General features: G+C 71.3%; 92 protein-coding genes, 2 tRNA genes and 4 pseudogenes (2 of these 98 cut by a window edge). 61 read left to right on the top strand and 37 right to left on the bottom strand.

Annotated features, from left to right (window positions below):
- From OG875_RS13585 to OG875_RS13575, 3 genes are all read right to left on the bottom strand, one after another.
- On the bottom strand, window positions 1–727 hold the 5' portion of the coding sequence (locus OG875_RS13585; protein ID WP_330174477.1) for an RCC1 domain-containing protein. It extends 467 nt beyond the left edge of the window; 727 of the gene's 1,194 nt are visible here — the first part of the coding sequence; the start codon lies at window positions 725–727; its stop codon lies off the left edge, out of view.
- 268 nt (window positions 728–995) lie between these two features.
- Window positions 996–2,255, bottom strand: coding sequence for an SGNH/GDSL hydrolase family protein (locus OG875_RS13580; RefSeq protein WP_330174476.1), 1,260 nt, complete (start codon window positions 2,253–2,255; stop codon window positions 996–998).
- Window positions 2,256–2,274: 19 nt separating this feature from the next.
- On the bottom strand, window positions 2,275–2,853 hold the full coding sequence (locus OG875_RS13575) for a TetR/AcrR family transcriptional regulator (RefSeq protein ID WP_330174475.1): 579 nt from the start codon (window positions 2,851–2,853) through the stop codon (window positions 2,275–2,277).
- A 234-nt stretch (window positions 2,854–3,087) separates the two neighbouring features.
- On the opposite strand from OG875_RS13575, the gene OG875_RS13570 reads away from it, so the two are divergent.
- Window positions 3,088–3,606, top strand: a complete 519-nt coding sequence (locus OG875_RS13570) for a VOC family protein (RefSeq protein WP_330174474.1) — start codon at window positions 3,088–3,090, stop codon at window positions 3,604–3,606.
- Between the two features lie 171 nt (window positions 3,607–3,777).
- Entirely contained in the window at window positions 3,778–4,572 is a 795-nt protein-coding gene (locus OG875_RS13565) for a hypothetical protein (protein ID WP_330174473.1), read from the top strand.
- 30 nt (window positions 4,573–4,602) lie between these two features.
- Here OG875_RS13565 and OG875_RS13560 read toward each other — a convergent pair whose 3' ends face one another.
- The 3 genes from OG875_RS13560 to OG875_RS13550 form a co-directional block, all read right to left on the bottom strand.
- Complete coding sequence (locus OG875_RS13560; protein ID WP_330174472.1) at window positions 4,603–6,444, bottom strand: serine/threonine-protein kinase; 1,842 nt, start codon at window positions 6,442–6,444, stop codon at window positions 4,603–4,605.
- A 272-nt stretch (window positions 6,445–6,716) separates the two neighbouring features.
- Window positions 6,717–7,268 carry a MarR family winged helix-turn-helix transcriptional regulator gene (locus tag OG875_RS13555; RefSeq protein ID WP_330174471.1) on the bottom strand — a complete coding sequence of 184 codons (552 nt, stop codon included), beginning with the start codon at window positions 7,266–7,268 and terminating at the stop codon, window positions 6,717–6,719.
- A complete protein-coding gene (locus OG875_RS13550; RefSeq protein WP_330174470.1) occupies window positions 7,265–7,861 on the bottom strand; it encodes a DJ-1/PfpI family protein in 597 nt (198 codons plus the stop codon). Before OG875_RS13550 ends, OG875_RS13555 begins: the two co-directional genes overlap by 4 nt.
- A 181-nt stretch (window positions 7,862–8,042) precedes the next feature.
- On the opposite strand from OG875_RS13550, the gene OG875_RS13545 reads away from it, so the two are divergent.
- The 4 genes from OG875_RS13545 (at window position 8,043) to OG875_RS13530 (ending at window position 14,408) form a co-directional block, all read left to right on the top strand.
- Window positions 8,043–9,473, top strand: a complete 1,431-nt coding sequence (locus OG875_RS13545) for an aspartate aminotransferase family protein (protein ID WP_330174469.1) — start codon at window positions 8,043–8,045, stop codon at window positions 9,471–9,473.
- 148 nt (window positions 9,474–9,621) lie between these two features.
- Window positions 9,622–10,404 (top strand): GntR family transcriptional regulator, encoded by a 783-nt coding sequence (locus OG875_RS13540; RefSeq protein WP_330174468.1) that lies wholly within the window; start codon window positions 9,622–9,624, stop codon window positions 10,402–10,404.
- Window positions 10,401–13,463, top strand: a complete 3,063-nt coding sequence (locus OG875_RS13535; protein ID WP_330174467.1) for a glycosyltransferase — start codon at window positions 10,401–10,403, stop codon at window positions 13,461–13,463. Before OG875_RS13540 ends, OG875_RS13535 begins: the two co-directional genes overlap by 4 nt.
- 294 nt (window positions 13,464–13,757) lie before the next feature.
- Entirely contained in the window at window positions 13,758–14,408 is a 651-nt protein-coding gene (locus tag OG875_RS13530) for a hypothetical protein (RefSeq protein ID WP_330174466.1), read from the top strand.
- 192 nt (window positions 14,409–14,600) lie between these two features.
- Here the strand turns inward: OG875_RS13530 and OG875_RS13525 are convergent, their stop codons facing one another.
- Window positions 14,601–15,431, bottom strand: a complete 831-nt coding sequence (locus OG875_RS13525) for an SLATT domain-containing protein (RefSeq protein WP_330174465.1) — start codon at window positions 15,429–15,431, stop codon at window positions 14,601–14,603.
- Window positions 15,432–15,808: 377 nt separating this feature from the next.
- On the opposite strand from OG875_RS13525, the gene OG875_RS13520 reads away from it, so the two are divergent.
- The 9 genes and pseudogenes from OG875_RS13520 to OG875_RS13480 all read left to right on the top strand — a co-directional run bounded on the left by OG875_RS13520 (window position 15,809) and on the right by OG875_RS13480 (window position 21,670).
- Window positions 15,809–16,144, top strand: coding sequence for a YbaB/EbfC family nucleoid-associated protein (locus OG875_RS13520; protein ID WP_330177738.1), 336 nt, complete (start codon window positions 15,809–15,811; stop codon window positions 16,142–16,144).
- Between the two features lie 152 nt (window positions 16,145–16,296).
- A complete protein-coding gene (gene recR, locus OG875_RS13515; protein WP_330174464.1) occupies window positions 16,297–16,896 on the top strand; it encodes a recombination mediator RecR in 600 nt (199 codons plus the stop codon).
- Complete coding sequence (locus tag OG875_RS13510) at window positions 16,889–17,554, top strand: DUF5063 domain-containing protein (protein ID WP_330174463.1); 666 nt, start codon at window positions 16,889–16,891, stop codon at window positions 17,552–17,554. Before recR ends, OG875_RS13510 begins: the two co-directional genes overlap by 8 nt.
- A 458-nt stretch (window positions 17,555–18,012) precedes the next feature.
- The gene (locus tag OG875_RS13505) at window positions 18,013–18,459 is read left to right on the top strand and encodes an SRPBCC family protein (protein WP_330174462.1); all 447 of its coding nucleotides are present in this window, start codon (window positions 18,013–18,015) and stop codon (window positions 18,457–18,459) included.
- 385 nt (window positions 18,460–18,844) lie between these two features.
- Window positions 18,845–19,528, top strand: coding sequence for a hypothetical protein (locus OG875_RS13500; protein WP_330174461.1), 684 nt, complete (start codon window positions 18,845–18,847; stop codon window positions 19,526–19,528).
- Window positions 19,529–19,687: 159 nt separating this feature from the next.
- Complete coding sequence (locus tag OG875_RS13495; RefSeq protein ID WP_330174460.1) at window positions 19,688–20,032, top strand: hypothetical protein; 345 nt, start codon at window positions 19,688–19,690, stop codon at window positions 20,030–20,032.
- 136 nt (window positions 20,033–20,168) lie between these two features.
- Window positions 20,169–20,384, top strand: coding sequence for a type II toxin-antitoxin system VapB family antitoxin (locus OG875_RS13490; protein ID WP_330174459.1), 216 nt, complete (start codon window positions 20,169–20,171; stop codon window positions 20,382–20,384).
- Window positions 20,381–20,828 (top strand): annotated as a pseudogene (locus OG875_RS13485) (PIN domain nuclease). The gene OG875_RS13490 and the pseudogene OG875_RS13485 overlap by 4 nt, the downstream one beginning before the upstream one ends.
- A 101-nt stretch (window positions 20,829–20,929) precedes the next feature.
- Entirely contained in the window at window positions 20,930–21,670 is a 741-nt protein-coding gene (locus OG875_RS13480) for a 3-keto-5-aminohexanoate cleavage protein (RefSeq protein WP_330174458.1), read from the top strand.
- 75 nt (window positions 21,671–21,745) lie between these two features.
- Here the strand turns inward: OG875_RS13480 and OG875_RS13475 are convergent, their stop codons facing one another.
- Window positions 21,746–22,039, bottom strand: a complete 294-nt coding sequence (locus tag OG875_RS13475; RefSeq protein ID WP_330174457.1) for a DUF1905 domain-containing protein — start codon at window positions 22,037–22,039, stop codon at window positions 21,746–21,748.
- Between the two features lie 270 nt (window positions 22,040–22,309).
- Between OG875_RS13475 and OG875_RS13470 the strand changes: the two genes are divergently transcribed.
- The 4 genes from OG875_RS13470 to OG875_RS13455 all read left to right on the top strand — a co-directional run bounded on the left by OG875_RS13470 (window position 22,310) and on the right by OG875_RS13455 (window position 27,514).
- The gene (locus tag OG875_RS13470; RefSeq protein ID WP_330174456.1) at window positions 22,310–23,581 is read left to right on the top strand and encodes an aspartate kinase; all 1,272 of its coding nucleotides are present in this window, start codon (window positions 22,310–22,312) and stop codon (window positions 23,579–23,581) included.
- 93 nt (window positions 23,582–23,674) lie between these two features.
- Window positions 23,675–24,733, top strand: a complete 1,059-nt coding sequence (locus tag OG875_RS13465; protein ID WP_330174455.1) for an aspartate-semialdehyde dehydrogenase — start codon at window positions 23,675–23,677, stop codon at window positions 24,731–24,733.
- Window positions 24,734–25,220: 487 nt separating this feature from the next.
- The gene (locus OG875_RS13460; protein WP_330174454.1) at window positions 25,221–25,883 is read left to right on the top strand and encodes a SigE family RNA polymerase sigma factor; all 663 of its coding nucleotides are present in this window, start codon (window positions 25,221–25,223) and stop codon (window positions 25,881–25,883) included.
- A 587-nt stretch (window positions 25,884–26,470) separates the two neighbouring features.
- Window positions 26,471–27,514, top strand: a complete 1,044-nt coding sequence (locus OG875_RS13455; protein ID WP_330174453.1) for a DUF4232 domain-containing protein — start codon at window positions 26,471–26,473, stop codon at window positions 27,512–27,514.
- Window positions 27,515–27,638: 124 nt separating this feature from the next.
- Here OG875_RS13455 and OG875_RS13450 read toward each other — a convergent pair whose 3' ends face one another.
- The gene (locus OG875_RS13450; protein ID WP_330174452.1) at window positions 27,639–28,394 is read right to left on the bottom strand and encodes an SURF1 family protein; all 756 of its coding nucleotides are present in this window, start codon (window positions 28,392–28,394) and stop codon (window positions 27,639–27,641) included.
- A 290-nt stretch (window positions 28,395–28,684) separates the two neighbouring features.
- Between OG875_RS13450 and OG875_RS13445 the strand changes: the two genes are divergently transcribed.
- Entirely contained in the window at window positions 28,685–29,872 is a 1,188-nt protein-coding gene (locus OG875_RS13445; RefSeq protein WP_330174451.1) for a hypothetical protein, read from the top strand.
- A 263-nt stretch (window positions 29,873–30,135) separates the two neighbouring features.
- Here OG875_RS13445 and OG875_RS13440 read toward each other — a convergent pair whose 3' ends face one another.
- Both OG875_RS13440 and OG875_RS13435 read right to left on the bottom strand, forming a co-directional pair.
- Window positions 30,136–31,953, bottom strand: coding sequence for a S9 family peptidase (locus OG875_RS13440; RefSeq protein ID WP_330174450.1), 1,818 nt, complete (start codon window positions 31,951–31,953; stop codon window positions 30,136–30,138).
- A gap of 31 nt (window positions 31,954–31,984) precedes the next feature.
- The gene (locus OG875_RS13435; protein ID WP_330174449.1) at window positions 31,985–32,632 is read right to left on the bottom strand and encodes a TetR/AcrR family transcriptional regulator; all 648 of its coding nucleotides are present in this window, start codon (window positions 32,630–32,632) and stop codon (window positions 31,985–31,987) included.
- Between the two features lie 460 nt (window positions 32,633–33,092).
- On the opposite strand from OG875_RS13435, the gene OG875_RS13430 reads away from it, so the two are divergent.
- Window positions 33,093–34,226, top strand: coding sequence for a serine hydrolase domain-containing protein (locus tag OG875_RS13430; protein WP_330177737.1), 1,134 nt, complete (start codon window positions 33,093–33,095; stop codon window positions 34,224–34,226).
- A 141-nt stretch (window positions 34,227–34,367) separates the two neighbouring features.
- Here OG875_RS13430 and OG875_RS13425 read toward each other — a convergent pair whose 3' ends face one another.
- Window positions 34,368–34,544, bottom strand: a complete 177-nt coding sequence (locus OG875_RS13425; RefSeq protein ID WP_330174448.1) for a hypothetical protein — start codon at window positions 34,542–34,544, stop codon at window positions 34,368–34,370.
- A 109-nt stretch (window positions 34,545–34,653) separates the two neighbouring features.
- Here OG875_RS13425 and OG875_RS13420 point away from each other — a divergent pair, with 109 nt between their 5' ends.
- From OG875_RS13420 to OG875_RS13400, 5 genes are all read left to right on the top strand, one after another.
- Window positions 34,654–35,226 (top strand): flavoprotein, encoded by a 573-nt coding sequence (locus OG875_RS13420; protein WP_330174447.1) that lies wholly within the window; start codon window positions 34,654–34,656, stop codon window positions 35,224–35,226.
- 230 nt (window positions 35,227–35,456) lie between these two features.
- Window positions 35,457–36,407 (top strand): hypothetical protein, encoded by a 951-nt coding sequence (locus OG875_RS13415; protein ID WP_330174446.1) that lies wholly within the window; start codon window positions 35,457–35,459, stop codon window positions 36,405–36,407.
- A 258-nt stretch (window positions 36,408–36,665) separates the two neighbouring features.
- Window positions 36,666–38,501, top strand: a complete 1,836-nt coding sequence (locus OG875_RS13410; protein WP_330177736.1) for an HSP90 family protein — start codon at window positions 36,666–36,668, stop codon at window positions 38,499–38,501.
- Window positions 38,502–41,414 carry a hypothetical protein gene (locus tag OG875_RS13405; protein ID WP_330174445.1) on the top strand — a complete coding sequence of 971 codons (2,913 nt, stop codon included), beginning with the start codon at window positions 38,502–38,504 and terminating at the stop codon, window positions 41,412–41,414. It begins immediately after the preceding gene.
- 195 nt (window positions 41,415–41,609) lie between these two features.
- On the top strand, window positions 41,610–44,465 hold the full coding sequence (locus OG875_RS13400) for an NACHT domain-containing protein (protein WP_330174444.1): 2,856 nt from the start codon (window positions 41,610–41,612) through the stop codon (window positions 44,463–44,465).
- Between the two features lie 20 nt (window positions 44,466–44,485).
- Here the strand turns inward: OG875_RS13400 and OG875_RS13395 are convergent, their stop codons facing one another.
- Window positions 44,486–45,382 (bottom strand): phosphorothioated DNA-binding restriction endonuclease, encoded by an 897-nt coding sequence (locus OG875_RS13395; RefSeq protein ID WP_330174443.1) that lies wholly within the window; start codon window positions 45,380–45,382, stop codon window positions 44,486–44,488.
- 35 nt (window positions 45,383–45,417) lie between these two features.
- On the opposite strand from OG875_RS13395, the pseudogene OG875_RS30990 reads away from it, so the two are divergent.
- A pseudogene (locus tag OG875_RS30990) lies at window positions 45,418–45,531 on the top strand (IS5/IS1182 family transposase); the annotation flags it as partial.
- A gap of 39 nt (window positions 45,532–45,570) precedes the next feature.
- A pseudogene (locus OG875_RS13390) lies at window positions 45,571–46,445 on the top strand (IS5 family transposase).
- Here the strand turns inward: OG875_RS13390 and OG875_RS13385 are convergent.
- Window positions 46,423–47,280, bottom strand: a pseudogene (locus OG875_RS13385) (hypothetical protein). The pseudogenes OG875_RS13390 and OG875_RS13385 overlap by 23 nt on opposite strands.
- 184 nt (window positions 47,281–47,464) lie before the next feature.
- Here OG875_RS13385 and OG875_RS13380 point away from each other — a divergent pair.
- Both OG875_RS13380 and OG875_RS13375 read left to right on the top strand, forming a co-directional pair.
- Window positions 47,465–48,139 carry an HAD family hydrolase gene (locus OG875_RS13380; RefSeq protein WP_330174442.1) on the top strand — a complete coding sequence of 225 codons (675 nt, stop codon included), beginning with the start codon at window positions 47,465–47,467 and terminating at the stop codon, window positions 48,137–48,139.
- Complete coding sequence (locus tag OG875_RS13375; protein ID WP_330174441.1) at window positions 48,136–48,993, top strand: NAD(P)-dependent oxidoreductase; 858 nt, start codon at window positions 48,136–48,138, stop codon at window positions 48,991–48,993. Before OG875_RS13380 ends, OG875_RS13375 begins: the two co-directional genes overlap by 4 nt.
- Window positions 48,994–49,030: 37 nt before the next feature.
- On the opposite strand, the gene OG875_RS13370 is transcribed toward OG875_RS13375, so the two are convergent.
- The 4 genes from OG875_RS13370 to OG875_RS13355 all read right to left on the bottom strand — a co-directional run bounded on the left by OG875_RS13370 (window position 49,031) and on the right by OG875_RS13355 (window position 52,499).
- Entirely contained in the window at window positions 49,031–49,591 is a 561-nt protein-coding gene (locus OG875_RS13370) for a phosphotransferase-like protein (protein WP_330174440.1), read from the bottom strand.
- The gene (locus tag OG875_RS13365; RefSeq protein WP_330174439.1) at window positions 49,588–50,628 is read right to left on the bottom strand and encodes an AAA family ATPase; all 1,041 of its coding nucleotides are present in this window, start codon (window positions 50,626–50,628) and stop codon (window positions 49,588–49,590) included. Before OG875_RS13365 ends, OG875_RS13370 begins: the two co-directional genes overlap by 4 nt.
- A gap of 763 nt (window positions 50,629–51,391) precedes the next feature.
- Window positions 51,392–51,465: transfer RNA gene (locus tag OG875_RS13360), tRNA-Pro, on the bottom strand.
- A 95-nt stretch (window positions 51,466–51,560) separates the two neighbouring features.
- A complete protein-coding gene (locus OG875_RS13355) occupies window positions 51,561–52,499 on the bottom strand; it encodes a metallophosphoesterase (protein ID WP_330174438.1) in 939 nt (312 codons plus the stop codon).
- Window positions 52,500–52,598: 99 nt separating this feature from the next.
- Between OG875_RS13355 and OG875_RS13350 the strand changes: the two genes are divergently transcribed.
- On the top strand, window positions 52,599–53,066 hold the full coding sequence (locus OG875_RS13350; protein ID WP_330174437.1) for a GatB/YqeY domain-containing protein: 468 nt from the start codon (window positions 52,599–52,601) through the stop codon (window positions 53,064–53,066).
- Between the two features lie 462 nt (window positions 53,067–53,528).
- On the opposite strand, the gene OG875_RS13345 is transcribed toward OG875_RS13350, so the two are convergent.
- Window positions 53,529–55,826, bottom strand: a complete 2,298-nt coding sequence (locus tag OG875_RS13345) for a transglycosylase domain-containing protein (RefSeq protein WP_330174436.1) — start codon at window positions 55,824–55,826, stop codon at window positions 53,529–53,531.
- Between the two features lie 513 nt (window positions 55,827–56,339).
- On the opposite strand from OG875_RS13345, the gene OG875_RS13340 reads away from it, so the two are divergent.
- Window positions 56,340–56,720 (top strand): WhiB family transcriptional regulator, encoded by a 381-nt coding sequence (locus OG875_RS13340; RefSeq protein WP_330174435.1) that lies wholly within the window; start codon window positions 56,340–56,342, stop codon window positions 56,718–56,720.
- A gap of 173 nt (window positions 56,721–56,893) precedes the next feature.
- On the opposite strand, the gene OG875_RS13335 is transcribed toward OG875_RS13340, so the two are convergent.
- Both OG875_RS13335 and OG875_RS13330 read right to left on the bottom strand, forming a co-directional pair.
- The gene (locus OG875_RS13335) at window positions 56,894–58,402 is read right to left on the bottom strand and encodes an ArsA family ATPase (protein ID WP_330174434.1); all 1,509 of its coding nucleotides are present in this window, start codon (window positions 58,400–58,402) and stop codon (window positions 56,894–56,896) included.
- Window positions 58,402–59,361, bottom strand: coding sequence for an ArsA family ATPase (locus OG875_RS13330; protein ID WP_330174433.1), 960 nt, complete (start codon window positions 59,359–59,361; stop codon window positions 58,402–58,404). The genes OG875_RS13335 and OG875_RS13330 overlap by 1 nt, the downstream gene beginning before the upstream one ends.
- A gap of 209 nt (window positions 59,362–59,570) precedes the next feature.
- On the opposite strand from OG875_RS13330, the gene OG875_RS13325 reads away from it, so the two are divergent.
- From OG875_RS13325 to OG875_RS13310, 4 genes are all read left to right on the top strand, one after another.
- On the top strand, window positions 59,571–59,732 hold the full coding sequence (locus tag OG875_RS13325; RefSeq protein WP_023539689.1) for a DUF4177 domain-containing protein: 162 nt from the start codon (window positions 59,571–59,573) through the stop codon (window positions 59,730–59,732).
- Window positions 59,729–60,199, top strand: coding sequence for a RidA family protein (locus OG875_RS13320; protein WP_330174432.1), 471 nt, complete (start codon window positions 59,729–59,731; stop codon window positions 60,197–60,199). The genes OG875_RS13325 and OG875_RS13320 overlap by 4 nt, the downstream gene beginning before the upstream one ends.
- A 92-nt stretch (window positions 60,200–60,291) precedes the next feature.
- Complete coding sequence (locus OG875_RS13315; RefSeq protein ID WP_330174431.1) at window positions 60,292–61,227, top strand: NUDIX hydrolase; 936 nt, start codon at window positions 60,292–60,294, stop codon at window positions 61,225–61,227.
- Window positions 61,224–62,078 (top strand): MBL fold metallo-hydrolase, encoded by an 855-nt coding sequence (locus tag OG875_RS13310; protein WP_330174430.1) that lies wholly within the window; start codon window positions 61,224–61,226, stop codon window positions 62,076–62,078. Before OG875_RS13315 ends, OG875_RS13310 begins: the two co-directional genes overlap by 4 nt.
- Before the next feature lie 253 nt (window positions 62,079–62,331).
- Here OG875_RS13310 and OG875_RS13305 read toward each other — a convergent pair whose 3' ends face one another.
- Window positions 62,332–63,006, bottom strand: a complete 675-nt coding sequence (locus OG875_RS13305) for a Crp/Fnr family transcriptional regulator (protein WP_023539685.1) — start codon at window positions 63,004–63,006, stop codon at window positions 62,332–62,334.
- A gap of 311 nt (window positions 63,007–63,317) precedes the next feature.
- On the opposite strand from OG875_RS13305, the gene nth reads away from it, so the two are divergent.
- From nth to OG875_RS13290, 3 genes are all read left to right on the top strand, one after another.
- Window positions 63,318–64,175, top strand: coding sequence for an endonuclease III (gene nth, locus OG875_RS13300; RefSeq protein ID WP_330177735.1), 858 nt, complete (start codon window positions 63,318–63,320; stop codon window positions 64,173–64,175).
- A gap of 469 nt (window positions 64,176–64,644) precedes the next feature.
- Window positions 64,645–65,319, top strand: coding sequence for an NUDIX hydrolase (locus OG875_RS13295; protein ID WP_443079111.1), 675 nt, complete (start codon window positions 64,645–64,647; stop codon window positions 65,317–65,319).
- Window positions 65,320–65,445: 126 nt separating this feature from the next.
- On the top strand, window positions 65,446–66,645 hold the full coding sequence (locus OG875_RS13290) for a MarP family serine protease (RefSeq protein ID WP_330174428.1): 1,200 nt from the start codon (window positions 65,446–65,448) through the stop codon (window positions 66,643–66,645).
- A 362-nt stretch (window positions 66,646–67,007) separates the two neighbouring features.
- On the opposite strand, the gene OG875_RS13285 is transcribed toward OG875_RS13290, so the two are convergent.
- The 6 genes from OG875_RS13285 to OG875_RS13260 form a co-directional block, all read right to left on the bottom strand.
- Window positions 67,008–67,187 (bottom strand): hypothetical protein, encoded by a 180-nt coding sequence (locus OG875_RS13285; protein WP_330174427.1) that lies wholly within the window; start codon window positions 67,185–67,187, stop codon window positions 67,008–67,010.
- Window positions 67,188–67,322: 135 nt separating this feature from the next.
- The gene (locus OG875_RS13280) at window positions 67,323–68,489 is read right to left on the bottom strand and encodes an alpha/beta fold hydrolase (RefSeq protein ID WP_330174426.1); all 1,167 of its coding nucleotides are present in this window, start codon (window positions 68,487–68,489) and stop codon (window positions 67,323–67,325) included.
- Complete coding sequence (locus OG875_RS13275) at window positions 68,486–68,989, bottom strand: phage holin family protein (RefSeq protein WP_330174425.1); 504 nt, start codon at window positions 68,987–68,989, stop codon at window positions 68,486–68,488. Before OG875_RS13275 ends, OG875_RS13280 begins: the two co-directional genes overlap by 4 nt.
- An 83-nt stretch (window positions 68,990–69,072) precedes the next feature.
- Window positions 69,073–70,491, bottom strand: a complete 1,419-nt coding sequence (nhaA, locus tag OG875_RS13270; RefSeq protein WP_330174424.1) for a Na+/H+ antiporter NhaA — start codon at window positions 70,489–70,491, stop codon at window positions 69,073–69,075.
- A 157-nt stretch (window positions 70,492–70,648) separates the two neighbouring features.
- Window positions 70,649–72,604, bottom strand: a complete 1,956-nt coding sequence (gene acs / locus OG875_RS13265) for an acetate--CoA ligase (protein ID WP_330174423.1) — start codon at window positions 72,602–72,604, stop codon at window positions 70,649–70,651.
- A 200-nt stretch (window positions 72,605–72,804) separates the two neighbouring features.
- Window positions 72,805–75,453, bottom strand: coding sequence for a SulP family inorganic anion transporter (locus OG875_RS13260; RefSeq protein ID WP_443079110.1), 2,649 nt, complete (start codon window positions 75,451–75,453; stop codon window positions 72,805–72,807).
- Window positions 75,454–75,755: 302 nt separating this feature from the next.
- On the opposite strand from OG875_RS13260, the gene OG875_RS13255 reads away from it, so the two are divergent.
- Window positions 75,756–77,147: a hypothetical protein gene (locus OG875_RS13255; protein ID WP_330174421.1), complete on the top strand. Its 1,392-nt coding sequence runs from the start codon at window positions 75,756–75,758 to the stop codon at window positions 77,145–77,147.
- Window positions 77,148–77,204: 57 nt separating this feature from the next.
- Here the strand turns inward: OG875_RS13255 and OG875_RS13250 are convergent, their stop codons facing one another.
- Entirely contained in the window at window positions 77,205–78,191 is a 987-nt protein-coding gene (locus OG875_RS13250; protein WP_330174420.1) for an ATP-binding protein, read from the bottom strand.
- Window positions 78,192–78,293: 102 nt separating this feature from the next.
- Between OG875_RS13250 and OG875_RS13245 the strand changes: the two genes are divergently transcribed.
- Window positions 78,294–79,241 (top strand): oxidoreductase, encoded by a 948-nt coding sequence (locus OG875_RS13245; RefSeq protein WP_330174419.1) that lies wholly within the window; start codon window positions 78,294–78,296, stop codon window positions 79,239–79,241.
- A gap of 432 nt (window positions 79,242–79,673) precedes the next feature.
- Here OG875_RS13245 and OG875_RS13240 read toward each other — a convergent pair whose 3' ends face one another.
- Entirely contained in the window at window positions 79,674–80,510 is an 837-nt protein-coding gene (locus OG875_RS13240) for an HAD-IB family hydrolase (RefSeq protein WP_330174418.1), read from the bottom strand.
- A gap of 569 nt (window positions 80,511–81,079) precedes the next feature.
- Between OG875_RS13240 and ssd the strand changes: the two genes are divergently transcribed.
- The 7 genes from ssd to OG875_RS13205 all read left to right on the top strand — a co-directional run bounded on the left by ssd (window position 81,080) and on the right by OG875_RS13205 (window position 86,326).
- Window positions 81,080–82,195: a septum site-determining protein Ssd gene (gene ssd / locus OG875_RS13235; protein WP_330174417.1), complete on the top strand. Its 1,116-nt coding sequence runs from the start codon at window positions 81,080–81,082 to the stop codon at window positions 82,193–82,195.
- A complete protein-coding gene (locus OG875_RS13230) occupies window positions 82,192–83,373 on the top strand; it encodes a TadA family conjugal transfer-associated ATPase (RefSeq protein ID WP_330174416.1) in 1,182 nt (393 codons plus the stop codon). The genes ssd and OG875_RS13230 overlap by 4 nt, the downstream gene beginning before the upstream one ends.
- A gap of 11 nt (window positions 83,374–83,384) precedes the next feature.
- A complete protein-coding gene (locus OG875_RS13225; RefSeq protein ID WP_330174415.1) occupies window positions 83,385–84,281 on the top strand; it encodes a type II secretion system F family protein in 897 nt (298 codons plus the stop codon).
- Entirely contained in the window at window positions 84,278–85,078 is an 801-nt protein-coding gene (locus OG875_RS13220; protein WP_330174414.1) for a type II secretion system F family protein, read from the top strand. Before OG875_RS13225 ends, OG875_RS13220 begins: the two co-directional genes overlap by 4 nt.
- A gap of 201 nt (window positions 85,079–85,279) precedes the next feature.
- On the top strand, window positions 85,280–85,504 hold the full coding sequence (locus OG875_RS30985; RefSeq protein ID WP_443079258.1) for a DUF4244 domain-containing protein: 225 nt from the start codon (window positions 85,280–85,282) through the stop codon (window positions 85,502–85,504).
- The gene (locus tag OG875_RS13210) at window positions 85,491–85,877 is read left to right on the top strand and encodes a TadE family type IV pilus minor pilin (protein WP_330174413.1); all 387 of its coding nucleotides are present in this window, start codon (window positions 85,491–85,493) and stop codon (window positions 85,875–85,877) included. Before OG875_RS30985 ends, OG875_RS13210 begins: the two co-directional genes overlap by 14 nt.
- Window positions 85,874–86,326 (top strand): Rv3654c family TadE-like protein, encoded by a 453-nt coding sequence (locus tag OG875_RS13205; RefSeq protein WP_330174412.1) that lies wholly within the window; start codon window positions 85,874–85,876, stop codon window positions 86,324–86,326. The genes OG875_RS13210 and OG875_RS13205 overlap by 4 nt, the downstream gene beginning before the upstream one ends.
- Before the next feature lie 92 nt (window positions 86,327–86,418).
- On the opposite strand, the gene OG875_RS13200 is transcribed toward OG875_RS13205, so the two are convergent.
- Window positions 86,419–88,953 (bottom strand): DEAD/DEAH box helicase, encoded by a 2,535-nt coding sequence (locus OG875_RS13200; RefSeq protein ID WP_330174411.1) that lies wholly within the window; start codon window positions 88,951–88,953, stop codon window positions 86,419–86,421.
- A gap of 80 nt (window positions 88,954–89,033) precedes the next feature.
- Here OG875_RS13200 and OG875_RS13195 point away from each other — a divergent pair, with 80 nt between their 5' ends.
- From OG875_RS13195 to OG875_RS13145, 11 genes are all read left to right on the top strand, one after another.
- Window positions 89,034–89,387, top strand: coding sequence for an STAS domain-containing protein (locus OG875_RS13195; protein ID WP_003967428.1), 354 nt, complete (start codon window positions 89,034–89,036; stop codon window positions 89,385–89,387).
- Between the two features lie 132 nt (window positions 89,388–89,519).
- The gene (locus OG875_RS13190) at window positions 89,520–89,984 is read left to right on the top strand and encodes an ATP-binding protein (protein ID WP_330174410.1); all 465 of its coding nucleotides are present in this window, start codon (window positions 89,520–89,522) and stop codon (window positions 89,982–89,984) included.
- Between the two features lie 249 nt (window positions 89,985–90,233).
- A complete protein-coding gene (locus OG875_RS13185) occupies window positions 90,234–92,660 on the top strand; it encodes a sodium-translocating pyrophosphatase (RefSeq protein WP_330174409.1) in 2,427 nt (808 codons plus the stop codon).
- 201 nt (window positions 92,661–92,861) lie between these two features.
- Entirely contained in the window at window positions 92,862–93,449 is a 588-nt protein-coding gene (locus tag OG875_RS13180; protein WP_330174408.1) for a small secreted protein, read from the top strand.
- A 256-nt stretch (window positions 93,450–93,705) separates the two neighbouring features.
- A complete protein-coding gene (locus OG875_RS13175; RefSeq protein WP_330174407.1) occupies window positions 93,706–95,235 on the top strand; it encodes a DUF7059 domain-containing protein in 1,530 nt (509 codons plus the stop codon).
- 1,173 nt (window positions 95,236–96,408) lie between these two features.
- Window positions 96,409–96,606 (top strand): hypothetical protein, encoded by a 198-nt coding sequence (locus OG875_RS13170; RefSeq protein WP_330174406.1) that lies wholly within the window; start codon window positions 96,409–96,411, stop codon window positions 96,604–96,606.
- 408 nt (window positions 96,607–97,014) lie between these two features.
- Window positions 97,015–99,912: a type I DNA topoisomerase gene (topA, locus tag OG875_RS13165; RefSeq protein ID WP_330174405.1), complete on the top strand. Its 2,898-nt coding sequence runs from the start codon at window positions 97,015–97,017 to the stop codon at window positions 99,910–99,912.
- A 209-nt stretch (window positions 99,913–100,121) separates the two neighbouring features.
- The gene (gene tmk / locus OG875_RS13160; RefSeq protein WP_330174404.1) at window positions 100,122–103,487 is read left to right on the top strand and encodes a dTMP kinase; all 3,366 of its coding nucleotides are present in this window, start codon (window positions 100,122–100,124) and stop codon (window positions 103,485–103,487) included.
- Between the two features lie 239 nt (window positions 103,488–103,726).
- Window positions 103,727–104,932: a DNA polymerase III subunit delta' gene (locus tag OG875_RS13155; protein ID WP_330174403.1), complete on the top strand. Its 1,206-nt coding sequence runs from the start codon at window positions 103,727–103,729 to the stop codon at window positions 104,930–104,932.
- Between the two features lie 97 nt (window positions 104,933–105,029).
- Entirely contained in the window at window positions 105,030–106,553 is a 1,524-nt protein-coding gene (locus tag OG875_RS13150; RefSeq protein WP_330174402.1) for an alpha/beta hydrolase, read from the top strand.
- 113 nt (window positions 106,554–106,666) lie between these two features.
- Window positions 106,667–106,740: transfer RNA gene (locus OG875_RS13145), tRNA-Thr, on the top strand.
- A gap of 475 nt (window positions 106,741–107,215) precedes the next feature.
- Here the strand turns inward: OG875_RS13145 and OG875_RS13140 are convergent.
- From OG875_RS13140 to OG875_RS13125, 4 genes are read right to left on the bottom strand one after another with little or no spacing between them, the layout of a single operon-like run.
- On the bottom strand, window positions 107,216–107,611 hold the full coding sequence (locus tag OG875_RS13140) for a universal stress protein (RefSeq protein ID WP_330174401.1): 396 nt from the start codon (window positions 107,609–107,611) through the stop codon (window positions 107,216–107,218).
- 11 nt (window positions 107,612–107,622) lie between these two features.
- Window positions 107,623–109,122, bottom strand: a complete 1,500-nt coding sequence (locus OG875_RS13135) for a tripartite tricarboxylate transporter permease (RefSeq protein ID WP_330174400.1) — start codon at window positions 109,120–109,122, stop codon at window positions 107,623–107,625.
- Complete coding sequence (locus OG875_RS13130) at window positions 109,122–109,655, bottom strand: tripartite tricarboxylate transporter TctB family protein (protein WP_330174399.1); 534 nt, start codon at window positions 109,653–109,655, stop codon at window positions 109,122–109,124. Before OG875_RS13130 ends, OG875_RS13135 begins: the two co-directional genes overlap by 1 nt.
- Window positions 109,652–110,653: a Bug family tripartite tricarboxylate transporter substrate binding protein gene (locus OG875_RS13125; protein ID WP_330174398.1), complete on the bottom strand. Its 1,002-nt coding sequence runs from the start codon at window positions 110,651–110,653 to the stop codon at window positions 109,652–109,654. Before OG875_RS13125 ends, OG875_RS13130 begins: the two co-directional genes overlap by 4 nt.
- Before the next feature lie 97 nt (window positions 110,654–110,750).
- Here OG875_RS13125 and OG875_RS13120 point away from each other — a divergent pair, with 97 nt between their 5' ends.
- The gene (locus OG875_RS13120; RefSeq protein WP_330174397.1) at window positions 110,751–112,394 is read left to right on the top strand and encodes a sensor histidine kinase; all 1,644 of its coding nucleotides are present in this window, start codon (window positions 110,751–110,753) and stop codon (window positions 112,392–112,394) included.
- Window positions 112,394–113,068 (top strand): response regulator, encoded by a 675-nt coding sequence (locus OG875_RS13115; RefSeq protein WP_330174396.1) that lies wholly within the window; start codon window positions 112,394–112,396, stop codon window positions 113,066–113,068. Before OG875_RS13120 ends, OG875_RS13115 begins: the two co-directional genes overlap by 1 nt.
- Window positions 113,069–113,174: 106 nt before the next feature.
- On the opposite strand, the gene OG875_RS13110 is transcribed toward OG875_RS13115, so the two are convergent.
- Both OG875_RS13110 and OG875_RS13105 read right to left on the bottom strand, forming a co-directional pair.
- Window positions 113,175–114,875: a lysyl oxidase family protein gene (locus OG875_RS13110; RefSeq protein ID WP_330174395.1), complete on the bottom strand. Its 1,701-nt coding sequence runs from the start codon at window positions 114,873–114,875 to the stop codon at window positions 113,175–113,177.
- 229 nt (window positions 114,876–115,104) lie between these two features.
- On the bottom strand, window positions 115,105–115,343 hold the 3' end of the coding sequence (locus tag OG875_RS13105) for a polysaccharide lyase family 8 super-sandwich domain-containing protein (RefSeq protein WP_330174394.1). It continues 2,347 nt past the right edge of the window; 239 of the gene's 2,586 nt are visible here — the last part of the coding sequence; its start codon lies beyond the right edge, outside the window — the gene reads right to left on this strand; it ends in the stop codon at window positions 115,105–115,107.

The raw sequence follows: 115,343 nt of genomic DNA, 5'->3' as shown, positions 1-115,343 counted from the left end.
TGACGGTCTTGTCGCCGGTCAGCGCGAGTGCGTGGTGGCAGCCGGCGTCGATCTCGGTGATGTCCTCCAGGCCCTCGATCTGCCGGGGCATGGAGCTGGTGGCGCGGGTGCCGCTGCCGAGCTGGCCGAAGACGCCCCGGCCCCACGCGTACACCCTGCCGGTCTCCGCGAGCGCGAGGCTGAAGTCGCAGCCGGCCGAGACCTGCATGATCTTCGGCATGCCCATGACCCGGTTGGGGGCGGTGCTGTTGTCGCCGGTGCGGTTGTTGCCGAGCTGGCCGTAGTTGTTGTCGCCCCAGGAGTAGACCTGGCCGGCCTCGTCCAGCGCGAGCCCGTGCTCGCCGCCCGCGGCGATGTCCTTGATCTCGGTCAGGCGCGCGACGGCGGTGGGGACGGTGCGGGTGGTGCGGTCGCCGTTGCCGAGCTGGCCGGACGCGTTGTGGCCCCAGGACGTCACGTGCTCGTCGGCGAGGGCGAGGGCGAAGGAGTCTTCCGAGGACGTACCGCCCGCGGCGATCTTGTCGACGTCGCCGCGCACGAGGGACTTCACGGGTACGGGGGTGGCGCTGTCCTTGGTCGTGCCGTTGCCGAGCTGACCGGTACGGCCGGCGCCCCAGCTCAGCACGGACGGGTCCTTGGCCGGGGCGGCGGCGGTGACCGTGGCCAGCGGGGTGATGACGAGACCGGCGGTGAGGGTGGCGGTCAGGAGTGCGCGGCTACGGCGCATGGCGAGTCCTCTCGTGATGGTGCGGTTCCGTCTTCGCGGAACCGCACCCGATCATCGATTCGCCCGTTGGGCACTTGCCGAGGCGCGACGGATCTCCCACCCGGATGGTCCCGCACGGCGACCCGAACGGCGTGCGCGTGTGCCGCCGGGCGGCTGTGTACGGGTGTCGTCGGCGCTGTTGGGAGGGGCCTGAGGTTCCGTGATCTCGGGCGCGCCGAAACCGGTGGCGGGGAGCGGCCGGTGTGGGGTCCGGCACGGGTCGCGAGGGTCAGGGGCGGGGGTCGGCCGGCGGTCGGCGGTGCGGGTCGAGCGGGCCGGACGGGGTGAACGCCAGGGCGGCGAAGCGTTCGCCGATACGGCGGTGGGCGGCGGCGTCCGGGTGGAGCTCGTCGGGGAGCGGGAGTTCGGCGTAGTCCCGCTCGCCGTACAGCTCGCGGCCGTCCAGGTAACGGAGATACGGGTCGTCGGGCGCCCGCCCCGTCACGATCCGGGCCAGCTCGTCCCGTACGACGCTCAACGTCAGCTTCCCGCTTGCCACTTCGGCCGGATCGCCCGCCGCCCGGAAGCACAGCCGTCCCTCGCTCATGCCGGAGAAGTCCGGGAGGCTGGGGCCGGGGGCGGTCTCGTGGATACGGCACCAGGTCGGTGAGACGACCAGCAGCGGGGTCGTGGGGTGGCCGTCGCGGAGGGTGTCGAGGAAGCCGTGGACGGCGGCGGTGAAGGCACGCAGCCGCATCAGGTCGGTGTTGACGAGGTTGATGCCGATCTTGACGCTGATCAGGTCGGCCGGGGTGTCGCGCATCGCCCGCGCGGTGAACGGGTCCAGCAGGGCGCTGCCGGACAGGCCGAGGTTCATCAGGTCCACGCCGCCGAGGGAGGCGGCGAGGGCGGGCCAGGTCGTGGTGGGGCTCGCGGCGTCGGAGCCCTGGCTGATGGAGCTGCCGTGATGCAGCCACACCGGACGGCCCCGGTCGGGTACGGGTCCCACGGGGGCGTCGGTGCGCAGGGCGACGAGCTCGGTGGTCTCGTTGTGCGGCAGCCAGCTCTCGACGTCCTTCTCGCGGGCGGGCAGGCCGTCGAAGCGGAGGGTGCCGGTGGGGCCGGGGCGCATGTCGGCGGTTCCGGCGGTCATGTCGAGGGTCAGGACGTTGCCGCCCGCGACGGTGCCCCGGCCGGCCGGGAGACCGTCGACCAGCAGGTCGTACAGGCCGTCGGGGCGGGGCGGGGCGCCCGCGTAGACGCGCTTGGTGGGGAGGGTCTCCAGCTCGACGGCGGTGGCGCGGGTACGGAAGACGAGCCGTACGCCGGAGGGCTGGGCCTCGGCCATGGCGAGCCCGGGGTCGGTGTTGCGCGCGCGGGCGGCGGCGGGCAGCCGGTGCGGGAGGACACCGCGCGCGGTCCGCTCCAGATCGAGGGCGCCGCGCAGGAGGGCGGGGGTGAGGGGAGTGGTGGTCCAGGGGCGGGGCGCGTGCCCGTCCTGGTTCTGGTGGGGGTCGGGGTCGGGGTCCTGGTGCGGGTCGGTGCTCATGGGTGTCTTCCGATGGTGGTCAGGGAGTGGGGGCGGGCCAGGTGCGCAGCAGGGCGTCGAGGCGGTCGACGATCCACACCCAGGTCTCCTCGGAGCCGGGTGTGCTGTGGCTGAAGCCGCCGGACGACTCCAGGCTGATGTAGCCGTGGAAGACGCTGCCCAGCAGCCGTACGGCATGGGTCTGGTCCGGTTCCGGCAGGTCGTACCCGCGCAGGATCGCCCGCGTCATCCGGGAGTGCCGGGGCCCGGCGCTCGCCGCCGCGGTCTCCGGGTCGAGAGGCGTGCGGGCGGCGGCGTAGCGGCCGGGGTGCTCGCGGGCGTAGTCGCGGTAGACGTCGGCGAAGGCGGCGAGGGCGTCCTTGCCCGCACGCCCGGCGAGGGCGGTGGAGACGCGGTCGGCCATCTCCTCCAGGGCGAGGAGGGCGATGCGGGTCTTGAGGTCCTTGGAGCTTTTCAGGTGCGAGTACAGACTCGCGACCTTGACATCGAACTGCCGGGCGAGCGCGGAGACGGTCACCTGCTCGAAGCCGACCTCGTCGGCGAGCACGGCGCCCGCCCGTACGAGCCGGTCGGTGGTGAGGCCTGCGCGGGGGGACATGGGGGTGACCGCTCCTTGATCGCTGCGTGGTGCGTGGTGCGTAATTCGTGGTGCCTGGTGCCTGGTGCCTGGTGTCGGCATGCTTGCCTGAAGGGATTATGCAGTTACCTAATAGGTGTAGGCAAGTGGCGGTGTCGAGTGCGGGGCGCGAGGCGCGAGGTGCGGGGCGCGGTTTGCGGGGTGCGGGCGAGTGAGGGCCGGGCCGTTGTCAGACCCGTCTGAGACGGTGGGCCCATGGACGAAACGACAGGGTCACCAGGGGGCGGGCAGCCGTTGGCGCCGGTCGGGGCTTCGGCGGTCACGTTGCAGATCACGATCGACTGCGCGGACCCGGCGCGGCTCGTGGACTTCTGGGCCGAGGCGCTCGGCTATGTGCCGGAGCCGCCGCCGGGCGGGTACGCGACATGGCGGGAGTACTGGAAGGCGGGGGGAGTTCCGGAGGAGGAGCTGCCGGAGGGGGCGGGCGAGACCCCGGAGTCGATCGTTTCTCCGACGGGGGCCGGGCCGCGGGTGTGGTTCCAGCCCGTGCCCGAGGGCAAGACCGTGAAGAACCGGCTGCATCTGGATCTGAAACTGGGCGGCGGTGACCGGGAAGCGCCGCTGGCGGTCCGGAAGGAGCGGATCACGGCCAAGAAGGACCAGTTGACGGCGGCGGGCGCGACGCTGCTGCGGGTGACGGACGACCCGTCCGCCGGCTACTTCTCGGCTCTGCTCGCGGATCCGGAGGGAAACGAGTTCTGCGTGGCCTGGTGACCCGCCCACCCGGAGAAGGGGGCGTCCACGAACGGGTAATGCATGGGACGGGTGTGGCGGCGGGGACAGAATTGCCTGAACTAAGGATTCCGGTAGGGGTGACAGCTTCGCAACGGTAAGTAGGTGATGGTGTCGTCCTGACGGAGCCACGGGTATGTTCCGATCTCTGGCATGGGGCGGGATCTTTGCTTTGGGGGATCGGTGGACAGGCGTGTCAAGGGTGTTTTGGTGGCACTGTGTTTTCCGCTTTTCGCACTGGCCAGCGATGTGGTCGCGGGGCAGGTGAACCCCTCTCCCATTTTGTGGTACGTCCTCCTGGGGATTTGCGTCGTCGCCGCACTGCCGCTGGCAATTCAGGCGTACCGGGACGCTGCGGGCCCGCCTCCGCCGCCGGTTCCCGCCCCGGGCGGGCCCGGGGCGGGAACCCCGCCTTCGTTGCGCCCCGGAGACTTCGTCATCTTCGATGGTGGGCGCACGGGTTCGGTCGGCTCGGCGATGTCATGGCTGGTAACGGGCGTCATTCTCGGCGCGATGCCGGGTGCCCTTCTCTATGCCAAGCGGGCGGACGGGTTTCTCGGCCCGTATACACGCCCCAGCGCCTTCCATGACGATCCCGTCCCTGTTCTTATCGCGTCGTTCCTGTACGTCCTGGTGATCATGGTGGGCGCTTTTCTTGCCTGGCGGGGAAAATGGCGGGGTTCTCTTTCCATATCCCCGGACCAGATCGTTGTCAGGCGAACGCGCAGCCAGATCGTCCTGAACCGATCCGAACTGATGTCCGTGGAAGTTCGCAAGATTTTCTGGAACGGCACCTGGCTGCTCGCGAAAGTACCGCCCAATTCGGTGATGCTCACCGCCGCGCCGACCATGTCCATGTACGACGCCAAGCTTCAGGCGCTGAAGATATGCCAGCTGGACGCCCTTCAAGCGCAGCCGTACGCCGTACGCGCCGCCCTTGCGAGATGACCCGCCGGGGACCATCGGTCCCCCAGACGGTCAGTCCGACTTCGAGTACGTCACCGATTCGCCGTCCGCCGTGGTCACACGGCGCAGGCGGCCGTCGTCGAGGATCGTCAGTTCCGTCGCCGCGCCCGGGGTGCAGGAGGACTTGGGCTCGCCCTTCGTGACCGTGGAGGGGCCGATCTTCAGGGGGCCGGAGTCCGCCGGGTCGTCCAGGGGTGCCTCGAAGACGCAGCGGTACCTGCCGCCCGTGTCGGTCGGGCCCTCCGCCGTCAGTACGAGGACGGTGTCGCCCACCTCGCCCTGGCGGACGGTGAGTTCACGGGTGCTGAGGCCGGCGGGGCCGCTGATCGTGCCGGACCAGGTGCCGAGGTACTCCTTCGGTACGGAGCCCGCCGCGTCGGGCGTCTTCGAGGGGGTGGGTGACGGGGAAGGGGACTCCGTGGCCGGTGGGGTGTCGTCGGGAGTGGCGGGCGAGGAACGGGTCTTCTCGCTGCCGCTGTCCATGAACGCGTACACCGAGCCGCCCGCGCCCAGTGCCACGAGCAGCGCGACGGCGACCAGCGCGACCGTGCCGCGTGTGGTGCGGCGCGGTGGCTCGGGCGGGGCGCCCTGGGCCGGGCCGTACGCGGGGGTGGGGCCGTACGGCGAGGGCGGCGGGCTGAACGGCGGTGCCGAGCCCCATGGGGGGAGCGGTCGCTGGCCCGGCTGGGGGTAGCCGTACTGGTGGGGTGGGAGCGGTTGTTGGGGCTGCGGGTGGGGCTGCTGCGGCTGTTGTGGGGGGCCGTACGGGTGCTGGGGTTGGGGCTGGGGCGGCTGCTGGTGCGTGGGCGGGGCTCCGAGCGTCGTCGTCATGCCGTGGACGCCGGGCGGGGGAGCCGGGGCCGGGGTCGCTGTCGGCACCTGGGCCGGGATCGGAGCCGGAGTCGGCACCGGGGTCGGGGCCGGGGCCGGCTTCGCGAACGACAGCTCCGTACGCGACCCCGGCTCCTCGTGCTCCAGCAACTGCACCGCGTCCGAACCCAGTTGGGCCAGCAGCGCGCCCGGGAGCCAGGGCTCGCCGTCCGGCCGGCCCAGCCCGGACACGAGCTGCGCCGGGGTGGGGCGGTCCTTCGGGTCCTTCTTCAGGCAGTGGCCCACCAACTCCCGCAACTCCGGCGGCAGTTGGCTCAGGTTCGGTTCCTCCTGCGCGACCCGGTACATCAGTACGGGCGCCGCCGTGCCGGCCGTCCCGAACGGCAGTTGACCCGTCGCCGCGAACGCCAGCACCGAGCCCAGGCAGAACACGTCGCACGCGGGCGTGATCTGCTCGCCGCGCATCTGCTCCGGTGCCATGAAGCCGGGCGACCCGACCAGCCCGGTCCGGGTCGGCTCCCCGTCGGTGACCGTCTCCAGCGCGCGGGCGATCCCGAAGTCGATGACCCTCGGGCCCTCGATGGTGACCAGCACGTTGGACGGCTTGAGATCGCGGTGGATCAAGCCGGCGGCGTGGATGTCCTGGAGGGCGTGCGCGAGGCCCGAGGCGAGTATTCGTACGGAGCGCGCGGGCAGGGGTCCGTGCGGGCCGGAGACGATGTCCTGGAGCGAGGGCCCGGCCACGTAACCCGTGGCGACCCATGGGACGGGCGCCTCGGTGTTCGCGTCGAGGACCGGTGCCGTCCACGCGCCGCCGACCCGCCGGGCCGCCGCGACCTCCAGCCGGAACCGGCTCCGGAATTCGTCCTGTTCGGCGAGTTCCTTGCGTACGAGCTTCACCGCGACCGTACGGCCCCGGTCCGAGCGCGCCAGGTAGACCTGTCCCATGCCGCCCGCGCCGAGGCGCGCCAGCAACCGGTACGCGCCGATGCGCTGCGGATCTCCCGCGACCAGTTTCTCCATGGCCGTACGGCCCTCCCCCAGATGCCAAGCCCGACGGGGCCGAGGATAGTGCGGAGATCGTCGCGCGGCGCGGTCACGGAGAAAACGGTGGCCCACCGGTGTGCTGTTGAGTTGTGGGGCCTGTGGGGCTGTTGGGTTGTTGAGGATCGGCGGACGCCGCAGGCCGGGTTGTTGAGGATCGGCGGACGCCGCAGGCCGGGTTGTCGAGGGTCGGCGGACGCCGCAGGCCGGTGGCTGTCGGCCGAACGTACGGGCCCGCTCCGACCTGCCCGTCAGTCCCGCCGGGCGTCCAGCGCGTCCATCACCCGCGACAGCCGTTCCAGCACCCGTACGGTCTCCGTGAACCCGTCGTCGCCCAACTCCCCCGCCAGACGCGCCGCGAGAGCCGCGTGGTCCGGGGTTATCGCCTGGACCGCCGCGACGCCCGCCTCGGTCGGAGCCAGCAGTTTCGCCCGGCGGTGGGCCGGGTTCGGCTCGTACACCGCGAGTCCGCGCCCGACCAGCAGGTCCGCGATCCGCTGCACGCTCTGCCGGGTGATGCCCATCTCGCGGGCGACCCCGGAGACGGTGAGCGGTCCCCCCAGTACGGCTCCGAGGACCTGCCACCAGGCTGCCGTCAGGCCCACGGGCGTGGCCAACTCCTCCGCCGTGGAGAGGAATTGGCCGTTCAGCCGGAAGACGCCGAGCGCGGTCCTGCTGAGCAGCTCCGGGTAACCGGGCTCCTCGGCGCGCTCCCGCCCGCTCGCCCATTCCTGACCGCTCGCCCACTCCTGACCGGCGGCTCCTTCCCGCCCGTGCCGGTTGCCGCCTCCCTGTTCGGTCATGAGGTGAGGGTTTCGTACGCGCTCGCGTCCGAGTGCTTGAACAGCCGGTACCAGGCGTCCAGCTTCTCGCCCTCGTACACGCCGAGCAGCGCGAAGACCTCCCGCGCGAAGGCGACCGGCTCGGTCGGACCCGCCGTGATCAGGTTGCCGTCCGTCACGGCGTCGGTGTCGCGGTAGTGCCCGCCGCCCCCGTAGCCGGTGGCGTCCAGATACGCGCGGGCCGCGCTCGTGTGCGCCACGCCGTCCAGCACTCCCTCCCGGGCCAGCCCCGCCGTCGCGCCGCAGATCGCCGCGACGGGGTAGCCGAGACCGATGAACCGCCGGGCGGCGCGGGCGAACGGCGCCAGGTCGTCGCCGCTGTCCCAGAGCCCGGCGCCCGGCAGCATGAACACCGCCGTGTCGCCGGGTTCGCCCAGCTGGTCGAGGGCGAGATCGGGCTCGATCCGCAGTCCGCCCATGGTGGTGACGGGCCCGGTGGACGGGCCGACGGTCCGCACGTTGAAGCCGTTCTGGGTGAGGTGCGCGGTGGCGTACCCGGTCTCCCAGTCGGCGAGGGTGTCGTACACGGCGAGGTACACGGTCTTGCCGGACATGGTGGCCTCCTTCATCGCGATCGCTTCGACATCTGTATGACAATAGGCTGTCATATCGACAGAGTGCTGTCAAAGAAGGAGGCGGGCTCGTACACAAGGGCGACACCTTGCCGAGTCCCACCGGCCACACCGGACAGGGTGGTCATATCGGCGCCCACCCGCCCCTCTCTACGCTGACGCCATGACCCCTCCTCTACGCCCCGCCGCCGCCCCGGCGGACCGACCCGCCGACGCCGCGGACCTCCCCGCCGGCCTCGCCGTCCCGGCCGCCGACCCGGCAGCAGGCGCGGCCGTCAAGGCCGCCGACCGCGCGCACGTGTTCCACTCCTGGTCCGCGCAGGAACTGATCGACCCGCTCGCCGTCGCAGGCGCCGAGGGCTCGTACTTCTGGGACTACGACGGCCACCGCTACCTCGACTTCACCAGCGGCCTCGTCTTCGCCAACATCGGCTATCAGCACCCGGCCGTCGTCGCCGCCATCCAGGAACAGGCGGCCCGGCTCACCACCTTCGCGCCCGCCTTCGCCATCGACGTACGCTCCGAGGCCGCCCGCCTCATCGCCGAGCGCACCCCCGGCGACCTCGACAAGATCTTCTTCACCAACGGGGGCGCGGAGGCCAACGAGAACGCCGTACGGATGGCCCGTCTGCACACCGGCCGCCCCAAGGTCCTCTCCGCCTACCGCTCGTACCACGGCTCCACCTCCACCGCGATCAACCTGACCGGCGACCCGCGCCGCTGGGCGTCCGACACCGGCAGCGCGGGCGTGGTGCGCTTCTGGGCGCCGTTCCTCTACCGCTCGCCCTTCTACGCCACGACGGAGGCCGAGGAGTGCGCCCGCGCGCTGGAGCACCTGGAGGCGACGATCGCCTTCGAGGGGCCCGGCACCGTCGCCGCGATCGTCCTGGAGGCGATCCCCGGCACGGCGGGCATCATGACCCCGCCGCCCGGATACCTGGCGGGCGTACGGGAGTTGTGCGACCGGCACGGGATCGTCCTCGTCCTGGACGAGGTGATGACGGGCTTCGGCCGCACCGGCGAGTGGTTCGCCGCCGACCACTCCGGCGTCGTGCCCGACCTGCTGACCTTCGCCAAGGGGGTCAACTCCGGTTACGTACCGCTCGGCGGCGTCGCGATCTCCGGCGCGATCGCGGACACCTTCGCGACCCGCCCGTACCCCGGCGGGCTCACCTACTCCGGCCACCCGCTCGCCTGCGCGGCGGCCGTCGCGACCCTGCGCGTGATGGCCGACGAGAAGATCGTCGAGCACGCCGCGCACCTCGGCGCGACGGTACTCGGCCCCGGCCTGCGCGAACTGGCCGAACGGCACCCGTCGGTGGGCGAGGTGCGCGGGCTCGGCGCGTTCTGGGCGCTCGACCTCGTACGGAACCGCGAGACACGCGAGCCGCTGGTGCCGTACAACGCGACGGGCGAGGCCAACGCGCCGATGGCCGCCTTCGCCGCCGCGTGCAAGAAGAGCGGGCTCTGGCCCTTCGTGAACATGAACCGTACGCACGCCGTCCCGCCCTGCACGATCACGGAGGCGGAGGCGAAGGAAGGGCTCGCGATCCTGGACGCGGCGCTGGCGGTGGCCGACGAGCACACGGTCTGAGCGGGTATTCGGGTCCGAGCGGCTGCCCGGGTCCGAGTGGGAACCGGAGTCCGGCTGAGCACCTGTGGGGAGGCCCCGCCGCTGGTCGGGGGGCCTCCCGGAGTCCCTGGCTTAAGGTGTGCGAAGCCGGACGAGGGGACGACCACCAATGCCCGCCAGCGGAGCCGTGACCCGCCACACCCTGCGGCAGCAGATCGCGGAAGCGCTGCGTGACGAGGTGCTGGCGGGGCGTTTGCTGCCGGGCGAGGAATTCACCGTCAAGCACATCGCCGAGCAGTACGGGGTGTCCGCGACCCCCGTCCGGGAGGCGCTGGTCGACCTGGCCGCCCAGGGGCTCCTCGACTCCGACCAGCACCGGGGTTTCCACGTCCACCGGTTCACCGCCGGCGACTTCCGCGCCATGGTCGAGGCCCGCGCGCTGGTCGCGGACGGGATCTTCCGGCGGGTCGTGGCGAGCGGCCTCGGGCGGGTGGACTCCGAGGCGCTGGTGTCCGTACGGCGCCGGGCGGAGGAGGCCGGGCGGGCGGCCAAGGGCGGGGACCTGGACATCCTCATCGGATACGACCTGCGGTTCTGGCGGGAGCTGACCGCCCTCTTCGCGAATCAGTACATCTGCGACTTCCTGCACCGGCTGCGGGTCCAGGCGTGGGTCTTCTCCGTGCCGTTCCTGCGCGGGGAGGGCGCGTGCCGCGAGTGGCTGTGGAACGGGCACGAGCAACTGGTCGACGCGATCACACTCGGCGACGCGGTCGCGGCGCGGGCCGTCGTGGACGACTGCCACGCGCACGCGCTGGCGTGGGCGGACCGGGTCGGCCCGGAACCGGAGACGGGGCGGGGGCCGTCGGCGGGCGGGGGGCCGGGCACGGGCTCGGGAGCGGCGACAGGGGCGGAGCCGGAGCTGGGGCCGGGGCCGGGGAGTCCACGGCGATGAGCGGGTACGTGATGCGCGGGCACGTGATGCGCGGAGGCGCGAGGCCGGACGCGGTGTCCGGCACGGAGGGCACGACCGGTACGGCATCGGGGCCGAGCGGCCCGGACGGTCCGAACGGCCCGGACGGTTCGAACGGCCCGAGCGGCCCGGACGGTTCGAACGGCCCGGACGGTTCGAACGGCCCGGACGGTTCGAATGGTTCGAGCGGTCCGGACGAGCCGAATGGTTCGAGCGGTCCGAACAGTCCGAACAGTCCGGACGGTTCGAGCGATCCGGACGAGCCGAATGGTTCGAGCGGTTCGAGCGGTTCGAGCGGTTCGAGCGGTTCGAGCGGTCCGAACAGTCCGGACGGTTCGAGCGGTCCGGCGTCGGGGGCGGACGGTCCGAACCGTACGGCCTCCGGCACGTCCCGGGCGGCGGCCGACCTGACCGTCGTCGTCCCCGCGTACAACGAGGAACACCGGCTGCGCCCCACCCTGCGCGCGATCTGCGCCCATCTGCACGCGGACCCGGAGCGCTGGGGCGACTGGGAGCTGATCGTCGTGGACGACGGCTCGACGGACGGCACGGGCGCGGTCGCGGCGGAGACGGCGGCGGCGGAGCCCCGCGTCCAGGTGCTGACCTGCGCGGAGAACCGGGGCAAGGGGAACGCCCTGCGGCTCGGCGTCCTGGCGTCGTCGGGCAGGCGGGTGCTGGTCACGGACGCGGACCTGGCGACGCCGATAGAGGAACTGGACGCGCTGGACGCGCTGCTGTCGGACACCGGGACGGGGAACGGGGCGGGGGTGGGGGCGAAGACCGGGGACGGGGCGAAGACCGGGGACGGGGACGGGGACACGTACGCGTACGAGGAGCCGGGCGGCACGTACGCCCCCGGCCACCCACACCAGAACCCCGACCCCGCCCCGTACGAGCCGGGCCGCCCGCACCACCACGGCGACCCCGACCCCACCCCCCGGCCCCACACGACCGACCCCGCCCCCACCCACGCCGCCGCCATAGGCTCCCGCGCCCTCCCCGGCTCCCGCGTCGAGGTCCATCAGCGCCCCGCGCGCGAACGGCTCGGCCGGCTCGGCAACCGCCTCATACGCCTCGTCGCCGTACGCGGCATCCGCGACACCCAGTGCGGCTTCAAGCTCTACGACGGCGACAAGGCCCGTACCGCCTTCGCCGCCTCCCGTCTCGACGGCTGGGGCATCGACGTCGAGATCCTGCGTCACTTCCGCCGCGCGGGCTGGCCCGTCGCCGAAGTGGCGGTGCGCTGGGCGCACCAGACGGGGTCCAAGGTCCGCCCGGCGGACTACGGCCGCGTCCTGCTGGAACTCCTGCGGCTGCGCACCCGTACCCGCCCCGTCGACCTCGCCGTCGCGGGTCTCTTCCTCCTCGCCGCCGTCCTCCTCTACCAGGGCCTGTGGGCGGATCTGGACCGCGCGTACCTCGCCGACTCGATGCAGGACCAGAACCAGTGGGAGTGGTTCTTCGCGGTCACCGCCGACAACGTCGTCCATCTGCGAAATCCGCTCTTCACGACCTTCCAGGGCCATCCCGAGGGCGTGAACCTGATGGCCAACACGGTGATGCTCGGGCTGTCGGTCCCGCTGACGCCCGTCACGCTCCTCTTCGGCCCCACGGTGACCTGGGCGCTGGTCCTCACGCTCGGTCTGGCGGCGACGGCGGTGGCCTGGTACTGGCTGTTCGTCCGCCGGGTCACCCGTGTCCGCCCGGCGGCGGCGCTCGGCGCGGCGCTCGCGGCGTTCGCGCCGCCGATGATGTCGCACGGCACCGCGCACCCCAACTTCCTTGTCCTCTTCATGATCCCGGTGATCATCGACCGGGCGCTGCGGCTGTGCGCGCCCCGGCCCGAGGACCGGCGGGTCGTCCGGGACGGGGTGCTGCTCGGGCTGTTCGCGGCGTACCAGGTCTTCCTCGGTGAAGAACCGCTGCTGCTGGCCGCGATGGGGATGCTGATCTTCGCGCTGGCGTACGCGCTGGCGCGCCCCGACCTCGCGCGCGCCGTCCGGCGGCCCCTGCTGCGCGGGCTCGGCGTCGCCCTGGCGGTGTGTCTGCCGCTGGTGGCGTTCCCGCTGTACTGGCAGTTCTTCGGTCCGGGCAGCTACCACAGCGTCCTGCACGGCGACAACGCGGGCAACAGCCCGCTCGCCTTCCTGGAGTTCTCGGGGCGTGCGCTGCTCGGCGACGAGACGCGCGCGGACCTGCTCGCGATGAACCGGACCGAGCAGAACGCCTTCTACGGCTGGCCGTTGACCGCGCTGACCTTCGGTCTCGTGATCTGGCTGGGCCGTTCCCCGCTGGTGAAGGCGGTGACGGGGACGGCGCTGGTGGCCGCGCTGCTGTCGCTGGGCCAGAAGATCCGTATCCCGTTCACGGACGTCGTACTGCCGGGGCCGTGGCGCGCGCTGGCGCACCAGCCGCTCTTCGAGTCGGTGATCGAGTCCCGGGTCGCGATGATCTGCGCCCCGGCGCTCGGCGTGCTGATCGCCTTCGCGGCGGAGCGGATCGGGGCTCTCGAACCGCGTACGCACCGCGTGGTGGGGGTGGCCGCGCTGGCCGCCGCGCTGCTGCCGATCGTGCCGACGCCGCAGCCGGTACGGGAGCGGGCGGAGGTGCCCCGGTTCATCACGGCCGGCATGTACCGGGACTACGTCGCCGAGGGCGAGAGCGTCGTCCCCGTACCGCTGCCGAGCCCGGCCGACGCGGACGCGCTGCACTGGCAGTCGGCGACGGGCTTCGGCTTCTCCGTACCCGGGGGCTACTTCAACGGGCCCTGGGGCCCGGAGCGGATGGGCATCTACGGCGCGCCGCCCCGCTACACGTCGAATCTGCTGCGGGACATCCGTTACGGCGCCCGGATCCCGGAGATCGGCCCGAACTGGCGCGCGCAGGCCAGGCTCGACCTGGAGTTCTGGAAGGCGGGCGTGCTGGTGCTGGCTCCGCAGGACAACGAAGAGGCGCTGAAACAGGTCGTGACCGAACTGCTGGGTCAGCGGGGGGAGCGTTTGGGGGGCGCGTGGGTATGGGACATCCCGAGGGCGCGCTGACGGCGCGTCGGGGACGGCCGACGCCGGTTCTGTCGCCGCCGGTGGTGTGCACGCCGGTGGTGTCGTGGCCGGTGACGCGCGTGCCGGTGGGGTCGGTGCCGGTGGTGTCGTTGCCGGTGGTGCCGGTCGTCTTCGCTGATCGGGTCCGCCGCATTACGCTGACCCGACGGTCGGGTTCGTACGTACCTGTACGAACTTGACGGAAGTAGTTGGAAACAGATTTAAACCGATCGAAGTCGATCGAAACAGACGGAATCCGGTGTCCGTTCGAACTCGTTGGAGAGCGAGCCTCCCTTGGCCTGTGACCTGTGGTTGGTCCCCCTCGTCGACGTGCTGTGCCACAGCCCCGACAATCCCTTCGCCGAAGAGATCGCCGTCTACGACAAGGCACTCGGCGAGGCCGGACTGCCGTCCGTCCCCGTCTTCGCCTACATGCCCGGTCTCTCCGGTGACGTCGCTCCCGTCGCCGGCTTCGACTACGACGCGCTGCATTTCCTGCGCCGGGCGTATCTGCTCCAGATCTGCGGTCTCGCGGTGACGCCGGTGGGCGAACTGGGCGGCGACTACGAGCAGTTGCTGGAGATGTTCGAGGCGACGGCCCAGCAGTCGCACCTGGTCTGGCACTACGACCACGCGGGCGCGTACGTCCCCGTGGACTACGCGTCCCCGCTCTCCAACGAGGAACTCCTCGCGGGCGGCGGCCCGCTGGGCTCGACGCAGGGCCTGCTGCGCGAACTGGAACTGGTGGCCCCCTCCATCGGCATCGACCCGGCCAACCCGCCGGCCGCCCCCACCCCGCCCCAGGGCCCGACGTCCCTGGAGGAACCGGCGGGGCCGATCCCCTACGACGACAGTCCGTTCGCCCGCGAACGCCATGTGTGGCTGGGCCTGCACGCGGCGGCGACCCGGAGCCTGGGCCAGGGCTCCATGATCGTCTTCAGCTGACGCGGGTGCGGGCGCTGGTGCCGGTGCCGGTACGGATGCGCGGACAGGCGGGTACGGGTACGCGGGTACGGGCTCCGAGCCCCGTACCCGGCCGCGCCGAGCGGCTTCGCCGCCCGTACCGCACCCGGCCGCGCCGCCCTTACACGCCCGCACCTCCGCCCGGCCCCCGCCGGTTCTCCCGCCCGGCCGCTGCTACCGCACGTCCGGCGGGCGCTGGCGCGGCATGTTCGGGCGGGTGCCCGGGGGGAGCGGGAAACGGCCCGGCGGGTGGCCGCCGTCCGGTCGTGCCGGGCCGCCGCACCCGGTCGACGGCTGCGCCGGCGGCGGCACCGACCCGCCCCGGAACTCCGCCATCCAGTCCGCCGTCTCCGCCCGCACCAGGTCCGAGACGTCCTCCGAGAACCGCCGCAGCACCCCCAGGCACCGCTCCGCCGCCTCGCTCGCCGTACCCTCCGCCGGGCCGAGCACCTCCCGTACGCACTCCGACGCCCAGTCGTAGTGGAGCGCCTGCAACCGCCGTTCCACCGCCTGCGCCGTGGCCACGTTCCGCAGCCAGCCGGACGTCAGCCCGAAGTACCGGTCGCAGCCCAGACAGGCCACCGCCAGCAGCAGGGACAGATACCCCCACCCCGTGGCCCTCTCGTCCAGCACGTCCGTCAGATCCAGCAGCGGCAGAACGGCGCCCGTGATCACGCCGAGCGCCGTCGCGGACCGCAGGGCGCGGGCCCGGCGGCGCTTGCGCACGCGCTCCGCCCGACAGCGGGCGACCGCACGCAGCGCGCCCGCCTCCGCCCACCGGTACAGCTCGTCCAGCCGCTGCGCGGGCTCGCTCCAGTCCCCGCCGGGGAAGACCCCGCCCGGAGCCCCGGCGAGCGGCTCCCCGGAAGTGCCGCCGGGGCCCCACCGCAGAGCCCCCGGCACGGCCCGGTACACGCCCCCTCCGCTCCCGTTCACACTCTCCGGCGCACCGCGCGCGCCCTCGTCCCGGGCAGGCCCCCCGGGCGGCATGTCCGGCTGACTCACCGGGCTACTCCTCTGCGTGACGGCGTGGCTGAGCGGAAGATGGAAGCAACAGGACGCCGTTCCCGGACGTCGTACGAGCACGACGTCCGGCAACGGCCTACAAAAGAAGGACAGGAGAAGGACGGTGTGGGGAGGTGGACACGCGGACACATGAACGCGCGGAAAGGTGGAGACGACCGCGTACGCAATTCCTACCGCCGAATGGTGGGCGCCGCGTCCGAAAACCGGGCGCTTCCACCCGTAGGGCCCCGTGATCAGGTAGAGGAGGCGGGCACTCTCACCCGAAAGAGTTCGTTCCTGTGGGGTGGGACGGCCTGCTGGGTGACCACGTAGGCTCGACCTGCCGAACAACCGACGTCTATGTGCCAGGAGTGACCGTGATTCCCGGTGGTGGCCAGCCCAACATGCAGGAGATCCTCCAGCAGGCCCAGAAGATGCAGCAGGACTTCGCGGCGGCCCAGGAAGAACTGGCCGCGACCGAGGTCGAGGGCCAGTCGGGCGGCGGTCTGGTGAGAGCCACCGTCAACGGCTCCGGAGAGCTGCGCGGCCTGGTCATCGACCCCAAGGCGGTCGACCCGGAGGACACCGAGACGCTCGCCGATCTCGTCCTCGCCGCCGTGCACGCGGCGAACGAGAACGCGCGGCGGTTGCAGCAGGAGAAGCTCGGCCCGCTGGCCGAAGGGCTCGGCGGGATGCCGGGGTTGCCGTTCTGATGCCGGGCCCGCCCTTCTGGGGAGGCGCCGCAGCAACTACGGTACGAGCGGAAACCGACAAGCATTCCGCGGCGGCGTCCGGAGAGTCCGCGGCGCACCTCGCGGCCCCCCGCCGCACCTGAACACCTCGCAGCACCAGGAAAGGCAGTCCGTTGTACGAAGGCGTGGTCCAGGACCTCATCGACGAACTGGGCAGGCTGCCCGGCGTCGGTCCCAAGAGCGCGCAGCGGATCGCCTTCCACATCCTCCAGTCCGAACCGACCGATGTCCGCCGCCTCGCGCACGCCCTGCTCGAAGTGAAGGACAAGGTCCGCTTCTGCGCGGTCTGCGGCAACGTGGCGCAGGAGGAGCGGTGCGGCATCTGCCGTGACGCGCGCCGCGATCCGACGGTCATCTGTGTCGTCGAGGAGCCCAAGGACGTCGTCGCGATCGAGCGCACCCGCGAGTTCCGGGGGACGTACCACGTGCTCGGCGGCGCGATCAGCCCCATCGAGGGCATGGGCCCCGACGACCTGCGGATCCGTGAGCTGCTGGCCCGTCTCGCCGACGGGAGCGTCACCGAACTGATCCTCGCGACCGATCCCAACCTGGAGGGTGAGGCCACGGCCACGTATCTCGCCCGCATGATCAAACCGATGGGCCTGAAAGTCACGCGCCTTGCCAGCGGTCTCCCCGTGGGGGGCGACCTGGAATACGCCGACGAGGTCACGCTGGGGCGTGCCTTCGAGGGGAGACGACTTCTCGATGTCTGACGCAACGCTGCACTCCGCCGCACAGGACCCCAACGACTTCGCCGTCCAGATCGCCGACCAGGTCGAGAGTTTCATCGTCGCGGTCACGGAGGTCTCGAAGGGCGCCGAGCCCGACAGCGCCGTGCCCTTCCTGCTCCTTGAGGTCTCCCAACTGCTCCTCGCCGGGGGCCGGTTGGGGGCGCACGAGGACATCCTCCCGGACGAGCGGTACGAGCCGGACCTGGGCCCGGAGCCCGATGTGGACGATCTGCGCGAGCGGTTCGCGGCGATCCTGGAGCCGATCGACGTCTACTCGGAGGTCTTCGACCCGTACGAGCCCCGCAAGGCGCCCGTCCCGTGCCGGGTCTCCGACGACCTGGCGGACATCATGGCCGACCTGCGGCACGGCATGGCGCACTACCGGGCGGGCCGGACGACCGAGGCGCTGTGGTGGTGGCAGTTCTCGTACTTCTCCAACTGGGGCTCCACGGCCTCGGCGGCCCTGCGCGCCCTCCAGTCCCTGGTGGCCCACGTCCGCCTCGCCCAGCCCCTCCCGGAACTCGACGGCCTCGACACCGACCAGGACCTCGGCGAGGACGCACTGGCGGAGGAGGCGGGCCGCGTCATGGCGGAGGAACTGGGCACCCTGGGCATGCCGAGGGTGGCGGACCCGGCGTAGGGGCTGCGGCCTGTCGTCGGCGCGATTCGGCGTCCGATCTTCTCGGCCCCTCTCGGTTCCGCTGGGCGAGCTACAGCTCCGCGAACGTTCGAACAGGTGGTGCTCCGTCCGGTTTCTCGCGGCGGGCCTCCAGCCAGCCTCGGAGCGCGTCCTTGTCCGCGGGATCGGGAAATCGGCCGGACCGTTCCGGAAGAACCGATCGCGGAGGTCCGCCGAACGTCTGTCGTCAGGAAGGTCTGACCGTCTGCCGGCCTGTCTGCCTGCCGGACGGGTGGGCGGGCGGGCACGCTACCTCCGGTCCTGACCGGTCGCATCCTGAGCGCGGCCGGTCGGCGAGGTTTCACCCGCGTTCAGGAACCCGAGTGGCGAGCGACCCGTTCCGGGGGCAGGGTGAACTGGCACCTCTCTCCGCTCTGCCCGTCCTGATCGCCGAGTGACGAATCAAGGAGTGAACCGTCGTGAGTGGACAGTTCGAAGCCGTGACCGAGATCGACCGGCCGATCGCGGAGGTCTTCGCGTATCTGGCGGAGGGCACGCACGATCCGGAGTTCAGCCCCCGGGTGCAGGAGATCACCAAGCAGCCGGCGGGGCCCACGGCGGTCGGCACGGTGTTCCGCAGCACGGTGAAGGACGCCGGGATGAAGACCCGACGCGAGCTGCGGATCGCCGAGTTGGACTCGCCGACCAGAATCCGCTGGACGGAGACGTCGAAGAACGTCGTGACGTCCCGCGAGGGCGGTTACGACCTGGAGGCGGTCGGGGACGGGCGGACGCGGGTGCGGCTGTTCAACGTCCTTGAAGGGCACGGCGTCGGCAAACTGCTGGTGGGATTCGCGCTCGGCGCGGCCCGCAAGGACGCGCCCGCGTTCGGCGAGCGCATCAAGAAGGCCATCGAGGCGTCCTGACCGCGACCCGGACTCGGCTGAGGACATTCGTTCGAGCTGCGCGCCCGGCCGCCGCCGCCCGCCGCGCGACGAGACCTTCGGCGGTATCGGCGGTATCGGGGGTCTCGGAGGCCGAGGGGGGACGGCTGACCGCCGATGCGTGACGTTGCCGCAGGTGGTCCCGGAGCTTGAGCCTCGGGCTTCGAGCTCCTTTTTCAGTGAGGGTTGGGTCCCGGGAGGGAACCAACCCTCCTCCCGGGACCCCCACTGACGAGCTGATATTACTTTCCGTGGTCAACTTGCTTCGCCGCGTATTGGCGGTTTAGCGTTCATGGCATTAAGCGGCCCCGGCGGTGCACCAACACCGGACCCGGGGCCTACCAACGCATCGAATCGAGCTTCGACCGTGGATTCCCCAGAGTTTAGTGCTGCCCTGCGCGAGCCCGCCCATCCCTCGGCCAAGTCCGGCTACGGCAAGCGCTCCGCGCCCGGCCAATTCCCGCGCGGGAAAGCGGACTTCGCACATCTGCGCCCCAGGGAAGCGGCGATCGCCGCGTACATCGACCGCCTGCCCGAGGGCGCCGCGATCGGCTACAAGCCCCTCGCGGCGAACATCGCCGACTACGGGCAGCAGGCGTGCGCCAAGGTGCTCAAGTTCCTTTCGTACGAGGGCCATCTGCGGCTGGTGAAGGAACACCTGTGCGTGGCGGACGACAGCTTCCGTTGGGTGACGCGGACCTACTTCTCCCGGACGTCGAGGGACGACGACTGGTGGCGGGCGTACGTGGACGGCCTTGCCGGGATCGACCTCACCGAGCTTGAGCGAGGTCGGCGCGGCGGCGCGACCCCGGTCGAGGACGCGGGGGAGGACGCCGCCGTGGCCCTGGCGGCGCCTGATCCGGAGGCGGCCGGTGCGCCGGAGGAGCCCGTACGGGCGCCCGCCCCGGCCCCGTGGAGTCCGCCCCGGCCCCTGCGCTGCCTGCTCCGGCCTTCGTGGTGCCCGCGTCGGCGTCCCCTCCCGCCGCGTTCCAGGCACCCTCCGCCGCCTACCGCGCCTTGGCCCGGCTCGGGCGCACCGACCCCCGTATGACCCCTGTCCGCCGCCGAGTGCGCCGCACTCGAACCACTCGCCGCCCGCTGGCCGGCACGCGGCGCGACGGCGGACCACCTCACCCGTGCGCTGACCGGCGGCCTGCCGCATCCCCTGCACAGCCCCGGCGCGCTCGCCCGCACCCAACCGGAGAGCAAAGTGCCTCCCGAGCCGTACGAGGCCCCCGTCCACACCACCCGGGCCATGATGATCTGCATGGGCTGCGAGGAGCCCGACAACGTCGTGACGCTGATCAAGGGAATGTGCCTCCACTGCAACGAGGAGATGGAGGCGTACGACGCGGCCGAAAAGGCCGGCCTGATCATCGAAGCGATCCCGGACACCTTCCGCGCGGTCCCCGCCAAGCAGGAGGTGGCCCGCCGCGCCGATGCCCTGCGAGCGGCGGCGGGCCTGAAGCCCCGCCCGATTCCGCGCCCGGCCCACGGCGAACTCGTCCAGTCCTGCTCACCCGACGGGGCCGACCTGCTGCGGGCGGCGGAATGAGCCACGCGGCCCGCCCCCGGGACGGCGGACACCGGGCCGTGCCCGTCGCGGAGCCCCCTTTTCCGCTGGAAACCAGAAAACAACGACCTATCGTGGAGGTGGCCCGGTGATTCCCTGCTTGGAGAGGCGGCCCGACATGGCCCGCATCAGCGTTGACATCGACGAAGAGTTCCTCGCGGACGTCCGCGCCGTATTCGGCGCGGAAACGGACGAGGAGGCCGTCAAGGCTGCTGTGGAGGACGTGGCGAAGCGGTTGCGGCGTCAGGAGTTCAGCGACGCGATCAAGTCCGGAGAGATCGACCTCATGTACGACGCGCGCGACGACACCGGGCAGGAGCCGTCCGCAGCATGAGTGAGCGATACCTGATCGACAAATCGGCATTCGCCCGATGGCATCACCCATCCGTCGCGGAGGTTCTGGACCCGCTTCGCGAACGCGGGCTGCTCTGCATTTCCGGGGCTGTACGTATCGAGGCCATGTATTCGGCACGCGGCGCGTCCGACGCGAAGAGGCTGGACAGATGGCTGTCGGCCTTCGACTACCTGTCGTGCCCGGACGAAGTCTGGGACATGGCGCTGGAGACTCAGCGCGAGGCCACGCAGCGCGGCAAACACCGCGCGCTGTCCTTGGCGGACCTGCTCATCGCCGCGACGGCCCAGCGGCACAAGGCCACCGTCCTGCATTACGGGGACTTCGATCCCGCATGACGACGGGGACTTCGATCAGTTCGCCGAGATCACCGGTCACCCCAGTCGCTGGGTGACAGAACCCGGGACCGCAGACACGAAACAATGACGGAGTAGTTCCTCGCCTCGATTGCACCCCCTTGATTCGAATGGGGTGCAATCGAATGCAATCGAACCGTTCCTGGCCGGCGGCGGAACTACGCTGACAGCATGTCGTCGCGCCCCGTCGTGCAGGTCTGTCCGAACGGTGCCCGGTCCCGTGCGGAGCATCCGCGACTGCCCGTCTCGCCGGCCGAACTGGCCGTCGCCGCAAGGGAGTCCGTCGCCGCCGGGGCCGAGGACGTGCATCTGCATCCGAAGGACCGGGACGGCGCGGACGCCCTGGTGGCCCCGTATGTCGCCGCCGTGCTCTCGGCCGTGCGTGCCGCCGTCCCCGGTATCCCGGTCGGCGTCACGACCGGTGCGTGGACGGAGCCGGACCCCGAGCGGCGGGCCGCGACCGTCCGTGGCTGGACGGTCCTGCCCGACCACGCCTCCGTCAACTGGCACGAGGACGGCGCCGACCTCGTCGCGGACGCACTGCTCGAACGCGGCGTCGGCGTCGAGGCGGGTCTTTTCTCCGGTACGGACGCGGTCCGCCGCTTCCTGGCCTGGCCCTCGGCCCACCGCGTACTGCGCGTGCTGGCCGAGGTCACGGACACCGACCCGGACACCGCTCCGGCGGCAGCCGCGGCGCTTCTCGCCGGGTTGCGGGGCATGGACAGGTCCGTGCCTATCCTGCTGCACGGGGAGGACGGTTCCGCCTGGCCGGTGCTGCGGCTGGCCGTGGCCGAGGGGCTGTCGGTGCGTGTCGGACTGGAGGACGTACTCCACCTTCCGGACGGCACCCGGGCCCCCGGCAACGCCGAACTGGTCCGCGAAGCAAGGGACTTCGTTGCGCGGTCGGGCTGAGCCGGCTCCACGTACGGCTCCACCCACAGGACCCGCGCTCACCCACACCGTCCCGCGTCGCCGACCTCGCCGCACTCAACGCCGGAGCGTGACCGTCATCTCCACCGTCACCTCGTCACCCGCCGAGAGCGCGGCCGGCTCGCGTACGGCGTTCTTGAGCGGCAGCAGGTAGCCCCCGTCCTTCGGGAAGAGCGACGTTCCGAAGGTGATCCCGCCGATCCGGGCCCGGACCGGGATCACGCCCCAGCCGTACGTGGCCACGCTCGCCACCTCGCGGATGTCGGCGGACTCCTCGTCCGGCACGGGGACGAAGTAGTAGGGCGCCGGGCCGCGCCACTCGATCACCGGGGCGGTGAAGCGGAACTCCATGAGCACCAGTCTCGCCCACCCCGCCCGTCACCCGGCCGGGCGGCCGAACGGGCGGGATCGGTGGGGTGCGCGTGTGACCCGGCGCACGTTTCGCGTGGGCCGCGTGTGACCGGGCATGCATGTCCACCGACAGCCGCACCGCTCGCCGGTGGTCGAGGCGTGAGCGGGACATCTCACGATGCGATATATCCCAAGCGGAATGCGGCTGCTCGTTAGACTGAGCCGACCGCAGTGATGAACGACTGCGGCATAACTGATCGAGGAGCGCACGTGGGCCTTGTCGTGCAGAAGTACGGAGGCTCCTCCGTCGCCGATGCCGAAGGCATCAAGCGCGTTGCCAAGCGGATCGTCGATGCCAAGAAGAACGGCCACCAGGTGGTCGTCGTGGTATCCGCGATGGGCGACACGACGGACGAGCTGACCGACCTCGCCGAGCAGGTGTCCCCGATCCCCGCGGGTCGGGAACTGGACATGCTGCTGACCTCCGGAGAGCGCATCTCCATGGCGCTGCTGGCCATGGCGATCAAAAGCCTGGGCCACGAGGCCCAGTCGTTCACCGGCAGCCAGGCCGGCGTCATCACCGACTCGGTGCACAACAAGGCGCGCATCATCGATGTCACGCCCGGCCGTATCCGTACGGCGCTGGACGAGGGCAACATCGCCATCGTCGCCGGATTCCAGGGTGTGTCGCAGGACAAGAAGGACATCACCACCCTCGGCCGGGGCGGCTCGGACACCACCGCCGTCGCCCTCGCCGCCGCCCTGGACGCCGAGGTCTGTGAGATCTACACGGACGTGGACGGGGTCTTCACCGCCGACCCCCGTGTCGTCCCGAAGGCCCGGAAGATCGACTGGATCTCCATCGAGGACATGCTGGAGCTGGCGTCGTCCGGTTCCAAGGTGCTGCTGCACCGCTGCGTCGAGTACGCACGCCGATACAACATCCCGATCCACGTCCGCTCGTCCTTCTCCGGACTGCGCGGCACCTGGGTCAGCAATCAGCCACAAGGGGACCAGCAGGTGGAGCACGCCATCATCTCCGGAGTCGCCCACGACGTCTCCGAGGCCAAGATCACGGTCGTCGGCGTCCCCGACAAGCCGGGGGAGGCCGCCGCGATCTTCCGTTCCATCGCGAACGCCGAGATCAACATCGACATGGTGGTGCAGAACGTCTCCGCCGCGTCCACCGGCCTCACCGACATCTCCTTCACCCTCCCCAAGACCGAGGGCCGCAAGGCCATCGACGCACTGGAGAAGGCGAGGGGCGTGATCGGCTTCGACTCGCTGCGCTACGACGACCAGATCGGCAAGATCTCGCTCGTCGGCGCCGGTATGAAGACGAACCCGGGCGTCACGGCCGCCTTCTTCGAGGCGCTGTCCGAGGCGAACGTGAACATTGAACTGATCTCGACATCCGAGATCCGTATCTCGGTCGTCACCCGTGCGGACGATGTGAACGAGGCCGTCCGCGCCGTGCACACCGCCTTCGGGCTCGACACCGAGTCCGACGAGGCCGTGGTCTACGGAGGCACCGGCCGATGACGGACTCCGCTGAAGGATCCCGATGAAGGGCTCCGGTGAAGGACTCCGGACGATGAACGGACGTCGCGGAGAACTCCGCGGAGGCGCGGTCCGATGAACGGCCGGCCGACGCTCGCGGTCGTGGGCGCGACCGGGGGCGTCGGCGCCGTCATGCTCCAGATCCTGTCGCAGCACGCCGACGTCTGGGGTGAGATCCGCCTGCTCGCCTCACCCCGAGCCGCCGGTCGCAAACTGACCGTACGGGGCGAGGAGACCGAGGTCGTCGCGCTGAGCGAGGACGCGCTCGCCGGGGTGGACGTCGCGCTGTTCCTCGTACCGGACGCCGTGTCCGCCCAGTGGGCGCCCGTCGCTGCGGCGCGCGGCGCCGTCGTGGTGGACGCGTCCGGGGCGTTCCGGATGGACCCCGAGGTGCCGCTGGTGGTGCCCGAACTGAACCGGCACGCCGTACGGCTGCGCCCGCGCGGCATCGTCGCAGGTCCCAGCTGCGCCACGCTCGCGATGATCGTCGCGGTGGGTTCGCTGCACGCCGAGTTCGGGGTGCGCGAACTGGTCGTCTCCTCGTACCAGGCGGTCAGCGCGGTGGGGCGGGACGGTGTCACGGCGCTGCGCCGGCAGCTGTCGGTGGTGGCCGGTACGGAACTGGGGACCGGCCCCGGCGACGTACGGCGCGCGGTGGGCGATCTCACCGGGCCGTTCGGCGGGCCGCTCGCGCTCAACGTCGTGCCGTGGGCCGGGTCGCTCATGGCGGACGGCTGGTCGTCGGAGGAGATGGCGATCCGTGAGGAGACCCGGAAGGTCCTGGACCTGCCCGATCTGAAGGTCGCGGTGACCTGTGTGCACGTACCCGTGATCACCGCGCACTCGCTGGCCGTGCACGCGCGCTTCGAGAGCGCGGTCACGGTCGACCGGGCGCACGAGATCCTGGCGACCGCGCCGGGTGTGGTGCTGTTCGACAACCCGGCGGCGGGGGACTTCCCGACACCCGCCGACGTGGTGGGCACCGACCCGACGTGGGTGGGGCGGGTACGGCGGGCGCTGGACGACGAGCGGGCGCTGGAGCTTTTCGTGTGCGGGGACAACCTCCGCAAGGGCGCGGCGCTCAACACCGCGCAGATCGCGGAGGCGGTGGCCGGGGAGCTCGCCCGCTCGTAGATCGCCGGTCGCGTGGATCGCCGGTTCGTGGCGCGGCGGCTCGGCGGCGCGTCGGTTCGTGGCGCGGCGGCGCGTCGGTTCGTGGCGCGTGCGTCGCGGTTCGTGCTCGTGGTTCGTGCTCGTGCTTGTGGCAGGGGCTTGAAGCGCGTTCCGTACGTGACGAGTTGGGGCCCGGGAGCCGAAGCGGGACCGGTCCGGACCCGGCCTGGGAGCGGCTGTGCGGGGGCCCGTAGGATTTGTGAGCGTTCTGTGAGGAAATCGCCGCCCTGGGCCACTTGAACTGCGGTGTTCCCGTGGCGGACGATGCTCGTTCGGGCTTTCTGCAACTGCTGGTTGGCCGGAAGCGTCTCAGCGGTCGCCCCTCCGTGGTGCCGTGGGCAAATGGGGTATGTCGGGGAGATCGGTTACGCATGAGGGCAATTGGTGCATCGTCAAATGTGGTGGCGAACGCGTACAACCCTGCGCGGGGGAAGTGTGTCCAACAGGCGTGGCAGAGGTTCTCGATTTCACAGCGGTCGTCCCGGTTCGCGGCACTTCGGTGCGGCCGGCCCGGCGGCCCCGCATGCCCGGTGGTATGCCCGTGATCGCTCCCATGCCCGCCGCACGCCAGGCCGGTGCCTCGGACCGGCGCGAGGGTGCTGACGAAGCGATGGCAGCCGGTACCACCGTCGACCACCTGACCGAGACCTACCGACAGCACTACCGCTCACTGCTCGGCCTCGCGGCACTGCTCCTGGACGACACGGCCTCCTGTGAGGACGTCGTCCAGGAAGCCTTCATCCGGGTGCACTCGGCGCGCAACCGGGTGCGCGAACCGGAGAAGACGCTGGCGTATCTGCGCCAAACAGTCGTGAACCTCTCGCGTTCCGCCCTGCGCCGCCGCATCCTGGGTCTCAAGCTGCTGTCGAAGCCGATGCCCGACATGGCGAGCGCCGAGGAGGGCGCGTACGACCTGCTGGAGCGGGACGCGCTCATCAAGGCGATGCGGGGCCTTCAGCGCCGCCAGCGCGAGGTGCTGGTGCTGCGCTACTTCGCCGACATGACGGAGTCGCAGGTCTCCGAGACGCTCGGCATATCCCTGGGCTCGGTGAAGGCGTACGGCTCACGGGGCATCGCGGCGCTGCGTATCGCCATGGAGAGCACGGCATGAGCGGCCACGAGCATGATCAGGACCACGAAAGGCCGGAGGGGCCGGACGGTCCGTCGAGCGAGTCGACTGGAAATGGAACAGTGAACAACGGGCCGGAAGAAGAACCGGGCGGAGACCGCGGAGACCTCCACAGCGCGGCCGACGGCACCCGGGGCACGGACACCTCCGCCGACAGCGCGCCCCGGACGGGTGCGACGGACGAGAGGGACGCGACTGACTCGCCGGGTGTTCCTGGTGTGACGGACGCGTTGGATGCAGCGGACGCGCCGAGCGCTACGGACACGACCGACTCGCCGGACTCGCCGGACTCGCCTGGTGCGACGGACGAGGCGCGTGGGTCGCACAAGGCACCTGGGTCGCACAAGGCACCTGGGTCGGACAAGGCACCTGGGTCGCACAAGGCACCTGGGTCGGACGAGGTGCGCGGGCCGGGTGAGCCCCGTGGTTCCGATGCGACGAGCGCCTTGGATGCGACGGGCGTGGCCGCCGCGGCGGCTGCCGCCGACTCGCCACGTACGACGGCACCGTCGGACGACCACATGACCCGGTCCCGGCGACAGCCGCGGCCCGAACCCGAGCCTCTCGCCGTGCTCCTCGGCCTCGGAGGACCCGGCGGTGGCGGCGGTGGCGGGGACGGTCTCGCCGACGAACAGGCCCTGCGGCTGCTCCTGCACGGCGCCGTCCAGGAGATCAAGCCCTCCACCGGAGCCCTCGACCATCTGCGTCGGGCGGTTCCCGCGCGGCGTGCCCGCAAGCGCCAGGCCCTCGTCGGCGTCGCGGCGGCGGCGCTGCTGATGGGGACGGCCGTGCCCGCCTTCGTGCACGTGGCCAGTACGGGCGGCACCTCGGACGACACGTCTTTCAACGTGGGCCACGGCGAGCAGGTCCAGGGCGGCACCGGCTCGGACAGTGGCCCAACCGGCGATGACGGGGGCGGAGCCTCCCCCTCGGACACGACGGACAACGGACAGGGCGGCGTGGCCGACGAGAACACGCCCGAGGCGGGCGTCGGCAAGGGCACGGGCGGTACGTCGGGCGGCCTCGGCGGCGACCCGCAGAGCAGCTCCACCCAGGCCGCCGCGGTGTGCCAGGCGGCCCAACTGGTCGTCAGCTCGGCCGAGTCGGGCGAACCGCAGGCGAACGGGACGGTGTACGGCAGGTTCCGTATCTCCAACAACTCCGGCAGCGACTGCGCGGTCAGCGGCCACGGATCGGTCGACTTCCTGGCCGTCGGAGCCGCCGACCCCACCAAGATCGAAGTGCTGAACCACACTTCGGGCGACCCCGCGACGGGTCTGCCCGACCCCTCGCTGGAGACGGAGAGCCTGGTCCTGCCGCCCTCCGGGTCGTACGAGGTGATGTTCGCCTGGGTGCCGACCGACACCTGCCCGACCGACGAGCCGTCGCCGAACCCCACACCCACCGAGGGTGAGCCGGGCGGGGTGACGAAGGGCCCCGAGTCCTCTCCGGAGGAGACGGCGCCGCAGCTCGGCAGGGACGACGGGCCCGAGGACGGCAGCATCGAGGTCGTGCACGTCCCGGAGTCCGGCTCGACGGAGTCGGCGACGACGACGATCGACGACGCGTGCGCGGGGACGATCTACCGGACGGGCGTGCTGGAAGCGACGTAGCCCCCACCGGCCGGGCGAGCGTCGTGATCCCGGCCGAGGCGACGCCGGGAACTCGGACGGGGACCGGGACCGGGGCGTTCGGGTTCGCACCCTCGTCCACGGGATCGGGCCGTCGGCTACGGGATCACGCCGCCGTCTCCAGGCCCAGCGCACGGTCCCGTACCGCCTCGGTCTCGCGCCGGAACAGCCGATACCACATGAAGAGCACGAAGGCGACGAAGACGAACCACTCGCCCGTGTAGCCGAGGTTCTGGAACGCCTTCAGGTCCAGTCCGCTGCCCTGCGGCGCCCGCGCCGGTACGGGTGTCAGCCCGGGGGTGTCCGGCTCGATGACCGTGATCCACGCGTCGTACACGTCGTACGGCACGAGGTTGACCAGCGACGCCCCGCTGATGATGCCGACCTGGCCGCCGGGCAGCCCGCCACGGGTGTCCGCGCCGTCGGTGCCCGCGTTCTCCGGCGCCTGGAGCGCGCCGGTGACGGTGACCTCGCCCGTCGGAGCGGGAGGCACTGCCGCGCCGGCCGGCAGCCAGCCGCGTACGACGGGCAGCGCGCGGCCGTCGGCGGTACGCAGCAGGGCCAGCACGTACGAGCCGCGCTTCTTGTCCAACTCCCGGTTCGGGACGATGAGTTGATCGGCGTACGTACCGCTCGCCGTCGCGGGCCGGCCCGAGGTCTCCTGATCGACCGGCAGCAGCCCCGCGATCGGCCGCGCGGCCCGCTCACCCGGATCGGGCGCGTCCTGCGCGCTGCGGTGCGACTCGACGCGGTCCTCGAAACGGCCGAGCTGCCAGGTCCCCATGAACACGCAGAAGGGGATGGCGAGCAGGACGAAGGCATTGATGCCCCACCATCGGGGCGTCAGCAGGAACCGGTACACCCCTCTACGGTAAGCGCCGCCCACCCGGGGCCGGGGAGCGGGTTGGTCCCCGGCCCGGCCTCGGCCCGGACCTTGGCGCCCCGCCCGGCGTCCCACTCCCGCACGCGCCGAAGATCGATTGCGTCGCCGACGCACGGAGGGGGATACTCCCCTTACCCCCCACCGTCAGCTTCCCCTCACACCGTCCTGTTCTTCGCCGTGCCCTCCCTCGTCGGGGGCGTGGCCAGCTGTCGGGGGAGGAAGTCGTCCGGTGGACGCGCGTCCCCTCGTATCGACGCCGAGAGGTCCCCATGCTTCGGTATCTCCCCTTGATCGTGGGCGCGGTCTGCCTCTTCCTCTTCCTCTTCCTCTGCCTCTTCGTCTTCCTCCGGTTCAGGGCGCGCCGTCACGGCTCGGTGATCGCCGCCGACGATCCCGGACAGTCCCCGCTGCGTTCCTCCGGACTCGATTTAGTGCCGGCCGCCCGGCTCAACGACGAGTTCGCCGCGCCCCCGCCGCCCGAACTGTCGGCCGCGCTCACGGCGGCCCGCTCCGGTGACTGGCGACCGGCCGCCGAACTCCTCGCGGAGACGGGCGCCGACTGGGAACGCCGCTCGCTGTACGCGAAGATCCTCGGCGGTGCCGCGGCCACGGACGACGGCTGGCTCGCCGCGTGGGAGAGGACACGTCACGACGACCCCGACGCGGCGGTCGTCCGGGCGCGCGCCACGGTGGGACTGGCGTGGCACCTGCGCGGTGACCCCGCCGCGTCACGCAGCGATCTGAACCCCAGCGCGCCGCGCACCAGCAGGCAGCAGGTCGACGGCTTCCACCGGACGCTGGTCCGCTCACGCCAGGACATCGCGCGGGCCGCCGCCCTGAACCCGAGCGATCCGACGCCGTACATCACCGAGATATGGACGGCGCTCGGCCTCGGCTACCCGCACGCGGAGATGGACCGGCTGTGGGCGGAACTGACGGCCCGCGCCCCGCGCCACTACGAGGCGCACTTCAGCGCCCTTCAGTACTGGTGCGCGAAATGGCGGGGGTCCGACGAGCTGGCCCGGGTGTTCGCGGCTCGCGCGGCGGCGGACGCGCCGCCGGGAAGCCTCATGTCGGCGTTCCCGCTCATCGCGTGGTTCGAGGCCCGCCTCGGTGACGACGTGAAGGCGTCGGTGTACCGGAGCCCCGAGCTGACGGCGCTCGTCGACACCGCCCTCGCCGACGCGGCGGCTGCCCCGCCCGACCACCCGCGACTGGCCGAACTGCGCCATCTGCTCGCGTACTTCCTGTTCCGGCAGGGCCGGTACGACGCGGCACTGGAGCAGTTCCAGCTGGTGGACGGCTACCGGAACGCGCTGCCCTGGAACTACTACGGCGAGCGCTTCTACGGCTCCATCCGCGAGGCCACGGTCCGGAGGGCCCGCCCGGTACGGGCCCCGGGACCCGGCGGCCGGGCCGCTCCCGCCCCGGCCCCGGACCAGGAGAAACCTGCCTGACCGGGTGAGCCCGATGGACCGGGGCGGCCGAAGGGCCCGACGGGACCGGGGTGGCCGAGGGACCCGACGGACCGGGGCGGACTTGGCGGACCTCACGGACCGGGGCGGAGCGGGTGGCCGGGGCCCGGCGGACCGGGTGGACCGGGTGGGCCCGATGGACCGGGCGGCCGAGGAGCCCGACGGACCGGGGCGGCCGAGGGGCCCTGCGTACGCGAACCCGCCCCCGGCCCCCTGGCGAACCCGCCTCCGCTCCCCGCGAGCCACTACGCCAGATGCCGCCGCGCGAAGTCCAGTTCCAGGCGGACCTGCTTGATGCGCTCCTCGACCACCAGGGACCCGTGGCCCGCGTCGTAGCGGTAGACCTCGTGGGGCGCGCCGCGTGCGGCCAGGCGGTCGACGTAGTTCTCCACCTGCTGGATCGGGCAGCGCGGGTCGTTCACCCCGGCCGAGAGGTAGACCGGGGCGCGTACGGCGTCCACGTACGTCAGCGGGGAGGACGCCTCGTACCGCTCCGGCACCTCCTCCGGCGTCCCGCCGAGCAGGGTGCGGTCCATGGACTTCAGGGCCTCCATCTCGTCGTGGTACGCGGTGACGTAGTCGGCGACCGGTACGGCCGCCAGCCCCACCGCCCACGCGTCCGGCCGGGTGCCGAGGCCGAGCAGGGTCAGATACCCGCCCCACGAGCCGCCGGAGAGCACGAGCTTCGCCGGGTCGGCGAGGCCCGAGGTGACGGCCCAGTCGCGTACGGCGTCGATGTCCTCCAGTTCGATCAGGCCGACGCGGTGCTTCAGGGCGTCGGTCCAGGCGCGGCCGTAGCCGGTGGAGCCGCGGTAGTTGACCCGTACGACGGCGTAACCGTGGTCCACCCAGGCCGCCGGCCCCGCCGCGAAGGAGTCCCGGTCGTGGGCGGTCGGGCCGCCGTGGATCTCGAACACCGTCGGGAACGGGCCCTCGCCCGCCGGCCGCTGGACCAGTGCGTGGATCCGGCCGCCGGGGCCCTCCACCCACACGTCGGCCACCGGCACGGAGGCGGGCGCGGTCGCGCCGGGCGGGTCGAGGACCACCCGGCCCGAGGTGGAGCGCACCACGGGCGGGCGGGCCGCCGACGACCACAGGTACTCCACCGAGCCGTCGGGCCTGGCCGTCGCGTCCGACACCGTTCCGGCGGGCGTCTCGACGGCGGTCAGCGCGTGCGTGGCGAGGTCGTAGCGCCACAGCTCGCTGCGCGCCTCGAAGCCGTGCACGATCAGCAGCGCGGACCCGTCCGGATACCACTCGGCGGACACGTCGCCGGGCAGGTCGATCGCCAGCTCGGTCTCCTCGCCGGAGACCACGTCCCAGACGATCGGCTCCCAGCGACCGCTCCGCTGGTGGCCGACGAGGAGGCGGGTGTCGCCGTCGACGGGCGCGAACCCGAGGACGGACAGGCCGAGTTCGACCTCGCCGCCCTTCGTGTCGTCCAGGTCGGCGACCGGGGTGCCGTCGAGGCGGACCACGCGCAGCGCGGAGTGCATCGCGTCGCCGTGCTCGGTGTGCTCGACGGCGATGAGCGTGCCGTCGTGCGACAGGTCACCGACCCCGGCTGACTCGCGGTGCCGGTAGATCTCGACGGGGGCGCCGCCGGGCGGCAGGACATGGATCGTGGAGCCGTCCTCGTCGGTGGAGCAGCCGACGACGGCCGTCCCGTCGCGGCCGAGTGCGAGTCCGCCGGGGTACGCGGGGTCGATCCCGGGCGCGGCGGGCTCGTCCGGGCCGCCCTCGAAGGGCTGCCGCTGCCAGACGCCGAACTCGTCGCCGTCGGTGTCGCTGAACCACCAGATCCACCGGCCGTCGGGGGTCAGCGCGCCGTCCATGGTGCCGTTCGGGCGGTCGGTGACCTGCCGTGTGGTGCCGGTGGCACGGTCCCAGGCGTACAGCTCGTACGTGCCCGTCGCGTTGGACACGAACAGCGAGCGGTCGGGCGCGTCCTCGGCCCAGTCGGGGAGCGAGACGCGGGGAGCGCGGAAGCGCTTCTCCCAGTCGGGGGCCGCGTCGAAGGCCGCGTCGGGGGCCGGTGTCCGGCTGTCGTTGTTCTCAGTCATGGCCCCCATTCTGCTGCTTCGGCGCGTGCCGTCAGGGGGGTGCGGGCGGCAGCAGTGCCGGATCGGTCGCGACGGCCCGCAGCCGGTCGAGGACGGCCCGCGCGGCCCTGGCGTAACAGCTGAAGTCGTCGTGCAGGACGGACTCGGCGTCGGCGCCTTCGAGGAGCGAGATGAGTTCGAAGGTGAGCTGCGCGACGTCGGTGTCCGGCGCGATCTCACCCGCTCCCCGGGCGTCCTCGACGGTCCCCCGGACGAACGCGACCCAGTCACGGCGCTCCCGCGCGACCGCGTCGTGGACCCTGCCCCGGCGGGCGTCGTACTCGGCGGCGACCGAGTGGAAGAAGCAGCCGCCGGGGAAGACCCGGCTCCGGGAGTAGTCGAGCCATCCGTCGCACAGCCGCCGGACGCGGGCGAGCCCGGGGGGCATGTCCCGGACGGGCCGTACGACGTGGTCGGCGTACACCTCGGCGGCGGCACGCACGGTGGCCAGCTGAAGCTCCTCCTTCGAGCCGAACAGCGCGAACACCCCGCTCTTGCTCAGCTCCAGCTCAGCGGCCAGCCGGCCGAGCGACAGGCCCCCGAGCCCCTCGACCGAGGCGATACGGACGGTGTGCTTCAGGATCAGTTGGCGCGTCTGGTTCCCGCGCGCGATGCGTCCGTCGGTGCTCGAAGCTGTCACACGCCGAGTGTACTAACCGAACGACCGTGCGGTCATTGCTCGCGTCGGGGGACACCGGCGGTGGTCGGCGGTCGGCGGCGGTCGGACATCGCCGGTGGTCGGAGGTTGGCGGCGGTCGGACATCGCCGGTGGTCGGAGGTTGGCGGCGGTCGGACGTCCGCGGTCGCGGACGTGCGACCGTACCGATGAGTCCGGCCTTCTTAAGAGGTCTCCCCTTCAGTAACGAGGACCGAGTACCGAAAACCTCGGTACCGAGGGCCGGGCAACGGCTTCGAACTGGAAGGTGGTCCGCATGGGAGCGACCGACGCGCCGAATCCGCTGAATCGGCCGAACGAGCCCGGTCCGTCGAGTCCGTCGAGTCCGTCGGGTCGGTCGGGTTCACGGAGTTCACCGAGTCCGTCGAGCTCGTCGAGTTCAGCAGATCCGTCGGGTTCATCGGGTTCGTCGGGTTCGTCGGGTCTGCGTGATCTGCTCGCCGGGCATGTCCGGCAGGGTCCCCTGCCCGGCGCCGTGGCCATGGTCGCGCGGGGCGACCGGATCGAGGTCGCGGAGGTCGGCTCGGCCGACGCCGCCGGGGTCACGCCGCTGACCAGGGACTCGATCTTCCGGCTCGCCTCGATCAGCAAGCCGGTCGTCGCCGCGGCGGTCATGATGCTGGTCGACGACGGCCGTATCCGGCTCGACGACCCCGTCGGCGCGTGGCTGCCCGAACTGGCCTCCCCGATGGTCGTACGGACCCCGGCCGGTCCGCTGGACGACGTCGTCCCGGCCGTCCGGCCGATCACGGTCCTCGACCTGCTCACCTTCCGCTCCGGGCACGGCTTCCCGTCCGACTTCTCGCTGCCCGCCGTGGCGCCGCTGTTCGGTGACCTGAAGCAGGGGCCGCCGCAGCCGCAGCACGTCCCGGAGCCGGACGCGTGGATGGCAGCCCTGTCCCGTATCCCGATGCTGCACCAGCCGGGCGAGGCATGGCTGTACAACATCGGGTCGGACATCCTGGGGGTGCTGATCGCGCGGGTCGCGGGCCAGGGGCTGCCGGAGTTCCTGGCGGAGCGGCTGTTCACGCCGCTCGGCATGGTGGACACCGGGTTCGCGGTGCCGGACGGCAAACGCGACCGGGTGCCGTACTACTACCGTACGGACCCGTCGGGCGGCCTCGAAGAGGTCGACGCGCCCGACGGGCAGTGGAGCACGGTGCCCCCGTTCCCGTCCGGCGCGGGCGGTCTGGTGTCGACCGTGGACGACTGGTACGCCTTCGCCCGGATGCTGCTCGCGGACGGCCGGGCCGGCGACCGGGCGCTGCTGACGCCCGCCTCCGTAAGGAGGATGACCACGGATCACCTCACCCGGCCGCAGCGCGAGGCGAGCACGCTGTTCCTGGAGGGGCAGGGCTGGGGCTTCGGCGGATCGGTGGATGTGCGTGCGGTCGACCCGTGGAACGTGCCCGGCCGCTACGGGTGGGTCGGCGGCACCGGTACGGCCGCCCACCTGACCCCGTCCACGGGTCAGGTGACCATCCTGCTCACGCAGGTGGAGGCGGCGGGCCCGGTGCCGTCGACGCTGCTGCGCGACTTCTGGCGGTACGCGGCGTAGGACGGCTCACGGCGCGGGACGGTACGCGCGCGCGGAGCGGTACGCGGCGCGGCCATGACGCGGCGCGGGGACCGACGCGCGCGTGGGGTGAGCGGGGTAATAAGCCGTGACGGCCGGTCGGCGCCTGGGCGCGGGTACGGGTCAGCGCCGCCGCCCGCGTGTCTGCCAGCCGGACCCGACACCGCCGAGGTGCAGGGCGACCAGGATGAAACCGACCAGGGTGAGACTGGTCGTACCGAAGATCAGCTCGGTGGACGTTTCGGTCGCGTGAAGGATGAACGCGATGAAAAAGACCACTGCCGCCGCTATTGCCAGCATTTGCTATCTCCTGCCATGGGACGGCCAACCCCGCCCGGAATGGCGGTGGTTGTGACGTTGCCGACCGTGTGCCCCGGAACTGCCCCGTCATCCCTGCCAGACTGTGCGGATGAGCGAAGCGCGTACGCCCCGGGGCGTGCTGGGAGTCGTGGCCTCGGCGGCCGGCGGGGCGGCGGACCTCCGCACCGGCCTGGTCGAACCGGCCCTCGCCCGTGGCTGGCAGGTGGCGGTGACCCTCACCCCGACCGCCGGACAGTGGTTCCGGGCGAGCGGCGAGTGGGACCGACTGGAGACCCTGACCGGTCTTCCGGTACGCGACCGGCCGCGCCTGCCCTCCGAGCCCCGCCCGCACCCGCCGGTGACCTGTTACGTCGCGGCCCCCGCCACCGCCAACACGGTGGCCAAACTCGCCCTGGGCATCGCCGACAACCAGGCCCTCACCCACCTCGTGGAAGCCCTCGGTACCCCCGGCCTCCCGGTGATCGTCTTCCCGCACGTCAACGCCGCCCACGCCCGCCACCCGGCCTGGCCGGCCCACCTCGCCCAGCTCCGCCTGGCCGGGGTCCGGCTGATCGAGGGTCCCGAACTCTGGCCCCTCCAGGAGCCGGACGCGAACCCGCCGCCCCGTGAACTCCCGTGGCGGGCGATCCTGGACGCGGCGGAGGCCGGCATCGCGGACTGACGCGACCGACGCGACCGACGCGGCCGACACGACCGACGCGGCCGACGCGGCCGACACGACTGACGCGGCCGACTCGGCGACCACCGGGTGAAGGGCCCGGACCAGGGGGTTCTTGGTGCTCTGTCAGTGCCACGTGATACTTACTTCACAGAATGATCACTTCACGGTGAAGTGGATCTGCGTCCGTTGCCCTGGGGGGGCCGGTACGTGTCACGTATGAGGGGGCCGTCATGAGCTTGTTCCGGCGTTTCACCAGACCCGCGCCGCGGGTGGACGCGGACGGTTGGAATCCGGAGGCCGCGCGGATGCGCGCCGCCGCCGAGCGGCGGGACTGGCCCGCGATGCGGGAGCTGTTGACCGGCGTACCGGACGGGCTGGAGCGTACGGCGCTGCTCCAGGGCGTGACCGACGTGGCCGGGACCGAGGAGTGGCTCCCGGAGGTGATCGAGGCGGAACGCGACCCGGCGCTCGCGCTGCTCGTCTCGGGCACGCGCGGGGTCAGTTGGGCGTGGGAGGCACGAACCGCCGCGCGGGCGAAGCACGTGTCGAAGGAGCAGTTCGCGACCTTCCACGAGCGACTGCGGCTCGCCGAGGAGCAGTTGTACGAGGCGGCGGAGCGCGAACCGGACTGGGCCACGCCCTGGTTCCAGTTGCAGATCTGCGGGCGCGGCCTGGAGGTCGGCCACGAGGCCGCCCGGCACCGTTTCGAGGCGGCGGTCCACCGGTGTCCCGGGCATGTGTGGGCGTACGAGCAGCAGTTGCAGCAGGTGTGCGCCAAGTGGGGCGGCTCGCACGAGGAGATGCACGAGTTCGCCCGTACCTCGATGCTGAAGGACTCCGAGGGCGGGGCGCTCGGCGTGCTCGTCGCCCTCGCGCATCTGGAGCACTGGCTGGACCTCGACAGCGGACCGGACGCGGAGTACATCCGCGACCCCGATGTGGCCGCGCAACTGCACGAGGCCGCGCGTCGATCCGTGTTCCACGCCGCGTACGAGCGCGGGCCGGGCTGGATCCAGCAGCACAACGTCTTCGCCATGGCGTTCTCGCTGGCCGGTCAGGAGAAGGCGGCCGCGGACGTCTTCAAGGTCCTCGAAGGACGGGTGACCGAGTTCCCCTGGCAGTACGTCAACAGCGAACCGGTGAAGGCGTTCCGCACGTGGCGCGACAGGGCCGGCGGCTGAGCCGTCCCGTTCGGCCGACGCCACGCGCCGGAGCTTGAGCCGGCAAGGCTCCCCGGCCCCGGACCCCCGCGCCGACCCGCCGCCGAGCCCGACCCCGCTCCCCGCCCCGCCCCCGCCCCCGAGCCCGCAAGGCTCCCCACCCACTTCCCGCCTTCCCGTCGTACGCCCTCGCCCGCGCACTCGCCCGCCAAGGAAGCCCTTCAGGTGCCCAACTCCCGCCCCAGCCCCGACTCCGACCCCGACTCCCCGACATCCGGGATCTCCCCCGCCTCGTCCCACACCTTCCAGGTCGACCTGCGCGGCCTCGTGGACCTGCTCTCCCACCACCTCTACTCCAGCCCGCGCGTCTACCTCCGCGAGCTGCTCCAGAACGCCACCGACGCGATCACCGCCCGCCAGGCCCGGTTCCCCGGCGCCCCGGCCTCCATCACCGTCCGGACCGGTGACACGCTCACCGTGACCGACACCGGCATCGGCCTGTCCGAGGCCGACGTGCACACCTTCCTCGCCACCATCGGCCGCAGCTCCAAGCGCGCCGCCGAAGGCGAACTCGAAGCGGCGCGCGGCGACTTCATCGGCCAGTTCGGCATCGGCCTGCTGGCCTGCTTCGTCGTCGCCGACGAGATCACCGTCGTCAGCCGGTCCGCCGCCGCCCCCGACGCGGCCGTGGTCGAATGGCGCGGCCACTCGGACGGCCGCTACACCATCCGTACGCTGCCCTCCCACGAACACCCCGAGCCCGGCACCACCGTCCGGCTCACCCCCCGCGCCGACGGCACCGAGTGGACCCGCCCCGACCGGGTCACCGCCCTGGCACGGCACTACGGCGGCCTGCTGCCGTACGAGGTCGCCGTCGTCGGCCCCCGGGGCGACAGCGACCGCGTCAACGACGCCCCGCCCTGGGAGCGCCGCCACGGCTCCCCGCTCGCCCGCCGCGACGCGCTGGCCGAACACTGCCGTACGACCTTCGGGTTCACCCCGCTCGACACCATCGACCTGGACCTGCCGGTGGCGGGTCTGCGCGGGGTGGCGTACGTCCTGCCCACGGCCGTCAGCCCCTCCGAGCGCGCGGGCCACCGCGTCCACCTCAAGGGCATGCTGCTCTCCGACCGCGCCGCCGAACTGCTCCCGGAATGGGCGTTCTTCGTCCGCTGCGTCGTGGACACCACCAGCCTGCGGCCGACCGCCTCCCGCGAGGCGCTGTACGAGGACGAGACGCTGGCCGCCGTCCGGGACGCGCTCGGCGCCCGTATCCGCGACTGGCTCACCGGGCTCGCCGCCAGCGACCCCACGCTGCTGCACCGGTTCATCGACACCCACCACCTCGCCGTCAAGGCGCTGGCCCGCTACGACGACGCGCTGCTGCGGATGCTGCTGCCCTGGCTGCCGTTCGAGACCACCGACGGCAACGTCACGCTGGAGGAGTTCGCCCGCGCCCACCCCACGATCCTGGTCGCCCGCAGTGTCGAGGAGTTCCGGCAGGTCGCGCCGATCGCCGCGGCGGCGGGCCTCGGTGTCGTCAACGGCGGCTACACCTACGACCGGGACCTGGTCCACCGGCTCCCCGAGATCCGGCCCGGCACCACCGTCACCGACCTGGACCCGGCGACCGTCACCGCGCACCTGGACTCGGTCGACCCGTCCGCCGAACTGGCCGCCTCGTCGTTCCTCACCGTCGCGCGCGAGGTGATCGGCGCGTACGACTGCGACGTCGTCCTGCGCAGCTTCCACCCGGTCACCGCGCCCGCGCTGCTCCTGGACAACCGCGAGGCCCGCCACGAGCGCACCCGCGCCGACCTGGCCCAGGAGAGCGACGGGCTGTGGGCCGAGATCCTCGGCTCGCTGCGGACCGAGACCCCGCGCGCCCAGTTGGTCCTCAACCACCTCAACCCGCTGGTGCGCCGGGCCGCGACGATCACCGAACGCGGACTGGCCGTCACCACCGCAGAGGCGCTCTACGGGCAGGCCCTGCTGATGACCCGCCGCCCGCTGCGCGCCGCCGAGAGCGCCCTGCTCAACCGGGCCTTCATGGGCCTGCTCACCCACGCCATGCACGACGAGGGCACCACGTCCGAGCCCCGGAAGGAGCGGTAAATGCTGGAGACCCCGGAGGCCGTCCTCGACGCGCTGCGCGAGAACAACGACCGCCCGTACGGACCGCACCGCAACGTCACGGCCGAGGAACTGGTCGACGCCGCCGCGCAGTTCGAGAAGCCCGACCTTCTCGTGACGGCCCTGCTGGAGCTGATGTCGGCGTACGAGTACTCCGGCGAGCACCGCAAGGCGCCGGTCGTCTTCGCCCGTCTGCTGAAGCTGCGGGACACGGCGCCCGACGCGTTCAACGAGTGGGAGGCGCGGCAGGTCCTGTGGCAGTTCAAGTGGGTCACGACGTCACTGCTCCAGGTGCCGGACGTCCCGCTGTCCGCGATCCGGGGCTGGACGGACCAGATGCGCGAGCGCTACCGGGAGGCCGGGCACGGGATGCAGCCGGTGGCCGCCATGCGCCACCGGATCGCCGCGCACACCGGGACGGACGAGCGGTCCGCGTACGACCTGTGGGTGACCCGGCCGCGCGAACGGCTCAGCGACTGCGAGGCGTGCGAGACCCGGTACCGGGCGCTGCACCACGTACGGACGGGTGACGAGCGGCGGGCGCTGGACACCTGGCAGCCGGTCCTGGACGGCGGGCAGAGCTGCGCGGAGGAGCCGTACCTCAGCCAGGCGTACGCGCTGCTGCCGCTGCTGGGCCTCGGCCGCGCCGACGAGGCCCGTTCGTACCACCTGACGGGCTACCGCTTCGCCCGGGGCAAGAACGGCATGGCCGAAGAGGTCGGCCTGCACGTCGAGTTCGCCGCGCTGTCCCGCAACGAGGGCCGGGGTCTGGAGATCCTCGCCGAGAACCGCGCGCTGTTCGGGACGACCGGGGCGCCGCTCGCGCTGCTCGGTTTCCTCGTCGGCGTCGAGGTGCTGCTGACCCGGCTGGTCGCGGACGGGCACCCGGACACGGTCGTCGCGGGGCCGCTCGGACGCGGCTGGACGGCGGAGAGCCTGCTGGCGCACGTCGGCGCCGAGGCGGACACCCTGGTGGCGGCCTTCGACGCGCGCAACGGCACCACGGCCGTGGGCGACCGGCGGCGCGAACGGGTCGGCCGGGCCCCGCTGGTGGCGGAGCCGCTGCCGCTGGGACTGCGTACGCCGACGGCCTCCGCGCCGGCTCCCGCCCCCGTCACCTCCCGTTCGCTGCCGGACGACTTCGCCGAACTCGTCACCGAGGCACGGCGGATGGCGGCCGAGGGCCACCCCGGCGACACCGCCCTGTGGGAGCGGATCGCGGAACGCGCCGCCGCCGAGGGCCATGTCCACGACCCGGCGCTGGGCGACGAGGCACGGCTGCGGGCCGAACTCGCCGAGCAGCGGGGCTTCGCCGCGTACGAGGAGGAACGGTGGGACGAGGGCGACGCCGCCCTCACCGAGGCCGCCGACCTCTTCGAGAACGAGGCCGGCCTGCCGTGGCACGCCCTGGCGGCGCGGTCCCGGGTCGGCGCGAACGCCTGGCGCCCGGCGGACAAGGGCGGCGACCCCCCGTCCTGGTCGGCACTGGACGCCATGCTGGGCGACGCGGAGAGACTGCTGGCGGGCGGGATTCCGCTCGTGACGGAGAAGTACTTCACGGTTCTCCAGAGCCGGGCCTACGCCGCCCACGCGGAGGCCGAGGCCCAACTGCCCGACATATCCCCGGAGACGCGGGCGAGGTTCCGGGCGGCGACGGAGGCCGCGCTGTCGGAGAGCGTCCGGCTGGAAGCCCCGTACCTGACGGTCAGCGTCCGTATGTACATCGCCGACCTCACGGCCCGCACCGGTGACCCGGACGAGGCGGTCGCCGGGCTGCGCGCCGCGCTGGACGTCCTCGACGCGAGCGGCCGGCCGTGGCGGAAGCCGCGGCTGGAGGCCCAGTTGGGGCAGCTCCTGCTTCAACTGGACAAGCCCGAGGAGGCGGTGGACTCGCTGCGGGGGGCTCTCGCGGGGGCCGCGCGGTACGACGACGGGTCGTTCCCGGTGGGCTTCAGCCACATGCTGCTGGGGCACGCCCTGTCGCACGCCGGGGACCGGGCCGGTGCCGTACGGCATCTGTCGGAGGCGGCGGCGCGGTTCGACCGGGACGGCGACGACGGCGGGGCGGCCGAGGTACGGCTCCAACTCGCCGACGTCCTGGGGAAGTCGGGACAGCCGGCGGACGCCGTGGCGATCCTGGAGTCCCTGGTCCTGGACGACGCCTCGGCCGGCCTCGACGAACGGCTCCTCGCGCAGATACGGCTCAACCTGGCGCGGGGCCTGCGGGAACTGGAGGAACACCAGGCGTCGGCCGACCAGTTCGTCCGGCTGGCCGAGACGGTCGCGTCCTGGGACGACGACACGTCCACGTACACCCTGGTCACCGCCGAGTCGGCCGTCGCGCTGGCCCGCGCCGACCGCTGGGACGCGGCCCGCACCGCGTACGACGACGCGCTGACCGCCCACCGCGCGTCCGGCGACCCGGCCCAGGCGTGTCTGATCACCGAAACGGCCCGCGAACTCGCCTCCCTGACCGTCGCGTCCGAAGGCGCCGACGGCATCGACCGGGCACTGGCCCATCTCGCGGACGCCGACGAGATCCGCACCGGGGTCGCCGAGGACACGGAGGGCTTCGTCCACTGGTACGAGTCGGGCTCCACCTCCTACCAGCGCGCCCGCGCCCTGGCGGCGGCGACGCGCTTCGCCGAGGCGCTGACCGAGATGGAACGGGCGATCACCGCGTACGACGCGGGCGGCGAGCAGGCCGAGACACCGCGCGCGGAGGCGACCCGGGTGGCGGCCCTGATCGAGGCGAACGGTCTCGACGCCCGCGAGGCGGCGGTGAAGAGGCTGAACACGGCCATCACCCGCTGCGAGAAGGCGGACCTCCCGCACGCGGCCCACGTCCTCACCAACCTCCGCGACGAGCTGAGCACGCCCGCCGCGGCGAACTGACACCCACCGGCCGCCGGGGGAAACCCCCGGCGGCCCGGAAGCCCTTCATCCCGAGCCCGGCGGCCCAGAACCCAACGACCCCGAAGAGGAGTGTGGCACTGACTTTATACACAGGGTGACAGGAGATGACCTTTTCGTCATATCCTTGCGCCCCGGGCGGCGGACGGTGCCGCGAGTCACCACATCGGAGAACAGATGGAACCCGGTGTCATCGGGGCGCGCCTCGCGTCCAGCGTCGTGGGCCCGTTGATCAGGAAGCTCTTTCTGAACGGGGGACCGGGGGCGGGACTCGTGGACGAGCCCGTCCGCGTGTCCCGGCTGGTCTCCTTCCGGGGCGAGCAGCGGACGCTGTCCGACAACGCCCTGCACCGGATAGCCGAGGAACTCGTCCAGCGGGCCCTCCAGGCGACGGGCACGGAAGAACGGCTGTCCGCCTTCGAGGTGTGCGCCGTCACCAACGCCGTCACCTCCTCGCTGCGGGTCATGGGCACGCTCGACATGGACGACGTCCAAGCGGTGAACCTCGGGCACATGGAACTGGCCCGGCATCTGCGATCGATGAGCAGCACGGCCGTGATGGGCCTGTCGGCCGACGCCGTCGACCTCCACGCGAGCGTGCTGGACACCGCCTGCCTGCACATCCTGAACTTCTTCACCCAGAGGTCGACCTTCGTCCCTCGCACCCTTCTCGAACAGAGCCGCGGCATCGAGGAGTTGACGCGCAAGATCGACCGGCTCATCACCCGCCACCCGTCTCCGGCCGACGGTCCCTTCGAGGAGCGGTACGCCCGCTACATCACCGACAAGCACGGCAAGCTGAGCATCTTCGGCCTCGAACTCTCCCACGGCCTCCAGAACTGGCGTCTCGACGTCGCCTATCTCAGCCTCGACGTGGTCGGCGACGCGACCGGGACCATTCCGACCCGCCTGTCGGCCGACCAGGTGCTGGCCGGGCACAACCGCGTACTGCTGCGCGGCGTGGCCGGCTCCGGCAAGACCACCCTCGTCCAGTGGCTGGCCGTCTCCACCACCCAGAAGGATCAGCTGGACCTCTACGGCCTGGTGCCCTTCGTGCTGCCCCTGCGCACGCTCACGAGGGGCGGCGCGGCCCTCCCGGCCCCCGACGAGTTCCTGTCCGCGGTGGACTGCCCGATCGCCGCGCTCCAGCCCGCGGGCTGGTTCGACCGCGTACTGAGGGCCGGCCGGGGGCTGATCCTCATCGACGGGATCGACGAGATCCCGGAGGACGACCGCAACGACGCCCGCCGCTGGCTCCAGGAGCTGATCAGCGCCTACCCGAGGAACCGGTGGCTGGTCACCTCCCGCCCGTCGGCCGTACGGGAACACTGGCTGAGCGGCGACGACTTCGCCGAGGCGGACCTCGCGCCCATGAGCCGGGACAACATCGCCGACTTCGTGAACCGCTGGCACAAGGCGGCCGGTATCAGCGACCAGTACGCGCGCGAGCTGTTACGTGCCGTGCGCGCCAAACAGGATCTCGGCAGGCTCGCCACCAACCCGCTGATGTGCGGTCTGATCTGCGCGCTCCATCAGGACCGCCGGGGCTATCTGCCGGAGGGCCGCAAGGAGATCTACGACGCGGCGCTCTCCATGCTCCTCTTCCGGCGCGACCGTGAACGCGGCGTCTACAAACCCGGATCGATCCGCATCGGCGAGGCCCACCACATTCAGCTCATCCAGAAACTGGCCTACTGGATGATCCGCAACGGCCGTTCCGAGATGGACCGCGCCGACGCCGTCGACCTGCTCGCCCAGACCCTGCCCACCATGCCGAAAGTGGCCGAACAGGGCACGGCGGAGGAGATCTACCGGCACCTCCTCATCCGCAGCGGACTGCTGCGCGAACCGAGCGTGCACTCCATGGACTTCATCCACCGGACCTTCCAGGACTACCTCGGTGCCAAGGCGGCCGTGGAGGGCCTCGACTTCGACTTCCTCATCGCCAACGCGCACCTGGACCAGTGGGAGGACGTCATCAGAATGGCGGTCGCCCACTCCCGGCCGACCGAACGCACCCGTCTGCTGACCGGCCTCATCCGGCGGGACAACGTGTCGGCCCACGGCATGAACCGTCTGCATCTCCTGGCGGCGGCCTGCCTGGAACACGCCACGGAACTGGACCCCGAGGTCCGCGCCGAGGTCCAGCAGCGCGCCGGCGCCCTGATCCCGCCCCGCTCGGCGGACCAGGCCCGCGCACTGATCGAGGTCGGCCCGGTGGTGCTGGACCTGCTGCCGGGCCCGTCGGAGAGGGCGGCCGAGGAGGAACACCCCGAAGAGGAACAGGCCGAGGAGCCCGAGGGCCTGCCCGGGGGTTTGTCCGATGGATCGTCCGAAGATTCGTCCGAAGATTCGTCCGAGGGATCTTCCGGGGGATCCCCCGGGGGGAAGGCGCCCGAAGCGGCGTTCGAGGCGGCGTTCGACGCAGCGTTTGAGGCGGCCTTCGAGGAGATGCCTGAGGCGGTGTCGGAGGAGGAGCGGCGGCCGGCCGACCAACAGGCGGACGACGAGGCGTACTTCACGGTCCTCGTCGCCACCCGCATCGCCACCGACGCGGCGATCGACGTCCTCGCCCGCTACCGCGACCACCACGATCTGCGGGTCCGAGAAGAACTGGTGCGCGCCTGGAGCCAGTTCGACACCGACACGTTCGGCCAGGACGTCATCGCCCATCTCCGCGAGGACAACCTCTACTTCCCGGTGTCCAACCTGCCCGAACTGCACGCGCTCAGCAGCTACGGCGGACGCGCCCGCCTCAAGATCGCCGGCGAGTTCACCGTCCCCGACCTCCTCAACGGGTGCCGGAAAGGACGGGTCACCCACCTCTGGCTGACCACCCCCATCGGCGAGTCGCTGACCTGGGTCGACGAGTTCTCACAACTGCACTCCCTCACCATCGAGGCCCCGCTGTCCCAACTCGACGTGACCCCGCTGGCGAAGATCCCGACGCTGCGTCAGATCCACCTCCCCCAGGACGCGGTCGTCTCCGGCACCGCCGCCCTCCCCTCGTCCATGGAGGTGGTACGCCTCTAGACCCCTGCCCAACACCCCTGTCAGAGCACGGCGCTGTGGCGTGGCGACCCTCTGAACACCTGTGTGGTGTGCCAGGTACGGTGCGCCGCCGCGACGGGCGCGACGCCCGGCTGGGGCCCGATGAGCCGACGCCCGGCGAGCGCCGTGACATGGTCACGGGCGGCGGGGCTGCGGCCGACGAAGCGCTGGGAGACCAGGATGCGGTGACCGTCACCTATGCCGAGGACACCCCTGTCGAACAGCTTGTGATGCAGGGAGCACAGACACAGCCCGTTGTCGACGTCGTCGGGCCCGTCGTACGCCCACCACCGTACGTGCGCGGCCTCCAGCCCCACCGACACGGTATCGATCATGCCGTCGTAGCCACAGAAGGTGCACTGGTACTCGTAGGCGGTCAGCACCAACTCCCGCATCCGCCGATCGCGTTGACGCCGCCCGGGCGCGGCGGGGGAGCCCGTCTCCGCCAACTCCAGCTCCAGGCCTACCGCTTCGCACAGGTCCTGGTGGAGCGAGGGCGGAAAGTGCAGATCCAGCAGCACCCGCGCCATGCGCCCCAGCAGCGAGGGCTCACGCCGCAACGCCGCCCGCAACCCGGGCGCCAGCCGCCCGACGGCCCCACCGGCCCGCAACTCCCCGACCCCACTCCCGGGACTCCCGGGCCCCCGGTCGGTACGCACCTCCCACACCTCGTCGTTGACCAGATGATGAAACGGATACGCGGGCGTGGTCGGCCGCGTAGGACCGTACTCCGCCAGCAACCGCTTCAAGTCCCCTTCCACGGCGGTGTACCGCAACTCCCCTTCGGCGTCCCCCTGAAACCGCCCCAGCGCGTACAACAGCAACAACGGCTTGTGCGGCGCCCGCACCCCACCCCGACTCCACTGCCTCAACCCGGCGACCCGCCCCAGCCAATCCATGGGGGGATGGTACGGACAGGGGGTGGGGCGAGGGGCTCCTTCCCCCACTGGACACCGTCCCCCCGATCCGAGGACTTCGAGGACATCCCCTTCGCAAGCCCCTTCGCAAGCCCCTTCGCAAGCCCCGACGTTGGCACGCCGACCGGGGCTAGGGCGTGTCCGCAAAGTGTGTTGGTCGTTGGTAAGTCGTGGTCAGACGTCATGAGTTGACTGATGAGGCGTGGGTTGTGGTGGAGCCGTTGTTGCCGAGGTCGCGGATGGGGCGTCCTGTCCGTGACCGTCGTCAGGTGGTGAACGGCATTCTGTGGAAGCTGTCGACCGGGGCGGCCTGGCGGGATCTTCCGGAGCGCTACGGTCCGTGGAAGACGGTGTACGAACGGTTCCGCCGCTGGTCGGCCGACGGCACGTGGAACCGGCTTCTGGCGCACGTCCAGCAGCACTCGGACGCTGTCGGGGAGGTGGACTGGAGCCTTGTCTGTGTCGACTCCACGACGGTGCGGGCTCATCAGCACGCGGCCGGGGCCCGAAAAGGGGGCTCTGGGAGGGTGAGGCGCTCGGCCGGTCACGGGGCGGGCTGACCGCCAAGATCCACCTTGCCCGCGACGGCCGGGGCTAGCCCCTCGCCTTCACCCTGACCGGCGGCAACACCAACGACCGCACCCAGTTCGAGCCGGTCATGAACCGCATCCGGGTGGCCCGGCCGGGCCCGGGCAGACCCCGGACCCGGCCACGGCGGGTGACGGCAGACAAGGAGTACTCATCCCGGAAGATCCGCGCCTACCTGCGCAGACGTGGCATCGCCTGCACGATCCCGGAACGCATCGACCAGATCAACGGCCGACGCCGGCGCGGTGAAAGCCTCTGCCGCCTCGACCGCACCGCCTATCAGCGCCGCAGCGTCATCGAACGATGCCTCGGCCGCCTCAAACAGAACAGAGCCCTCGCCACCATCTGGGCGAACTCGTCGGCGCCCTGGTCGGCGAGGTCGAGGAACGAACGGTCCAGGAATACCGGAGTCTCCTGCGAGACCGTTCACACGATCAGCCGGTCTGAAGCTCCGTGATGATCTGTTCGGCCATGCGCCGGGCGGGTTCCAGCCGAGGGTCTTCCGGGTGTGCCTACGGCCCGAGGATCTTCGAGCAGGCGAACATCGTCATCAACTTGCCGTCCCGGCTCTCGAAGTCGGACCGGCGCTCGTGCCATACGCGATCGGCCAGAACCGGGACAGCGAGGGAACTCGCCCACAGCGAGGCCGAGTCCAGCCCCAGCGGCGCGTTACCCCAGTCCTCCTAGTCGAAGAGACTGAACGCCGGAGCGGTCATGTTGGCCCAGTTCAGGTCCGCGTGAGCCGGCACCCACTGTTCAATGGTCGTATCGAGATCGCCGGAGAAAAACACCTCGGACGGACTCGGCGACGAGGGCCTGGGTGATGGTGCCGGTGTCCGGTGTGGCAACCCGGCTCGTGCTCTGGGCCGCCAGCGCGTCCAACGACGCGTTCAACGCCTCCCACCAGTCATCTGACAGCTCCGGGGCTTCACTCAGGATGGCGTTTCCGACAGGAGCCCCTGGCAGGAGCTCCGTTTCGTCGGCTCGCCACGTCACCGGCGCGTCCGTGGCCCGCCAGACCACACATCCGTGCCATTCGGGCTGGGCAATGCCCTTCAGACGGGCGGCACTTTCCGTCCCGTTCCACCCCTGCTCGGAGATCTTGTCGAGCAGGCGCCGCTCGATCCGCACCCACGTGCCGCGGTCTGTCCTGGCCCCCACGGATCGGCGCTTGCGCACCATCGTGTCCGGAAGCAGCCCCACTTGGAGAGACCGCTCGACGCGATCAAGAACCTCGTCAACCGGCTGTACGCGTAGGTCGACAGCCCCCCCGCGGAGACCGAGACCGCCATGGACGCGACCGCAGCAGTGGTGCGGTGAGAGGTACCCGTTGCCGAGGTATGGGCGGTACAGCCAGCCACCCCAGATCCTGACTGTATGGTCCCCACCGTCGTCCTGCCGCATCAGAGCTCCGCCCGGGCCGCGGACCGTTTCGCTCTCCGCGAGAGCTGACCGCCGCGCATTAGGCTGCGAGATGTGCAGCGCCTCTTCGTTCTCTTCGACCTCGACAACACCCTCGTGGACCGAAGGGGAGCGCTTGCTGACTGGGTTGCCAAGTTCGCCACCCGGCACGGTCTGGAAGACGAGGAGCAGTCGCACGTCCTGGACATGGTGGCCGACCGGGCCTATCCGTCCACCTTCGACATGATCCGCACCCGCTATCGGCTGCCTATCTCGACCACGGAATTGTGGCGCGCGTACTACACCGATATCGCGGCCTTGGTGTCGTGCCAGGCCGAGGTCCTCGACGGCTTGGACGAGCTGCGTGCGGCTGGCTGGCGGGTGGGAGTGGCGACCAACGGTGCAGTGGAAATCCAGCGCACCAAGCTGCAGGCCACCGGGATCGCCGAGCGCGTGCATGGCGTCTTCGTCTCCGATGAGGCCCACGCGCGCAAACCGCAGATCCGCCACTTCGCCCTGGCGGCGGCCCGCTGTGGCGCCGTGCTGGGCGACGGCGGCTGGATGGTCGGTGACAACCCCGTGAACGACATCGGCGGCGGACGCTCCGCGGGGCTGAGCACCATCTGGATCGGCAACGACCGTTCCTGGCCGCTGGACGATTCCGGGGCGGACCACACGGTGCCGCATGCACGTGCTGCCATCGACCTGCTGCTTCAGCATTCCGCCGGCAACACGAGGACCACGACATGACGCACACCATCGGGCTGTTTCACCCCGGCAGCATGGGATCAGCCTTCGGCGCCCAGCTGCGCTCCCGCGGCCACATCGTCCTGTGGTGTCCTGACGGACGCAGCGACACAACCCGCCGCCGGGCCGGGCACGCGGGTCTCGAAGCCGAGGCGCTGGCCGAGCTCGTCTCCCGCTCCGACGTGCTGCTCTCTCTATGCCCTCCCGCCGCAGCGGAGGAGACTGCCGCGCAGGTGGCCGAGCTCGGTATGGCCAGCGCGGGCGTGATCTATGTTGAAGCGAACGCCGTCTCGCCGACGCGCGTGCAGCGCATCGCCGACCGCTTGGCCCCGATGCTGGTCGTCGACGCCGCCGTGGTCGGATCGCCTCCGGTAGGCGGCAAGTACCCGACGCTCTATCTGTCCGGCCCCGGCAAACAGGCAGACCGGATCGCCGAACTCTTCGCCGGCACCGACGTGCGACCCCACGTCCTGGGCGACAGCATCGGCAAAGCCTCCGCACTCAAGCTCGCATACTCCAGCTACCAGAAGGTCTCCCGCGTGCTGGCCGCCGTCGCGTACGGGGCCGCGGACTCGTACGGTGTCGCGGACGAGCTACTGGAGATCGCGGCCAAGCGCACCCGCAGCTACCTCGTGGAGACCGACTACATCCCCAAGACCGTTGCCCGCGCCTGGCGTTGGGGCCCGGAGCTTGAGGACGCGGCGGCTCTGCTCAGCGATGTCGGGTTGACCGACGAACTCATGCGCGCCGCTGCCGCCACACTCGCCCGATGGGACGGCAGCAGAGACGCGCGCCTGGGCATCGCCGAGGCGCTGGAAGCCTTGCGCGTCGAAGGTGACCTGAACAGCTCGAGTTGAGCGGCGAGCGTGCGTCAGTTCGCTACTCTCCTGGCCGTCAGGAACGAGGTGACGTGGCGCAGACGATGTCGTCGATTTTGTGTGCGGCCTCACGAGGCGCCGTCACATTCGTGTCCACGCGCAACTCCCAGTGAGCCTGTGGATGATTCACGAGGTCGGCCCGAGTGGCGTCCCACGCCGCCAGCCGAGCCGCCGTGTCCGTGTCCCCCCGCTGCGGTGAGCGCCGGGCGGTGGTCTCCTCGGAGCACCACAGCAGGACGCGCACCCAGTGCGCCGGGAAGAGGGCTGTCACCTGGTCCATCCCCGCCATCTGGCCGAGGTGGACGACAGGAGTCTTGCCGCCCTCCATGGCCTCGTCGAGGCCGGGGCGGTCGACGACGTAGACGTTGCCGTACCGGTCGTTGCGGTAGATGACCTCGCCGCGTGCTTCCAAGGCGGCCAGCTGCTCCGGTGTACCCATTCGGTAGCCCCGAGTCTTCCCGGTCCCGATCTTCAGTCGGGTGAACGGCACGTACCGCTCGTCCAGTTCGGACAGTGCTGCCGTGATCGTGTCCTTGCCTGCCGCTGGCGGCCCGTACAGCAGGATGCCTCGTCTCACTGGAACACCGTGCCGAAGACCTGGCGCACCTGGTCCGTGAGGGATATAGCAGAGCCGAGCCGGTTGTCGACGACCAAGTGCGGTACGACGGGCTGTAGTTCGAGGTCGATGCCGGCGGCGTACGTGTCCCAGTTCTGGAGCTTCCAGCTGTCCCGGGCGGCGGACCGGAAGGTGATGTACTCGTGCATCGTGTCGAGGTCGCACTGGATCCAGACGACGGCCACGGTGACGCCGCGCGCTTCGCAGCGATTGATCAGGCGGCCCATCCACCGAGGGTCGGTGGACTCGGAGATGAACGGTGCGCTCAGGACCGTGCTGATCGAGCAGTCGATATTCGCGTACGCGGTCTCCAGCAGGCACTGGTATTCCAGCGGGCGAACCTTCTCCCGGTAGAGGTCGGTGTGCCGGTCGTTGGGGTCACTGCCCATCTCTATGAGAAGGCGCTCGACGAGGGGACGCGTGATCGGATCCTTGTCGAGAACCGGCCAACCAGTGAGCTGGGATATGAAGCGGGCGAACTCCGATTTCCCGCTGCCGGCGTAGCCGCCGACCATCAGCAGTGTCGGCTTGTTCGGGTCGCCGCCGGTGTGACGGCGCTTCCAGGCGTCAAGGATTCGCTGCTGTACCCCTTGCCCGTCGGTTTCCTCCGTACCCGGCGAGAGCTGGAGCAACGCGCGCTCCACCGCCAGCACGTGGGCCCCGTTGTGCGGTTCGCTCGACGCAGTGAACTTGAGCTTCCTGGCCTCGTCGGGCAGGGCATTACGGAAGCCGAGTTCGGGCTCGGTCGCGCGATACAACAGGCAGTACGCGCGGCGGTAGTGCGGTCCGGGATAGGTCTCGCCCTGCTCGTGCTGCCACAGAGTCTGGAAGTTGGCGGCCGGCACCGCGAGTCCGGCGGCCCGTGCCACCTCACGCAGTTGCTCGCCCGCGCCCTCCAGCGTCAGGCCGTGGGCTTCGCGTTGCTGCCTCAACCTGTCCGGGCGCCAGCCCGGCCGACTCTTCCCCACCGCGCCTACCGCCTGCCCATCTCTGGTCATGATCCGGAGCCTAGGACAGCCTCTCATGAGCGTGTGTGCAAGCGGATGTTGAAAAGTCAGACCAACCAACCATGAGCCGATGATGAACAGCTCCGGCAACGGCTCGTGATACTCCGGGCGCGTCCGGACCGCTGTCATGGTCACACCGACGCGGCCGTCGTCTACCCGCCTCGGTCTCCAGTATCCGTACGAGATCGAAGGGGGCTCCGCGGTGGCTGTCGAAGTCGCTGCCCTGCTGATCCTCGGCATCGTGATCGTCTTCTCATGCCGTGGTGGTGGGCTCAAAGCGGGCCACACCGTGGTGTGTACGGTTTTCGGCCTCCACCTCGCCGGAACCCACAGCGTCGGGGCCGCTCGTGCCGGACGTCACGGTGTCCCTCGCGAACTTTCTGTCGGGGCTGAGGCTGTGAACACGCCGACTGTGCCACTGGCGGTAAGAGCGAGCTGGGGACTGTCCGACGTGACGGGGTCGCTTCCACCCTCGATGCGGGTGAGGAGCGCGAGCTGCCGGTCGTTTAACGGAGACCAAGGGTGCATGGCGATCGTCGTACCGCCTGCGGGCTCCTCGGCACAAGCCGTGGGGATGACTCTCCCGGGGCACATGCGGCGCCCGGCACGCTCGAAGGCGGAACGCCACTCGCTGGGAGCCACCGGGGAGCCCCTCCCCGAAGTCGGCTCCCAAATGGCTCCCAAAATGAGCCCGCAACACAAATCAGGCCCGGTACTGATTTCTCAGCACCGGGCCTGAGCTGGCGTTTTACTGTCGGGGTGGCGGGATTTGAACCCACGACCTCTTCGTCCCGAACGAAGCGCGCTGCCAAGCTGCGCTACACCCCGATGTCGCCCGTGTCGCGGCGACATCGATTACTTTAGCCCACCGGCCGCCGCAGGCGAAATCCGGTTTCGGGTGGGGTGTGGAGGGGACGCGGGGGTCAGCGGCGGGGGACCAGGGTGAGGAGTGTCGCCTCCGGGGGGCAGGCGAAGCGGACCGGCGTGTAGCGGTTCGTGCCGCAGCCCGCCGAGACGTGGAGGTACGCGGTGTGGCCCCCCGCGTCGTACGTGGAGAGGCCCCTCGCGCGGGACGTGTCCAGGTCGCAGTTGGTGACCAGCGCGCCGTAGAGCGGGATGCGGAGCTGGCCGCCGTGGGTGTGGCCGCCCAGGATCAGGGGGTAGCCGTCCGAGGTGAACGCCTCCAGGACGCGCAGGTACGGGGCGTGGACCACGCCGATCGAGAGGTCCGCGTCCGGTTCCGGGCCGCCCGCGACCTCCGGGTAGCGGTCGCGCTTGATGTGGGGGTCGTCCACGCCTGTGAAGGCGATCTCGTGGCCGTCGATCTTGAGCCGGCCGCGCGTGTTGGTCAGACCCACCCAGCCCGCCGAGTCGAAGGCGTCGCGCATCGGCTCCCACGGGTTGTGGACGACGTTGACGGCCGGCGCGTTGCCGTTCAGGCCGTGCCGGCCCTGGGCCTTCTCGAAGATGTAGCGCGCCGGGTTGCGCAGTGCGGGGCCGTAGTAGTCGTTGGAGCCGAAGACGTAGACCCCCGGGAACTCCATCAGCGGGCCCAGCGCGTCGAGCAGTTCCGGTACGCCCTCCGGGTCGGAGAGGTTGTCGCCGGTGTTCACCACGAAGTCGGGGCGCAGCCCGGCCAGGGACCGGAGCCAGCGCTGCTTCTTGCGCTGGCCGCGGACCATGTGGACGTCCGAGACGTGCAGGACCCGCAACGGCCGCATGCCTTCCGGCAGCATGGGTACGGAGACCCGTCGCAGCCGGAACGAACGGGCTTCGAAACCGGCGGCGTAGGCGATTCCGGCCGCTCCGACGGCCGCGATTCCCGCGGTCACTTTCAGGGGGACTCCGTAGCGTGCGCGCATGGTGTCATCGTCGCAGATTCACACCAGCCGCCCGGCCACGCTCCGGGCCCAGGGGAAACTGAACGGCGTCTTCTGCCCCGTACCTGACACACTGTGCGCATGACCACGCTCAAGTCCAGGCTGCACGACGACCTCATCGTCGCGATCAAGGCGCGCGACGAGCTGCGCTCCGCCACCCTCCGGCTGACCCTCGCCGCCATCTCCAAGGAGGAGGTCTCCGGCACGTCGGCGCGCGAGCTCTCCGACGACGAGGTGCAGAAGGTGATCGCCAAGGAGGCCAAGAAGCGCCGCGAGGCGGCCGAGGCGTTCGCGCAGGGCGGGCGGACCGAGCAGGCCGAGCGGGAGAAGGCGGAGGGCGTACTGCTGGACGCGTACCTTCCGCAGCAGCTGACCGACGACGAGCTCGGCGTGATCGTCGCGGGGGCCGTGGACGAGGCGAGGGCGGCCGGTGCCGAGGGTCCCCGGGCGATGGGCGCCGTCATGAAGATCGTCGGGCCGAAGGTCGCGGGTCGGGCCGAGGGCGGGCGGGTCGCCGCCGTCGTCAAGCGGAGCCTGGCCGGGAGCTGACGACCGTACGGGCCGACACCGGCCGACACCGGTCGATACGGGTCGACGCGGGTCGATACCGGCCGAGCAGGCCGACGCGGGTCGATGCCGGCCGACGTCGGCCAGTACGTAACGGTGCAGGTCCGTACGGATGATGTGGGGCGGTGAACTCGTACGGTCCCGTGCAGAACCGCGCAGAACCGTGCGGGGCGGTGCGGAGGAGCGCGGGCCGGTGGGAGTTCGCACGGTTTGGTGCGAACTTGTACGGGACCGTACGAGACGGTGCGGGCTTGTGCGGAACGGCCCGAAGCCGCGCACACCCGCGTGGAAACCTACGAACCGGTACGCCGAAGCGGAGACGTACGGACGTACGAGAGAAGGGCTCCCGCCGATGTCCTCGGCGGGAGCCCTTCTCCTATGTGCTTGTTCTTCGGTCGTGCCTCAGGCGTCGGACCCGGTCGTCATGGCCCGCTCGGGCGCGTCCTACGGGAAGCCCGGGAACCCGCCGCCGTTGTCGCCGCCACCCGGGTCGCCCGGCTGGGGCGGGCCCTGGCCGGGGTCCTGGCCCGGGTCCGTGTCGCCGTTGCCCCCGTCGCCGGTGCCGTCGCCCTCGCCGCCGTTTCCGCCGTTCCCGCCACCGGCGTTGTCACCGCCGCCGTTGCCGTTCCCGCGGTTGTCCCCCGGCCGGTCACGGTCACCGTCCCCGTTCCCCTCGGGCTCCTCCTTCGGCGGGTCCGGGATGTCGACGGTGTTGAAGGCCGGCGCCTCCTTGCCGTCCAGCGCGCCGCTCATCGCGTCGCGCCAGATCGGGCCGGGGACGCCGCCGCCGAAGACCTTCGCGTGGTACTGGCCGCCGATGGTGATGTCCACCATCTTCTTCTTGTGCGACGGGTCACCGACCCACACCGCGCCCGCCATGTTCGGCGTGTAGCCCACGAACCAGGCGGCGAGCCGGAAGTCGGTCGTACCGGTCTTGCCCGCGCTCGGCCTGCCGCCGAGGCCCGCCTGCTGGCCCGTGCCGTCCTCGACCACGCCCGCGAGGAGGGTGTTGATCGTGTCGGCCGTCCGCTCCGACATCGCCCGCGAGCAGGACGTCTTGGGGACGTCCATCTCCTTGCCGTTCGGGCCGGTGATCGACTCGATGGCGATCGGGGTGCAGTACGTGCCCCGGTTGGCGAACGCGGCGTACCCCGACGCCATGGTCAGCGGCGACATCTCCTGCGTGCCGAGCGTGATCGACGGAAGCTGCTCTATCGGCTTGCCGTTGGCCCGCTCGATGCCCATCTTCCGGGCCAGTTCGGTCACCGGGCAGACGCCGATCTGGCTGATCAGCTGTACGTAGTAGGTGTTGACCGACTTGGCGGTCGCCTCCTTCATGCCGTACGGGCCGACCTCGGTCTCGTTCTCGTTCTCGACCGGCACGCCCTGGTCGGTCCACTGGCCCTTGCACGTCCGCACCGGGCTCGGGTAGTCCATCTGGTACGGCGAGGGGTACGTCTGGGTCGGCTGGATGCCCTGTTCCAGGGCCGCCGCCGCGACGATCGGCTTGAACGTCGAGCCGGGCTGGTAGCCGGCGCCGCCGCCCATGTCCTCGTCGACGGAGAGATTGATGTACGTCTCGCTCTTGCCGCCGCCGTACGGCCGCGACTGGCCCATCGCGAGGATCTTGCCGCTGCCCGGCTGGACGATCGACAGGGCGGTGGCGACCTCGTCCGTCTTGTAGACGTGGTCCTTGATCGACTTCTGCGCCGATTCCTGGGCCTGCGGGTCGAGGGTCGTACGGATGGTCAGACCGCCCTGGTTCCAGACCTTGGCGCGGTCCTCCTGGGTCTTGCCGAAGGAGGCGTCGGTGAGGAACACCTTGCGTACGTAGTCGCAGAAGAAGCCCGCGCCCTTGACCGCCGTGATGCAGCCGTTCTTGGGACGGCTCACCTTCAGGTTGATCTCGGTCGCCTTGGCGCGGTCGGCCTCGGCCTGCGAGATGTCCTTCACGTCGGCCATGCGCTGGATCACGGTGTTGCGGCGCTTGGTCGCCTCGTCCGGGTCGTTCACCGGGTCGTACCGGCTGGGGGACTGGACGAGGCCGGCCAGCAGCGCCGCCTCCTCCAGCTTCAGGTCCTTCGCCGACTTCGAGAAGTAGCGGTGCGCGGCGGCCTCGACGCCGTACGCCTGCTGGCCGAAGAAGGTGATGTTCAGATAGTTCTCAAGGATTTTCTTCTTGCCCAGCTCCTCCTCGACCTGGATCGCGAACTTGAGCTCGCGGATCTTGCGGCCGATGGTCTGCTGGGTGGCCTGGGCGACCTTGTCGGGGTCGTCGCCGGCCTCCTCGACGAAGACGTTCTTCACATACTGCTGGGTGAGGGTCGACGCGCCCTGGGAGACGCCGCCCGACTGCGCGTTGCGATTGGCCGCGCGCAGTACGCCCTTGAGGTCGACCGCGCCGTGCTCGTAGAAGCGCGAGTCCTCGATCGCGACGATCGCCTTCTGCATGTACGGCGACATCTCGGTGAGCGGGACGACGGTCCGGTCGCGCGAGTAGACGGTGGCGATGGCGCCGCCGTCCTTGTCCAGGATCGTGGTGCGCTGGCTGAGCGGCGGTGTCTTGAGGTTGGCCGGGATCTCGTCGAACCCCTCGACCGTCCCCTTGGCGGCCAGGCCCAGAACTCCGAAGGCGGGCAGGGCGATTCCCGCCAGCACGGCCCCCGCGAGGACACTGACACCGAGGAACTTGGCGGCCTGCTGGGTCCCGGTCAGACCACCGCCGGAGCGCAATTTTGGCATGGCAGCAGCCTACGTTCTGATTCGCCGGACAGACACAAAGGCTCTGGCCTAAGCTGCGTTCAACTGTCACAACCGTTGTTACAGGGGGCGTTGCGGCGGTCGTGACGGCAGTTGTCGCGGCAGTTGTCGCAACGCTCGTCGCTGAGGTTGTCGCGTGGTCGGCATGGCGATTGTCGTCGCGGTGCGGTTTCGTATCCGGTCCTCTCAGGTTGTTGACGTGAACATCCGGGTCATCGCTTACCGTTGAAAACCCTGACCGATTTCGCCCATCATGTCAGTTGAAGTCCGTTGTGAAACAAGGCAATCATCCAGACTTGTCTGTTTCATCACGCATGTCTTCGGGTCACTCCCCTGGGTGATCTGCCGCGCACGCATAGTCCGTTCGGGCCATTCAAGATTGGGCCCGAAGGGGGTGTTGCGCTGTGCCCACCTTCCGTAACGTCCTCAACTGGCAGCGGTGAATATGCCGCTCCGCCGTGGGGGAGCCTCGATTCGGGAGAGGACGGCGCCGGGATGGGCTGGGTAACCGACTGGAGTGCGCAGGCAGCATGCCGCACTACCGATCCGGATGAATTGTTCGTGCAGGGCGCAGCGCAGAACAGGGCCAAGGCGGTGTGCACCGGATGCCCGGTGCGGACGGAATGCCTGGCCGACGCGCTGGACAACCGCGTCGAATTCGGCGTGTGGGGCGGAATGACCGAGCGGGAGCGACGCGCCTTGCTGCGCAGGCGCCCCACCGTCACCTCGTGGCGACGGCTGCTCGAAACCGCGCGCACCGAGTACGAGCGCAGCGCGGGCATTCTGCCCGCCGGCCTGGGGGACGTCGACGACGAGACGTACGGCTCGCGCCACTACGCCGACGTCATCGACGAGACATGGGCGGCGGTGGGGTAGGCCACGTAGCTCGGACGGGCCGGCCGTCGCCGCGGTGCTGCCGCGTCCGGAGCGCTTTTCGGCGCATATACGCACGCCCCATCCGTCGGCCAGCGTGTCTTCGCCCGGTCGGGCGGGGCGGGCCTTGCCGTCCGTCGCGCCGTTACGCGGCACGGTGTTACGCGGACACGCTGTTACACGGTCCCCGTCGCCGTGCTTCCGCCCGCCGCGAGGCGGTCGCCGATGGCCCGGAGGCCGGCGAGGTCGTGCACATCACCGGGCAGCGCCGCGACCTCGGCCACCGGCACCTCGGGATGGAGCGCGGTGAAGCGGTCGCGGGTGCGCTGCTCACGCCCCAGCACCTGCATGCGCTCGGCGTGCAGCCGCAACAGTCCTGCGGTCAGCTGATTGACGGACGGCTGCCCGGGGCCAGGTGATCCGGGGCCATGTGATTCGGATGCCGGTGACGCGGATGCCTGCGATTCGGGTGCCGGGGTCTGCGTCTTGGTCCGGGTCTGTGGTGCGGTGGTCTCCGACTCCTGTGCGTGGGACGCCGCGGTCTGCGACGTGGGTGATTCCGGCCCGGACGGCGCATTGCGTCCGGACGTCCGTGATTCCGTTTCCTGGTGCGGGAGTTGCCGGGACGGCGAGGTGTGCGGGTGCGGCTCGGGCGTGTGGGGTGCCTCGGGGACGTCGGGGGGCGAGCCCGCGGGGGAAGCGGCCTCACGGACGAGATCCTTCCCGTCGCCCTGATCCACAATGCCGCTCTCTTCAAGATTTTCTGCGGCGGCCCGCGCCCGCTCCGCCGACAGCCGCGCCGCGCCGCTGCCGTGCACCCGGTTGAGGACCAGACCCGCGAGCGGCATCCCCTCGGCGGCCAGCCGTTCCACGAAGTACGCCGCCTCGCGCAGCGCGTCCCGCTCCGGCGCCGCGACCACCAGGAACGCCGTGCCCGGCGCCTGGAGCAGCCGGTACGTCGCGTCCGCCCGGGTCCGGAAACCGCCGAACATCGTGTCCATCGCGGCCACGAACGTCTGCACGTCACGCAGGAATTGGCCGCCGAGCAGCTTCCCGAGCGTGCCGGTCATCATCGACATCCCGACGTTCAGGAACTTCATCCCGGCCCGGCCGCCCATCTTCGCCGGGGCCATCAGCAGCCGGATGAACTTCCCGTCCAGGAACGAGCCCAGCCGCTTCGGCGCGTCCAGGAAGTCCAGCGCGGAGCGCGACGGCGGGGTGTCCACGACGATCAGGTCCCACTCGTCGCGCGCCCGCAGCTGCCCCAGCTTCTCCATCGCCATGTACTCCTGCGTGCCCGCGAAACCGGCCGACAGGGACTGGTAGAAGGGGTTGTCCAGGATCGCGCGGGCCCGGTCGGGGTCCGCGTGCGCCTCGACGATCTCGTCGAAGGTGCGCTTCATGTCCAGCATCATCGCGTGCAGTTCGCCGGCGCCGTCGACGCCCTTGACCTGCCGCGGAGTGTTGTCGAGCGAGTCGATGCCCATGGACTGGGCGAGCCTGCGGGCCGGGTCGATGGTCAGCACGACCACCTTGCGGCCGCGCTCCGCCGCCCGTACGCCGAGCGCCGCGGCCGTGGTCGTCTTGCCGACGCCGCCGGAACCGCAGCACACGATGATGCGGGTCTGAGGGTCGTCGAGCAGCGGGTCGATCTCGAGGGGGGCCGCCGCCGGGTCCAGAGTCATCACACCTCCCCGAGATTCCGTAGCTCCCCCGCCAGGCGGTACAGACCGGCGAGGTCCATGCCCTCGCCGATCAGGGGGAGTTCGTACGTGGGCAGCCCGAGCTTCGCCAGGACGGCCCGCTGCTCGCGCTCCAGCTCCACGCGCTGGGCGTGCTCGGCGGCCTGCTCCAGAAGAGGTCCCACGAGTTTCGTGGGCGCGCTCACCCCGGCCGCCGCCAGTGCCTTGGTGACCTCCTTACGACGGCTGCCGGCGACGCCCTTGACGGCCTCCTCGTCGAGGAGGTGCGGGCGGACCATGTTCACGATCACCTTGCCGACGGGCAGCGCGGCGGCGCGCAGGTCGCCGACGCCGTCGGCGGTCTCCTGGACGGGCATCTCCTCAAGGAGGGTGACCAGGTGCACGGCGGTGTCGGGCGACTTGAGCACCCGCATCACGGCCTGTGCCTGGTTGTGTATCGGCCCTATCTTGGCGAGACCGGCGACTTCGTCGTTCACGTTCAGGAAGCGCGTGATGCGGCCGGTGGGCGGCGCGTCCATCACCACGTGGTCGTACACGAACCGGCCCCGCTTGTCCCGGCGGCGTACGGCCTCGCACGCCTTTCCGGTCAGCAGGACGTCCCGGACGCCCGGCGCGATGGTGGTCGCGAAATCTATGGCGCCGATCTTCTTGAGCGCGCGGCCCGCGCTGCCGAGCTTGTAGAACATCTGGAGGTAGTCGAGGAGGGCGCGCTCGGCGTCGATGGCCAGGGCGTACACCTCGCCGCCGCCCGAGGCGACGGCGATCTTCCGTTCCTCATAAGGAAGCGCCTCCGTTTCGAAGAGCTGTGCGATGCCCTGTCTGCCCTCGACCTCCACCAGGAGGGTGCGCTTGCCCTCCGTCGCGAGGGCGAGCGCGAGGGCCGCGGCGACCGTGGTCTTACCGGTCCCGCCCTTGCCGCTGACGACCTGGAGCCTGCTCACACATTCGAGCCTAACCAGTCGGGCCGCGCGCTACGCACGAGGCCGTCGACCGCCTTCGTACGAGGGCGCCCACGGGGTCCGTACGAGAACACCCACCGGCCTCGCGGGAGGGCATCGGAGGGCCAGGTACGAGGGCGCATGAGCGCTCCGTACGAGATCCTTCCCGGGCTCTGGCGGAGCTCGCCACCCGGGGCGGATACAGTCGGCCCATGACGAAGTGGGAATACGCGACCGTGCCTCTCCTCGTGCACGCGACGAAGCAGATTCTGGACACCTGGGGCGAGGACGGCTGGGAGCTCGTCCAGGTCATTCCGGGGCCGAACAACCCCGAGCAGCTGGTGGCCTATCTGAAGCGAGAGAAGTCCGCGTGAGCGGCGTGGTCGAGGCGGCTCTCGCCGAACTGGGACTGACGGTTCCGCAGGTCGTACCTCCGTTGGCGGCGTACCAGCCGGCCGTGCGCACCGGCGTGTACGTCTACACGGCCGGGCAGCTGCCGATGGTGGACGGCAAGCTCCCGGTGACCGGCAAGGTCGGCGCCGAGGTGACACCGGAGGAGGCCAAGGACCTCGCCCGGGTCTGCGCGCTGAACGCGCTGGCCGCCGTGAAGTCCGTCGTCGGCGATCTGGACCGCGTCGCGCGCGTCGTTAAGGTCGTGGGCTTCGTCGCCTCCGCGCCCGACTTCACCGGCCAGCCGGCCGTCCTCAACGGGGCGAGCGAACTGTTCGGGCAGGTCTTCGGCGACAAGGGCGTGCACGCCCGCAGCGCGGTCGGTGTGGCCGTCCTGCCGCTGGACGCCCCGGTCGAGGTCGAGATCCAGGTGGAGCTGGTCGCGGACTGACCCGCGCGGGCCCTCCTCGGGGGCGTTCCGGGCCGCCGGAGCCCCGGGAAGTGGCTCTCGAACATCGCCGGGGAAGCCCGTAGCATCCCGGCATGCCCAATGGTCAGTGGTTCCCGCCCGAGTGGTCCGGCCGCATTCGCGCGTTCGCCCTGGGTGAGCTGAGCGTGGCGCCCGCGCGGCGGGCGGCGACCGTGATGCTGCTGCGCGACGACGTCGACGGGCCCTCCGTACACATGCTGCGCCGTCGCACCTCCATGGCCTTCGCCGGAGGTGCGTACGCGTATCCGGGCGGTGGTGTCGACCCGCGCGACGACGACCGTCTCGTCCGCTGGGCGGGCCCGGGACGGGACGTGTGGGCGCGGCGGCTCGGCGTCGACGCCCCGTCCGCGCAGGCGGTTGTCTGCGCGGCGGTGCGCGAGACGTACGAGGAGGCCGGGGTGCTGCTGGCGGGGGAGAGCGCCGACACCGTCGTCGGGGACACCACGGGGGACGACTGGGAGGCCGACCGGGCCGCCCTGGTCGGCCGTGAGCTGTCCTTCGCGGACTTCCTGGACCGGCGGGGGCTGACCCTGCGCAGCGACCTCCTGGCGGCCTGGACCCGGTGGATCACCCCGGAGTTCGAGCCCAGGCGGTACGACACCTGGTTCTTCGTGGCCGCGCTGCCGGCCGGGCAGCGTACGCGCAACGCCTCCACCGAGGCCGACCGTACGGTGTGGATCAGGCCCGCCGACGCGACGCTCGGATACGACAGTGGCGAGCTGCTGATGATGCCGCCCACCGTGGCGACCCTGCGCCAGCTCCAGCCGTACGGCTCCGCCGCCGGGGCGCTCGGAGCGGCTGCCGGGCGGGATCTGGCGCCCGTACTGGCGACACCCCGGGTGGAGGGCGACGAGGTGGTGTTGAGCTGGCCGGGGCAGGACGAGTTCACCAAGCGCGTGCCTCTTCGCGTGCCTCCTGAGGAGGCGCCGGAGCTGAACGAGGTGACGGGGCCGGAGGGTCCCAAGGGTCCGAGGGGCGGGGACCGATGACGGACGCGGCGGCGCTGCCGGGACAGCCGCGCGGAGGGGTCCTGTCGGGCCCCGCGACGGCCCGCGCGGTCAACGTCCTCGCGCCCAACGCGTCGGCGATGACCCTCGACGGCACCAACACCTGGATCGTCTCCGAGCCGGACTCCGGGATCGCGGTGGTGATCGACCCCGGCCCGCTGGACGAGACGCATCTGCGGGCCGTCCTCACCACCGCCGAACAGGCCGGCACCCGCGTCGCGCTCACCCTCCTCACCCACGGCCACCCGGACCACGCGGAGGGCGCGGCGCGCTTCGCCGAACTGACGCGTACGCCCGTACGGGCCCTGGACCCCGCCCTGCGGCTCGGTGACGAGGGGCTGGCCGCCGGGGACGTGGTCACCGAGGGCGGTCTCGAACTGCGCGTCGTGGCCACCCCCGGGCACACCTCCGACTCGCTCTGCTTCCATCTGCCGGCCGACCGCGCGGTGCTCACCGGGGACACGGTCCTGGGGCGCGGTACGACGATGGTGGCCCATCCGGACGGCAGGCTGGGCGACTACGTCGACTCGCTGCGGCGGCTGCGGTCGCTGACCGTGGACGACGGTGTCCACACGGTGCTGCCGGGCCACGGGCCCGTACTGGAGGACGCCCAGGGGGCCGTCGAGTACTACCTGGCGCACCGGGCGAGCCGGCTCGCGCAGGTCGAGACGGCGGTGGAGAACGGCTACCGCTCGGCGGCGGAGATCGTGGCACATGTGTACGGAGGCAGCGGCGTGGACCGGTCGCTGTGGCCGGCGGCGGAGCTGTCGGTGCGGGCGCAGCTGGAGTATCTGCGGGAGCACGGGCTGATCTCCTGGCCGTCGGGCGCGTAGTCGCCCCGCAGGCCCCGTGGCTCTCGCTGCCGGCCTGGCGCGGCCGGGGGCCGCGTACCGCTTCTCCGTGCGCCGGGGGCGCCTTCGTACGGAAGGCCACCCGGCTCGGGGAGCGGGGCGGCCTTCCGGGGTCTTACGGCGGCGACACGTGTCGTACGGCGCTTTCCGGGGCGCGTGTACCCCTCGCGCTGTGCGGGGCGCGCGACCGGGCCGGTCCGTGCCCCCGGTAACGGGCTGACGCCCGTCCGGCCGGTCAGCGGGAGCGCTTCGCGAGGCGCTCCACGTCCAGCAGGATCACCGCGCGGGCCTCCAGACGGAGCCAGCCGCGCTGGGCGAAGTCGGCGAGCGCCTTGTTGACCGTCTCGCGGGACGCGCCGACCAGCTGGGCCAGCTCCTCCTGGGTGAGGTCGTGGACCACGTGGATGCCCTCCTCCGACTGCACGCCGAACCGGCGCGACAGGTCGAGGAGCGCGCGGGCGACCCGGCCCGGCACGTCGGAGAAGACCAGGTCGGACATCTGGTCGTTCGTCTTGCGCAGCCGGCGCGCGACGGCGCGCAGCAGCGCGGTGGCCACCTCCGGGCGGGCGTTCAGCCAGGGCTGGAGGTCGCCGTGGCCCAGACCGAGGAGCTTGACCTCGGTGAGGGCGCTCGCGGTGGCGGTACGCGGGCCCGGGTCGAACAGCGACAGCTCGCCGATCAGTTCGCCGGGGCCGAGGACGGCCAGCATGTTCTCCCGGCCGTCGGGGGATGTGCGGTGCAGTTTGACCTTGCCCTCGGTGACCACGTAGAGGCGGTCGCCGGGGTCGCCTTCGTGGAACAGCGCGTCGCCACGGGCGAGCGTCGTCTCACTCATCGAAGCCCGGAGCTCCGCGGCCTGCTCGTCGTCGAGCGCCGCGAAGAGCGGGGCGCGTCGTAGAACGTCGTCCACGAAATCTCTCCTTGTCGACCTGCTCAGGGGACCGTCGGGTCCCATGATGCCGGACGCGCTGCATATGCACGGGTGTCCGTCCGGTGGCGACTCTGTCTCCGTACCGGTCACCCGTTGTCGAAAACGTGCGATCAGTCACAAGTTTGACGCACACCCGCCCCGAACCGTGCCCCGGGGCCCGATTCGGGTGGTGATCGGCCGGGGCCGGGGCGGATGTCAGTGCCGGGCTCTACGCTGGCCGGGTGTCCAACTCACCGGTGAGAGGGCAGGCCAAGGGAGCTGGAAGAGTGCCACAGAAGCGCAATTCCGCTGTGGGCGAACAGTCCTCAGCGAAGTCGAACAACGTCACCAAGAACAAAGTCACCAGTAACACCAGTAAGAAGACCGCCAAGCCGGAGTCGCGGCTGGCGATGGTCCGGCGCGCCCGCCGGATGAACCGGGAGCTGGCGGACGTCTATCCGTACGCCCACCCGGAGCTGGACTTCCGCGACCCCTTCGAGCTGCTCGTCGCCACGGTCCTGTCGGCCCAGACGACGGACCTGCGCGTCAACCAGACGACCCCCGCGCTCTTCGCGAAGTACCCGACCCCGGAGGACATGGCCGCCGCCGTGCCCGAGGAGCTGGAGGAGGTCATCCGCCCCACCGGGTTCTTCCGCGCCAAGACGAGATCGCTCATAGGGCTGTCGACGGCGCTGCGCGACCGTTACGACGGCGAGGTGCCCGGCACGCTGAAGGACCTGGTGACGCTCCCCGGTGTCGGCCGCAAGACGGCCAACGTGGTGCTCGGCAACGCCTTCGGTGTGCCGGGACTGACCGTGGACACCCACTTCGGCCGGCTCGTCCGCCGCTGGAAGTGGACCGGGCAGGAGGACCCGGAGAAGGTCGAGGCGGAGATCGCCGACATCTTCCCCAAGAGCGAGTGGACGATGCTCTCGCACCGGATCATCTTCCACGGCCGCCGGATCTGCCACTCCCGCAAGCCCGCCTGCGGCGCCTGTCCGATCGCCGACCTCTGCCCTTCGTACGGAGAGGGCGAGACCGACCCGGAGAAGGCGAAGAAGCTGTTGAAGTACGAGATGGGCGGCCATCCGGGACAGCGGCTCTCCCCGCCGCCGGACTACCCGGGCAAGCCGGCTCCGGCCCTCGGCACCCCGGCCGGGGCGGAATGAGCGCCCGCGCGGTGAGCGAACGGCGGGCCGGGGCCGTATCACCGGAGGGAACGGGGGGCCGGGCGGAACGGTCGGGCACGGGACGGGCGGACGCGGTGAACGCGCTGGAAGCGGTGAACGCGGTGAACGCGCTGGGCGTGAGAGGAAGATCCCCGGCACATGAGGGTGGAACGATCCGTGCGACAGCGGGCGTTGTACGTCGGGGGTGCCGATGACACGAACTGACACACACGCCGCGGGGACCGCACGCACCGCGCGCGCCGGACGGATCCATGACTCGACCACGAGCAACACCGCAAGCCACACCACGAGCACGAGCACGAACGCAGGTACGAGCACGAGTACGACCGGACACACGACCACGACCACGACCGCGACCGGAAACACGACGGCGGACGGCACGGACGGCTCCGCCGGCCCGGCCGTCAGGCCCACAGCGGTCGCGACCTTACGAAGCGAAGACCGGACAGTGACGCGGCACGTGTCCGTCACCACCGAGGGACTGCCCGGCTGGCTGGACCCGGTGGTCAGCGCAGCCCGCACCGTCGCGCCGGAACAACTGAGCCGCTTCCTGCCGCCCGCGAACGGCCGAGGACGCCAGTCCGCCGTCCTCGTCCTCTTCGGCGAGGGCGCGCGCGGCCCCGAACTGCTGCTGATGGAACGGGCCAGCACCCTGCGCTCGCACGCCGGACAGGCGTCCTTCCCCGGCGGCGCCCTCGATCCCGAGGACGGCGACCCGGCGACGACCGGCCCGCTGCGCGCCGCGCTCCGGGAGGCCGAGGAGGAGACCGGTCTCGACCCCACCGGGGTTCAGCTCTTCGGGGTGCTGCCCAAGCTCTACATTCCGGTGAGCGAGTTCGTGGTGACCCCCGTGCTCGGCTGGTGGCACACCCCCACCCCCGTCGGCGCCGTCGACCCCGCCGAGACGGCACGCGTGTTCGCCGTGCCCGTGGCGGACCTCACGGACCCCGCCAACCGCGTCACGGCCACGCACCCCAGTGGTGTCCACAGCCCCGCCTTCACCGTCGCCTCGGCGCTGGTCTGGGGCTTCACCGCCGGGGTGATCGACCGCATTCTGCACTTCTCGGGCTGGGAGCGTCCGTGGGACCGCACGAAGGAGGTCCCGCTCGACCGGCGCCCATGACAGGCTTGCCCCGCCGCCGTACCGACCCGGCGGTACGGCGGCGGACAGTGACTCCGCCGCAGGTCCGGACCCCCGCCCGCCGGGGCGACGGGAGACGAATCAGCGAGGCTAGCGAGGCTATTGACGGTGAACGTGCTGGACATCCTGCTGCTGCTCGCCGCCGTGTGGTTCGCCATCGTGGGCTACCGCCAGGGCTTCGTCGTCGGCATCCTGTCGGTGATCGGCTTCCTCGGCGGCGGACTGGTCGCGGTCTATCTGCTCCCGGTCATCTGGGACGAGATCACCGAGAACGCCGAGGTCACGATGACGGTCACCGTCGTCGCCGTGGTCGTCGTGATCGTCTGCGCCTCCGTGGGCCAGGCGTTCACCACCCACCTCGGGAACAGACTCCGCGGCCACATCACCTGGTCACCGGCGCGCGCCGTGGACGCCACGGGCGGCGCGCTGGTCAATGTCGTCGCCATGCTGCTGGTCGCCTGGCTGATCGGCTCCGCCCTGGCCGGGACCTCGCTGCCGACGCTCGGCAAGGAGGTCCGTAACTCGAAGGTCCTGCTCGGCGTCTCACGGGTGATGCCCGACCGGACGGCGACCTGGTTCACGGGCTTCTCCTCCGTCCTCTCGGAGAAGGGCTTCCCCCAGGTCTTCAGCCCGTTCGCCAACGAGCCGATCACCGAGGTCGACCCGCCGGACCCGGCGCTCGTCGGCAGCCCCGTCGCCGCCCGCGCGCAGCGCTCCATCGTGAAGGTGGTCGGTACGGCGCAGAGCTGCAACAAGGTCCTCGAAGGCACCGGCTTCGTCTTCGCCGACCGCCGCGTGATGACCAACGCGCACGTCGTGGGCGGCGTGGAGGAGCCCACCGTCCAGATAGGCGGCGAGGGCAGGCTGTACGACGCCACGGTCGTCCTCTACGACTGGCAGCGCGACATCGCCGTTCTGGACGTGCCGGACCTGCGGGCTCCCGTACTCCGGTTCACCGACCAGGACGCGAGGAGCGGGGACAGCGCGATCGTCGCCGGCTTCCCGGAGAACGGCGCGTACGACGTGCGCTCGGCCCGGGTCCGGGGGCGGATAGACGCCAACGGGCCGGACATCTACCGGCGCGGCGAGGTCCGGCGCGACGTCTACTCGCTCTTCGCGACGGTCCGGCAGGGCAATTCGGGCGGCCCGCTGCTCACCACCGACGGCAGGGTGTACGGGGTGATCTTCGCCCGGTCGCTCGACGACCCGGACACCGGGTACGCGCTGACGGCCGACGAGATCCGCGAGGACATCGAGCTGGGCCGTACGGCCAACCAGCAGGTCGACAGCCAGGAGTGCGCGCTGTAGGCGGCGGCCGGCCGGAGTCCGTAAGCGACGGACGACGGCCGGGCAGCCCACGGGCGGGGGTCGCACACGGACAGGTCGCCCACGGACGGGTCGATACGTGGACGGCCCCTCCGCCGACGGCGCGGCAGTTGACGGGCCGGAGCATGGACGGGCCCGAGCACGGGTGGCGCGGAGTACGGACAGGGCGCAATACGGACGGGCCGGACCAGGATTTCCTGGTCCGGCCCGGCTCTGTCCTTGTCGTCGTTAGCCGCTCCCGTGCTCCGTTACTCCTTCTCGCCTCCGCGGATCACGATCCGGACCCCGTTCCGGACCGATCCCCGATCTCCTCGTGCCCCGAGGTTCGTTCTCTGGATCAAGCCCTAGCCGCGAGGATGCCGCAGCCGTGCCGAGACCCAACGCGCCCTTCGGCGGAGAATCACTGGAATGCCGAGTCGGAGATCATGACCTTGATCGTCAGGGCCGCCCCTCTCGTGGGTGATCGGCACAGAGGCCGAGCGGCGGTTGCGTGCTGCGTCACCGTAGTCGTGCGTCCAGCCCATACACCGACGTCTGCCCGGACCCCATGGTCGGTAATCGCCCCAACGTCGGCCAATTGGCCTATGCGCCAGGCAATTGGCTGTTCGTCGTACAAGTGTTCCTGAGGGGGCACATGCGGCCGTCCGACCCGGCGCTGATCAGCGGTCGGGCTCCGGATCCTTGAGCCAGTTGATCAGTTCGGAGGAGAAGGCGACGGGGTCCTCCTCGTGCGGAAAATGGCCAAGCCCGTCGAACAGCCGCCAGCGGTACGGCGCTTCGACGTACTCGGCGGACCCCGCCGTACTGCGCGTACGCATCGCCGGATCGAGCGACCCGTGGAGCTGAAGGGTCGGCACCCGCACCGGCCGCTTCATCCGCCGGTTGAACTGGATGCCGTCCGGCCGCGCCATCGACCGCACCATCCAGCGGTACGGCTCGATCGAGCAGTGCGCCGTCGACGGGATGGTCATCGCCCGCCGGTAGACGTCCACGGTCTTGTCGTCGGGCGGCTGCGGTCCGGACCAGCCACGGATCAACTCGCCCACCAACGCCCCGTCGTCGGCGACGAGCTGACGCTCCGGCAGCCACGGCCGCTGGAAGCCCCAGATGTACGAGCCCGCCCTGCTCTGCGAGACGTCCGACAGCATCGCCGAACGCCAGCGCCGGGGGTGCGGCATCGACGACACCGCGAGCCTGCGCACGAGCTTCGGCCGCATCACCGCCGCCGTCCAGGCGAGGTAGCCGCCGAGGTCGTGCCCGACGAGCGCGGCGTCCGGCTCACCGAGCGAGCGCACCACGCCGGTGATGTCGAGCGCCAGGTTGGCGGGGTCGTAACCGCGCGGCGTACGGTCGCTGCCCCCCACGCCCCGCAGGTCCATCGCGACGGCCCGGTATCCGGCCTCGGCGAGTGCGGGCAGCTGATGGCGCCAGGTCCACCAGAACTGCGGGAAGCCGTGGAGCAGCAGCACCAGTGGACCGTCGCCCATCTCGGCGATGTGGAAACGGGCTCCGTTGGCGGCCACGTCCCGGTGCGTCCAGGGGCCGTCGAGGCGCACATCCGCGGCGACGGTGGCGACGGTCGCGCCGGCCCCGGACGTGGGCCCGCCGTTCGTGGCACCGCCTGTCGCACCCGCGCCGGTCGTGCCGGTGCTGCCCGTGTCCGTACCGGTCGCGTTCGTGCCGGTCGCGTTCGTGCCGGTCGTGTCCGTGCCGGTCGTGTCCGTGCCGTTCGTGTCCGTGCCGTTCGCGTCGGCGCCCGTCGTACCGGGAATGCTGCCGGTGGTTCTGCCGGGGCCTGCGCCGGCGCCGTTCTCGGGGGCGGTCATGCAGACGAGCGTGCCACAGTCCTGCCCGGCTCATGGACGGGGCGCGGGTGCGGCTTGACGGTCTGGAGCACGGCGGCGGACTGCTTGGCCGACGCGATGCTCTTCTCCGGCGGCTTGACCTTCTTGAATTTCCGCATGGCGAGGAGCGCCAGCAGTCCCGCGATGAGCAGGAACGCTCCGCCGACGATCAGGAACGACCAGGCCAGCCCCAGACCCCAGTTGTGGATCCCGTAGGCGGCGGCGAAGCTCAGCACGGGGAGCGCGAAGAGCGCGAACACGCCCGCGACACCGATGGCCGCGCTGCCGGTCACACCCCGCTTGACGTCCTGCCGCAGTTCCGCCTTGGCCAGCGCGATCTCGTCGTGCACCAGCGCGGACATCTCGGCGGTCGCCACGGAGACCAACTGCCCGAGGCTGCGTTCGCCGCCGACGGTCCGGACGGCTGGAACGCCGTCGACAGCGGCGGTGGTGACGGCGGCATGGCTGCCGGGGTCGCTCATCGTTGACTCCCTCGTTTCGGCTGCGCTCTCGCAGATCTGGGATTTTTCCGGCTCTGCGCCTTCAGATCATGCCGGATGTCAGATCATGCCGGACCGGCGCCGTCATCGCGCGTCGCTGCGGCGTGTTCCGCCAACCGGCGGTGCTCGGCCGCCTTCCCCTCATGGATCGCCGCCATTCTCAGGTGGTACTCGGGGTCGTCCTGCTCGTAGATGTCGGGAACGCCGTCCTGGTCCTCGTCCAGCTCCTCGGCGTCGTACAGCGCCCGGTACGTACGGACCCGCATCCGCAGCAGTACGCCGGCGAGTACGGCCGCGATCACCGAACCGGCCAGGACGGCCGCCTTCACCTCGTCCGTCAGCGTCGGCTCGCCGTTGAAGGCGAGTTCGCCGATGAGCAGCGAGACGGTGAAACCGATCCCGGCGAGCGTCGCCACGGCCAGGACATCGGGCCAGGCCAGGTCCTTGTTGAGCTCCGCCCGGGTGAAGCGCGCGGCGAGCCAGGTGCCGCCGAAGACACCGACCGTCTTGCCGACGACGAGCCCGAGGACCACTCCGAGGGTCTCCGGCCGGGTGAAGACCCCGGCCAGCGCACCGCCGCTGACCGGGACACCCGCCGAGAAGAGCGCGAACAGGGGCACGGCGAGACCGGCGGACAGGGGGCGGACCAGGTGTTCGATGTGCTCGCCCGGTGACTGCTTCTCGCCCTCGCGCCGGGAACAGCGGAGCATCAGGCCCATCGCGACTCCGGCGACGGTGGCGTGGACGCCGCTGTTGTACATGAGGCCCCACACGACGAGAGCCAGTGGCACGTACACGTACCAGCCGCGCACCTCTTTCCTCAGCAGCAGCCAGAAGACGGCGAGCCCGGCGACGGCGCCCAGCAGCGTCGGCAGATCGATGTCGCTGGTGAAGAAGACCGCGATGATCAGGATGGCGAACAGGTCGTCCACGACGGCGAGGGTGAGCAGGAAGGCGCGCAGCGCGGACGGCAGGGAGGTGCCGAGGACGGCGAGCACCGCGAGCGCGAAGGCGATGTCGGTCGCCGTGGGGACCGCCCAGCCGGTCAGGGAGCCGCCGCCCGCCACGTTGACCAGCGTGTAGACGAGCGCGGGCACGGCCATGCCGCAGAGCGCGGCGATGACCGGGAGAGCCGCGGCCTTCGGGTCGCGCAGCTCGCCGGCGACCAGTTCACGCTTCAGTTCGATTCCGGCGACGAAGAAGAAGACGGCGAGCAGTCCGTCGGCGGCCCAGTGGCGGATCGAGAGGTCCAGACCGAGCGCGGCCGGGCCGATGTGGAAGTCGCCGACGGTCGTGTAACTGGCGCTGATCGGGGTGTTGGCCCAGATCAGCGCGGCGATCGCGGCCAGGAGCAACAGCACGCCGCCGACCGTCTCGGTCCGCAGGGCGCTCGTGAGATACGTCCGCTCGGGGAGCGGGAGGCGTCCGAGGAAGGTGCGGGGGGTGGCCACGAGGGAGTGTCCTCCGGTCGGTTCGGCGGGCATGGCAAATGACCTGCCGACCAGACTTCCCGGCGCACCTTTGATTCCTTATGACATTGTCGACGCGCCGCTCATTTTACAAGGGTGGACCCCCGGCACCCGCACCGGGCCGGGGGCTCCACTTCGCCGGCGGACGCGCTCCCCTGGGGGAGCGGGATCCTCAGTCCTCGCTGGCCGCGCTCGGTAGCTGCGTCTGGATGAGATCCATGACCGAGCTGTCGGTCAGCGTTGTGACGTCCCCGAGCTGGCGGTTCTCCGCGACGTCGCGCAGCAGCCGACGCATGATCTTGCCCGAGCGGGTCTTCGGCAGCTCGGCCACCGGCAGGATCCGCTTCGGCTTGGCGATCGGCCCCAGCGCCGTACTGACGTGGTTGCGCAGCTCCGCCACCAGGCCGTCGTCCACCGACGCCGTGCCGCGCAGGATCACGAAGGCGACGATCGCCTGGCCGGTCGTCTCGTCGGCGGCGCCGACGACGGCCGCCTCCGCGATCTTCGGGTGCGAGACGAGCGCCGACTCGACCTCCGTGGTGGAGATGTTGTGGCCGGACACCAGCATCACGTCGTCGACCCGGCCCAGCAGCCAGATGTCGCCGTCGTCGTCCTTCTTGGCTCCGTCGCCCGCGAAGTACTTGCCCTCGAAGCGCGACCAGTAGGTGTCGATGAACCGCTGGTCGTCCCCCCAGATGGTGCGGAGCATCGACGGCCACGGCTCGGTGAGGACCAGATATCCGCCGCCGCCGTTAGGCACCTCGTTGGCCTCGTCGTCCACGACCGTGGCCGAGATGCCGGGGAGCGCGCGCTGCGCGGAACCGGGCTTGGCGGCGGTGACACCGGGCAGCGGGGAGATCATCATTCCGCCGGTCTCGGTCTGCCACCAGGTGTCGACCACGGGGGTCTTGCCCGCGCCGATGTTCTGCCGGTACCAGATCCATGCCTCGGGGTTGATCGGCTCACCGACCGAGCCCAGGACCCGCAGCGAGGTGAGGTCGAACTTCGCGGGGATGTCGTCGCCCCACTTCATGAACGTCCGGATCGCGGTCGGCGCCGTGTAGAGGATCGTCACCCCGTATTTCTGGACGATCTCCCAGAAGCGGCCCTGGTGCGGGGTGTCGGGCGTGCCCTCGTACATGACCTGCGTCGCGCCGTTGGCCAGCGGCCCGTACACGATGTACGAGTGGCCGGTCACCCAGCCGACGTCGGCCGTGCACCAGTAGACGTCGGTCTCCGGCTTGAGGTCGAAGACCGCGTGGTGCGTGTACGCCACCTGGGTGAGGTAGCCGCCCGAGGTGTGCAGGATGCCCTTGGGCTTACCCGTGGTACCGGACGTGTACAGGATGAAGAGCGGGTGCTCGGCGTCGAACGCCTCCGGCGTGTGCTCGGCGGACTGGCGGTCGACGATGTCGTGCCACCACACGTCCCGGCCCTCGCTGAAGGCGGTGTCCTGGCCGGTGCGGCGGACCACCAGGACGTGCTCGACCTGCGGGCACCGGGCGACCGCGTCGTCGATCGCGGGCTTGAGCGCGCTCGGCTTGCCGCGCCGGTACCCGCCGTCCGCCGTGATGACGAGCTTGGCGTCGGCGTCCTGGATACGGGAGGCGACGGCTTCGGCCGAGAAGCCGCCGAAGACCACGGAGTGCGCGGCGCCGATACGGGCGCAGGCCAGCATCGCCACGGCCGTCTCGGGGATCATCGGCATGTAGATGGCGACGCGGTCGCCCTTGGCCACACCGAGTTCGGTGAGCGCGTTCGCCGCCCGTGAGACCTCGTCCTTGAGCTCGGCGTAGGTGACGGTACGGCTGTCGCCCGGCTCGCCCTCGAAGTGGATGGCGACGCGATCGCCGTTGCCCGCCTCGACATGACGGTCCACGCAGTTGTACGCGACGTTCAGCTCGCCGTCCGCGAACCACTTCGCGAAGGGCGGGTTCGACCAGTCGAGGGTCTCGGTCGGCTCGGTGGCCCAGGTGAGCCGCCGGGCCTGCTCGGCCCAGAAGCCAAGCCTGTCCGCCGCGGCCTGCTCGTACGCCTCCGCCGTCACGTTGGCGTGTGCGGCCAGCTCGGCCGGCGGCTCGAACCGCCGCTCTTCCTTGAGCAGGTTGGCCAGGCTTTCGTTGCTCACGACATCTCCCTTTCCCAGGGCGTCCTATGTGTCCCCGGGCCTAGCTCATCAGGCGAATGCCCGGGTGACAAGGGGCTTCAGGAAATTGGTTTAGACCTATGCGGCGGGGCTGACGAGGGGCGTGTGGCTGAATGGCCCCGTTCCCCGGCTGTGGTGGGGAACGGGGCCACACATTCTCACGGATGCGGCGGCCCCCCGGTTCAGGCGCGCGACTCCTGGAACGCGGTCGGTGCCACCCGGTTGAACACCTCGTCCGTACGGTCGGAGTGCCGGTCGCGCGCCCCTTCGGAGGAGAGCAGATACGCCTGGGCCTCGCCGACATGGAAGTACATGCCGTGCAGTTCGAGCCGTTCCTCGGCCAGGGCCCGCGCCACCGCGGCGTGGGCACGCAGATGCTCCAACTGCTGGACGACATTGGTGAGGCAGAGCTGCTCCACCGCGTCGGCCGGAAGCCGCCCGGAGATCCTGGCCCACGTGTGCTCCTGGCTCCTCATCCGCTCCAGACTGGGCCGGCCGTGCCGCAGCCAGCGGGCGAGGGGCGAGGACGGTCCGGCGGCACGCTTCGCGTTCTTCGGCGCGGCGCGCGACCCGGCGTAGGAGGTGGCGCGCGACTCGGTGTGGGACAGGGCGGGCGATCCGGCGTGGGACGAGGTGCGCGCCATGGCGTCCGGCGCGGCATGGGACACGTCCTGCGGTGCCGGGGTCCCCGGGGCCGGGGTGTCGGCTCCCTTCAGGAGAGCCTGCATCGCGCCGCAGTCGGAGTGCCCGCAGACCGTGATCGACCCGACCCGCAGGACATCGACCGCGTACTCGATCGCGGCGGCCACCGAGTCGTCCTGTCCCTCCGCACCCTCCTCTCCGGGCAGCGGGACCAGATTGCCGACATTGCGGACCGTGAACAGATCGCCCGGCCCGCTCGCCGTGATCATGCTCGTCACCAGCCGTGAGTCGGCGCAGGTGAGGAAGAGCTGGGAGGGCTGCTGGCCCTCACGCGCCAGCCGCGCCAGCTCGCTCCGTACCAGCGGAGCCGTATTGCGCTGGAACGAACTGAGACCGCTGGCCAGTTGACCACCCTGGACGTTGCCCGGCACCGGTACCGGCTCCGTCGCGTGCCCGTGTTCCGGCGGCTGTTCGACCGGGTCGCCGCAGTGGTGGTTGCGCCACGCGGTCCACGGCCGGCAGCACGTACTCGACTGCGTGACCGGTTCGGCCGGCTCGGGGATGCGGTCGCCCGATCTGCCGGTGAACTCGACCGTGCCGCCCTGGCCCAGATGCGTCAACTGCCAGTCGTGCAGCGCCTCGTACGCGGCGTGGTCCATGAACGACCCGTCCAACTCGACGACGCAGTCGCTCCCTTGCGGCACCTGATGCAGCAGACGGCTCAGCCGCGGCACGGCCAGGAACGTCAACTGACCGCGTGCGTGCAGCCGGTGGACACCGTCCCGCTCGTTGAGCGTGATCCGGGTCCGGGTGAGCCGGTGCAGGGCGAGGGTGACCGCCAGGGAGATCCCGATCGCCACCCCTTGCAGCACGCCGGTGAACACCACACCGGTCAGCGTCCCCACATAGACGAGCAGTTCACGCGCGCGTCTCACGCTGCGCATGTGCGTGACGTTGACCATCTGGACACCGATGACCATCACGAGCGCCGCGAGCGAGGCCAGCGGGATCAGGTCGAGAACGGACACCAGGAAGAGCGCCGCGACGGCGACCCACACCCCGTACAGCATGTTCGAGTGCCGACTGACCGCCCCCGCGGCCACGTTGGCGGCGCTGCGGACGCCGCCGCCGGCGATCGGCAGTCCGCCGAGAGCGCCGGAGACGACGTTCGCCGCGCCCTGACCCCTCAGCTCCTGGTCGAGCCGGGCGCGCGGGATCTGGATGTCCGGGTCCTTGCGTGTGGCCACCAGCTTGTCGACGGCGACCGCCGACAGCAGGGACTCGACGCTGCCCACCAGCGTGATGGTGAGGACCGCGGCGATCAGGCCGAGGACCGGCCCGTGCGGCACCTCGGGCAGCACATGGCTGCTCCAGGAGGGCAGATCGACCCGGTCGAGGCTCAGCCCGGCGACGGCGGCGGCCACGGTCGCCGCCGCCACCGCGGCGAGCGCCGCCGGCACCTTCCGCAGAACCTCGCCCGCGCGCCCGGGGATGCGCGGCCAGGCGAACAGGACCACCACGGTCAGCGTGCTCACGGAGACCGCGTCCGGGTGCAGCCCGGCCAACTGGGCCGCCAGCCCTGTGACATTGGCGACGGCGGAGCTCTGCGGACTGCCGCCGAGGACGATCGCCAACTGGGCGAGGGCGATCGTGACACCGATGCCCGCCAGCATGCCGTGCACGATCGCCGGGCTCACCGCGAGGGCGGAGCGGGCGACACGCAGGGCGGAGAGCCCGATCTGGGCGAGGCCCGCGAGCACGGTGATGGCGCAGGTGGTGCGCCAGCCGTACCGCTGGATCAGATCGGCCGTGACGACCGTCAGGCCGGCCGCCGGACCGCTGATCTGGAGCGGCGCGCCGCCGAGGTGGCCGGCCACGATCCCGCCCACGGCCGCCGCGACGAGACCGGCCTGGAGGGGCGCCCCGGTGGCGAGGGCGATTCCGAGCGAGAGCGGCAGCGCGATCAGGAAGACCGAGATGGAGGCGGAGAAGTCCGCCCCGGCGATCCGGAATTTCCTCCTTCTGCCCGGCGGCGGATCAGGCGACTGGCGTGACGGGTCGGACGGATCGGGGGATGTCCCGGCCGGGTGCACGAAGCGGGCCAGTCGTGACATGCGTGAGGTGTGAGTCGCCCGCAGCGTATGGGGGCCGGGGGGTCGGACGTCGAGGGTGCGGACACAGGCGGACATGGGGGCTCCCGTCTTCTCCGGGCGGCGTGGTCGCAGGCAGGAACGACGGACACGGCCGTGAGTCACGGCGTGCACTGGCGGAATCATCAACGCTCGGTAAATGGATCGTAATGGAGAGTAAAGAATCGGGCAGGATTTTCAGGGCAAATAGGGCAAACATTCACTCGCAGTGGTGATTAGTCATTTTGTACGGCTTGTCATACTGCATCCCTTGGGTCCGAGTGCGACGTTGGCGGCGCTCGGCGCCGTGCTCGGTGTTTCGGCGCTTCAACGCACCAGAACCTGAGGGAAGAGGTGGGCGGATGCTGGCCGCCAGAAAGTGGATCGCCTGCGGCACGGCCGTGACGGCGCTGGCCGTGGGACTCGCCGGATGTTCCGGATCCGGGTCGCCGGAGAGCGGGGCCGCGGCCCGGTCCGACACCGACGGGGGCGCCCTCGGGGCGAAGAAGGGGCCGCCCAAGAGCGCGCTGCGGCTCATCGGCGACGGCTCGACGGCGTACACCGGGGCCCAGCCCGGCATCGCGAGGCCCGAACGCCTGAAGCCCGGTCAGAAGCCGCCCCAGTTCGTGGTGTTCTCGTGGGACGGCGCCGGCGAGGACAGCCAGAGGCTGTTCTCACACTTCCGCGACGTGGGCAGGAAGTACGACGCGAAGATGACGTACTTCCTCAGCGGCGTCTATCTGCTGCCGAAGGACAAATCCACGCGGTACAGCCCGCCGCAGCACGCGCCCGGCCGCTCGGACATCGGTTTCAACGACACGGAGGGGATCCGCAGCACCCTGCGCGAGCTGCGCGGTGCCTGGCAGGAGGGCAACGAGATCGGCACCCACTTCAACGGCCACTTCTGCGGTGCCGACGGCGGGGTCGGCGGCTGGTCCGTCGAGGAGTGGGAGAGCGAGATCGCTCAGGCCAAGGAGTTCGTCAAGAACTGGAAGACCAACAGCGGCCTGAAGACCGAGGCCCCGCTGCCCTTCGACTACGAGAAGGAACTCGTCGGCGCCCGCACCCCCTGCCTCGAAGGGCAGCAGAACATGATGCGGGCGGCGCGGACGATGGGATTCCGCTACGACTCCAGCGGCGTCGGCAATCAGGTCTGGCCGAAGAAGACCGAGGGCATGTGGGACATCCCGCTCCAGCTCGTCCCGGTGCCGGGCCGCAAGTTCGAGACCCTGTCCATGGACTACAACTTCATGTTCAACCAGTCGAAGACGGTCAACGGCGACCCGTCCAAGCACGAGTACTGGGGCAATCAGATGCGGGACGGCCTCCTCCAGGGCTTCGACCGCGCGTACAAGGGCAACCGAGCACCGCTGATCATCGGCAACCACTTCGAGTCGTGGAACGGCGGCACGTACATGCGCGCCGTAGAGGAGACGATCAAGACCGTCTGTGTGAAGGACGGCGTGCGGTGCGTGACGTTCAAGCAGTTGGTGGACTGGCTGGACGCACAGGATCCGCGGACTCTCGAAAGGCTGCGGGGGCTGGGCGTCGGTCAGAAGCCCACGGCCGGCTGGCAGTCGTATCTGACCGCCGCCGAGCCGGCGTCCGCGCCGGTCCCGCCCGCGGCCCCGGCGGGTCCGGACGGGAATGCGGGTGCGGGTGCGGAAACGGTCCCGGACGCGGATGTCGACGGGGGTACGGTCCCGGACGCGGATCAGGGTGCGGATACGGGTCCGGGCGTGGACCCGCGCTGAGCCGGGCGGACGGGGTGCGGGCGGTACGTTGCCGTGCCGCCCGCACCACCGTCACGCTCAACTGAGCTGCGGTACGGCGGCGTCCTCACGCAGGACGAAGGAGGGGTCGACCTGCGCGGCCAGGTCCATGCCTGTCTTCGCATTTCCCCAGCTCTCCGCGTTCTTGAGGTGGAAGTGCACCATCTGCCGCGTGTAGCGCTCCCAGTCGCGGTCGGCGTACGAGTCCTCGGCCGCGTCCTCCAGGACCTGGAGCGCCACCCGGTTCTCCGCCTCCAGGAGTTCGAAGCGGGCGGGGCGTCCCTTCTCCATGGACCGCACCCAGGGGGAGTGTCCGACGGTGACGAGCAGGTCGTCGCCCACCTCGTCCTGGAGGAAGTCCACGTCGTCCTGGGCCTGCACCTTGTTGCCGACGACGTTGAGCGCGATGCCGAAGTCCCGCGCGTACTCCTTGTACTGGCGGTAGACGGACACCCCCTTGCGCGTCGGCTCCACCACCAGGAACGTCATGTCGAACCGGGTGAACAGCCCGGACGCGAACGAGTCCGAGCCCGCCGTCATGTCGACGACGACGTATTCGTCCGGTCCGTCGACCAGATGGTTCAGACAGAGTTCCACCGCGCCGACCTTGGAGTGGTAGCAGGCCACCCCCAGATCGGAGTCGGTGAACGATCCCGTCGCCATCAGCCGGATGTCGCCGTCGTCCAGCCGGACGGTGCGCGCGCAGGCGTCGTAGACCGGATTGGACTCACGGACCCGCAGGAGCCGGGAGCCCTCGCCGGGGGGTGTCGTCTTGATCATCGAGTCGACGGAGGTGATCCGCGGATTGGTGCCGCGCAGGTACTCCTTGATGAGCGGGAGGTGCGCGCCCATCGCGGGCAGCGCGGCGGTCTGGTCCTCGTCCAGGCCGAGCGCGGCCCCGAGGTGCTGGTTGATGTCGGCGTCCATCGCGATGACGGGTGCCTCGTTGGCGGTCAGGTGGCGGATGAAGAGCGAGGCCAGCGTCGTCTTGCCGCTGCCGCCCTTACCTACGAAAGCGATCTTCATGTTCACCTAGCGTAGTGCGAGTGTCGCGGTGCGTTGTCGCATCGGGTGAAGAAGACCACTCCAACGTGGGGCGTGCGCGATGGGCGCGTAGCCTTGCTACCTATGAGTACGACAGCCTCGAACGCTTCGTCCGCTCCGGGAGGGCATGACCCTCTCGCCACACTGGCCGCTCTGCCGGGTGTCCCCGACGCGGTGGACTCGGTGCGTCGGGCGGTCGACCGGGTCTACGGGCACCGTGTGATGAGACGGCGGTCCAACGAGGTCACCTCGGAGGCGGCCCTGCGCGCCGCGCGCGGATCGGCGGCGCTCTCCGGTGCGGACTGGGCGCTGGAAGAGGTGCGACGGCGCAGCGACTTCGGGTCTTCCGCCGACGCCCTGTCGGTGGGTGCCGCGCTGAGGCTGACGGCCGAGGCGGGTCAACTCCTTTCCATCTGGCGGCAGTCACCGCTTCGAGTGCTCGCCCGGCTGCATCTGGTGGCGGCCGGCGGTGTCGTTCAGCAACTGACGGACGGCGGGTTCAGTGCCGGAGCCGGGATGGGGGTCGGCGGTGGTGCGGTCCCGGAGGTCCCGGGGGAGACGATCGGCCGCCCGAGGCTGGCCGGGGAGCCGGTGGTCGAGGCGCCGGGGCCCAACAGCCCCAAGCCGCTGATCGAGGCGCCGCTGCCCGGTGCCGAGGAGGTGGCCGGCCGGCTGGACGGTCTCTCCGGGCTGGTGCTGGCGGGGAGTTCGGCGCCCGCGCTGGTCACGGCCGCCGTGGTGCACGGCGAGCTGCTGGCGCTGCGGCCCTTCGGTTCGTACAACGGCCTGGTGGCGCGGGCCGCCGAACGGATCGTGCTGATCGGCAGCGGGCTCGACCCCAAGTCGATCTGTCCGTCCGAGGTGGGTCATGCCGAGTTGGGGCGTGCGGCGTACGTGGCGGCGTTCGACGGCTATCTGTCGGGTACGCCGGAGGGCATGGCGGTGTGGATCGCGCACTGCGGGCGTGCGGTCGAACTGGGAGTCAGGGAGTCGACGGCCGTGTGCGAGGCGCTTCAGCGCGGCGCGGCCTGAGACGGGGGCGTGCGGCAGGGCTCGTGAGGCGAGCGGCCTGAGGTGAGGGAGCGCGCCGGTCGGTTCGTCCGTCCGGGGCGCTCGGGCCGCCCGTTCTCCCTGTACATGAATGCGGCGGTACCCGTAGGTACCGCCGCTGGCACGTCCACCGGGCTACCAGGCGTCCTCGAGATATGCCCATCAGGTCGGGAACTTCGCCCGTCCCTGGTGCGGCTGGCCCGTAATCGACGGGTCGACGTCGCGTGGGTACTCGGCTTTCATGCTCGGTCCGTGGGGCCTTGGTGCGTCAACGGGTCATCCTCTCGGATGTCCTTGGTCTCGCGGGCCGTTGATTCCTTTGTACTCCTGTCCGTGGGGAAGCGAAACCCCCCGCTCTCCGACTTTACTTTTAGGTTCAAACAAGGATGAATCGCCCGTCGGTCGCCGAGTCGCTCATACGGAGGCGGCCTGCCGTCGCCGGCTGGCGTACCAGACCAGTCCGGCCGTGGCCGCCGCCGCGCCGAACGCCGCCACCGCCACGAGGGCCGGCCGGGGTGGCATGGAGAACCCGGGCAGTCGCTGCTTGAGGCGGACCGGCCGGTTGAAGACGAGAATCGGCCAATCGCGGGCCGCCGCCTCGCGCCGCAGGGCCCGGTCGGGATTGACCGCGTACGGGTGGCCGACCGACTGGAGCATCGGAACATCGGTGATGGAGTCGCTGTACGCGTAACAGCGCTCCAGGTCGTACCCTTCGGACGCGGCGAGCGCCTTGACCGCCGCCGCCTTGGTCGGCCCGTAGGCGTAATACTCGATCTCGCCGGTGAAGCAGCCGTCCGCGCCGACGACCATGCGGGTGGCCACGACCCGGTCGGCGCCCAGCAGTTCGCCGATGGGCTCGACGACCTCCGCTCCGGACGTGGAGACGATCACCACGTCGCGTCCGGCCGTGTGGTGGTCCTCGATGAGGGAGGCGGCCTCGTCGTAGATGATCGGGTCGATGAGATCGTGCAGCGTCTCTGCGACGATCTCCTTGACCTGCTGGACGTTCCAGCCCTTGCAGAGCGCGGAGAGGTACTCGCGCATGCGCTCCATCTGGTCGTGATCGGCGCCGCCGGCGAGAAAGACGAACTGCGTGTAGGCGGTGCGCAGTACCGCTCGGCGGTTGATCAGTCCGCCTTGATAGAAGGACTTGCTGAAGGTCAACGTCGACGACTTCGCAATGACCGTCTTGTCCAGGTCAAAGAAGGCCGCTGTGCGGGGCAAGGAGTGGTTTTCCACGAAGCCGAGCATAGGCGCCCACCATTCGGCGTAAGGTACGGCGCGTGGGTTTGCCTGAGAAGGCTCTCGGGTACACCATGGAAGTCACGGATCGTTCGCGACCGTGCTCACCCGGTCCGGCTCCTCCCCCCCCGAGTCGGTCTGGGGGACGACCCCCGCTCTCCCCCCCGGCGGGGGTCGTCGCATGTCCGGACGCTTTTTCGGCGTTCGAGCCCGTCGTGGCCCCATGATCCCTCCCCTGGTGACACCTCGCGTGTACGGGTGTGAGGGGCACTCTACTCGTCACTGTGCGTAGTTGCCAGACTGCTCTCGGAAGTCACCGGTATGAGCGACGGAGATATTCACAACCGGTGAGTTGTCCACAGCTTTTGGGCAAGATCCACACGTTTTTTCCGCGCGATGCAGGGTGATTCCCACCGCGAAAGTTCGCGGTAGCCGGAATCACCGATGCCTGATCACCGCGAGATCGCAGAGAGCCCACTCGGCGGACGCCCTTCGGGAGTCCGCGGACGGAGTGGGGGAGCGCCTTCGGCGCGACTGCCGACCTCGATCCGGGATCGCGCGAATAGGGGGAACAGACAATGGCTGGATTCATGGCGTCCGACCGCTCGCCGGTCGCCGAAGGGCAGCGGCCCGGACCGCTGATCATCACCGAGGACGTCGACCTGCTCGACGATCTCCTGCGGCTGTGCGCCGCCGCGGGCGCCGAGCCCGAGGTCCACCACTCGGTCCCTGAGCGACGGGGCGGCTGGAAGTCGGCGCCGCTGGTGCTCGTGGGCGACGACGCGGCCGTACGCTGCCGGTCCGCCGGCCGGCGGCGGGGAGTGCTGCTCGTGGGCAGGGACCAGGACGACCCGGCCGTATGGCGGCACGCCGTCGAGATCGGCGCCGACTGCGTGCTGCGCCTGCCCGACGGGGAGAGCTGGCTCGTCGACCGGATCGCCGATGTCGCCGAGGGGGTGGGGCGTCCCGCGCTGACCGTCGGTGTGATCGGCGGCCGGGGTGGTGCCGGGGCGTCGACCCTCGCCTGCGCCCTGGCCGTCACGGCCGCCCGCCAGGGTCTGCGCACCATGCTCATCGACGGTGATCCGCTCGGCGGCGGGCTCGACGTGCTGCTCGGCGGAGAGCGGGCGGAGGGCCGCCGATGGCCGGATTTCGCCGCCTCCAAGGGGCGGGTCGCGGGTGGCGCGCTGGAGGAGTCCCTGCCCCTTCTGCACGATCTGCGCCTGCTGAGCTGGGATCGCGGCGACTCCGTGCTCGTCCCGCCGGAGGCCATGCGCTCGGTCCTCGCGGCGGCCCGCCGACGGGGCGGGGCGGTGGTCGTCGATCTCCCACGCCGGATCGACGAGGGCGTGGCGGAAGCGCTGGCGCAGCTCGACGTCGGCCTGCTGGTGGTGCCGGGCGAGCTGCGGGCCGTCGCGGCGGCGGCCCGGGTCGCCTCGCTGGTGGGCATGGTGCTGCCGGACCTGCGGGTGGTGGTCCGGGGGCCGTGCGTGGCCGGGCTGGACGACGGCTGGGTGGCCGACGCGCTGCGGCTGCCGCTCCTGGGCGAACTCCCCTGGGATCCGGGCCTGTCGGCCGCGCAGGAGAGCGGGTCACCACCGGGTTCGGGCGTACGGGGGCCGCTGGCGCGGTTCTGCGCCGCGTTCTGGGACCGGGCGCTCGCGGGTACCGGGAACGGGAGCGTGACCGCGTGAGCACCGTGACACTCGCCGGTGGCGCGCAGGTCGGTGGGGCGCTGCTGGACGCCGTACGGCAGCGTCTGGCGGAGAGCGGGGCCGAGCCGACCCCGGCGCGCGTGGCGGCGGCCCTGCGGGCCCAGGGGAGGCTTCTGGGGGACACCGAAGTGCTCGGCGCCGCCGAGGAGTTGCGATGCGAGCTGGTCGGCACGGGGCCGTTGGAGCCCTTGCTGGCCGACGCCTCCGTCACCGACGTCCTGGTCTCGGCGCCCGACCGGGTCTGGGTCGACCGGGGCCGCGGGCTGGAGTTGACGGACGTGTCCTTCTCGGACGCCTCCTCCGTAAGGAGGCTGGCGCAGCGGCTCGCCGCCGTCGCGGGGCGGCGCCTGGACGACGCGCGGCCCTGGGTGGACGCCCGGCTTCCCGACGGGACGCGGATGCACGCGGTGCTGCCGCCGGTGGCCGTCGGCTCGACGCATCTCTCGCTGCGGGTCGTACGCCCCCGGGCCTTCTCCCCGGCGGAGCTCACCGCCGCGGGGACGGTGCCGCCCGGCGGTGAGCGGCTGCTGAGGGCGCTGATCGAGGCACGGGTGTCGTTCCTGATCAGCGGTGGCACGGGGTCGGGCAAGACGACCCTCCTGTCCGCCCTGCTCGGCCTGGTGGGGGCGCGTGAGCGGATCGTACTGGCCGAGGACTCGGCCGAGTTGAGGCCCGATCACCCCCATGTGGTGCGTCTGGAGGCCCGGCCCGCGAACCAGGAGGGCGCGGGTGAGGTGACCCTGGAGGACCTGGTGCGGCAGGCGCTGCGGATGCGGCCCGACCGGCTGGTGGTGGGAGAGGTGCGCGGCGCCGAGGTGACCACGCTGCTGGCCGCCCTGAACACCGGGCACGAAGGCGGCTGCGGGACGGTTCACGCGAACACCGCCGCCGATGTGCCCGCGCGGCTGGAAGCCCTCGGGACGGCCGCCGGCCTCGACCGGGCCGCGCTGCACAGCCAGTTGGCGGCTGCCCTCTCGGTGGTGATCCATCTCGTACGGGACCTGGACGGGAGGCGCCGGATCGCCGAGGTGCACGTCCTGGAGCGGGACGCGGCTGGGCTGGTCGTGCCGGTGCCCGCTCTGCGCTGGGGCGCAGGGGGGTTCGTGTACGAGCGCGGCTGGCCGAGGCTGCGGTCGCTGATCGGGCGTGCGCTGTGACGGCGGCACCGATGCCGGTCCCCGTCCCCGTGTCCGTCTTCGGGGCGGCTGTGTGCGCGGGGCTGGCGGCCTGGCTGCTGGTGGAACGGGGACGGGCCCTGCGGCGCGCGGAGTCGCTCCTCGGTGGGGGCAACGACGGCTCCACCACCGGGGCCGTGAGGCGACGGCCGGTGGTCACCTGGGAGAGCACGTTGCGGATACTCCGCGACCGCCTGGTGGGGTGGGGGAAGGAGTGGCTCGCGTTGCCTGCCTCGGTGCTGCTCGCCCTGTGGGGTGAGTCGGTGCTGCCGCTGCTCGCCGGTGCGGTGGCGGTGCCACTCGCGCGGCGCGGACTGCGGGCCGGGGAGACCCGACGCGCGGCGGAGCGACGGGCCGACGCGGTGCGCCGCCTCGGTGACGCGCTCGTCGGGGAGTTGAGAGCCGGTGCCCAGCCGGCCGAGGCGCTGATCACCGCGGTCCGGGCCGTCGGCCGGGAGTTCGACGGCCCGGAACTCGCCTCGGTGGTCGCGGCGGCCCGGTTCGGCGGCGACGTCCCCGAGGCACTGCGCGGGGCTGCGCGACGACCGGGAGCGGACGGCCTCGTCGGCGTGGCCGCCTGCTGGCGGGTCGCGGTGGACGGCGGAGCGGGACTGGCCGACGGGCTCGACCGCCTCGGCGCCGGACTGCGGGCCGAGCGGGACCAGCGGAACGCCCTGCGGGCCCAGCTGGTCAGCGCGTGGTCCTCGGTGGTGGTGCTGGCGCTCCTGCCCGTGGCTGCCCTGGCCATGGGCGGGGCCATGGGCGCCGACCCGATGAGGGTGCTGCTGCACACCCCGGCCGGTCTGGGCTGCCTGGCCCTGGGCCTGCTGTTGGAGGCGACCGGTCTCTGGTGGGCGCGGCGGATCGTCCGGGGCGGGAGCACGCCATGAACGGGCGCCTCGCAGGCGGGGATGTCGTCCACAGCCTGTGGGTGACCGTCGCCCTGGTCGCGGCGGCGGTGTCCGTGACCTTCGCCTGGTCCGGGCGGCGGCGGGAACGAGCCGCGCGCCGCCGGACGGTGACCCTCCTGGCCATGGCGACGACTCCCGACCCTGGACACGCGCGACCGGAGTACCGGGCGTGGCTGCGGCGTTGGGGCCCGCCCCTGGGGGCCGGGTGCCTCGGCTGGGCCCTGGTCGGCGGGGCCGCCGGAGGGGCGGTGGGACTCGCCGGGGCGTACGCCGTCGCGCGGTGGCTGCGTACGCGGCCCGGAACCGGCGCCGAAGCGGACGAGGTGATGGCGGAGGCCGCGCGCCAACTGCCGCTCGCGGCGGATCTGTTGGCCGCCTGCGTCACGGCCGGGGCGGGTCCGCGCGAAGCGGCGGAGGCGGTGGGGGAGTCGCTGGGCGGACCGGTGGGTGAACGGCTGGTCAGTACGGCCGCGACGCTGCGCCTCGGCGGCGAACCGGCGGCGACCTGGGGGCGGTTCGGCGGGATACCGGGCGCCGGGGAGCTGGCCCGCTGTCTGGAGCGGGCCGGGTCCACAGGGGCGCCGGCTGCCGAGCCGGTCTCCCGGGTGGCCGACGGTCTCAGGGCGGAGCGCGCCCGGCAGGCCACGGCCCGCGCGGGCCGGGCGCAGGTGCTGATCACCGCTCCCGTGGGGCTGTGCTTCCTGCCCGCCTTCCTGGCGGTGGGAGTGGCCCCGGTGGTGATCGGCCTGGCCGCCGGGCTGCTGGGCGGCGAGTGAGCGCCCCGACGCGCTGACCGGCCTTACCGACATGACTGAGCTGTTCCCACCGAGCTGTTCCCACCGAGCTGTTCCCACCGAGCTGTTCCGACCCGAGTGGTCGGACCGAGTGATCCAACTGAGCTTTTCCAACAGGAGGTTGACATGACGATGATGCGGATGACACTGCCCGGACGGCGGGCGAAGCGCGTGGTGGAGACGATGAGCGGGGTGAGCCGACGGCGGCGGAGCCGGGTGCGGGTCGGCGGCGGGTCGTGGTTCCGTAACCGGGCGGGGGCGGATTCCGGCATGGCGAGCGCCGAGTACGCGATGGGGACGCTCGCCGCGTGCGGGTTCGCCGCGGTCCTCTACAAGGTGGTCACCAGCGGGGCCGTCTCAGCCGCCCTGGAATCGGTCATCGGAAACGCCCTCGATGCGAAGTTCTGAGCCGGTGACGGCCGGCGAGGGCGGCGACCGGGGAGCGGTGACGGCGGAGGCCGCCCTCGCCGTGCCGGGGCTGGTGGTGTTCGTCGCGGCGCTGCTCTGGGCGCTGACGGCGGCGTCCGCGCAGATCCAGTGCGTGGACGCCGCTCGGGCGGGCGCGCGGGCGGCTGCCCGCTCCGAACCCCGGGCGACGGCGGTCGAGGCCGCCCGTTCGGCCGCACCCGCCGGCGCGGAGATCACACTGGGGCGCTCGGCCGACCTGTGGCGGGTGCGGGTGGAGGCCCCGACCCCCGGACCGCGCGGTATCGCCCTGACGCTGGCGGCGGAGGCGGTCGCGCCCGCCGAGGACGCCCTGGCCCACGGGGCGGGGCCGTGAACCGGGACCGGGGGTCGGCGACGGTCTGGGCGGCCATGGCGGCGACCGCACTGTGCGTCGTGTTCGCGACGATCCTCGCCCTGGGGCAGGCCGTCGCGGCCCGACACCGCGCGGGCGCGGCGGCCGATCTGGCCGCGCTGGCCGCCGCCGGCTACGCGCTGCGCGGACCTGAGGCCGCCTGCGCGCGGGCGGCCGAGATCGCCGGGGCCCAGGACGCTCGGGTGGTGCGGTGCGCCGTGGTCGGGGAGATCGCCGACGTGACCGCGCGGGCGGCCTTCGGCCCGTACGCACCCACGGTCAGGTCCCGAGCGGGACCACCGGACGCGCTGCCCGCGCGGGCGCCCTCGGCCGGACCGCCACCGACGGCCGCACCGGACCCCGGCCCCGTACGACCGGCGTCCCGGACACCGCCGTCCCGGACACCGCCGGACAGGGCTCCGGGCTCGTGACGTCACCCGGACTCCGGCTCTGCGACGTCCGCCGGGCTGCGTGCGGGTTCTCGGCAGCCGTCCCGTCCGGCGCCGGGCGCGTCGCCGTGGGCTCAGCCGCCGGACGCGCCGGCCTCGGCCCGTTCGGCCGTCGCTGGCGGACGGGGGCCCGGCAGGTCCGTGGTTTCCGGAGGCCCGGACCGCGGCGCTCCCTTCAGGAGCTCGCCGAGGAGCCGGACGGCCGCGCGCTTGTGCAGAGGCTCGTTGCCGTTGCCGCACTTCGGGGACTGGATGCACGACGGGCAGCCCGCCTCGCACTCGCACGACGCGATGGCCTCACGGGTCGCGGACAGCCACGCGCGCGCCGTGTGGAAGGCGCGTTCGGCGAAGCCCGCGCCGCCCGGGTGGCCGTCGTAAACGAAGACCGTCGGCAGCAGCGTGTCCGGGTGGAGTGGGACGGACACACCACCGATGTCCCGGCGGTCGCAGGTGGCGAACAGCGGCAGCATCCCGATGGAGGCGTGCTCGGCGGCGTGCAGGGCGCCGCCCAGCTGCTCCGGATTGATCCGGGCCGCGTCGAGCTGGTCCTCGGTGACCGTCCACCAGACGGCGCGGGTGCGCAGCGTACGGGGAGGCAGATCGAGTGTGGTCTCCCCCAGGACCTCGCCGGTGAGGAGCCGGCGGCGGAGGAAGGAGACGACCTGGTTGGTGACCTCGACGGAGCCGTAACACAGCCGCCCGCCGCCCCACGGGATCTCGGTGTCCGTCTCCAGCACGGAGATGGCGGTGGTGTCGCGCGCGATCGTGGAGTACGGCGGGACGGCCTCCTCGACCAGCGCGACCGAGTCCGCCAGGTCCAGCCGCCGCACCAGATAGGTCCGTCCCTGGTGCAGGTGGACGGCGCCGTCGTGCACGGCGGCGTGGGACGCCGACTCGTCGACGGTGCCCAGCAGTCTGCCGGTGTCCTTCTCGACGATCTGGACGGGTCGGCCGCCCCCGCCCCGGATGTCGGCGAGATCGGCGGCGCGCTCACGCCGCGTCCAGTACCAGCCGGCCGCCCGCCTCCGCAGCAGCCCGGACGTGACGAGCTGCGGCAGCAGGTCCGGCGCCGCGGGACCGAAGAGGTCCAGATCGGCTTCCGTGAGCGGCAGTTCGGCGGCGGCCGCGCACAGATGGGGGGCGAGGACGTACGGGTTGTCCGGGTCCAGCACGGTCGACTCGACGGGCTGCCGGAACAACGCCTCGGGATGGTGGACGAGGAAGGTGTCCAGCGGATCGTCCCTGGCGACCAGCACCGCGAGGGCGCCCTGACCGGCACGGCCCGCGCGGCCCGCCTGCTGCCACAGGGAGGCACGGGTGCCCGGATAGCCGGCGATGACGACCGCGTCGAGCCCGGACACGTCGATGCCCAGCTCCAGGGCGGTGGTGGCGGCGAGGCCGAGGAGTTCGCCCGAGTGCAGGGCGCGCTCCAGGGCGCGGCGCTCCTCGGGCAGGTAGCCGCCCCGGTAGGCGGCGACGCGCCGCACGAGTGAGTGGTCGACCTCGGCGAGCCGTTCCTGCGCGATGACGGAGACGAGTTCTGCGCCGCGCCGGGAGCGTACGAAGGCGACCGAGCGGACGCCCTGGAGCGTCAGGTCGGTGAGGATGTCGGCCGTCTCGGCCGTGGCGGTACGGCGGACCGGTGCGCCCTTCTCGCCGTGGAGTTCGGTGAGCGGCGGCTCCCACAGGGCGAAGACCATCTCGCCCCGCGGTGAGGCGTCGTCGGCCACCTCGTGGACGGGCAGGCCGGTGAGCCGGCCGGCGGCGAGCGCGGGTTCGGCGGCGGTGGCGGAGGCGAGGAGGAAGACGGGGTCGGAGCCGTAGTGGGCGCAGACACGCCGCAGACGGCGCAGGACCTGGGCGACGTGGGAGCCGAAGACACCGCGGTAGGTGTGGCACTCGTCGACGACGACGTAGCGCAGCGAGCGCAGGAAGGAGGACCACCTGGGGTGGGCAGGCAGTATGCCTCGGTGCAGCATGTCGGGGTTGGTGAGCACGTAGTTGGCGTACTGGCGTACCCATTCGCGCTCCTCGACCGGGGTGTCGCCGTCGTACACGGCGGGGCGCACCCCGTTGCCCAGGGGCGCGGCCAGCGCCTTCACGGCGCGCCGCTGGTCGGCGGCGAGCGCCTTCGTCGGGGAGAGGTACAGGGCGGTCGAGCCGCGCCCGTTCGGCGCCTCGGAGCCGTCCAGGAGGGCGGTGAGCACCGGCGCGAGATAGGCGAGGGACTTGCCGGACGCGGTGCCGGTGGCGATGACGACGGATTCGCCGTCCAGGGCGTGCTCGGCGGCGGTCGCCTGGTGGGCCCACGGATGGTCGACCCCGGCCAGTTGGATGGCCTTGATCACTTCCGGACGGATGCGATCGGGCCAGACGGCATGCCGACCCGCACGCGGGGGCAAGTGCTCCGTATGGGTGATGCGCGCAGCCCGGCCCGGCCCCGCGGTGAGCCGGTCCAGGACCGTACCGGGGGAAGGGCGGGAGCCCCCGTTCACGGGCGGCCTGTCGGGACCTCGATTCGTGGCCATCGGCACCGAGTGTGTCACTGGCGTGGCGGACAATGGTCCTAAGGCGTCGTGCATGGCTGCCGGTAAGTGATTGAATGCCATCGCGGCTGGCGATACGCCCCCTGGCTCCGTCGGGAGAGACCCGAGGGGCGACCGCTCGATTGCAAGGTGCTGGAGGATCCGTGGACCTGTCCCTGTCGACTCGCAATGTGTCCGGCCCCGGTGGCGACCGTACGGTCGTCGAGGTCGGTGGCGAGATTGATGTGTATACCGCGCCCAAGCTGCGCGAGCAGTTGGTCGAGTTGGTGAACGACGGCAGTTACCACCTGGTCGTCGACATGGAGGGCGTGGACTTCCTCGACTCCACCGGTCTCGGCGTGCTCGTGGGTGGACTCAAGCGTGTGCGTGCCCACGAGGGCTCGCTGCGTCTGGTCTGCAACCAGGAGCGCATTCTCAAGATCTTCCGGATCACTGGCCTGACCAAGGTGTTCCCCATTCACACCACGGTCGACGAGGCCGTCGCCGCCACCGACTGAGGCCGGCCGGAGGCTTCGGAAGAGCCGAGGTAGGACCGGAAGAAGGGCAGGGGGCACCGGGCGTCATGCCCGGGGCCGCCCGCGCCCGATCGCACGCGTGATTCGCACGCTCGTACGTCTGAGGGGGATCGCATGGCCACCGTTGAACTCCGCTTCAGCGCCCAGCCCGAACACGTCAGGACGGCCCGTCTGGTGGCGGCTGCCGTGGCGCGCCGGGCCGGTGTCGACGAGGCGGTGTTGGACGAGGTCAGGCTCGCCGTCGGAGAGGCGTGCAGTCGCGCGGTCGGTCTGCATCGCAGCCACGGCATCACCGAGCCGGTGCGGGTCGCGCTGACCGAGGAGGAGAAGGTCTTCTCCATCGAGGTCGGCGACGGGGTGCCCGCGCCGGGTACCGCCGCCGCGGCGGAGAACGTGCCGGTCTCCCGCAGGTCCGTACTCTCGGGCGATGTCACCGAGGCGGACGCGGGCGACGGTGAGGACGAGATGGGCCTCGCGGTCATCAGCGGTCTGGTGGACGACGTGGAAGTGACCTCCGATGCCACCGGTGGCGTCATCCGGATGAGCTGGCCGACCACCTCGGCGGTCTCGCTCTCGTGACGGCGTGATCCACATTCTTTGATCCAATTTCTTTGAGGGCCCTGCTGAGCAGGGCCTTTTCTTTTTGTTCCGAAGAAATTGATCACCGGAAATTCATGGATCGCACGGAGAATTCCAAGGTCCTTTTCGAGGCCGATCTTTTGCGGTTCCGCACGCCAAGGTCAATTACACGTCGCGGGCACTCTGTTTTGATCGGCTTCCGCTCCCTACAATCCGTCCATCTTGAGCGCTGAGCGTCAAGGAGGACGAATGGCGGAGAACGTCGATCCACAACTGTCCGAGCACTCCACTTCTCTCGCTGCCGCGGTACTCACCGACGGCAACAGAGTGATCGTGATCGTCGTCGCGGTCATCGCACTGGCGGCGCTGCTGGTGGCCCAGCGACTGGTCCGTCAGGTGCTGGCGGCCGACGAGGGCACCGCGTCCATGAAGGAGATCGCCGCCGCTGTACAGGAAGGCGCGAATGCCTATCTGGCACGGCAGTTGCGCACCCTCGGTGTTTTCGCCGCCGTGGTGTTCTTCCTGTTGATGCTGCTGCCGGCGGAAGGCTGGTCGGAACGCGCGGGACGTTCGTTGTTCTTCCTGGTGGGCGCGCTTTTCTCGGCGGCCACCGGATACTTCGGCATGCGTCTCGCCGTACGGAGCAATGTGCGTGTCGCCGCTGCCGCGCGTGAGGCGACTCCGGCGGAAGGCGAACCGGAAAAGGATCTGACCGCCGTCGCGCACAAGGCGATGAAGATCGCATTTCGCACCGGCGGTGTGGTCGGCATGTTCACCGTGGGCCTCGGCCTGTTCGGCGCCTCCTGCGTGGTCCTCGTCTACGCCGAGGACGCGCCCAAGGTGCTGGAGGGCTTCGGTCTCGGCGCCGCGCTGATCGCCATGTTCATGCGTGTCGGCGGCGGCATCTTCACCAAGGCCGCCGATGTCGGCGCCGACCTCGTCGGCAAGGTCGAACAGGGCATCCCCGAGGACGACCCGCGCAACGCGGCGACCATCGCCGACAACGTCGGGGACAACGTCGGCGACTGCGCGGGCATGGCGGCCGACCTCTTCGAGTCGTATGCCGTGACGCTCGTCGCCGCGCTGATCCTCGGCACGGCGGCCTTCGGCAACTTCGGGCTCGGCTTCCCGCTGATCGTCCCCGCGATCGGTGTCGTCACGGCGGTGATCGGCATCTTCGCCGTCGCGCCCCGGCCGTCCGACCGCAGCGGCATGACCGCCATCAACCGGGGATTCTTCCTCTCCGCGGTGATCTCGCTGATCCTGGTGGCCGTCGCGGCGTATACCTATCTGCCGTCCAGCTACGCCGAGTTGGACGGGGTGACCGCCCAGGAGATCACCTCGCACTCCGGGGACCCGAGGGTGTTCGCGCTGGTCTCCGTCGCCATCGGCATCGTGCTCGCGGCGCTCATCCAGCAGCTCACGGGCTACTTCACGGAGACCAACCGGCGCCCGGTGCGCGACATCGGCAAATCGGCGCTCACCGGCCCGGCCACGGTCGTTCTCGCCGGTGTGGCCATCGGCCTGGAGTCCGCCGTCTACACGGCGCTGCTGATCGGTCTCGCCGTGTACGGGGCGTTCCTGCTCGGCGGCGCCTCGATCATGCTCGCCCTCTTCGCGGTCGCGCTGGCCGGCACCGGCCTGCTCACCACCGTCGGTGTCATCGTCGCCATGGACACCTTCGGCCCGGTCTCCGACAACGCCCAGGGCATCGCCGAGATGTCCGGGGACGTCGAGGGCGCGGGCGCGCAGGTGCTCACCGACCTCGACGCCGTGGGCAACACGACGAAGGCCATCACCAAGGGCATCGCCATCGCCACCGCCGTGCTGGCGGCGGCGGCGCTGTTCGGTTCGTACCGCGACGCCATCGCCACGGCCGTCGCGGACGTCGGGGCGAAGGCCGGTGAGATGAGCCTGAGCCTGGACATCTCGCAGCCCAACAACCTGGTGGGGCTGATCCTCGGGGCGGCGGTCGTGTTCCTCTTCTCCGGCCTCGCGATCAACGCCGTGTCGCGGTCGGCCGGTTCGGTGGTCTACGAGGTGCGGCGGCAGTTCCGTGAGCACCCGGGGATCATGGACCGTACGGAGAAGCCGGAGTACGGGCGTGTCGTCGACATCTGTACGAAGGACGCGCTGCGCGAGCTGACCACACCCGGCCTGCTCGCCGTGCTCACACCGATCGCCGTCGGGTTCTCGCTCGGCGTCGGCGCGCTCGGTTCGTTCCTGGCCGGCGCGATCGGTACGGGCACGCTGATGGCGGTCTTCCTCGCCAACTCCGGCGGGGCGTGGGACAACGCCAAGAAGCTCGTCGAGGACGGGCACCACGGCGGCAAGGGCAGCGACGCCCATGCCGCGACCGTCATCGGTGACACCGTGGGAGATCCGTTCAAGGACACGGCGGGCCCGGCGATCAACCCGTTGCTGAAGGTCATGAACCTGGTTGCGCTGCTGATCGCCCCCGCGGTGGTGCAGTTCAGCTACGGGGACGACGCCAGCGCCGGGATACGGGCCGTGGTGGCCGTGCTGGCGATCGGGGTGATAGTCGGCGCCGTGTACGTCTCCAAGCGGCGCTCGGTGACCGTCGACGACGGAGGCGGCGAAAGCGCGGCAGTCAGCGGAGGCGGAGCTTCCGGGGACGGAACGACCACGTCACCGGGCTCGGCGGTCGCTTCCTGAAGAGTCGTGCGACGGGCGGGCGGGCGGCGGGTCCTGACACGCCGCCCGCCTGTCGGCGTGCCGGGAGAACGGACGACGTGAGCGTTCTCTCCCTCGGATCAAATAGCCACAAAGGAGGATTGAGCGGTCACTTGGCGTGCGGAAGGGGACCACATGGCGTGTATGTTCCGGGGCCGAGAGCCGTGGAAGGGACCCCATCCGGTGAACAAGAAGCTCGCAGCCGCACTGTCAGGCGGTTCGGTACTGCTCATGGCGCTGTCGGGCTGCGGTGACGACAGCGACACCAAGGTGAACGACTGGGCCAAGAAGGTCTGCGACCAGGTCCAGCCGCAGCTGACGAAGATCGCCGGCGCCAACGCCTCCATCCAGCAGGCGACCTCGGGCAGCAGCAAGCCCGCCGACGTGCAGAAGACCGACTCGGCGGCCTTCCAGTCCATCTCGGACGCCTACAAGGCGCTGGGCTCGGCCGTCAACACGGCGGGGGCCCCGCCCGTCGAGGACGGCGAGAAGACCCAGAAGGAGGCCGTCGGCGAGCTCAACACCACCTCCGCGGCGTACGCCGGTCTCAAGACCAAGGTGGACGACCTCGACATCAAGGACCAGGCGAAGTTCGCGGACGGCCTCAAGGGCGTCGCCGACGAACTCGCCAAGCTCAGCACGAGCGGTGACAGGGCCCTCCAGAAGCTCCAGTCCGGCGATGTCGGCGCGGCGATGGCCAAGCAGCCCGGCTGCCAGCGTCCGAAGACCTCCGCGCCCGCCGACGCCGGGGCGGGCGCGCCCGCGGCGTGACCCGGTTCCGGCTCCGACGACGCGGTTCCGGCTCCGCCGAGCTGTCGGGCGGGCGATCCTCCGTACGTAGGCCGACCGGCCCCGCTTTCAAGGGCGGGCCGCTCCCAGCGGCCGGTCGACGTCCGTGCGTCGGCCGTGACCGGTCTCGGTCCGCCGGTTCCGGTCGCGGTTCCGGAGGTACGCCGCGTGGCCCGGCCCCGCCCTCCAGGACGCCGGGGCGTGGGCGGTTGTCAGTGGCAGCCGTCACAATGGGCGGGTGAGTACGACCAGCCTTCCCGCGCCCGACCACTCGCCCCTGCTCCGCGACGCCCTGCTCGCCGCCGGCTTCACCGTCGACGGCCTGCTTGACCTGCTCGGCGCGCCTGCCTACACCGCGCTGGCCCGCAGCGAGACCGTGCCCGCCCTGCGGGCCACGCGCGGCGACACCCCGCTCGAAACGCTCGTCAGGCTCTTCCTGCTCCAGTCACCGGTCCCTGCGGACCGGGCCCGCGCGGCGCTCCCGCTGGAGCTGTGCCTGGCCGACGGCTGGGTCGTGGAGAGCACCTCCGTGGACGGCGAGGGTGCCGCGCTGGTCAGTGCCACCGTGGACGTACGGCCGTACGGCGGCCCCGACGGCGAGGACTGGTTCATCGTCTCCGACGCGGGCTGCGCTGTCGGCGGCGCCGCCGGGGCGAGCGGCCACGGCGAAGGGGTGGTGCTCGGCGTCGGCGGGGCGTCCACGACACTCGCCGGGCTCACCGTCCGTACGCCCGTCGCCAGGGCCCTCGACATCGGCACCGGGTCCGGCATCCAGGCACTGCACGCGGCGCACCACGCGACCGCCGTCACCGCCACCGACCTCAACCCGCGCGCGCTGGGGTGCGCCCGGCTCACGCTCGCGCTGTCCGGGGCGCCCGCCGCCGACCTGCGCGAGGGGTCGCTGTTCGAGCCGGTCGACGGCGAGACGTACGACCTCGTCGTGTCCAACCCGCCCTTCGTGATCTCTCCCGGCGCCCGGCTCACCTACCGCGACGGCGGGATGGGCGGCGACGACCTCTGCCGGACGCTCGTCCAGCAGACCGCCGCGCACCTCGCCGACGGGGGGTACGCGCACTTCCTCGCCAACTGGCAGCACGTGGAGGGCGAGGAGTGGCAGGACCGGCTGCGTTCCTGGGTGCCGCGCGGCTGCGACGCCTGGATCGTGCAGCGCGAGGTGCAGGACGTGACGCAGTACGCGGAGCTGTGGCTGCGCGACAGCGGGGACCACCGGGCGGACCCGGAGGCGTACGCGGCGCGGTACGAGGCGTGGCTGGACGAGTTCGAGGCACGGAAGACCAAGGCCGTCGGCTTCGGCTGGATCACCCTCAGGAAGACGGGCGGCGAGCGGCCCTCGGTGGTCGTGGAGGACTGGCCGCATCCCGTGGAGCAGCCGCTCGGCGACACCGTACGGGCCCACTTCGAGCGGCAGGACTATCTGCGCGCGCACGACGACGCCGCCCTGCTCACCGCGCATTTCAGACTCGCCCCCGAGGTGGTCCAGGAGCAGGTCGGACTGCCCGGCGCCGAGGACCCCGAGCATGTGCTGCTCCGTCAGAACCGGGGCATGCGGCGGGCGACGAAGGTGGACACGGTCGCCGCGGGCTTCGCCGGGGTCTGCGACGGCACGCTGAGCGCCGGGCGGATCCTGGACGCGATCGCGCAACTCGTCGGTGAGGACCCGGTGCAGCTGCGCGACCGGACGCCGCAGGCGATCCGGCTGCTGGTGGAGGAGGGCTTCCTGGTGCCGGTGGCCGCGCCGACCGCCTGACCGACCGTCGGGCGATCCATGGGCCGCGCCGGGACACCGCTCGGCGAGCCCCGGTCCGTTCGCGTCTCGCGACGAGCCCGGCACGACGCTGCCCGGCTGCTGGTGGCCCGGTCCCTTCACCAGGAACCGGCGCCCGGCCGCTTCGGGGCGACGAGCCCGCCACTTCTGCCCCGGTGGCGTGCCTCGCCACGAGCGCGGCGCTCCCGCCCCCATCGCGTGCCTTGCCACGAGCGCGGCGTTCTCGCATGGTCGCTTCGCGACGCGTCGGCCGCCCCACCCGGCGAGCCCCGGTCCGGTCGCTTCGCGACGAGCCCCACGCCCCGGCCCGGTCACGCGCCTTGCCGCGCGCGCCGCCCCACGGCGAGCCCCGCCCCCGTCGCGTGCCTTGCCACGAGCGCGGCGTTCTCGCATGGTCGCTTCGCGACGCGTCGGCCGCCCCACCCGGCGAGCCCCGGTCCGGTCGCTTCGCGACGAGCCCCACTCCCCGGCCCGGTCACGCGCCTTGCCGCGCGCGCCGCCTCACGGCGAGACCCGCCCCGGTCGCGTGCCTCGCCACGAGCGCGGCGCTCCCGCCCGGTCGCCCCGCCACAAGCCCGTGCCACCCTGCCCGGCCGCTTCGCGGTGCCGAGCCCGGCGCCCCCGCTCCGGTCGCCGGCTCGCCACGAGCTGGCGCCCTACGAACCCGCCCCCGTCGCGCGCCTCGCCGTGAGCCCGACGCCCCCGCCCGGTCGCGCGCCCCGCCCCGGTCTCATCGCCATGAGCCCGTCGCCCGGACCGGCCTCGTCAGCTCGCGCAAGCCCGTCGCCCGGACCGGCCTCGTCACCCCGCCGCAAGCCCGGTGCTTCGCCTGTCCCCTCGCCCCCGGTCCCATCCGTAGCCCGCTGCCCGACCGGCCCTCGTCGCCTCCCCACGGACGTACGCCGCCCGGTCCGGGCGCCCGGTCCGGGCGAGGGAGCCAGCACGACCGCAGCTGGCGGGCGCCGGAGCGGAGCCCGGCCGGTGCGCGCGAGGCGGCACGTGCACGGGCCGGTGCCCCGCGCACCGGCGCCCCCCGGACACCGCCCGAGTGAACCCCCCGCGCCGTTCACGCGGAATTCGCGCCAATGACGTACCGGGGTGCCAGCCTCGGCCCTGTGGAGCCGCTCGGCTCCGGGGACCGAACGGGGTACGGGCATGGAGAGCGGGCCGGCGATCTTCGCGGGAGCGGCGTTCGCGCTGTTCGGAGCCGCGCTGCTGGTGTGGACGGGTGCGCGCGTGCTGCACCGCGCCCCGGTGGCGCACGGCGTCAGCCCGGCGACCTCCATCACGCTGACCACCGTCGCGGGCCTGGTCTTCGTCGTCCTCGGCGTCTGGTGCTTCGGCCGGATCTGATCCCTGACCCCCGGAGCCCGCCCGGCGCCCTACCGTGACCGGCGCACCCGGTGAGGCGTACGCCACCGGATCCCGCCGTGCCGCCTCCCGGGCCGCGCGGCCCGCCGACGCCCGGGACCTGCGACGACGCCCCTCCCGCGACCCGCCGCCGACCCCGTCGGCAGGGCACCCGGTCACCGTCCCGGTCGGCGGGCATATGGGTCCGGGCGGCAGAAACGTGCGGACTCGGGTTACCGTTCGAGTGGCCGTTGCGGTCTTTCGTCGTTTGACACGGGGGCGGGTTGTACCGTCACACTCCGCAGCGAAGCAGCGTCCTGGCGGGGCATGTCCTGCCCCGCGCTGCCGTACTGCCGTACCCGCGGTGGGGCTGTACGGGCCACCGAGTGCCGACCGGAGAGAAGAGCGAAGTTGTCCCCGACCAGCGAGACCGGACACGCCGGCCGCCGACTCGTCATCGTCGAGTCACCGGCCAAGGCGAAGACGATCAAGGGCTATCTCGGCCCGGGATATGTCGTCGAGGCGAGCGTCGGGCACATCCGCGACCTCCCGAACGGCGCCGCCGAGGTGCCGGAGAAGTACACCGGCGAGGTGCGTCGCCTCGGCGTGGACGTCGAACACGACTTCCAGCCCATCTATGTCGTCAACGCCGACAAGAAGTCCCAGGTCAGAAAGCTCAAGGAGCTGCTGGCCGAGTCCGACGAACTCTTCCTCGCCACCGATGAGGACCGCGAGGGCGAAGCCATCGCGTGGCATCTCCAGGAAGTCCTCAAGCCCAAGGTCCCGGTCCACCGGATGGTCTTCCACGAGATCACCAAGGAAGCGATCAGGACCGCCGTCGCCAACCCCCGCCAGCTGAACAAGCTGATGGTGGACGCGCAGGAGACCCGCCGGATCCTCGACCGCCTGTACGGCTACGAGGTTTCGCCGGTCCTCTGGAAGAAGGTCATGCGCGGCCTGTCCGCCGGCCGCGTACAGTCCGTCGCCACCCGGCTCGTCGTCGAGCGCGAACGCGAGCGCATCGCCTTCCGCTCCGCCGAGTACTGGGACCTGACCGGCACCTTCGGGACCGGTCGTACCGGCGACGCCTCGGACCCTTCCGTACTGAACGCACGGCTGTCGGCGGTCGACGGCCGCCGGGTCGCCCAGGGCCGTGACTTCGGCTCCGACGGGCAGCTCAAGTCCGCCCAGGTGCTGCACCTGGACGAGGCCCACGCGCGGGCGCTCGCCGCCGCCCTCGCCGACGCGTCGTTCGCCGTCCGCTCGGTCGAGTCGAAGCCGTACCGCCGCTCGCCCTACGCCCCCTTCCGTACGACGACGCTCCAGCAGGAGGCGTCGCGCAAGCTGGGCTTCGGGGCCAAGTCGACGATGCAGGTCGCGCAGAAGCTGTACGAGAACGGCTTCATCACCTATATGCGTACGGACTCCACGACCCTGTCCGCCACCGCCGTCTCCGCGGCGCGGGCGCAGGTCACCCAGCTGTACGGGGCGGCCTATCTGCCCGACAAGCCGCGTTCGTACACCGGCAAGGTCAAGAACGCGCAGGAGGCGCACGAGGCGATCCGCCCCTCGGGCGACCGTTTCCGTACGCCCGCCGAGACGGGGCTGACCGGGGACCAGTTCCGGCTCTACGAGCTGATCTGGAAGCGGACCGTCGCCTCCCAGATGAAGGACGCCGTCGGCGACAGCGTCACCGTCAAGATCGCGGGCACGTCGAGCGACGGGCGGGACGCCGAGTTCTCCGCGTCGGGCAAGACGATCACCTTCCACGGCTTCATGAAGGCGTACGTGGAAGGCGCCGACGACCCGAACGCCGAACTGGACGACCGTGAGCGCAGGCTGCCGCAGGTCGCCGAGGGCGACGCGCTGTCCGTGGACGAGATCAGCGTCGACGGGCACGCCACCAAGCCGCCGGCCCGCTACACCGAGGCGTCGCTCGTCAAGGAGCTGGAGGAGCGCGAGATCGGCCGCCCCTCCACGTACGCCTCGATCATCGGCACGATCCTCGACCGCGGCTACGTCTTCAAGAAGGGCACGGCGCTCGTCCCGTCGTTCCTCTCCTTCGCCGTGGTGAACCTCCTGGAGACGCACTTCGGCCGGCTCGTCGACTACGACTTCACCGCGCGGATGGAGGACGACCTCGACCGCATCGCGCGGGGCGAGGCGCAGGCCGTGCCGTGGCTCAAGCGCTTCTACTTCGGTGTGAACGGCTCCACCGGCGGTGCGGACACGACCCCGGACGCCGCGACCGCGGCCGCCGCCGCGGGCAACGGCGACGGTGACCACCTGGGCGGGCTCAAGGAGCTCGTCACGGACCTCGGCGCCATCGACGCCCGTGAGATCTCGTCGTTCCCGATCGGCGACGGCATCATGCTGCGGGTCGGCCGTTACGGCCCCTACGTGGAGCGCGGTGAGAAGGACACCGACGGCCACCAGCGGGCCGACGTGCCCGACGACCTGGCGCCCGACGAGCTGACCGTCGAGTACGCGGAGGAGCTGCTGGCCAAGCCGAGCGGCGACTTCGAACTCGGCGTCGACCCGGAGAGCGGCCATCAGATCGTGGCCAGGCACGGCCGTTACGGCCCGTACGTCACCGAGGTCCTGCCCGACGGCACGCCCAAGACCGGCAAGAACGCCGTCAAGCCGCGCACCGCCTCGCTGTTCAAGTCGATGTCCCTGGACACGGTGACGCTGGCGGACGCGCTGAAGCTGATGTCGCTGCCGCGCGTGGTCGGTACGGACGCCGAGGGCGTCGAGATCACCGCCCAGAACGGCCGTTACGGCCCGTATCTCAAGAAGGGCACCGACTCGCGGTCGCTGACCGGCGAGGACCAGCTGTTCGACATCACGCTGGACGAGGCGCTGGCGATCTACGCCCAGCCCAAGCAGCGCGGGCGGGCGGCGGCGAAGCCTCCTTTGAAGGAGCTCGGTACGGACCCGGTGAGCGGCAGCCCGGTCGTCGTGAAGGACGGCCGCTTCGGCGCGTACGTCACGGACGGCGAGACGAACGCGACCCTGCGGACGGACGACAGCGTCGAGGAGATCACGCCGGAGCGCGGCTACGAACTGCTCGCGGAGAAGCGCGCCAAGGGGCCCGCCAAGAAGACGGCGAAGAAGGCGCCCGCCAAGAAGGCCACGGCCAAGAAGGCGCCCGCGAAGAAGGCGACGACGGCGAAGAAGGCCGTGGCGAAGAAGACCACGACGGCCGCCAAGAAGACCGCCGGCACATCCGCGGCGGCCAAGAAGACGACGGCGGCGAGAAAGTCGACGGCGTCGTCGTCCCGTACGGGATCGAACACGGACGAGTAGGTCCGGTGCCGCGCCCTTCGGGGCAACCTCCCTTAAGAGGAGGCGCCGTTGGCACTGTCGTCGTACGTCCCGGTTCCGCACCGCGCACCCGCTCGTTCCTCGGCACCATCGCCGCACGACTCTCCGCCGTAAGGGCCCGGAGAGCCGTGCGGCGGTCATTTGTTCGGGTGGGCCTCGGAGTACCGGCGGGCTACGGATAGGCTGGGCGGATGACGCGAGCCGAGCAGCCAACGGTCGTGAGCCCCACCTCCGACTCCGACGCACTTGCCGCAGACTCACGAGAGCGAGCGGTACGAGCCCTGTTGCGCCTTCCTCCGCTGCGGCGGTTGTGGGGCGCACAGCTCGTGGGCGGCATCGGCGACGCACTGGCGCTGCTCGTGCTTCTGCTGCTGTCGTTGCAGGCGGCGGTCGCCGAGGGCTCGTTCGGGGCGGGATACCGGGGTGTGGCGTTCGCCGTCGCAGCGGTGTTCGGCGCCCGGATCCTTGCCACGGTCCTCTTCGGAGCCGTACTCCTCGGGCCGCTCGCCGCCCTCACCGCACCCGGCACGGGGACGGACAGGTCGACGGGCCCCAAGGACGGCGCCAAGAGCAGCCCGAAGGACGGCACCAAGGGCGGTCCGCTGGACCGCCGCTGGACGATGATCGGGGCCGACGGCGTACGCCTCCTCCTGCTCCTCGTCGCGCCGCTCTGGCTCGACTGGAGCCCGGAGAACGCACTGCCCATCCTTCTTAGTACGGTCTTCGTCGTCGGCGTCGCCGAGCGCTTCTGGACGGTGGCCAAGGAGAGCGCGGCGCCCGCCCTGCTCCCTGCCCCGCCCCTGGAGGGCGCCGCCGTACGCCCCCTGCCCGACCACCTCGACGCCCTGCGCCGGCTCTCGCTGCGCACCGGCTTCGTCGCGATCCCCCTGGCCGCCGCCGTCCTGCTGGTCGTCACGCTGATCGGCAACCTGCTCGGCACGGGCATCGAGTGGTTCTCGCTGCACCAGGCGGCGCTCGGCTCGTACGTCGCCGCCGGTCTGTTCGCCGCGTCCGTGTCGATCCTGTTCATGCTGGAGCTGCCCGGCGGGCCCACGCCGCGTCCGCGCTCGCCCCTCGAAGGGCTGCGCCGCCCGGCGACCGGGACCGGTCCGGACAAGGGCCGTACGGGCGCGGTGCGCCTGCTCGTCTTCGCCTGCGCGGCCGTCGCGGCTGCCATCGCGTCCGCCGCCGCCGTCTCCGTACTGCACGCCAAGGACCTGGGCGGCGGCCCCGTCGCCTTCGCCCTCCTGATCCTCGTCCTGACGGGCGGTGTGGGAACCGGGGTGCGGGTCGCCCCGAAGGTGCTGCCCGGACTCTCCCGCCGTCGGCTGCTCGCGCTGGCGATCGCGTTCACCGGTGTCGCGCTGCTGGCGACGGGACTCGTACCGGACACGGCGACCGTGCTGTTCGTCGCCCTGCTCGCCGGCGTGTCCGCCGGTGTCGCGGCGCACACCGGCCACGGGCTGATCGACCAGGAGACCGAGGAGTACCGGCGCGGCCGGCAGACCGACCACCTCCAGGCCGTCGTACGGGTCTACGTGGCGCTCGGCGCCGTGGTGGCGCCCGTGCTTGCCTCCTCCATCGGACCGCACCGGCTGGCCTCCGGCGACTTCGTCTTCGCGCACGGCGGCGCCGCCTTCACACTGATGCTGGTCGGCGCGCTGCTGCTGCCTGTCGCGGCCGTCGTCCTCGCGAAGACCGACGACCGGTCGGGCGTACCGCTGCGGCGCGATCTGCGCGACGCGCTGCGCGGGGGCGCCGACCCGGCGCAGACCCAGGCGTCGAACGGCTTCTTCCTCGTTCTGGAGGGCGGCGACGGCTCCGGCAAGTCGACCCAGGTCGAGGCGCTGGCGGAGTGGATCCGCGCCAAGGGCCACGAGGTCGTCGTGACCCGTGAGCCGGGCGCGACACCGATCGGCAAGCGGCTGCGCTCGATCCTGCTCGACGTGTCCAGCGCCGGGCTGTCCAACCGGGCGGAGGCGCTGCTGTACGCCGCCGACCGCGCGGAGCACGTCGACTCGGTCGTCCGGCCCGCCCTGGAGCGTGGTGCGATCGTCATCTCGGACCGTTACATCGACTCCTCCGTGGCCTACCAGGGCGCCGGACGCGACCTCGCGCCGACCGAGATCGCCCGGATCTCGCGCTGGGCCACGGACGGTCTCGTACCGCACCTGACGGTGCTGCTCGACCTCGCGCCCGAGGCGGCCCGTGAGCGCTTCACGGAGGCGCCGGACCGGCTGGAGTCGGAGCCCGCCGAGTTCCACCAGCGGGTACGGGACGGCTTCCTCACCCTCGCCGCCGCCGACCCGGGCCGCTATCTGGTCGTGGACGGGGCGCAGGAGCCCGAGTCCGTCACCACCGTCGTACGGCACCGGCTGGACCAGATGCTGCCGCTGTCCGAGGCCGAGGTACGCGCGCGTGAGGAGGCCCGGAAGGCCGCCGTCGAGGAGGCGCGGCGCCGGGCCGAGGAAGAGGCGGCGCGCAAGGCCGAGGAGGAGCGGCTGGAGCGCGAGCGGCAGGCGCAGCTGGCCAAGCTCCGCGCCGAGGACGAGGAGCGCAAGCGCCGCGAGCTGGAGGACGCCCGGCAGCGCGAGGCGGAACAGCAGGCGATGGAGGCGAGGGAGCGTGCCGAGGAGGCGCGCAGGCTCGCCGAGGAGGAGCGCGTACGGCGCGAGGCCGAGGAGGCGGCGCGCCGGGCGGAGCAGGAGCGGCAGCGGCGGCTCGCCGATGAGGAGACCCGGCTCCGGGCCGAGGCGGAGGAGCGCCGGCGCGAGAAGCAGCGCAAGGCCGAGGAGGCGCTGCTGCGGGCCGAGGAGGCGCGACGCCTGGCGGAGCCCGGTGGGGCTTCGGGCGGGACCACCGGGGCTGCCGGGACGGATGAGACCCCCGGGGCCGAACGTGCGCGTCCCGACAACGAGTTGACGGTGCCGACGCCGGTCGTGCAGCCGCCGTCCCCGGGCACGGCCGGGGAGAAGCGGGTGGTCACCCCGGACGCCGCGACGCAGGAAGTGCCTTCGCCGTCGGAGCCGGACGCGCGCGTGGACAACGACGAGACGCGCGTGATCCCGAAGGTTCCGGACCCCTCGGACGGGCCGGAAACGCCGGGGACACCGCACCGGGCGGCCGACGAGACGGCCGTACTGCGTCCGGTACGGGACGTCCCCGAGGATCCCCGCCGACGCGAGGAGCCCCCGGCGCGTCCCGGCGACCGGGCGGCCGACGAGACCGCCGTACTGCCTCCCGTACGGGACGCGGACCCGGCCGACCGGGTGCCGCCCGGCTACTTCCGGGACGCCGAGCAGGGAGAGGGACCGGGGCGGCAGACGCCTCCGGCCCCGCCCGCCGGGTCGGGTGACGACCGGACGCGCGAGATGCCGACGGTCGACCCGGACCGCCCGGCGCGCGACGCCGAGCGCCCGGCTCGCCGGCGTTCGGACTGGGCGGAGGAGACCCCGCTGGACGACCTCCCGTCGCTCGCCGACGAACTGCTCGGCCCGCGCGAGGACGACGACAACAACGGTGGTGCGCGCGGCGGTCGGGGCCGGGGCGGTCGCTGAGGACCTGCCGTATCTGCCGCATCCGGTCGCCCGGCGCGGCTGATAGGGCGGTGGGGGTTCGTGAGGCGGGTGGAACACCGGCCTCCGCCCCACCGGGACTGAGGCGGGTGGGACGCCGGTCTCCGCCCCACCGGGACGGGATTGTCAGACCCTGCCCCCACAATGGATCCCGACGTCGGCATCCGGACCCGATCCCGGTCCGGATGCCGTTGCGCGCGACTCGGAGGCGGTGACGGCGCATGACCGTATGGGACGACCTGGTCGGGCAGGACCGCGTCGGCGAGACGCTCTCCGCCGCCGCACGGGACGCGGACGCCCGGGTCACGGCGGAGGCGTCGGGCACCGAACCGCCCGAGGCGACGAAGATGACGCACGCGTGGCTCTTCACCGGTCCGCCGGGCTCCGGCCGTTCCACCGCCGCGCGGGCCTTCGCCGCCGCCCTCCAGTGCACCAGCCCGGACCGGGCGCTGGGCGGGATGCCCGGCTGCGGATTCTGCGACGGCTGCCACACCAGCCTGATCGGTACGCACGCGGACGTCGAGGTGATCCGTACCGATCTGCTCTCCATCGGCGTCAAGGACACCCGGGAACTGGTCCGCCGGGCCCAGCTCTCCCCGGCCGTCGGCCGCTGGCAGGTCATCGTCCTCGAAGACGCGGACCGGCTCACCGAGGGCGCGGGCAACGTGCTGCTGAAGGCCGTCGAGGAGCCCGCGCCCCGTACGGTCTGGCTGCTCTGCGCCCCCTCTTTGGAAGACGTCCTGCCCACGATCCGTTCGCGCTGCCGGCATCTCACACTCCGTACGCCTCCTGTGGACGCCGTCGCCGACGTCCTGATCAGACGTGACGGCATCGAGCCGGAGGCCGCCGCTGCCGCCGCCCGCGCCACCCAGGGGCACATCGGGCGCGCCCGCCGTCTCGCCACCGACCAGCGGGCCCGCGCCCGCCGGGCCACCGTCCTGAAGGTCCCGCTCCGCGTCGACGACATCGGCGGCTGCCTCCGGGCCGCGCAGGAACTCATCGACGCGGCGGGGGAGGACTCCAAACAGGTCTCCGAGGACGTGGACGTCAAGGAGACCGAGGACATGAAGGCGGCCCTCGGCGCGTCGCCTGGCGGCCGGATGCCGCGCGGCACGGCGGGCGTCATGAAGGACCTGGCGGACCGGCAGAAGCGCCGTTCCACCCGTACGCAGCGCGACAGCCTCGATCTGGCGCTCACCGATCTGACGGGCTTCTACCGGGACGTCCTGGTGATCCAGTTCGGCTCGCGGACCGGCCTGGCCAACGACGACGTAAGGGACGCGCTCGACCGGGTGGCGAGAGCGTCGACGCCGGAGGCGACACTGCGCCGGATAGAGGCGATCGTGGCCTGCCGTCAGGCGCTCGACCGCAATGTGGCGCCGCTGCTGGCGGTGGAGGCGATGACGGTGTCCCTGCGGGCCGGCTGAGCCCGCGCCCGTACACCGTGAGGTCACCTCCCGGTGCGGGGTCACCCTTACGGACAGAGAAGAGGGACACCGCCCCAGCGGCGGCTAGGCTCCTCGAATGGACCCCAGGCGTCTTCTCCGTCTCTCCACGGCCGGACTGGTCACGGCCGTGCTGCTCGTCTCCGGCTGTTCGTCCGGTGACGAGCCGGGCGGGGCGTCGCCGACGTCCGGGGCACCGACCGAGCTGACCAAGTACTACGGGCAGAAGATCGACTGGCGTGGGTGCGACGTCCCCGGCTTCCAGTGCGCCACTTTGCGGGCGCCGCTCGACTACGACAAGCCGGACGGCGCCGAGATCGAACTCGCCGTCGCACGCAAGAAGGCCACCGGCCCCGGCAAACGCCTGGGCTCCCTCCAGGTCAACCCGGGCGGCCCCGGCGGCTCGGCCATCGACTACCTCCACGGGTACGCGGGCATCGGCTACCCGGCGCCGGTCCGCGCCCGCTACGACATGGTGGCGATCGACCCTCGCGGCGTCGCCCGCAGCGAGCCCGTCGAATGCCTCACGGGCGAGGAGATGGACGCGTACACCCAGGTCGACCAGACCCCGGACGACGCCGCCGAGACGGCGCGCCTGGCGGCCTCCTTCAGGAAGCTCGCGGAGGGCTGCGGGAAGCGCGCGGCCGAGACACTCCCGCACGTCTCCACCGTCGAGGCCGCCCGCGACATGGACATCTTCCGCTCCGCGCTCGGCGACCCGAAGCTGGCGTACGTCGGGGCGTCGTACGGCACCTTCCTCGGCGCCACGTACGCCGAGCTGTTCCCCACCCGCGTCGGCCGCCTCGTCCTCGACGGCGCCATGGACCCGTCCCTGCCGGCCGTCGAGATGAACCGCGACCAGACGGCGGGCTTCGACACCGCCTTCACCGCGTTCGCCGAGGACTGCGTCACGCATCCGGACTGCCCCCTGGGCACCGTGTCGGCCGACGACGCGAGCGCCCGTATGCGCTCCTTCTTCGACACCCTGGACACCGCGCCGGTCCCGGCGGGCGACCCCCGTGAGCTGGGCGAGTCCCTGGCCACCTTCGGTGTGATCAACGCCATGTACGACGAGTCCGGCTGGCCCGGCCTCCGCGAGTCCCTCAGCAGCGCGATGGAGGGCGACGGCTCCGGGCTCCTCGCCCTGGCCGACAGCTACTACGAACGCGAGGACGACGGCTCGTACACGAACCTCATGTACGCCAACGCCGCCGTCAACTGCCTGGACCTCCCGCCCGCCTTCACCACCCCCGCCGAGGTCGAACGCGCGGTGCCCTCCTTCGAGGAGGCGTCCCCGGTCTTCGGCAGAACCCTCGCCTGGGCCTCCCTGAACTGCGCCTACTGGCCGACGGAGCCGACGGGCACCCCGCACCGCATCGAGGCGAAGGGCGCACCCCCCATCCTCGTCGTGGGCACCACCCGCGACCCGGCGACCCCCTACAAGTGGGCCCGCTCCCTCGCGGACCAACTCGCCTCCGGCGTCCTCCTGACCTACGACGGCGACGGCCACACGGCCTACGGCCGCGGCAGCGACTGCGTCGACACGGCGATCAACACCTACCTCCTCGAAGCCACCCCACCGAAGCCCGGCAAGCGCTGCTGACCCCACCCCTCCCCACCTCCGGCCCGGTCCGGGGCACCCCTGAGAACCCTGTAGACTTAGCGCCGCTGCTGATGCGAACCTGACCACGCACGGACAGGACAATTCCGCAGCTTGCCGCCTTAGCTCAGTTGGCCAGAGCAACGCACTCGTAATGCGTAGGTCTCGGGTTCGAATCCCGAAGGCGGCTCTGTGAAGGCCCCAGAACTCACTCGCCGTGATCTGGGGCTTTTGCTTTTGGCGGATACGACGACGGGCCCGGCGCGGGCCGGTCCGCCCCGACGGCGGCGGGTCCGGCCGACCTGGGTGTGGCGCGGGATCTCGATGATGGTCACCAGGTCGACCCCGAGTCCGTTCAGGATCGTGTCGGCGGTGCGTAGAGGCTGTTGCGGATACGGCGGATTTCCCGGAGCGGGCTCCGGGGGGCGTTGGCGTGACCGCGCGTCGGGCGGATTCGTCGAAGGGGCAGAGGGATCTTGAGGAGGGACGGGACCAGGACGACCCCGAACCTCCGGCGGGTGGCGAGTGGTTGTCAGGGCCACTCGACCCCGAAGCTCCGGCGGGTGGCGGCTGGTTGTCAGGACCACTGGTACCCGATCGCGTGTCAGGGGGTGCTGACGAACGCGCGCGGGGTTGGCCATGACGCACCCCGAGGCGGCGGAATGTCAGGAATCTGCTTTCACCGCGAGGACCGGGCACGGCGAATCCAGGAGGATCCGCTGTGCCGAGGATCCCAGGAGGAGCTTGCCGACCGTGCTGCGGTGCCTCAGCCCGATCACCACCAGGGAGATCTCGGACGACTCCGCCAGCTCGACGATCTCCTCGGCGGCATCGCGCCCGCCGATCACCTGGCGTATGTCGAAGTCGACACCCAGTTCGGTCAGGTCCCGTCGGACCTGGTCGAGGTCTCGCTGCTGTGCGAAACCGCGGTCGACGTACGCGTCGCCCCGCGAGGTGTTGATCACCAGCAGGGTCTCGCCCCGGGTGCGCGCCTCGTCGACTCCCGCGCGCAGGGCCGCTTCTCCTTCCGGCGAGGGCACGTATCCAACCAGTACCGTCATGGCTGCCCCTTTCAGTTCTGTCGCTCGGCGAGCGGACGCACGATGTACCGGCGGACCAGCGGCCACAGCAGGACGAGCACGATCACCGTGTAGATCACATAGGACACCGGTCCGCCCAGCAGACCGGACAGTTCGCCGCCCGACAGCTGAAGAGACCTCCGGCCCTGCAGTTCCGCGCGGGGGCCGAGGATGACGCCGACGATCAGCGGTAGTACCGGCAGTCCGAATCTCCGCATGCCGAAACCGATCAGTCCCAGCGTCAGGAGGAGGAACAGGTCCAAGGGCTGGGCATTGACCGCGTAGGCACCCATCGACGCGAAGAACACAATCCCCGCGTACAGATAGGAGCGCGGTATCCGCAGCAGCCTGGCCCAGACAGGGGCGAGCGGCAGATTCAGCAGGAGCAGCAGCAGGTTGCCGATGAACAGGCTGGCGATCAGCGCCCAGACAAGCCCCGACTCGCGTTCGAACAGCAGCGGGCCGGGCTGGATGCCGTACGACTGGAATGCCGCGAGCATCACCGCGGCGGTCGCGTTCGTCGGCAGCCCGATGGCGAGCATCGGCACCAGGGTGCCCGCCGCGGACGCGTTGTTCGCCGCTTCCGGGCCGGCGACTCCCTCGATCGCCCCCTTGCCGAACTGCTCGGGGTACTTGGTCAGCTTTCTCTCTGTGGCGTACGACAGGAACGTGGGTATCTCCGCGCCGCCGGCCGGCATGGCCCCGAAGGGAAAGCCCAAGGCGGTGCCGCGCAGCCATGGCTTCCAGGACCGTTTCCAGTCCTCGCGGCCCATCCACGGCACGCCGACGGGGATCACTCCCGCGGATTGACGCCGCAGATGCGCCGCCACCCAGAGGGCCTCGCCGACGGCGAAGATGCCGACGGCGACCACCACCACATCAATGCCGTCGGCGAGCTGGGGGACACCGAAGGTGAGCCGCTGCTGCCCGGAGACCGAGTCGATTCCGACAATGCCGATCACCAGTCCGACGACCAGCGAGGCGAACCCACGAACGCGGGACGAGCCGAGTACCGCGGTGACCGCGATGAAGGAGAGCAGCATGATCGCGAAGTAGTCGGGTGCACCGAGGCCGACCGCGAAATCCACCACGAGCGGGGCGACGAGCACCAGCAGCAGAGTGCCGATCGTTCCGGCGACGAAGGATCCGATCGCCGCGGTGGCGAGCGCCTGCGCCGCCCGGCCGGCCTTCGCCATCTTGTTGCCCTCGATGGCCGTGACGACAGAGGCCGATTCGCCGGGTGTATTCAGCAGGATCGAGGTGGTGGAACCGCCGTACATGCCTCCGTAGAAGATGCCGGCGAACATGATGAATGCCTGGGTCGGCTCCATTCCGTACGTCACGGGCAGCAGCAGAGCCACGGTCATGGCCGGGCCGATGCCGGGCAGGACCCCGACCGCCGTGCCGATGGTGACGCCGATCAGCGCCAGCAGAAGGTTCATCGGGGTGACGACGTGCGCGAACCCCTCAAGCAGATGGTTCAGGTTGTCCATCACAGGATTCCTTGCAGCACGCCGGCCGGGAGATTGACGCCGAGCCCGATCGCGAAGGTGTAGAAGGTGGTCAGCGACAGCGCCACCGCGATCGCCAGATTGCGGATGTAGTGCCGGTTGCCCAGCGCGAAGGCTGTTCCCCAGAACAGGAGGGCCCCGCTGATCACCCAGCCGAGGGGTTCGATCAACACCGCGTTGACGACGAACGCGCCGATCAACATCAGAACGGTCCGCCAGTCGACCGGATTCGTCAGGTCGACGTCCTCACCGGCCTCCGGTTCGGCGCGACCGCCCCGCGCGACATCGACGGTGTACACCAGGGCGATCACCAGGAGCAGCACGCCGAGGAGCACGGGTATCGGGCGCGGCCCGACGGGGTCGGTGCTGCTCGTCGAGTGCGCGATACCGGCGGCGTCGACGATCACCAACACGCCCAGCAGGGCGAGGAACGCGCACACGCCGTACTGTGCGCGGTCCCCGCCGGGGGACCGGCGGGAACCCGAGTCGGTGTCCGCGTTGACGTCCAGGCTCATGCCAGACCGAGCTCTGCGAGGATGTCGGCGACAGCCCTGTCCTGGTCCCTCAGGAAGGTGGCGAACTCGTCGCCCGGCATGAAGGCGTCGGTCCAGCCGTGCTTGGTCAGCTCGGCCTTCCACTCCGCGGAGTCGTGCATCGCCGTGAGCGAGTCGACCCAGACCTTCGTGTCGGCGGTGCTGATGCCGGGCGGGGCGACGATTCCGCGCCAGTTGGTGAAGACCATGTCGATGCCGGAGGACTTCAGCGTCGGAGCATCCTTGAGGGCTTCTATCGGCTTCTCGCTGGTCACCGCGAGCACCCGCACCTGACCCGCCTCGATCTGGTCGAGGAACTCACCGAAACCGCTGACACCGAAGGCGATCTTGTTACCGAGGATCGCCGGGAGCAGCTCACCACCGCCGTCGTAACCTATGTAGTTGACCTTTTTCGGCTCGATGCCGACCGACTTGGCGAGCTGCATCGGAAGCAGGTGGTCCGGTCCGCCGAGCGACGAGCCGCCGCCGACAGCGACGTTCTTCGGGTCGTTCTTCCAGGCCGTGACGAGATCGTTGATCGTCTTGTACGGAGAGTTCTTGGGCACGACGACGGCGCCCGCCTCCTCCACCATCTTGGCGAGCGGCGTGGTCTGCGAGAGCGTCGCCTTCGACTTCGAGGTGTACGCGGCGCCGACGACTCCCAGCCCCATCTGCATGGCGAGCTTGCCGTTGCCCTTTTCGTTCACCGTGCGCTGTAGACCGACCGTGCCGCCGGCGCCCGGAAGGTTGAACACCTGAATACCGGACGCGATCTTGGCGTCTTCCATCACCTTGGCCGCTGTCCGCGCCGTGGTGTCGTACCCCCCGCCCGGGGTGTTGGGGACCATGATCCGCAGGTCGGTGACGGGCCCGTCGCTCTTGCTCGTCTCCTTCTTCTCCGCGGTGGCACCGCAGGCGCCCACCGCGAGCATGGACATGGCGGCCAGGGCACTGACGACAGCGGTTCTTCGAGTTCTCATGGCTTGTCTCTTTCTCTTCCGGCAGTCGGAGGCCATGATTGTGCGACTCGCCGGATACCACGTCTGTGTTGTGTCGGCATTGAAGATTGAGTTAATTGTGGTCGTCACATTCCGCCGCCATACCCTCGCGGGCGAGCTGTTGGTACTCCAGCTCGCCATCGTCGTCGTGGTGCTGCTGGCGGTCGCCGCCGTCTCGCTGGCCCAGTCGGAAGCGACCTTCGACCGCGTCGAAGGACGCCGTGTCACCGCGCTGGCCGAGCAGCTGGCCGGCAACCCCTTGGTGTCCAGCCAGCTCGGCCGGCCGGCGCCGGGCGAGACGCTCGCCCCGCTCGTCCAGGCCACCCGGACTCAGTCCGTCGTCACCTCCGTGACGGTCGCCGACAGCCGCGGCAGGATCGTCAGCTCCACGAATCCCACGCTGATCGGTACGCGGTTGTCGCTCGGCCCCGGCGTCGCCGAGGCCCGCGGCTGGTCGGGCGAGCTGGTCCTGGACGGTGTCCACCAGCTGGTGGCCCAGGTGCCGGTGCTCAAATCGGCTCAACCCGATCTCGGCCGGCATCTCGGCATGGTGATGATCGGTGAGTCGTCACCGACGATCTGGCAGCGGCTGAGTGGCGCGTCGTCGTACCTGCTCGCCTACCTCGGCATCGCGAGCGGGCTCGGCCTGATCGGATCGTGGCTGCTGGCCCGGCGTACCAAACGCCAGACCCTCGGTCTGGAGCCACGCGAGATCGCGGGGCTCGCCGAGCATCGCGAGGCGATGCTGTACGGGATCGCGGAGGGCGTGATCGCCCTCGACCCGCAGTTCCGGCTCACACTGGTGAACGATGTCGGCAGGCGGTTGCTCGACCTGCCCGAGCACTGTGTGGGGATGAGTCTGGCCGACCTCCGGATCGAGGGCCGACTGCACGACGTGCTCGCCCGGTCTCCCGGTGACACGGCCGAGCGGCGCGACGAGGTCGTCATACGCCGGGGCCGGGTGCTGGTGATGAACCGGATGACCGTCACCAAGGACGGCCGCCGGCTCGGCTCGGTCACGACCTTGCGGGACCGCACCGAACTGGCGCAGCTGGAACGCGAGATCGGATCATTCCGCAGCTCCGCGGAGCTGCTGCGCGCGCAGGCCCACGAGTTCGCCAATCAGCTGCACACGATTTCCGGGCTGATCCAGATCGGTAAGCACGACGAGGTGGTGCGGTATGTCCGCGCGCTCAGCCGGCACCGCCAGTCGCTGGACCTGACCCTGACCAGACGGGTCCGGGACATGGCTGTCGGTGCTCTGCTGATGGCGAAGTCCTCGCTCGCGGCCGAACGGAAGGTCGTGCTGCGCATATCGGAGCACACGGCGCTCGGCCGGCTGGCGCCGGAGGACTCGGTGGACGTGGCGACGGTGATCGGCAACCTCGTCGACAACGCCGTCGACGCCGCGGTCGCGGGCGACGACGCCCACGATGCCTGGGTGGAGGTCGAATTGCGGCAGGACGCGTCCAGCGTGGAGATCGTGGTGCGCGACTCGGGCCCCGGCGTGGCGCCCGAGCTCGCCCAGGAAGTCTTCTCGCACGGCTTCACCACGAAGGCTGCCCAAGAGGGGGAGCGCGGCATCGGGCTGGCGCTCACCCGGCTCGTCTGCGAGCGCCGCGGCGGCGAGATCGCGGTTACCAACACGCCCGACGGCGCCATGTTCACCGCGAGGATGTCCGTCGGCAACCTGGCCGGCGCGATACCGGAAGGAGCCTCCTGATGATCGACGTACTGATCGTCGACGACGACTTCATGGTGGCAAGCGTGCACCAGACCTTCGTCGAACGCGTCGATCCCTTCCGGGTCGTCGGCACGGCGAACACCGGCGAGCAGGCGATCAAGGCTGTCGGCGAACTGCTCCCCGACCTGGTCCTGCTCGACCTCTATCTTCCGGACATGTTCGGCCTGGACGTCATTCCACGCCTGCGAATCGCCGGGCACGACTGTGACGTCATGGTGATCAGCGCCTCGCGCGAGGTCGACGCGGTCCGCCGCTCCGTCCGCCAGGGGGTGGTCAACTACCTGCTGAAGCCGTTCGAATTCGACGACCTGCGTCCCCGCCTGGAGCGGTACGCCTCCCGGCGCGACAGCCTGCTCACCACAGTCGTCCGAGGCCAGGCCGACGTGGACCGGGTCCTGACCGGGGCCGGCTGGCCGACATCGAGTGTCGCGCTGCCGAAGGGCATGAGCGTGGAGACCGCGGACCTGATCGAACGCACACTGGGCGGTACCGACGGAACGCTGTCCGCCGCCGAGTGCGCGGCCCGCGCCGGTATCTCCCGGGTCAGCGCCCGCCGTTACCTCGAACACTTCCACGACACCGGCCGCGCCGAGGTGTCCTTGCGGTATGGGGTCGCCGGCAGGCCCGAGCGCCGCTACGGCTGGCGCACCTGAACCGGCTCTCGCCGGTCCCGCGCGCGTGGGAGAGTCCGGCCGCGACGCGTCGGCCCCCGGGGTGGGGTCCCCGGGGGCCGGAAGAGCAACTGCGTCTTGCCGCGGGTCAGTTGGCGTTCACCAGGTCGTGGGCCGGGACTTGGACCGTGCGGGCGCCCGGTTTGCCGCCCAGGGTGATCTTGCGGAGTGCGCTGTTGTTCGTGTGGCTCGTTTCCTTGAGGCGGTTCTCCGGGTTGGCGAGGACCTGGATGTAGTAGGTGCCGTTGGGGAGGTTGGTGATGTCGAAGGACTGGCCCGGGAGGTCCTGGGTGTATGTGTCGCCGGAGCCGACGTCGAGGACCTCGCGGACCGAGATGGAGTTCTCCTGGCCGCACGCCGTGGCCAGGTCGGTGTTGCCCGGGTGCCAGTTGGCGTTGTCCACCGTGTAGTCGACCGCGTCCGTGTTGGCCAGGCAGAACGCCTCCTTGCCGCTGCGGACCTGCTCCTTCTGGTCAGCCTTCAGCAGCCGGTAGCTGGCGAAGTCCGTGAAGTGCCAGTGCTCGTGCCCCGGGCGCGGGTCCCATTCCATGGTGCCGGTCGGGGTGTAGCCGACCTGGGTGCCGTCCGCGGCGTAGAAGTACTGGTAGGCGTCCATGAGTTCCTTGCCGGGACTGCGGAAGCCGTCCACGACCAGCTGCGCGGGGCCCGCGTTCCAGACGTTCGCGCTGAAGGCGAGGTAGTCCTTGCCCTTGACGTCCTGGTCGCCGTCGCTGATCCGGATGCCGTACGCGGGCAGTGAGCGCAGGTCCGGCTTCGGTACGTCCGGGACCGCCGCCCGGCCGGTCGGGCGCCGGTCGTTGGGCGCGGCGGCCGGTGCCTGGCGGGAGCCGTCCGTACGGCCCGGCCCGTCACCCACGGGTGCCACCGCCGTCCGCAGCGACGCCTTCTTCAGCGCCCACGGCAGGGCCGGCGGGGCCGGGATCAGCGGGCCGTGACCCACGTTGTACGAGGGGCCCGCCCCGCTCGTCGGGGCGGCCGGGGCCTTCGGACGCGTCATGCCGTGCCCCGTGTGCCCGGTCATGGCGTGGCCGCTGTGGGCGCTCCGGAGCGCGGCGCCCTCGGTCTCCTCCCAACTGCGCTCGCGCACCGTCACCTTGATGAGCAGCGGCTTGCTGGAGATGCCGAAGAGATCCCGGTACCGCTTGGCCACCGTCACCTTCGCGACGTACTTCCCCGCGGCGAGCCTGACCGGCGCCGAGGCGTAACCGGCGTACGTGTTGGACGCCCAGCCCTTCTCGACGCCCCACACCGAGCCGAGGGTGAACGGGTTCTCCGGGCAGCTCTCCGGGTACGTCGACTTCGACGGGCCGTCCGGGTCGATGCGGCCGGCCGCGTTGTTCGGGCAGTACTTCTCCGTCCGGGTGGCCACGACCTTCCGGTTCGTGTCGGTGACGGAGATCTCGGCGAAGCCCGGCAGCCCCGAGAAGTCCTTCACCAGCCCCGCCGGAAGCGCCCTGGTGGTGGTCGTGCCCCCGTTGCGCAGGACCTGTTGGACGACGAGCGGGTCCTTGTACGAGGCGCGCTTCACCCGGAGTTCGAAGGGGCCGCCCTCGGACGTGAGGTAGGTGCCGAGGTCGAGATAGACGCCCGGGTCCTCCTTCCAGGAGTCGAGCGTCAGCGAGTCGGACGCGGCGATCAGGCTGAGCCTGGGCATCGCCGGCGCCGGTTCGCCCTCGGGCGCGGCGGCCACGACACCGGTGGTCACGGCCAGCGCCGCGGCGGCGGCCGTCACCGAACGCCGGAGCCGGGCATGAGTCGTACTGGTCATCTTTCCCCGTCTTCCCTGTTTTCCGAGTGCTTGCGGACTGCGTGGGATCCCCGTCCCCCGAAGTGAGAGCGCGGGCCGGGGCCGCCGGTTGCCTCCGGGCCGCGGGGAGCCGCATCGTTGGCCGAAAGGCGCCGGAAAATGCCGGATCGGGACGACTTTGGGGTAATTCGGGGTGGCGACTGTCCGGAAGGGGTAGGGGCCGGTTCCGGACAGTGACTCGCCCGCCGGGCTACCTCAGCCGGGCCGTGAGGGTGGCGCCGTGCGTGTGATGGGTCAGGGCCTCGACGCGGGTGCCGGCGTGGGTGTGGCGGACGCGTACGCCGTCGTCCGACGACACCGCCCGCAGCCACCGGCCGCGCAGGGTGAGGGAGACGGTGCGCCGCCTCGTCGTCGGGTCGGACAGGGCGACGGTGACCGTGCCGTCGGGGGATGTCCGTACGAGAACCGACGCGGGGCCGTCGATGGACA

The sequence above is a fragment of the Streptomyces sp. NBC_01498 genome (genome assembly GCF_036327775.1).
Classification (GTDB): domain Bacteria; phylum Actinomycetota; class Actinomycetes; order Streptomycetales; family Streptomycetaceae; genus Streptomyces.
Note: the sequence above shows the minus strand (reverse complement) of the source record. Positions and strands in the feature narration are given on the sequence as shown.

What these genes read in the sequence shown, in the direction of transcription:
- OG875_RS13200 (WP_330174411.1), bottom strand. Translation starts at nt 88,953, where the DNA reads ATGGCATTCAATCACTTACCGGCAGCCATGCACGACGCCTTAGGACCA.
- OG875_RS13275 (WP_330174425.1), bottom strand. Translation starts at nt 68,989, where the DNA reads ATGAGCGACCCCGGCAGCCATGCCGCCGTCACCACCGCCGCTGTCGAC.
- OG875_RS13340 (WP_330174435.1), top strand. Translation starts at nt 56,340, where the DNA reads ATGGGCTGGGTAACCGACTGGAGTGCGCAGGCAGCATGCCGCACTACC.
- OG875_RS30985 (WP_443079258.1), top strand. Translation starts at nt 85,280, where the DNA reads ATGAGCGGGGTGAGCCGACGGCGGCGGAGCCGGGTGCGGGTCGGCGGC.
- tmk (WP_330174404.1), top strand. Translation starts at nt 100,122, where the DNA reads ATGACGCGAGCCGAGCAGCCAACGGTCGTGAGCCCCACCTCCGACTCC.
- OG875_RS13575 (WP_330174475.1), bottom strand. Translation starts at nt 2,853, where the DNA reads ATGTCCCCCCGCGCAGGCCTCACCACCGACCGGCTCGTACGGGCGGGC.
- OG875_RS13335 (WP_330174434.1), bottom strand. Translation starts at nt 58,402, where the DNA reads ATGACTCTGGACCCGGCGGCGGCCCCCCTCGAGATCGACCCGCTGCTC.
- OG875_RS13555 (WP_330174471.1), bottom strand. Translation starts at nt 7,268, where the DNA reads ATGACCGAACAGGGAGGCGGCAACCGGCACGGGCGGGAAGGAGCCGCC.
- OG875_RS13140 (WP_330174401.1), bottom strand. Translation starts at nt 107,611, where the DNA reads ATGACGGTACTGGTTGGATACGTGCCCTCGCCGGAAGGAGAAGCGGCC.
- OG875_RS13255 (WP_330174421.1), top strand. Translation starts at nt 75,756, where the DNA reads ATGCTGGCCGCCAGAAAGTGGATCGCCTGCGGCACGGCCGTGACGGCG.
- OG875_RS13375 (WP_330174441.1), top strand. Translation starts at nt 48,136, where the DNA reads ATGACGCACACCATCGGGCTGTTTCACCCCGGCAGCATGGGATCAGCC.
- OG875_RS13210 (WP_330174413.1), top strand. Translation starts at nt 85,491, where the DNA reads ATGCGAAGTTCTGAGCCGGTGACGGCCGGCGAGGGCGGCGACCGGGGA.
- OG875_RS13110 (WP_330174395.1), bottom strand. Translation starts at nt 114,875, where the DNA reads ATGACCAGTACGACTCATGCCCGGCTCCGGCGTTCGGTGACGGCCGCC.
- OG875_RS13345 (WP_330174436.1), bottom strand. Translation starts at nt 55,826, where the DNA reads ATGCCAAAATTGCGCTCCGGCGGTGGTCTGACCGGGACCCAGCAGGCC.
- OG875_RS13465 (WP_330174455.1), top strand. Translation starts at nt 23,675, where the DNA reads ATGAACGGCCGGCCGACGCTCGCGGTCGTGGGCGCGACCGGGGGCGTC.
- OG875_RS13565 (WP_330174473.1), top strand. Translation starts at nt 3,778, where the DNA reads ATGGGGCGGGATCTTTGCTTTGGGGGATCGGTGGACAGGCGTGTCAAG.
- OG875_RS13130 (WP_330174399.1), bottom strand. Translation starts at nt 109,655, where the DNA reads ATGAGCCTGGACGTCAACGCGGACACCGACTCGGGTTCCCGCCGGTCC.
- OG875_RS13570 (WP_330174474.1), top strand. Translation starts at nt 3,088, where the DNA reads ATGGACGAAACGACAGGGTCACCAGGGGGCGGGCAGCCGTTGGCGCCG.
- OG875_RS13125 (WP_330174398.1), bottom strand. Translation starts at nt 110,653, where the DNA reads ATGAGAACTCGAAGAACCGCTGTCGTCAGTGCCCTGGCCGCCATGTCC.
- OG875_RS13185 (WP_330174409.1), top strand. Translation starts at nt 90,234, where the DNA reads ATGGCGGAGAACGTCGATCCACAACTGTCCGAGCACTCCACTTCTCTC.
- OG875_RS13150 (WP_330174402.1), top strand. Translation starts at nt 105,030, where the DNA reads ATGGACCCCAGGCGTCTTCTCCGTCTCTCCACGGCCGGACTGGTCACG.
- OG875_RS13280 (WP_330174426.1), bottom strand. Translation starts at nt 68,489, where the DNA reads ATGACCGCCCCCGAGAACGGCGCCGGCGCAGGCCCCGGCAGAACCACC.
- OG875_RS13560 (WP_330174472.1), bottom strand. Translation starts at nt 6,444, where the DNA reads ATGGAGAAACTGGTCGCGGGAGATCCGCAGCGCATCGGCGCGTACCGG.
- OG875_RS13535 (WP_330174467.1), top strand. Translation starts at nt 10,401, where the DNA reads ATGAGCGGGTACGTGATGCGCGGGCACGTGATGCGCGGAGGCGCGAGG.
- OG875_RS13220 (WP_330174414.1), top strand. Translation starts at nt 84,278, where the DNA reads ATGAACGGGCGCCTCGCAGGCGGGGATGTCGTCCACAGCCTGTGGGTG.
- OG875_RS13545 (WP_330174469.1), top strand. Translation starts at nt 8,043, where the DNA reads ATGACCCCTCCTCTACGCCCCGCCGCCGCCCCGGCGGACCGACCCGCC.
- OG875_RS13550 (WP_330174470.1), bottom strand. Translation starts at nt 7,861, where the DNA reads ATGTCCGGCAAGACCGTGTACCTCGCCGTGTACGACACCCTCGCCGAC.
- OG875_RS13445 (WP_330174451.1), top strand. Translation starts at nt 28,685, where the DNA reads ATGCTTCGGTATCTCCCCTTGATCGTGGGCGCGGTCTGCCTCTTCCTC.
- OG875_RS13420 (WP_330174447.1), top strand. Translation starts at nt 34,654, where the DNA reads ATGAGCGAAGCGCGTACGCCCCGGGGCGTGCTGGGAGTCGTGGCCTCG.
- OG875_RS13540 (WP_330174468.1), top strand. Translation starts at nt 9,622, where the DNA reads ATGCCCGCCAGCGGAGCCGTGACCCGCCACACCCTGCGGCAGCAGATC.
- OG875_RS13475 (WP_330174457.1), bottom strand. Translation starts at nt 22,039, where the DNA reads ATGGAGTTCCGCTTCACCGCCCCGGTGATCGAGTGGCGCGGCCCGGCG.
- OG875_RS13425 (WP_330174448.1), bottom strand. Translation starts at nt 34,544, where the DNA reads ATGCTGGCAATAGCGGCGGCAGTGGTCTTTTTCATCGCGTTCATCCTT.
- OG875_RS13510 (WP_330174463.1), top strand. Translation starts at nt 16,889, where the DNA reads ATGTCTGACGCAACGCTGCACTCCGCCGCACAGGACCCCAACGACTTC.
- OG875_RS13395 (WP_330174443.1), bottom strand. Translation starts at nt 45,382, where the DNA reads ATGGATTGGCTGGGGCGGGTCGCCGGGTTGAGGCAGTGGAGTCGGGGT.
- OG875_RS13350 (WP_330174437.1), top strand. Translation starts at nt 52,599, where the DNA reads ATGACCACGCTCAAGTCCAGGCTGCACGACGACCTCATCGTCGCGATC.
- OG875_RS13250 (WP_330174420.1), bottom strand. Translation starts at nt 78,191, where the DNA reads ATGAAGATCGCTTTCGTAGGTAAGGGCGGCAGCGGCAAGACGACGCTG.
- OG875_RS13155 (WP_330174403.1), top strand. Translation starts at nt 103,727, where the DNA reads ATGACCGTATGGGACGACCTGGTCGGGCAGGACCGCGTCGGCGAGACG.
- OG875_RS13190 (WP_330174410.1), top strand. Translation starts at nt 89,520, where the DNA reads ATGGCCACCGTTGAACTCCGCTTCAGCGCCCAGCCCGAACACGTCAGG.
- OG875_RS13285 (WP_330174427.1), bottom strand. Translation starts at nt 67,187, where the DNA reads ATGGGCTGGACGCACGACTACGGTGACGCAGCACGCAACCGCCGCTCG.
- OG875_RS13480 (WP_330174458.1), top strand. Translation starts at nt 20,930, where the DNA reads ATGTCGTCGCGCCCCGTCGTGCAGGTCTGTCCGAACGGTGCCCGGTCC.
- OG875_RS13310 (WP_330174430.1), top strand. Translation starts at nt 61,224, where the DNA reads ATGACGGACGCGGCGGCGCTGCCGGGACAGCCGCGCGGAGGGGTCCTG.
- OG875_RS13260 (WP_443079110.1), bottom strand. Translation starts at nt 75,453, where the DNA reads ATGTCCGCCTGTGTCCGCACCCTCGACGTCCGACCCCCCGGCCCCCAT.
- OG875_RS13115 (WP_330174396.1), top strand. Translation starts at nt 112,394, where the DNA reads ATGATCGACGTACTGATCGTCGACGACGACTTCATGGTGGCAAGCGTG.
- ssd (WP_330174417.1), top strand. Translation starts at nt 81,080, where the DNA reads ATGGCTGGATTCATGGCGTCCGACCGCTCGCCGGTCGCCGAAGGGCAG.
- OG875_RS13325 (WP_023539689.1), top strand. Translation starts at nt 59,571, where the DNA reads ATGACGAAGTGGGAATACGCGACCGTGCCTCTCCTCGTGCACGCGACG.
- OG875_RS13315 (WP_330174431.1), top strand. Translation starts at nt 60,292, where the DNA reads ATGCCCAATGGTCAGTGGTTCCCGCCCGAGTGGTCCGGCCGCATTCGC.
- OG875_RS13440 (WP_330174450.1), bottom strand. Translation starts at nt 31,953, where the DNA reads ATGACTGAGAACAACGACAGCCGGACACCGGCCCCCGACGCGGCCTTC.
- OG875_RS13490 (WP_330174459.1), top strand. Translation starts at nt 20,169, where the DNA reads ATGGCCCGCATCAGCGTTGACATCGACGAAGAGTTCCTCGCGGACGTC.
- OG875_RS13245 (WP_330174419.1), top strand. Translation starts at nt 78,294, where the DNA reads ATGAGTACGACAGCCTCGAACGCTTCGTCCGCTCCGGGAGGGCATGAC.
- nhaA (WP_330174424.1), bottom strand. Translation starts at nt 70,491, where the DNA reads ATGCCCGCCGAACCGACCGGAGGACACTCCCTCGTGGCCACCCCCCGC.
- OG875_RS13580 (WP_330174476.1), bottom strand. Translation starts at nt 2,255, where the DNA reads ATGAGCACCGACCCGCACCAGGACCCCGACCCCGACCCCCACCAGAAC.
- OG875_RS13400 (WP_330174444.1), top strand. Translation starts at nt 41,610, where the DNA reads ATGGAACCCGGTGTCATCGGGGCGCGCCTCGCGTCCAGCGTCGTGGGC.
- OG875_RS13415 (WP_330174446.1), top strand. Translation starts at nt 35,457, where the DNA reads ATGAGCTTGTTCCGGCGTTTCACCAGACCCGCGCCGCGGGTGGACGCG.
- OG875_RS13365 (WP_330174439.1), bottom strand. Translation starts at nt 50,628, where the DNA reads ATGACCAGAGATGGGCAGGCGGTAGGCGCGGTGGGGAAGAGTCGGCCG.
- OG875_RS13225 (WP_330174415.1), top strand. Translation starts at nt 83,385, where the DNA reads ATGCCGGTCCCCGTCCCCGTGTCCGTCTTCGGGGCGGCTGTGTGCGCG.
- OG875_RS13170 (WP_330174406.1), top strand. Translation starts at nt 96,409, where the DNA reads ATGGAGAGCGGGCCGGCGATCTTCGCGGGAGCGGCGTTCGCGCTGTTC.
- OG875_RS13135 (WP_330174400.1), bottom strand. Translation starts at nt 109,122, where the DNA reads ATGGACAACCTGAACCATCTGCTTGAGGGGTTCGCGCACGTCGTCACC.
- OG875_RS13405 (WP_330174445.1), top strand. Translation starts at nt 38,502, where the DNA reads ATGCTGGAGACCCCGGAGGCCGTCCTCGACGCGCTGCGCGAGAACAAC.
- OG875_RS13240 (WP_330174418.1), bottom strand. Translation starts at nt 80,510, where the DNA reads ATGCTCGGCTTCGTGGAAAACCACTCCTTGCCCCGCACAGCGGCCTTC.
- OG875_RS13355 (WP_330174438.1), bottom strand. Translation starts at nt 52,499, where the DNA reads ATGCGCGCACGCTACGGAGTCCCCCTGAAAGTGACCGCGGGAATCGCG.